The 110,447-nt window shown below is 71.5% G+C and carries 109 protein-coding genes, 2 tRNA genes and 1 pseudogene; 58 read left to right on the plus strand and 54 right to left on the minus strand.

Annotated features, from left to right (window positions below):
- Positions 1-414: 414 nt before the first annotated feature.
- The gene (locus MKK64_RS24195; RefSeq protein WP_243938101.1) at positions 415-729 is read left to right on the plus strand and encodes a BrnA antitoxin family protein; all 315 of its coding nucleotides are present in this window, start codon (positions 415-417) and stop codon (positions 727-729) included.
- Positions 730-734: 5 nt separating this feature from the next.
- On the opposite strand, the gene MKK64_RS24200 is transcribed toward MKK64_RS24195, so the two are convergent.
- The 7 genes from MKK64_RS24200 to MKK64_RS24230 all read right to left on the minus strand — a co-directional run bounded on the left by MKK64_RS24200 (position 735) and on the right by MKK64_RS24230 (position 8,201).
- Positions 735-1,763 (minus strand): formamidase, encoded by a 1,029-nt coding sequence (locus MKK64_RS24200; RefSeq protein WP_147728578.1) that lies wholly within the window; start codon positions 1,761-1,763, stop codon positions 735-737.
- Positions 1,764-1,771: 8 nt separating this feature from the next.
- Positions 1,772-2,695 (minus strand): ABC transporter permease, encoded by a 924-nt coding sequence (locus MKK64_RS24205; protein ID WP_147728579.1) that lies wholly within the window; start codon positions 2,693-2,695, stop codon positions 1,772-1,774.
- 31 nt (positions 2,696-2,726) lie between these two features.
- The gene (locus tag MKK64_RS24210) at positions 2,727-3,884 is read right to left on the minus strand and encodes an ABC transporter permease (RefSeq protein WP_243938103.1); all 1,158 of its coding nucleotides are present in this window, start codon (positions 3,882-3,884) and stop codon (positions 2,727-2,729) included.
- Between the two features lie 137 nt (positions 3,885-4,021).
- Positions 4,022-5,122 (minus strand): BMP family ABC transporter substrate-binding protein, encoded by a 1,101-nt coding sequence (locus MKK64_RS24215; RefSeq protein ID WP_147843347.1) that lies wholly within the window; start codon positions 5,120-5,122, stop codon positions 4,022-4,024.
- 192 nt (positions 5,123-5,314) lie between these two features.
- Positions 5,315-5,578: a hypothetical protein gene (locus MKK64_RS24220; RefSeq protein ID WP_147728710.1), complete on the minus strand. Its 264-nt coding sequence runs from the start codon at positions 5,576-5,578 to the stop codon at positions 5,315-5,317.
- Positions 5,579-5,881: 303 nt separating this feature from the next.
- The gene (pucL, locus tag MKK64_RS24225; RefSeq protein ID WP_243938105.1) at positions 5,882-6,721 is read right to left on the minus strand and encodes a factor-independent urate hydroxylase; all 840 of its coding nucleotides are present in this window, start codon (positions 6,719-6,721) and stop codon (positions 5,882-5,884) included.
- A 79-nt stretch (positions 6,722-6,800) separates the two neighbouring features.
- Positions 6,801-8,201, minus strand: coding sequence for a nucleobase:cation symporter-2 family protein (locus MKK64_RS24230; protein ID WP_243938108.1), 1,401 nt, complete (start codon positions 8,199-8,201; stop codon positions 6,801-6,803).
- 181 nt (positions 8,202-8,382) lie between these two features.
- On the opposite strand from MKK64_RS24230, the gene uraD reads away from it, so the two are divergent.
- From uraD to MKK64_RS24245, 3 genes are all read left to right on the plus strand, one after another.
- Entirely contained in the window at positions 8,383-9,267 is an 885-nt protein-coding gene (gene uraD / locus MKK64_RS24235; RefSeq protein WP_243938110.1) for a 2-oxo-4-hydroxy-4-carboxy-5-ureidoimidazoline decarboxylase, read from the plus strand.
- Positions 9,268-9,350: 83 nt separating this feature from the next.
- On the plus strand, positions 9,351-9,575 hold the full coding sequence (locus MKK64_RS24240) for a hypothetical protein (RefSeq protein ID WP_147859447.1): 225 nt from the start codon (positions 9,351-9,353) through the stop codon (positions 9,573-9,575).
- A gap of 39 nt (positions 9,576-9,614) precedes the next feature.
- Positions 9,615-9,875: a hypothetical protein gene (locus MKK64_RS24245; RefSeq protein ID WP_147859448.1), complete on the plus strand. Its 261-nt coding sequence runs from the start codon at positions 9,615-9,617 to the stop codon at positions 9,873-9,875.
- A 49-nt stretch (positions 9,876-9,924) separates the two neighbouring features.
- Here MKK64_RS24245 and MKK64_RS24250 read toward each other — a convergent pair whose 3' ends face one another.
- The 6 genes from MKK64_RS24250 to MKK64_RS24275 form a co-directional block, all read right to left on the minus strand.
- Positions 9,925-10,983: a BMP family ABC transporter substrate-binding protein gene (locus MKK64_RS24250; protein ID WP_243938111.1), complete on the minus strand. Its 1,059-nt coding sequence runs from the start codon at positions 10,981-10,983 to the stop codon at positions 9,925-9,927.
- 48 nt (positions 10,984-11,031) lie between these two features.
- A complete protein-coding gene (locus tag MKK64_RS24255) occupies positions 11,032-11,958 on the minus strand; it encodes an ABC transporter permease (RefSeq protein ID WP_243938113.1) in 927 nt (308 codons plus the stop codon).
- Between the two features lie 27 nt (positions 11,959-11,985).
- Entirely contained in the window at positions 11,986-13,071 is a 1,086-nt protein-coding gene (locus MKK64_RS24260) for an ABC transporter permease (RefSeq protein WP_147843784.1), read from the minus strand.
- Positions 13,072-13,260: 189 nt separating this feature from the next.
- A complete protein-coding gene (locus MKK64_RS24265; RefSeq protein WP_243938116.1) occupies positions 13,261-14,793 on the minus strand; it encodes an ABC transporter ATP-binding protein in 1,533 nt (510 codons plus the stop codon).
- Positions 14,793-16,175: an 8-oxoguanine deaminase gene (locus MKK64_RS24270; RefSeq protein ID WP_243938118.1), complete on the minus strand. Its 1,383-nt coding sequence runs from the start codon at positions 16,173-16,175 to the stop codon at positions 14,793-14,795. The genes MKK64_RS24265 and MKK64_RS24270 overlap by 1 nt, the downstream gene beginning before the upstream one ends.
- 49 nt (positions 16,176-16,224) lie before the next feature.
- Positions 16,225-17,229 (minus strand): hypothetical protein, encoded by a 1,005-nt coding sequence (locus MKK64_RS24275; RefSeq protein WP_147729244.1) that lies wholly within the window; start codon positions 17,227-17,229, stop codon positions 16,225-16,227.
- A 360-nt stretch (positions 17,230-17,589) separates the two neighbouring features.
- Here MKK64_RS24275 and MKK64_RS24280 point away from each other — a divergent pair, with 360 nt between their 5' ends.
- The 7 genes from MKK64_RS24280 to phnE (MKK64_RS24310) all read left to right on the plus strand — a co-directional run bounded on the left by MKK64_RS24280 (position 17,590) and on the right by phnE (MKK64_RS24310) (position 22,958).
- Positions 17,590-18,267 (plus strand): cysteine hydrolase family protein, encoded by a 678-nt coding sequence (locus MKK64_RS24280; protein WP_243938120.1) that lies wholly within the window; start codon positions 17,590-17,592, stop codon positions 18,265-18,267.
- A 77-nt stretch (positions 18,268-18,344) separates the two neighbouring features.
- Positions 18,345-18,578, plus strand: a complete 234-nt coding sequence (locus tag MKK64_RS24285) for a hypothetical protein (protein ID WP_147844746.1) — start codon at positions 18,345-18,347, stop codon at positions 18,576-18,578.
- Between the two features lie 81 nt (positions 18,579-18,659).
- A complete protein-coding gene (locus MKK64_RS24290; protein ID WP_243938122.1) occupies positions 18,660-19,325 on the plus strand; it encodes a DUF1045 domain-containing protein in 666 nt (221 codons plus the stop codon).
- A 108-nt stretch (positions 19,326-19,433) separates the two neighbouring features.
- Positions 19,434-20,225, plus strand: coding sequence for a phosphonate ABC transporter ATP-binding protein (phnC, locus tag MKK64_RS24295; RefSeq protein ID WP_147729659.1), 792 nt, complete (start codon positions 19,434-19,436; stop codon positions 20,223-20,225).
- Between the two features lie 42 nt (positions 20,226-20,267).
- A complete protein-coding gene (gene phnD, locus MKK64_RS24300; RefSeq protein ID WP_147729660.1) occupies positions 20,268-21,203 on the plus strand; it encodes a phosphonate ABC transporter substrate-binding protein in 936 nt (311 codons plus the stop codon).
- Between the two features lie 25 nt (positions 21,204-21,228).
- The gene (gene phnE / locus MKK64_RS24305) at positions 21,229-22,113 is read left to right on the plus strand and encodes a phosphonate ABC transporter, permease protein PhnE (RefSeq protein WP_243938124.1); all 885 of its coding nucleotides are present in this window, start codon (positions 21,229-21,231) and stop codon (positions 22,111-22,113) included.
- Positions 22,110-22,958, plus strand: coding sequence for a phosphonate ABC transporter, permease protein PhnE (phnE, locus tag MKK64_RS24310; protein WP_243938126.1), 849 nt, complete (start codon positions 22,110-22,112; stop codon positions 22,956-22,958). The genes phnE (MKK64_RS24305) and phnE (MKK64_RS24310) overlap by 4 nt, the downstream gene beginning before the upstream one ends.
- Positions 22,959-22,974: 16 nt before the next feature.
- Here phnE (MKK64_RS24310) and MKK64_RS24315 read toward each other — a convergent pair whose 3' ends face one another.
- Positions 22,975-24,249: an NAD(P)/FAD-dependent oxidoreductase gene (locus tag MKK64_RS24315; RefSeq protein WP_243938128.1), complete on the minus strand. Its 1,275-nt coding sequence runs from the start codon at positions 24,247-24,249 to the stop codon at positions 22,975-22,977.
- Between the two features lie 199 nt (positions 24,250-24,448).
- Here MKK64_RS24315 and MKK64_RS24320 point away from each other — a divergent pair, with 199 nt between their 5' ends.
- Both MKK64_RS24320 and MKK64_RS24325 read left to right on the plus strand, forming a co-directional pair.
- Entirely contained in the window at positions 24,449-24,775 is a 327-nt protein-coding gene (locus MKK64_RS24320; RefSeq protein WP_243938130.1) for a type II toxin-antitoxin system PrlF family antitoxin, read from the plus strand.
- A 3-nt stretch (positions 24,776-24,778) separates the two neighbouring features.
- Positions 24,779-25,264 carry a type II toxin-antitoxin system YhaV family toxin gene (locus tag MKK64_RS24325; protein ID WP_243938132.1) on the plus strand — a complete coding sequence of 162 codons (486 nt, stop codon included), beginning with the start codon at positions 24,779-24,781 and terminating at the stop codon, positions 25,262-25,264.
- 100 nt (positions 25,265-25,364) lie between these two features.
- Here the strand turns inward: MKK64_RS24325 and phnF are convergent, their stop codons facing one another.
- Positions 25,365-26,126 (minus strand): phosphonate metabolism transcriptional regulator PhnF, encoded by a 762-nt coding sequence (phnF, locus tag MKK64_RS24330; RefSeq protein WP_243938134.1) that lies wholly within the window; start codon positions 26,124-26,126, stop codon positions 25,365-25,367.
- A 77-nt stretch (positions 26,127-26,203) separates the two neighbouring features.
- On the opposite strand from phnF, the gene phnG reads away from it, so the two are divergent.
- From phnG to MKK64_RS24385, 11 genes and pseudogenes are all read left to right on the plus strand, one after another.
- Positions 26,204-26,683 carry a phosphonate C-P lyase system protein PhnG gene (gene phnG, locus MKK64_RS24335; RefSeq protein WP_279593355.1) on the plus strand — a complete coding sequence of 160 codons (480 nt, stop codon included), beginning with the start codon at positions 26,204-26,206 and terminating at the stop codon, positions 26,681-26,683.
- A complete protein-coding gene (gene phnH, locus MKK64_RS24340; RefSeq protein WP_243938138.1) occupies positions 26,683-27,300 on the plus strand; it encodes a phosphonate C-P lyase system protein PhnH in 618 nt (205 codons plus the stop codon). The genes phnG and phnH overlap by 1 nt, the downstream gene beginning before the upstream one ends.
- Before the next feature lie 4 nt (positions 27,301-27,304).
- The gene (locus tag MKK64_RS24345) at positions 27,305-28,426 is read left to right on the plus strand and encodes a carbon-phosphorus lyase complex subunit PhnI (RefSeq protein WP_243938140.1); all 1,122 of its coding nucleotides are present in this window, start codon (positions 27,305-27,307) and stop codon (positions 28,424-28,426) included.
- Positions 28,423-29,313: pseudogene (locus MKK64_RS24350) on the plus strand (alpha-D-ribose 1-methylphosphonate 5-phosphate C-P-lyase PhnJ); the annotation flags it as partial. The gene MKK64_RS24345 and the pseudogene MKK64_RS24350, both read left to right, overlap by 4 nt.
- Positions 29,314-29,510: 197 nt before the next feature.
- Entirely contained in the window at positions 29,511-30,284 is a 774-nt protein-coding gene (gene phnK / locus MKK64_RS24355) for a phosphonate C-P lyase system protein PhnK (RefSeq protein WP_243938144.1), read from the plus strand.
- Positions 30,281-30,988 (plus strand): phosphonate C-P lyase system protein PhnL, encoded by a 708-nt coding sequence (gene phnL, locus MKK64_RS24360; protein ID WP_243938146.1) that lies wholly within the window; start codon positions 30,281-30,283, stop codon positions 30,986-30,988. The genes phnK and phnL overlap by 4 nt, the downstream gene beginning before the upstream one ends.
- A gap of 47 nt (positions 30,989-31,035) precedes the next feature.
- Positions 31,036-32,178, plus strand: a complete 1,143-nt coding sequence (locus MKK64_RS24365; RefSeq protein ID WP_243938255.1) for an alpha-D-ribose 1-methylphosphonate 5-triphosphate diphosphatase — start codon at positions 31,036-31,038, stop codon at positions 32,176-32,178.
- Positions 32,178-32,720, plus strand: coding sequence for a phosphonate metabolism protein/1,5-bisphosphokinase (PRPP-forming) PhnN (gene phnN / locus MKK64_RS24370; RefSeq protein ID WP_187274845.1), 543 nt, complete (start codon positions 32,178-32,180; stop codon positions 32,718-32,720). Before MKK64_RS24365 ends, phnN begins: the two co-directional genes overlap by 1 nt.
- A 136-nt stretch (positions 32,721-32,856) precedes the next feature.
- Positions 32,857-33,405, plus strand: a complete 549-nt coding sequence (locus tag MKK64_RS24375; protein WP_147844466.1) for a PepSY domain-containing protein — start codon at positions 32,857-32,859, stop codon at positions 33,403-33,405.
- A 129-nt stretch (positions 33,406-33,534) separates the two neighbouring features.
- Positions 33,535-33,678, plus strand: coding sequence for a hypothetical protein (locus MKK64_RS24380; RefSeq protein ID WP_187274846.1), 144 nt, complete (start codon positions 33,535-33,537; stop codon positions 33,676-33,678).
- A 412-nt stretch (positions 33,679-34,090) separates the two neighbouring features.
- Positions 34,091-34,639 (plus strand): HNH endonuclease, encoded by a 549-nt coding sequence (locus MKK64_RS24385; protein WP_147729215.1) that lies wholly within the window; start codon positions 34,091-34,093, stop codon positions 34,637-34,639.
- Between the two features lie 86 nt (positions 34,640-34,725).
- Here MKK64_RS24385 and MKK64_RS24390 read toward each other — a convergent pair whose 3' ends face one another.
- Positions 34,726-34,902: a hypothetical protein gene (locus MKK64_RS24390; RefSeq protein WP_243938148.1), complete on the minus strand. Its 177-nt coding sequence runs from the start codon at positions 34,900-34,902 to the stop codon at positions 34,726-34,728.
- 183 nt (positions 34,903-35,085) lie between these two features.
- Here MKK64_RS24390 and MKK64_RS24395 point away from each other — a divergent pair, with 183 nt between their 5' ends.
- Positions 35,086-36,375 (plus strand): NAD(P)/FAD-dependent oxidoreductase, encoded by a 1,290-nt coding sequence (locus MKK64_RS24395; protein WP_243938150.1) that lies wholly within the window; start codon positions 35,086-35,088, stop codon positions 36,373-36,375.
- Between the two features lie 194 nt (positions 36,376-36,569).
- Here MKK64_RS24395 and MKK64_RS24400 read toward each other — a convergent pair whose 3' ends face one another.
- The 8 genes from MKK64_RS24400 to MKK64_RS24435 form a co-directional block, all read right to left on the minus strand.
- On the minus strand, positions 36,570-36,869 hold the full coding sequence (locus MKK64_RS24400) for a hypothetical protein (RefSeq protein ID WP_243938152.1): 300 nt from the start codon (positions 36,867-36,869) through the stop codon (positions 36,570-36,572).
- A gap of 222 nt (positions 36,870-37,091) precedes the next feature.
- Positions 37,092-37,167: transfer RNA gene (locus MKK64_RS24405), tRNA-Val, on the minus strand.
- Positions 37,168-37,228: 61 nt separating this feature from the next.
- Positions 37,229-37,954, minus strand: coding sequence for an aspartate/glutamate racemase family protein (locus MKK64_RS24410; protein WP_243938154.1), 726 nt, complete (start codon positions 37,952-37,954; stop codon positions 37,229-37,231).
- An 80-nt stretch (positions 37,955-38,034) separates the two neighbouring features.
- A complete protein-coding gene (gene lon, locus MKK64_RS24415) occupies positions 38,035-40,449 on the minus strand; it encodes an endopeptidase La (RefSeq protein ID WP_147727616.1) in 2,415 nt (804 codons plus the stop codon).
- Positions 40,450-40,721: 272 nt separating this feature from the next.
- Entirely contained in the window at positions 40,722-41,993 is a 1,272-nt protein-coding gene (gene clpX / locus MKK64_RS24420) for an ATP-dependent Clp protease ATP-binding subunit ClpX (RefSeq protein ID WP_147727615.1), read from the minus strand.
- A 232-nt stretch (positions 41,994-42,225) separates the two neighbouring features.
- Positions 42,226-42,852, minus strand: coding sequence for an ATP-dependent Clp protease proteolytic subunit (locus tag MKK64_RS24425; protein ID WP_147843596.1), 627 nt, complete (start codon positions 42,850-42,852; stop codon positions 42,226-42,228).
- 127 nt (positions 42,853-42,979) lie between these two features.
- Positions 42,980-44,410 carry a trigger factor gene (gene tig, locus MKK64_RS24430; RefSeq protein ID WP_147727614.1) on the minus strand — a complete coding sequence of 477 codons (1,431 nt, stop codon included), beginning with the start codon at positions 44,408-44,410 and terminating at the stop codon, positions 42,980-42,982.
- Positions 44,411-44,598: 188 nt separating this feature from the next.
- Positions 44,599-44,683 (minus strand) — tRNA-Leu (locus MKK64_RS24435).
- A gap of 182 nt (positions 44,684-44,865) precedes the next feature.
- Here MKK64_RS24435 and MKK64_RS24440 point away from each other — a divergent pair.
- Complete coding sequence (locus MKK64_RS24440; protein WP_243938156.1) at positions 44,866-46,329, plus strand: multicopper oxidase family protein; 1,464 nt, start codon at positions 44,866-44,868, stop codon at positions 46,327-46,329.
- 52 nt (positions 46,330-46,381) lie between these two features.
- Here MKK64_RS24440 and MKK64_RS24445 read toward each other — a convergent pair whose 3' ends face one another.
- Positions 46,382-47,890, minus strand: coding sequence for an NAD(P)H-hydrate dehydratase (locus MKK64_RS24445; RefSeq protein WP_243938158.1), 1,509 nt, complete (start codon positions 47,888-47,890; stop codon positions 46,382-46,384).
- Positions 47,891-48,105: 215 nt separating this feature from the next.
- Between MKK64_RS24445 and MKK64_RS24450 the strand changes: the two genes are divergently transcribed.
- On the plus strand, positions 48,106-48,444 hold the full coding sequence (locus tag MKK64_RS24450) for a P-II family nitrogen regulator (RefSeq protein WP_147727910.1): 339 nt from the start codon (positions 48,106-48,108) through the stop codon (positions 48,442-48,444).
- A gap of 22 nt (positions 48,445-48,466) precedes the next feature.
- A complete protein-coding gene (locus tag MKK64_RS24455; RefSeq protein WP_313898938.1) occupies positions 48,467-49,405 on the plus strand; it encodes a glutaminase in 939 nt (312 codons plus the stop codon).
- 139 nt (positions 49,406-49,544) lie between these two features.
- Here the strand turns inward: MKK64_RS24455 and MKK64_RS24460 are convergent, their stop codons facing one another.
- Positions 49,545-50,564: a glutamine synthetase beta-grasp domain-containing protein gene (locus MKK64_RS24460; protein ID WP_147727912.1), complete on the minus strand. Its 1,020-nt coding sequence runs from the start codon at positions 50,562-50,564 to the stop codon at positions 49,545-49,547.
- A gap of 349 nt (positions 50,565-50,913) precedes the next feature.
- Between MKK64_RS24460 and glnA the strand changes: the two genes are divergently transcribed.
- From glnA to rpmG, 12 genes are all read left to right on the plus strand, one after another.
- Positions 50,914-52,323 carry a type I glutamate--ammonia ligase gene (gene glnA, locus MKK64_RS24465; protein WP_147727913.1) on the plus strand — a complete coding sequence of 470 codons (1,410 nt, stop codon included), beginning with the start codon at positions 50,914-50,916 and terminating at the stop codon, positions 52,321-52,323.
- Between the two features lie 156 nt (positions 52,324-52,479).
- Positions 52,480-52,794: a hypothetical protein gene (locus tag MKK64_RS24470; protein ID WP_243938160.1), complete on the plus strand. Its 315-nt coding sequence runs from the start codon at positions 52,480-52,482 to the stop codon at positions 52,792-52,794.
- Positions 52,795-53,133: 339 nt separating this feature from the next.
- Positions 53,134-53,406 carry a hypothetical protein gene (locus MKK64_RS24475; RefSeq protein WP_147727914.1) on the plus strand — a complete coding sequence of 91 codons (273 nt, stop codon included), beginning with the start codon at positions 53,134-53,136 and terminating at the stop codon, positions 53,404-53,406.
- A 330-nt stretch (positions 53,407-53,736) separates the two neighbouring features.
- Positions 53,737-53,985 carry a hypothetical protein gene (locus tag MKK64_RS24480; protein WP_243938161.1) on the plus strand — a complete coding sequence of 83 codons (249 nt, stop codon included), beginning with the start codon at positions 53,737-53,739 and terminating at the stop codon, positions 53,983-53,985.
- A gap of 292 nt (positions 53,986-54,277) precedes the next feature.
- A complete protein-coding gene (locus MKK64_RS24485; RefSeq protein ID WP_243938163.1) occupies positions 54,278-54,622 on the plus strand; it encodes a hypothetical protein in 345 nt (114 codons plus the stop codon).
- A gap of 385 nt (positions 54,623-55,007) precedes the next feature.
- The gene (locus MKK64_RS24490; RefSeq protein ID WP_243938164.1) at positions 55,008-55,643 is read left to right on the plus strand and encodes a VOC family protein; all 636 of its coding nucleotides are present in this window, start codon (positions 55,008-55,010) and stop codon (positions 55,641-55,643) included.
- Positions 55,644-55,693: 50 nt separating this feature from the next.
- Positions 55,694-56,272 carry an NADPH-dependent FMN reductase gene (locus MKK64_RS24495; protein ID WP_243938166.1) on the plus strand — a complete coding sequence of 193 codons (579 nt, stop codon included), beginning with the start codon at positions 55,694-55,696 and terminating at the stop codon, positions 56,270-56,272.
- A 78-nt stretch (positions 56,273-56,350) separates the two neighbouring features.
- On the plus strand, positions 56,351-56,689 hold the full coding sequence (locus tag MKK64_RS24500; RefSeq protein WP_243938168.1) for a hypothetical protein: 339 nt from the start codon (positions 56,351-56,353) through the stop codon (positions 56,687-56,689).
- A 260-nt stretch (positions 56,690-56,949) separates the two neighbouring features.
- On the plus strand, positions 56,950-59,274 hold the full coding sequence (gene rnr, locus MKK64_RS24505; RefSeq protein ID WP_243938170.1) for a ribonuclease R: 2,325 nt from the start codon (positions 56,950-56,952) through the stop codon (positions 59,272-59,274).
- 27 nt (positions 59,275-59,301) lie between these two features.
- A complete protein-coding gene (locus MKK64_RS24510; RefSeq protein ID WP_243933658.1) occupies positions 59,302-59,760 on the plus strand; it encodes a DUF983 domain-containing protein in 459 nt (152 codons plus the stop codon).
- Positions 59,717-60,454: an NUDIX hydrolase gene (locus tag MKK64_RS24515; protein ID WP_409568006.1), complete on the plus strand. Its 738-nt coding sequence runs from the start codon at positions 59,717-59,719 to the stop codon at positions 60,452-60,454. Before MKK64_RS24510 ends, MKK64_RS24515 begins: the two co-directional genes overlap by 44 nt.
- A 147-nt stretch (positions 60,455-60,601) precedes the next feature.
- Positions 60,602-60,769 (plus strand): 50S ribosomal protein L33, encoded by a 168-nt coding sequence (gene rpmG / locus MKK64_RS24520; protein ID WP_147726819.1) that lies wholly within the window; start codon positions 60,602-60,604, stop codon positions 60,767-60,769.
- Positions 60,770-60,853: 84 nt separating this feature from the next.
- On the opposite strand, the gene MKK64_RS24525 is transcribed toward rpmG, so the two are convergent.
- The 6 genes from MKK64_RS24525 to MKK64_RS24550 form a co-directional block, all read right to left on the minus strand.
- The gene (locus tag MKK64_RS24525) at positions 60,854-61,756 is read right to left on the minus strand and encodes a LysR family transcriptional regulator (RefSeq protein ID WP_147726817.1); all 903 of its coding nucleotides are present in this window, start codon (positions 61,754-61,756) and stop codon (positions 60,854-60,856) included.
- A gap of 58 nt (positions 61,757-61,814) precedes the next feature.
- On the minus strand, positions 61,815-63,470 hold the full coding sequence (locus tag MKK64_RS24530) for an OFA family MFS transporter (protein WP_147726816.1): 1,656 nt from the start codon (positions 63,468-63,470) through the stop codon (positions 61,815-61,817).
- Positions 63,471-63,612: 142 nt separating this feature from the next.
- Positions 63,613-63,906: a formate dehydrogenase subunit delta gene (locus tag MKK64_RS24535; RefSeq protein WP_147726813.1), complete on the minus strand. Its 294-nt coding sequence runs from the start codon at positions 63,904-63,906 to the stop codon at positions 63,613-63,615.
- 88 nt (positions 63,907-63,994) lie between these two features.
- The gene (gene fdhF / locus MKK64_RS24540; protein ID WP_147726811.1) at positions 63,995-66,856 is read right to left on the minus strand and encodes a formate dehydrogenase subunit alpha; all 2,862 of its coding nucleotides are present in this window, start codon (positions 66,854-66,856) and stop codon (positions 63,995-63,997) included.
- A gap of 10 nt (positions 66,857-66,866) precedes the next feature.
- Positions 66,867-68,426, minus strand: coding sequence for a formate dehydrogenase beta subunit (locus MKK64_RS24545; RefSeq protein WP_243933720.1), 1,560 nt, complete (start codon positions 68,424-68,426; stop codon positions 66,867-66,869).
- A gap of 8 nt (positions 68,427-68,434) precedes the next feature.
- The gene (locus MKK64_RS24550; RefSeq protein WP_147726809.1) at positions 68,435-68,908 is read right to left on the minus strand and encodes a formate dehydrogenase subunit gamma; all 474 of its coding nucleotides are present in this window, start codon (positions 68,906-68,908) and stop codon (positions 68,435-68,437) included.
- 448 nt (positions 68,909-69,356) lie between these two features.
- Here MKK64_RS24550 and MKK64_RS24555 point away from each other — a divergent pair, with 448 nt between their 5' ends.
- The gene (locus tag MKK64_RS24555) at positions 69,357-69,521 is read left to right on the plus strand and encodes a hypothetical protein (RefSeq protein ID WP_243933661.1); all 165 of its coding nucleotides are present in this window, start codon (positions 69,357-69,359) and stop codon (positions 69,519-69,521) included.
- Positions 69,522-69,587: 66 nt separating this feature from the next.
- On the opposite strand, the gene MKK64_RS24560 is transcribed toward MKK64_RS24555, so the two are convergent.
- The 5 genes from MKK64_RS24560 to MKK64_RS24580 form a co-directional block, all read right to left on the minus strand.
- The gene (locus MKK64_RS24560; RefSeq protein ID WP_243933663.1) at positions 69,588-70,442 is read right to left on the minus strand and encodes an ABC transporter permease; all 855 of its coding nucleotides are present in this window, start codon (positions 70,440-70,442) and stop codon (positions 69,588-69,590) included.
- Positions 70,443-70,521: 79 nt separating this feature from the next.
- Complete coding sequence (locus MKK64_RS24565; protein ID WP_243938174.1) at positions 70,522-71,154, minus strand: LysE family translocator; 633 nt, start codon at positions 71,152-71,154, stop codon at positions 70,522-70,524.
- A 225-nt stretch (positions 71,155-71,379) separates the two neighbouring features.
- On the minus strand, positions 71,380-72,363 hold the full coding sequence (locus MKK64_RS24570) for an aliphatic sulfonate ABC transporter substrate-binding protein (RefSeq protein WP_243938176.1): 984 nt from the start codon (positions 72,361-72,363) through the stop codon (positions 71,380-71,382).
- 108 nt (positions 72,364-72,471) lie between these two features.
- Positions 72,472-72,828, minus strand: a complete 357-nt coding sequence (locus tag MKK64_RS24575) for a type II toxin-antitoxin system PemK/MazF family toxin (RefSeq protein WP_243938178.1) — start codon at positions 72,826-72,828, stop codon at positions 72,472-72,474.
- Positions 72,812-73,057 carry an AbrB/MazE/SpoVT family DNA-binding domain-containing protein gene (locus MKK64_RS24580; protein WP_210246691.1) on the minus strand — a complete coding sequence of 82 codons (246 nt, stop codon included), beginning with the start codon at positions 73,055-73,057 and terminating at the stop codon, positions 72,812-72,814. Before MKK64_RS24580 ends, MKK64_RS24575 begins: the two co-directional genes overlap by 17 nt.
- Before the next feature lie 300 nt (positions 73,058-73,357).
- Between MKK64_RS24580 and MKK64_RS24585 the strand changes: the two genes are divergently transcribed.
- From MKK64_RS24585 to lptB, 5 genes are all read left to right on the plus strand, one after another.
- Positions 73,358-76,150 (plus strand): [protein-PII] uridylyltransferase, encoded by a 2,793-nt coding sequence (locus tag MKK64_RS24585; protein ID WP_243938180.1) that lies wholly within the window; start codon positions 73,358-73,360, stop codon positions 76,148-76,150.
- An 82-nt stretch (positions 76,151-76,232) separates the two neighbouring features.
- Entirely contained in the window at positions 76,233-76,859 is a 627-nt protein-coding gene (grpE, locus tag MKK64_RS24590; RefSeq protein ID WP_243938182.1) for a nucleotide exchange factor GrpE, read from the plus strand.
- A 476-nt stretch (positions 76,860-77,335) separates the two neighbouring features.
- Complete coding sequence (lptC, locus tag MKK64_RS24595; protein WP_147728819.1) at positions 77,336-78,100, plus strand: LPS export ABC transporter periplasmic protein LptC; 765 nt, start codon at positions 77,336-77,338, stop codon at positions 78,098-78,100.
- Entirely contained in the window at positions 78,097-78,891 is a 795-nt protein-coding gene (locus MKK64_RS24600) for an LptA/OstA family protein (protein ID WP_243938184.1), read from the plus strand. Before lptC ends, MKK64_RS24600 begins: the two co-directional genes overlap by 4 nt.
- Before the next feature lie 86 nt (positions 78,892-78,977).
- On the plus strand, positions 78,978-79,751 hold the full coding sequence (lptB, locus tag MKK64_RS24605) for an LPS export ABC transporter ATP-binding protein (protein ID WP_243933721.1): 774 nt from the start codon (positions 78,978-78,980) through the stop codon (positions 79,749-79,751).
- A gap of 61 nt (positions 79,752-79,812) precedes the next feature.
- Here lptB and MKK64_RS24610 read toward each other — a convergent pair whose 3' ends face one another.
- A complete protein-coding gene (locus MKK64_RS24610) occupies positions 79,813-80,706 on the minus strand; it encodes a LysR family transcriptional regulator (RefSeq protein WP_243938185.1) in 894 nt (297 codons plus the stop codon).
- A gap of 117 nt (positions 80,707-80,823) precedes the next feature.
- On the opposite strand from MKK64_RS24610, the gene MKK64_RS24615 reads away from it, so the two are divergent.
- A complete protein-coding gene (locus MKK64_RS24615) occupies positions 80,824-81,450 on the plus strand; it encodes a LysE family translocator (RefSeq protein WP_243938187.1) in 627 nt (208 codons plus the stop codon).
- A 122-nt stretch (positions 81,451-81,572) separates the two neighbouring features.
- On the opposite strand, the gene MKK64_RS24620 is transcribed toward MKK64_RS24615, so the two are convergent.
- Both MKK64_RS24620 and MKK64_RS24625 read right to left on the minus strand, forming a co-directional pair.
- A complete protein-coding gene (locus MKK64_RS24620) occupies positions 81,573-81,881 on the minus strand; it encodes an MmcQ/YjbR family DNA-binding protein (protein WP_147843214.1) in 309 nt (102 codons plus the stop codon).
- A 36-nt stretch (positions 81,882-81,917) separates the two neighbouring features.
- Positions 81,918-82,169, minus strand: a complete 252-nt coding sequence (locus tag MKK64_RS24625; RefSeq protein ID WP_147729946.1) for a hypothetical protein — start codon at positions 82,167-82,169, stop codon at positions 81,918-81,920.
- A gap of 216 nt (positions 82,170-82,385) precedes the next feature.
- Here MKK64_RS24625 and MKK64_RS24630 point away from each other — a divergent pair, with 216 nt between their 5' ends.
- From MKK64_RS24630 to MKK64_RS24665, 8 genes are all read left to right on the plus strand, one after another.
- On the plus strand, positions 82,386-83,399 hold the full coding sequence (locus tag MKK64_RS24630) for an outer membrane protein (protein ID WP_147858285.1): 1,014 nt from the start codon (positions 82,386-82,388) through the stop codon (positions 83,397-83,399).
- Positions 83,400-83,597: 198 nt separating this feature from the next.
- Positions 83,598-84,434 (plus strand): outer membrane protein, encoded by an 837-nt coding sequence (locus MKK64_RS24635; RefSeq protein ID WP_243938189.1) that lies wholly within the window; start codon positions 83,598-83,600, stop codon positions 84,432-84,434.
- Positions 84,435-84,848: 414 nt separating this feature from the next.
- Entirely contained in the window at positions 84,849-85,766 is a 918-nt protein-coding gene (locus MKK64_RS24640; protein WP_147858306.1) for an outer membrane protein, read from the plus strand.
- A gap of 43 nt (positions 85,767-85,809) precedes the next feature.
- A complete protein-coding gene (locus tag MKK64_RS24645) occupies positions 85,810-86,082 on the plus strand; it encodes a hypothetical protein (RefSeq protein WP_243938191.1) in 273 nt (90 codons plus the stop codon).
- A gap of 162 nt (positions 86,083-86,244) precedes the next feature.
- Positions 86,245-87,006 carry an SDR family NAD(P)-dependent oxidoreductase gene (locus tag MKK64_RS24650; RefSeq protein WP_243938193.1) on the plus strand — a complete coding sequence of 254 codons (762 nt, stop codon included), beginning with the start codon at positions 86,245-86,247 and terminating at the stop codon, positions 87,004-87,006.
- A gap of 173 nt (positions 87,007-87,179) precedes the next feature.
- On the plus strand, positions 87,180-88,802 hold the full coding sequence (locus MKK64_RS24655) for a gamma-glutamyltransferase family protein (RefSeq protein ID WP_243938195.1): 1,623 nt from the start codon (positions 87,180-87,182) through the stop codon (positions 88,800-88,802).
- A gap of 102 nt (positions 88,803-88,904) precedes the next feature.
- Positions 88,905-90,071, plus strand: coding sequence for an iron-containing alcohol dehydrogenase (locus MKK64_RS24660; RefSeq protein WP_243938197.1), 1,167 nt, complete (start codon positions 88,905-88,907; stop codon positions 90,069-90,071).
- A 168-nt stretch (positions 90,072-90,239) separates the two neighbouring features.
- On the plus strand, positions 90,240-91,649 hold the full coding sequence (locus MKK64_RS24665) for a DUF2254 family protein (RefSeq protein ID WP_243938198.1): 1,410 nt from the start codon (positions 90,240-90,242) through the stop codon (positions 91,647-91,649).
- 216 nt (positions 91,650-91,865) lie between these two features.
- Here MKK64_RS24665 and MKK64_RS24670 read toward each other — a convergent pair whose 3' ends face one another.
- The 9 genes from MKK64_RS24670 to ybgF all read right to left on the minus strand — a co-directional run bounded on the left by MKK64_RS24670 (position 91,866) and on the right by ybgF (position 103,594).
- Positions 91,866-92,459, minus strand: coding sequence for a DUF2147 domain-containing protein (locus MKK64_RS24670; protein ID WP_243938200.1), 594 nt, complete (start codon positions 92,457-92,459; stop codon positions 91,866-91,868).
- Between the two features lie 9 nt (positions 92,460-92,468).
- Entirely contained in the window at positions 92,469-95,567 is a 3,099-nt protein-coding gene (locus tag MKK64_RS24675) for an efflux RND transporter permease subunit (RefSeq protein ID WP_243938202.1), read from the minus strand.
- A gap of 45 nt (positions 95,568-95,612) precedes the next feature.
- On the minus strand, positions 95,613-96,848 hold the full coding sequence (locus tag MKK64_RS24680) for an efflux RND transporter periplasmic adaptor subunit (RefSeq protein ID WP_243938204.1): 1,236 nt from the start codon (positions 96,846-96,848) through the stop codon (positions 95,613-95,615).
- Positions 96,845-97,474 carry a TetR/AcrR family transcriptional regulator gene (locus MKK64_RS24685; protein WP_147728675.1) on the minus strand — a complete coding sequence of 210 codons (630 nt, stop codon included), beginning with the start codon at positions 97,472-97,474 and terminating at the stop codon, positions 96,845-96,847. The genes MKK64_RS24680 and MKK64_RS24685 overlap by 4 nt, the downstream gene beginning before the upstream one ends.
- Positions 97,471-97,737: a hypothetical protein gene (locus MKK64_RS24690; RefSeq protein ID WP_243938206.1), complete on the minus strand. Its 267-nt coding sequence runs from the start codon at positions 97,735-97,737 to the stop codon at positions 97,471-97,473. Before MKK64_RS24690 ends, MKK64_RS24685 begins: the two co-directional genes overlap by 4 nt.
- Before the next feature lie 152 nt (positions 97,738-97,889).
- Positions 97,890-99,230, minus strand: a complete 1,341-nt coding sequence (gene glmM, locus MKK64_RS24695) for a phosphoglucosamine mutase (protein ID WP_147728677.1) — start codon at positions 99,228-99,230, stop codon at positions 97,890-97,892.
- Between the two features lie 228 nt (positions 99,231-99,458).
- Positions 99,459-101,381 carry an ATP-dependent zinc metalloprotease FtsH gene (gene ftsH / locus MKK64_RS24700; RefSeq protein WP_147728678.1) on the minus strand — a complete coding sequence of 641 codons (1,923 nt, stop codon included), beginning with the start codon at positions 101,379-101,381 and terminating at the stop codon, positions 99,459-99,461.
- A gap of 3 nt (positions 101,382-101,384) precedes the next feature.
- Complete coding sequence (tilS, locus tag MKK64_RS24705; RefSeq protein WP_409568007.1) at positions 101,385-102,608, minus strand: tRNA lysidine(34) synthetase TilS; 1,224 nt, start codon at positions 102,606-102,608, stop codon at positions 101,385-101,387.
- A complete protein-coding gene (gene ybgF / locus MKK64_RS24710) occupies positions 102,605-103,594 on the minus strand; it encodes a tol-pal system protein YbgF (RefSeq protein ID WP_243938208.1) in 990 nt (329 codons plus the stop codon). The genes tilS and ybgF overlap by 4 nt, the downstream gene beginning before the upstream one ends.
- A 230-nt stretch (positions 103,595-103,824) precedes the next feature.
- Here ybgF and MKK64_RS24715 point away from each other — a divergent pair, with 230 nt between their 5' ends.
- The gene (locus MKK64_RS24715) at positions 103,825-104,238 is read left to right on the plus strand and encodes an SRPBCC domain-containing protein (RefSeq protein ID WP_243938211.1); all 414 of its coding nucleotides are present in this window, start codon (positions 103,825-103,827) and stop codon (positions 104,236-104,238) included.
- Positions 104,239-104,381: 143 nt separating this feature from the next.
- Here MKK64_RS24715 and pal read toward each other — a convergent pair whose 3' ends face one another.
- Complete coding sequence (pal, locus tag MKK64_RS24720) at positions 104,382-104,897, minus strand: peptidoglycan-associated lipoprotein Pal (RefSeq protein WP_147729567.1); 516 nt, start codon at positions 104,895-104,897, stop codon at positions 104,382-104,384.
- A 422-nt stretch (positions 104,898-105,319) separates the two neighbouring features.
- On the opposite strand from pal, the gene MKK64_RS24725 reads away from it, so the two are divergent.
- Positions 105,320-105,715 carry a response regulator gene (locus tag MKK64_RS24725; protein ID WP_243938212.1) on the plus strand — a complete coding sequence of 132 codons (396 nt, stop codon included), beginning with the start codon at positions 105,320-105,322 and terminating at the stop codon, positions 105,713-105,715.
- A 43-nt stretch (positions 105,716-105,758) separates the two neighbouring features.
- Here MKK64_RS24725 and MKK64_RS24730 read toward each other — a convergent pair whose 3' ends face one another.
- Complete coding sequence (locus MKK64_RS24730) at positions 105,759-106,787, minus strand: WcbI family polysaccharide biosynthesis putative acetyltransferase (RefSeq protein ID WP_243938214.1); 1,029 nt, start codon at positions 106,785-106,787, stop codon at positions 105,759-105,761.
- 89 nt (positions 106,788-106,876) lie between these two features.
- On the opposite strand from MKK64_RS24730, the gene MKK64_RS24735 reads away from it, so the two are divergent.
- A complete protein-coding gene (locus tag MKK64_RS24735) occupies positions 106,877-107,944 on the plus strand; it encodes a GSCFA domain-containing protein (protein ID WP_147860066.1) in 1,068 nt (355 codons plus the stop codon).
- 68 nt (positions 107,945-108,012) lie between these two features.
- On the opposite strand, the gene hemC is transcribed toward MKK64_RS24735, so the two are convergent.
- From hemC to MKK64_RS24750, 3 genes are all read right to left on the minus strand, one after another.
- A complete protein-coding gene (hemC, locus tag MKK64_RS24740; protein ID WP_147729055.1) occupies positions 108,013-108,936 on the minus strand; it encodes a hydroxymethylbilane synthase in 924 nt (307 codons plus the stop codon).
- Between the two features lie 225 nt (positions 108,937-109,161).
- Positions 109,162-109,461, minus strand: coding sequence for an antibiotic biosynthesis monooxygenase family protein (locus tag MKK64_RS24745; protein ID WP_147729054.1), 300 nt, complete (start codon positions 109,459-109,461; stop codon positions 109,162-109,164).
- A 28-nt stretch (positions 109,462-109,489) separates the two neighbouring features.
- Positions 109,490-110,353, minus strand: a complete 864-nt coding sequence (locus MKK64_RS24750) for a Kdo hydroxylase family protein (RefSeq protein ID WP_147729053.1) — start codon at positions 110,351-110,353, stop codon at positions 109,490-109,492.
- Between the last annotated feature and the right edge of the window lie 94 nt (positions 110,354-110,447).

Genomic DNA, 110,447 nt, shown 5'->3' on the forward strand with positions numbered 1-110,447 from the left:
GCGGGCGAGGTCGTCGTACTACTGCGGCCTCGCCCTGACGGCTTGACGAACGAATGTCAGCTGACGGAGGTCGTCGTGACGTGCGCTCGTTACGGAATGCCGCGAACGCGCGCGGGACGAGTATTGCCCTACGCCGCACGCGCTCTTCCCGCCCCCCTCTGCGGGTGAGGGTGGGCCTCGCGCCAGCGAGTGTCGGGAGAGGAGAGCGACCTCTCCGGCTACGGCGCTCCCCTCTCCCCCCCTGCTCCGCAGGGTACCCTCCCCCGCAGAGGGGGGAGGGAGAATGCCTGGCGGCCAAATCGCCGACGGATTTCCTAGCTGATACGATTCGCGAGACGACCGAGGCTGGCGGGGAGATCGAGGTCATCCGCATCATCTCCGCCCGCAAGGCCGATCGTTCGGAAAGGCGACGCTATGAACACGAAGCTGGTTAGCTACGAGATCGACCTCGCCAATCCGCCGACGCTGAGCGAGGCGCAGACGGCGGAGCGGGAGGCCCTTGCGGCGAAGCCGGACGCGGAGATCGACCACAGCGACATCCCGACCCTGACGGAGGCGTTCTGGCAGAACGCCGTGCGCAACCCGTTCTACCGCCCGGTCAAGACCTCGACGACGGTGCGGATCGATGCCGACGTGCTGGCCTGGCTGCGGGCGCCCGGGCGCGGCTACCAGACCCGCATCAACGCGATCCTGCGCCGCGAGTTGCTGGCGGCGCTGAGGAAGGGCTGAGGCCCTCACTCCGCCGCCTCGCGCGCGGCCGGCGCCTGGCCGGCGCCGTAGGAGCGGGTCGGCGCGACGAAGCCGCAGGACGTGCCGTCCACGACCTTCACCTGATCCTCCCACGGCAGCCTGTACCGGCCGGCGGCGAGGTCGTGCATGTAGGTGTAGGGGCAGTCCTGCGCGCCGCCCTTCACCGCCGTGTAGCCGCGGTGGCCGAGCTGGTAGATGTTGTTCTCGACGCCCCAGTGGATCCGCGCCTCGCGCACGAGGTCGGGCCGGACCTCGGCGGTGATGATCTCGTCGACGCGGCCGGTGGTGCCGTGGGCGAGGATCGCCCCGTCGAAGTTGCAGACCATGCCCTCGCCCATCGAGTCGAAGGTGCCGTCCGAGCCGCACAGGCAGACGTTGGCGGTGACCATCAGGTTGCAGAAGGCGTTCGACTGGTTGGTGAAGCGCCAGGATTCGCGGATCGGCGCGGTGTAGCCGGCCGTGCGGATCATGATCTCGGCGCCCTTGTAGGCGCATTCGCGCGCCATCTCCGGGAACATCCCGTCGTGGCAGATGATCAGGGCGAGCTTGGCGCCCTTCGGCCCGTCGATCACCGGGATGCCGAGGTCGCCGGGCTCCCACGGCTCCACCGGCACCCAGGGGTGCATCTTGCGATAGTACAGCTTCACGTCGCCGGCATCGTCGATGATCAGGCCGGTGTTGTAGGGCGCGCCGTGCGGGTTGAGCTCCATGATGGAGAAGCAGCCCCAGATCCGGTTGTCGACGCAGGCCTTGCGGAAGGCGGCGACCTCCGGCCCGTCCATCCGGCACATCAGCTCCGGCCGGGTGTCCATCGACAGGCCGTGGAGCGCGTATTCGGGAAACACCACGAGATCCATGCTCGCCATGTTGGCCCGCGCCTTGGCGACCATCGCGACGATCCGATCGGCCTGCGCGCCCAGGTCGGCCGGCGTCTCGACCTTCGGCAGCTTCAGCTGCACGAGGCCGACGACGACGCCGTTCGGGGATTTGTTCAGCCCACCGAGACCGTTCATGCGAAACCTTATTTCGAGAGGGAGAGCTCGCCCGGCGCGCCGGCCAGCGCCCGGTCGGGCGACGAGGTGGCGATCAGCAGGGCCAGGGTGAGCACGTAGGGTGCGGCGTAGTACAGGTAGTAGCCCTGCGTGACGCCGACCGATTGCAGCGCCGGCCCGAGCGCCCCGGCGCCGCCGAACAGCAGGGCGGCGGCGAAGCACGCGAGCGGGTTCCAGCGGGCGAAGATCACCAGCGCCACCGCCATCAGCCCCTGGCCCGAGGAGATCCCCTCGTTCCACGAGCCCGGATAGTACAGCGACAGGTAGGCGCCGCCGATCCCGGCGAGCACGCCGCCGGCGGCGGTCGCGAAGAGCCTCACGCGGTCGACGTCGTAGCCCATGGCACGCGCCGCGTCGGCGCTGTCGCCGACGACGCGCACGATCAGCCCGGCCTTGGTGTTGCGGAACGCCCACCACAGGAACACCGCGAGCGCGGCGCCGACGAGGAACAGCACATTGACGCGCAGCGCCGCCTGGATCTGCGGCACGTCCGACCAGAACCCGAACGGGATCGCCGGAAGCGGCGGCGCCGAGGGCTGGATGAAGGCCTTGCCGAAGAAGAAGGCCAGCCCGGTGCCGAACAGCATCAGGGCGATGCCGACCGCCACGTCGTTGACCCGCGGCAGGCGGCAGACGAACCCGTGCAGAAGCCCGAAGGCACCGCCGGCGAGCCCCGCCACCGCGACGCCGGCCCAGGGCGAGCCGGTGAGCACCGCGGTGGCGTAGGCCGACATCGCACCGAACACGAGGGTGCCCTCGAGGCCGAGGTTGATCCGCCCCGAGCGCTCGGTGATGGTCTCGCCGAGGCTGACGAACAGGAACGGCGTCGAGACGCGGATCGCGCCGCCGACCACCGCGATCAGGACGCTCCAGAGCCCGAGATCGCCGCTCATCGCCCGCCCTCCGCCGCGCTCATGAGGGCGCTCATGCGGGCGCTCCCGCCGGCAGCGCGGCGGCGGCGCGCTTGGTGGCCCACAGGTGCGGGCTGAACAGGTGCAGGCGCCCGTAGAGCGTCTCGCTGGCGAGCACCACGAGGAACAGCAGCCCCTCCAGCACCAGCACGGTGGCGTCGGGCAGCTGCATCCGGCGCTGGATCAGCCCGCTCGACGCCTCGATCCCGCCGAGCAGGAACGCGACCGGCATGATCGCGATCGGGTTCTGGCGGGCGAGGAAGGCGACGAGGATGCCGGTGTAGCCGTAGCCGGCGGCCAGCGTGCCGTTGGCGGTGCCCTGAACCGCGACCACCTCGAAGAACCCGGCGAGCGCCGCGAAGGCGCCGCCGAGGGCGGTGAAGCCGACGATCAGCCGCCCGACCGGCAGACCCTGGATCTGCGCCGCGCGCACGTTGCCGCCGGCGATCCGCGCGGCGAAGCCCAGCGTCGTGCGGTCCATCAGCACGTAGGCGACGAGGCAGGATAGGACGCCGACGCCGAGGCCCCAATGCACCCCGATCCCCGGCATCGGCGCGAGCATGAAGGCGTCGCCGACGGGCAGCGTCGAGGGCTTGTTGAGGCTCGCCGGATCGCGCAGCCAGCCCTCGATCAGGTGGTTGGAGAGCGCGATGGCGATGTAGGACAGCAGCAGGCTCGAGATCGTGGCGTTGACGCCGCGATAGGCCTGCAGAAACCCGACGGCGCCGATCCAGACCGCGCCGACCAGCGCCGCGGCGAGCGCCATCAAGGGGATCGCGAGACCGGGCGGAAGGGCGGCCAGCGGCTGGGCCGCGGCGGCGGCGCTGAGGCCGCCCAGCACGATCGCCCCCTCCCCGCCGATCACCACGAGGCCGAGGCGGGCGGGCAACGCGACGCAGAGCGCGGCGAACAGCAGGGGCGCGGCGCGTTGCAGGCTGTTGCCGAGCGCGAAGGACGAGCCGAAGCCGCCGCGATAGACGATGTCGACGAACTGGAGCGGCGACTTGCCCAAAGCCGCCAGGAACAGCCCGAACAGGACGAAGCCCGCGAGCGCCGCGCCGACCGGGATCAGGAACGCCTCCGAGCGCCGCGCCAGCCAGGCCCGGGCCTGAAGGCCGCGCGCCGGCGGATCCGCCGTCTCGACCGGTGCCACAGCGGCGTCCGCGACCATCCCGCACCTCCGAACCGGTTCCACCATCCTGCGACGCGTGCGGCAGGAAGCGTGCCAGCCCCGCAACCGGGCCGGTGCAAGCCTTCGCCGCCCCTTCCCTCCCCCTCTGCGGGGGAGGGAGAGCGTCGAACCGTGCCTCAGACCGAGCCCTTCACGCCCGCGACCAGGTAGTTCGTGCTTTCCAGCTCGGCCGCCTTCTCGGGGTAGCCCTTTCCGGCGGCGAGGATCTCCTTGCCCGCATTGTCCTTGAGCGGTCCCTTGATGATCTGGTAGCCGCCCTTCATCATCTCGGCCTTGACCGCGTCCGCGTTCTTGCGCGCCGCGTCGCTGACGCCCGGGCCGTAGGGGCTCATCTTGACGTAGCCGTCGGCGAGGCCGCCGCGGACGAAGTTCTCCGGCACCTTGCCGGCCTGCATCGCCTCGACGAAGCCCTTGTAGATCGGCAGCCAGTTCCACTCCGCCCCGGTGAGGTACTTCTGCGGCGCCAGCGGCGACTGGTCGACGTGGTAGCCGCAGACGAAGGCGCCCCGGCGGGCGGCGGTCTCCACCGTCACCTTCGGGCTGTCGACGTGGCAGGTGACGACGTCGGCGCCGCCGTCGATCAGCGCGTTGGTCGCCTCGGCCTCCTTGACCGCGAGCGACCACTCGCCGGTGAAGATCACCTGGCAGGTGATCGACGGGTCGACGCTCTGCGCGCCGAGCAGGAAGGCGTTAATGTTGTTGAGGACCTGCGGGATCGGCTTGGCGGCGACGAAGCCGAGCTTCTTCGACTTGGTGGCGTGCCCGGCGGCGATGCCGTTGAGGTACTGCCCCTGCGCGATGTAGCCGAAATAGGAGCCGGCGTTCTTCGGGTCCTTGTCGGTCCACAGGCCGCCGCAGTGCCGGAACTGGATCTTGGGGTTCTTCTTGGCCTCGGCGACCATGTAGGGGCTGTAGTAGCCGAACGAGGTCGGGAGCAGCAGCGTCGCCCCGTCAAGGTTGATCATGCTCTCCATGGTCTTCTCGACCGCGTTGGTCTCGGGGACGCGCTCCTCTTCCGTGACCTCCAGGCCGGGCATGCCCTTCAAAGCCTTGGCGGCGAGGGCGTGGGCCTGGTTGTAGCCGTAATCGTCCTTCGGCCCGACATAGATGAAGCCGGCGGTGAGCGTGCCGGCGGCGCGCGCCCGCGAGAGGGGCGTCAGCGCGAGCGCGGCGGCGCCCCCGAGGAGGTGCCTGCGCGAAAGCGAATGATCTGCCAAAGCCGTCTGCTCCGTCCCGAATGCGGGGCGAAGTCTAGGCTTGGCCGCAACACCGGCGAAGCCGAGATTTTCGGCATCGTCGGCGTCGTCGCGGCTCAGCGCGACGCCTGATCGACTTGGATCAGGCGCCTAAAAACAGTCCTGCCACTGCGAATCTTTTCGGCAAAGCTCGTGGCGGCGTTCGGACCGACCTCAGCGGCTGCGATAGGCCCGCGCGTCGCGGCCGTCGCGCAGGGAACCGGTGACGAGGCCGTCGTCGACCCCGTAGACGCTCCGCGCGTCGCCACGCGGGGTGCGGCCCGCGGCGTCGAGGGCGTTCGGGATGGCGGCGCGGCCTTCGAGGCCGCCGGGCGCGAGCGCGGGCGGGATGCCGGCGGGCGCGTTGTAGCTCTGGGCGAAGGCGGTGGTGGACAGGGCGAGCCCGAGGGAGGCGGCGAGGATCAGGCGTGCGGTCATGGAAGACATCCGAGGTTCGATCGGTCGGCGACCCCGTGGTCGCCGACGCTCTCGGACCTAGATTTTCACCAGACCTGCCTTTGGAAAGGGCCGTGAATGCTGAAGTTTTAGCCTGATTTCTCGGGAATACCCGCCGCGGGCGGATCGAACGGGCCGGCCCGGCCGAACTCTAAGATTAAAAGGCGCATTTAATCAAATACTTAACAGAGCAATCGGTCGCCGCTGCCCTGTTATTCGGCATGTGGCACGCTTCTTTCGCGGAGCGTGCGGTTCGGCACCCGGCCCGTCGCTGCGGGTGCCGGGCTAGCCCCGGCCGATGGTCGCCACGATCTGCCCGTGCGGCTCGTCGGTCGGCAGGAACACGGTGTTGGCGTTCGCAAGCCCGAACGGCGCCAGGTTGATCGGGATGTAGTGCTTGTTCGGCATGGCGAACCCGATCTCGCCGACCTCGGGAATCGCGGCCAGCACCGTCTCGCCCATCCGGTACATGCTGTCCTGCACGCCAAGGCTGTAGGTGGTGCCGAACACGGTGAGCAGGTGGGTGAGGATGTCGGCGTTGGCGGCGGCGTAATCGGCCGGCGGCCGCGTCCAAGTCCAGGTCGCGTCCATGGCGGTGGCGGCGATACGGTCGGTGGTGTCGGGCAGGGTGCGGTAGCCGTCGTCGACGAAGTCAGACCAGCCCGATTGCGTGGTCTTCATGAAGGTGAAGTTGCGCAGGCCCGATTGCAGCGCGCGCGCGCCCCGGCTCGCGACGAGCCGGACGAAGCCGGTGCCGTTGGCGTCCAGCGTGAAGGTGTGGCCGTGCGGCTCGCCCGCGACGGCGTAGCGGAGCCAGCGCGTCTCCAGCCCCTCGATCGTGACCTCCTCGATCTGGGGATAGGTGTCGAGGAACACCGCCGCGACCGCCTCGACGAAGGCTTCCTTGTCGAGGGACAGGTTCTTGGCCGCGGTGACGTTGACGATGTTCTTGACGCTGTCGGTGGCGACGCAGGCGCGGTTGTCGCCCGCGGTCCAGGCGGCGTCGAAGGCGCCCTTCATCAGCACGGTGAGGGTGAGCTCGCGCGGGGTGTGGTGGTCGCCCTCGCGGGTCAACCGCATGACCCGGACACGGCCCTTGCCGTAGGTCGAGGCGATGAGCGGCATGGAGGTCTCCGGTTCGGGTGGAGGTTCGTCGGAGCGTCTTCGCCGGATCGCGCGGACGGGCGCGATCCCGCGACGGGCGTCAGTGCTCGGAGGCCGCGGCCTGGCGCAGGGCCGCGTCGCGGGCGTCGGCCGTGCTGCCGAGGCCGTTGAAGAACAGGTTGAGGACCACCGCGGCGATCGCGCAGAGCAGGATGCCGGATTCGAGCAGCGGATGCAGCGCGTGCGGCATCTGCTTGAAGAAGTTCGGCGCGACGAGCGGGATCATCCCGAAGCCGACCGAGACCGCGACGATGAACAGGTTGTTGCGGTTGCGGGCGAAGTCGACCGCCCCGAGGATGCGCGCCCCGGTGGCGCCGACCATGCCGAACATCACGAGGCCGGCGCCGCCGAGCACGCATTGCGGCACCGCCTCGACCAGGGCGGCGAGCTTCGGGATCAACCCGAGCCCGAGCATGATCACGCCGCCGACCACGGCGACGTAGCGGGTGCGCACGCCGGTGACGCCGACGAGGCCGATGTTCTGCGAGAACGAGGTGTAGGGAAACGTGTTGAACACGCCGCCGATGATCGTGCCGAGCCCGTCGCCGCGCAGGCCCTTGGTCAGGCGCCTCTCGTCGACCGGGTCGGCGCAGATCTCGGCGAGCGCCAGGAACATGCCGGTCGACTCGATCATCACCACGATCATCACGATGCACAGCGTCACCACCGAGACCGGGTCGAAGGTCGGCAGCCCGAAGGCGAAGGGGCGCACCACGTCGAACCACCCGGCGGCGGCCACGTGCGAGAAGTCGACCAGCCCGAAGACGCCGGCCACGAGCGTGCCGACGACGATCCCGATCAGCACCGAGGCGGAGGCGACGAAGCCGGTGCCGTAGCGGGTGATCGCCAGGATCACGCAGAGCACGAAGGCGGCGATCCCGAGGAAGACCGGCGCGCCGTAGTTCGGGTTGCCGACCCCGCCGGCCGCCCAATTCACGCCGACGCGCATCAGCGAGATGCCGATGACGAGAATGATCGTGCCGGTGACCACCGGCGGGAACAGCGGCAGCAGCCGCCCGACGAGCGGTGCCACCAGGAACGCGAACAGCCCGGCGGCGATCACCGCGCCGTAGATGCCGGTGAGCCCGATCTCCGGGCTCGCGCCCATGGCGATCATCGGCGTGACGGCGGCGAAGGTCACGCCCATCATCACCGGCATGCGGATGCCGATGCCGGGCAGGCCCCAGCTCTGCACCAGGGTGGCGAGGCCGCCGGCGAACAGGTCGGCGCTCACCAGCATCGCCACCTGCTCCGGCGCCAGCTTCAGGGCGCGCCCGACGATCAGCGGCACGGCGACGGCGCCGGCATACATCACCAGCACGTGCTGGAGGCCGAGGAGCCCGAGCGCGAGGGCGCCGACCCGGGCGACCGGCGCGGTGGCGGGCCCGAGCGGCACCGGACCGCTCTCGGGCAGGACATCCGGGTGGGCCGTGCTCGACATCGGCGAACGCTCCAGCAGGCCGCCGGATCGGTCCGGCTGCCGAGGACAGATCCTCGCGCAAGGCATGTGCCAGCGCAGGCCCCGCAGGGGCGGGCGATCGCGCGGCCGACCCGCCCGACGGACGCGCCGCTTGGCCCGTTGCCTGCTACCCTCGGCCGCGAGACCCGACGCGCGAGGCCCGATGACGATTCCCCTGGCCGACCTGAACGCGATGGCGGAGGCCGACTTCGTCGCCGCCCTCGGCGCGGTGTTCGAGCACGCGCCCTGGGTGGCGCAGCGGGCGGCCGCCGCACGGCCCTTCGCCACCGTCGAGGCGCTGTACGGCGCGATGCGCGCCGCGGTGGAGACGGCGCCCGACACGGCGCGCCTCGCGCTGCTGGCGGGCCATCCCGAGCTGGCGGGCCGCGCGGCGCGCGACGGCGCCATCGCCCCCGATTCGATCGCCGAGCAGGCGGCGGCCGGGCTCGACCGGATGTCGGACGCGGAATACGCGCGCTTCGAAGCGCTCAACGCGGCCTACCGCGCGAAATTCGGCCTGCCCTTCATCCTCTGCGTCAAGCGGCACGGGCGCGCCGCGCTGCTCGCCGCCTTCGCGGCGCGTCTCGACTCCGACGCCGCGACCGAGCGGCGGACCGCCGAGGCCGAGGTCCTCCGCATCGCCGCGATCCGCCTGAACGCGCTGGTCTCCGGCGAGGGGCCGCTCAGGACGACGGGGCGGATCTCGACGCACGTGCTCGATACGGTGAGCGGGCGCCCGGCGGCCGGCGTCGCGGTGAGCCTCCACGAGATCGTCTCGGAGACCGAGACGGCCCTGGTGGCGCGGGCCGTGACCAATGCCGACGGGCGCACCGACGCGCCGCTCGTCGGCGGCCGGCCGGTGCCGATCGCGGTCTACGAGCTGCGCTTCGCCCTCGGCGACCATTACCGCCGGCTCGGGCTTTCGCTCGCCGAGCCGCCCTTCCTCGACGTCGTGCCGCTGCGCTTCGGCGTCGCGGAGCCGGAGGGGCACTACCACGTGCCGCTGGTGGCGACGCCGTGGAGCTTCCAGACCTATCGCGGAAGTTGAGCCGCACCGCGGAAAATCGTCTTCCTGGGGCGCACCGCGGCGGGGTTCGCGCGTTGTCGGCGCAGATCCCACGAGGAGCCGCCATGCTGCGTTCCGCCCAAGTCCTGATCTTCTCGCTCTGCCTCGGCTGCGGCTTGGCCGGCGCGGCCTCGGCCCAGTCCGTCGGCGCCCCCGCCGGGCGCGTCGCCGCGACCGCCCCGGGCGGCACGGTCGGCAAGGCCGGGGCGCGCAACCGGATGGAGGCGATCCGCAGCGGCGACGCCTACGGCCGGCGCCGGATGCGCCACCACCGCCGCCACCGGCGCTGAGCCGCCCGCGCCCCTCACGTGATCACGGAGATCCCATCGATGCGCCTCGCCACCCTCACGGCCCTGACCCTCGCCGCCGGCCTCGGCCTCGGCGGCTCCGCCTTCGCCCAGTCGACGGGCGCCCCTGCGGGGCTCGACCCCGCGACGGCGCCCGGCGGCACCGAAGGCCGCGCCGGCCCGCAGAACGAGATGAACGCCGTCCGCGACGGCGACGCGGTGGCGGTTCCGCCGCCGGCGGGCGGCGTCACGACGGAGGCGCCGCCGCGCCGGGACGACGTGCCGCCGCGGCCCCGCTACTGAACCGGACGCGCGGGCGGCCCCCCGCTCGCGCGCCGGAGACGGCGGCCCGCTACTGCGGCAGCTTGTCGTCGATGCCCTTCACGTACCAGTTCATGCCGAGGATCATCGGGTCGGGCGCGTCATCGCCCGCCTTCACTGCGACCGTGCCGTCCTGCTTCGTCACCGGGCCGGCGAAGGGGTGGACCTTGCCCGACGCGATGCCGGCCTTGGTCTCCTCGGCCATCGCCTTCACGTTGTCCGGCATGTTGGTGAAGGGCGCGAGCACGACCATGCCGTCCTTGATGCCGCCCCAGGTGTCGTGGCTCTTCCACGAGCCGTCGAGCACCGCCTTGGCCTCGCCGATCACGTAGCCGTCCCAGTCGTCGGTGATCGAGGTCAGCTGCGCCTTCGGGGCGAAGCGGAACTGGTCCGAGGACTGGCCGAAGGCGAGCTTGCCGGCCTTCTCGGCCTCCTGCAGCGGGGCCGCGGAATCGGTGTGCTGGGTCAGGATGTCGGCGCCCTGCGCGAGCAGGGCCTTGGCGGCCTCCGCCTCCTTGCCCGGGTCGAACCAGGTGTTCACCCAGACGATCTTGAGCTTGACGTTGGGGTTCACCGACTGCGCGCCCAGCATGAAGGCGTTGATGCCGCTCACCACCTCGGGGATCGGGAACGAGGCGATGTAGCCGACCGTGCCGGACTTCGAGAGCGTGCCGGCGATCTTTCCGCAGACGTAGCGGCCCTCGTAGAAGCGGGCCGAGTAGGTCGAGACGTTGGCGCTGCGCTTGTATCCCGTGGCGTGCTCGAACTTCACGGTGGGGAATTTCTTGGCGACCTTCAGGGTCGGCTCCATGAAGCCGAACGAGGTGGTGAAGATCAGCTTGGCGCCCGAGCGCGCCAGCTTCTCGATCGAGCGCTCGCTGTCGGCCTCGGGCACGCTCTCGAGAAACGTGGTCTCGACCTTGCCGGGCATCGCCGCCTCGAGCGCCTTGCGGCTGAGGTCGTGCTGGTAGGAATAGCCGTAATCGGCCACCGGGCCGACATAGACGAAGCCGACCTTGAGCTTGTCGTCGGCCCGCGCGGCGGGTGCGAGCAGAAGAGCCGCCAGGATGGCGCCGGTGATCGTCCGCATGGTCGTCGATGTCCCCAAGGTCGATACCCCCAACATGGCCCCCGCCTTCTAGCGGTGGGGCGTGAATTCGCGGCCCAGGGCGGCGGGCGCCAGCGAGCCGCCCTGGCGCCGCCCGAGGGACAGCAAGACCAGGGCCAGGATCGTCGCAACGTAGGGCAGCGCCGACAGCGCCTGCCCCGGCAGGCCGAGGCCCGCGGCCTGGGCGTGGAGCTGGAGCACCGTCGCGCCGCCGAACAGCAGCGCCCCGGCGGCCACCCGCAGCGGGCGCCACGAGGCGAACACCACCAGCGCCAGGGCGATCCAGCCGCGCCCGGCGGTCATCCCCGGCGACCAGAACGGGGTGTAGGCGAGCGACAGGTAGGCGCCGGCGAGCCCGGCGCAGGCGCCCCCGAACAGGACCGCGAGGACGCGGACCTTGCGCACCGGCAGGCCGAGCGCGTGCGTCGCGGTGTGGTCGTCGCCGATGGCGCGCAGGACCAGCCCGGCGCGGCTCCGGCCGAGGAACCACCACACCCCGAGCACCAGGGCGACCGCGACGTAGACGAAGGCGTCCTGCCCGAAGAGCAGGTCGCCGACGACCGGCAGGTCGCTCAACCCCGCCAGGTGGAGGTGGGGCGCCGGATCGCGCTTCATCCCGACGTAGCCGGTGCCGACGAGGCCCGAGAGCCCGAGGCCGAGGATCGTCAGGGCGAGGCCCGAGGCGACCTGGTTGGCGGCGAGCCCGACCGTGAGGATCGCGAACAGCCCCGACAGCGCGAGCCCGGCGCCGGCGCCGCCGAGCGCGCCGGCGAGCGTCGAGCCCGTCTCGGTGGCGACCGCGAAGCCGGCGGCGGCGCCGAGCACCATCATTCCCTCGGTGCCGAGGTTGAGCACCCCGGAGCGCTCCGCCACCAGCTCGCCGATCGCGGCCAGGATCAGGGGCGTGGCCGCGGTCAGCACGGTGACGAGCACCATCTGGACGATGTCGAGGGTCATGGCCGCCTTCTCACCATGCCCGGCGCCTCACGCGGTCCGCCGGGGGCCGCCCGGCACGAGCCGGACGCGGTAGCGGGCGAGCACGTCCGCCCCGAGCACGAAGGCGAGCAGCAGCCCCTGGAACGCGCGGGTGAGGTCGAGCGGCAGCTTCAGGTCGATCTGGGCCGACTCGCCGCCGATCGTGGTCAGCGCGATCACCCCGGCGGCGACCAGGATTCCCGGGGGGGACAGCCGCCCGAGGAAAGCGACGATGATCGCGGTGAAGCCGTAGCCCGGCGAGATCGTCGGCTGCAGCTGGCCGATCTTGCCGGCCACCTCGCAGATGCCGGCGAGCCCGGCCGCCGCCCCCGAGATCGCGAAGACGGCGAGCGTCAGGCGCGCGTCGCTGAAGCCCGCGAACCGCGCCGCGCGCGGCGCGGCGCCGACGACGCGGACCTCGAAGCCGAACAGCGTCCGGGCGAGGACGAGCGTCGCGACGATCACGGCAGCGAGCGCGATCAGCACGCCGGCATGCAGCGTGTCGCCCTCCATCAGGTAGGGCAGCCGCGCCGCCGGATCGAACGGCACGCTCTGCGGGAAGTTGAAGCCCGCCGGATCGCGCAACGGCCCGCGGGCCATGTAGTCGAGCAGCAGCTCCGCGACGTAGACCAGCATCAGGCTGGTCAGGATCTCCGACACGCCGAGGCGGACCTTCAGGAGCGCCGGGATCATCGCGTAGGCGAGGCCCGCCAGCGTGCCGGCGGCCAGCATCGTCGGCAGGATCCAGGCCGTGAAGCCCTCCGCCCCTTGCGTCGCGACGCCGATCCAGCCGCCGGCCAGGCCGCCGACCACGAACTGGCCCTCGGCGCCGATGTTCCACAGGCTCGCACGGAAGCAGAAGGCCAGCCCCGTGGCGACCAGCGCCAGCGGCGCCGCCTTCAGCGCCACCTCCTGCAGCGACCACACCTCGCTCAGCGGGGTGACGAAGTAGGTCGTGAACGCGGCCCCCGGCGCGACGCCGAGCAGTGCCACCGCGATCCCGCCGACGAGCACGGCGCCGGCGAAGGCGATGACCGGCGACAGCGCCGAGAGCACGGCCGAGCGCCGGGCGCGCGGGCTCAGATCGAGGCGCATGGGAGGCTCTGAACAGTCGGAAAGAATCGCGGGCGGCTCCTCCCTCCCCCCTCTGCGGGGGAGGGCGGGCCTCGCGTCAGCGAGGGTCGGGAGAGGGGAGCGACGGTGCCGGACGCGGCGCTCCCCTCTCCCCCCCTGCTGCGCAGGGTACCCTCCCCCGCTTCAGGGGGAGGGAAGAACGCCGCAGCTTCACGCATGCGATCCGCCCATCAGCAAGCCCACCGCCTCGCGGGTCGTCTCGCCCGCCGGGACCGGCTCGGAGAGGGTGCCGGCATGCAGCACCGCGATCCGGCTCGCGATCTCGAACAGCTCGTCGAGGTCCTGGCTGATCACCAGCAGCGCGGCGCCGCGGGCGGCGAGATCGATCAGCGCCTGGCGGATGCGGGCGGCGGCCGAGGCGTCGACGCCCCAGGTCGGCTGGTTGACCACCAGAACGCCGGGCTCCGCCTGGATCTCGCGCCCGACGACGAACTTCTGCAGGTTCCCGCCCGACAGGGTGCCGGCGGCGGGGTCAGGGCCGGCCTTGCGCACGTCGAAGGCCGCGATCACGGCGGCCGCGAGCGCGCGCGCCGCCCCGCGCCGGAGCAGGCCGAAGCGCGCGAGCGGCGCGGTGGCGTGGCGCGAGAGCACCGCGTTCTCGGACAGGCTCATGCCCGGGGCGGCCGCGTGGCCGTTGCGCTCCTCGGGCACGAAGGCCGCGCCGCGCCGGCGCCGCGCGTTGATGTCGAGCCGCCCGACGGCCGCGCCGTCGACGACGACCGCCTCGGCCCGCGCCGCGGCGGTCTCGCCGGAGAGCGCGGAGAAGAACTCCGCCTGCCCGTTGCCGGCGACGCCGGCCACGCCGAGGATCTCGCCGCCCCGGACGGTGAGGCGGATGTCGGCGAGCGCGGTGCCGTGCAGGCCGGGCGCCGGCAGGGACAGGCGATCGAGGACGAGGCGCGGCGGGCCGAGCGCGGCGCCGGCGCGGCCGGTCACCGCGCCGACCTGCGCCCCGACCATCAGGGCCGCGAGCGAGCGGGCGCTCTCCCCCTGCGGATCGCAGGCGCCGACGACGCGCCCGTGGCGCAGGATGGTGGCGCGGGTGCACAGGCGCCGCACCTCGTCGAGCCGGTGCGAGATGTAGAGCAGCGCCCGGCCCTCGTCGCGCAGCCGCTCCAGCACCGAGAACAGCTGCTCCGCCTCGCCCGGCGTCAGCACCGAGGTCGGCTCGTCGAGGATGACGAGGCGCGGGTCCTGAAGCAGGCAGCGCACGATCTCGATGCGCTGGCGCTCCCCGGCCGAGAGCGACCAGACCGGCCGGGCGGGATCGAGGTGCAGGCCGTAGGCCGCCCCGAGCGCGGCGATCCGCTCGGCGAGCGCCCTGCCCGAGAGGGTCTTCGGCATGACGAGGGCGATGTTCTCGGCCACCGTCAGGTTCTCGCAGAGCGAGAAGTGCTGAAACACCATCCCGATGCCGATGGCGCGCGCCGCCTCGGGGTCGGGCAGCTGCACGATGTCGCCCTTGTGGGTAACGACGCCCTCCGTCGGCTCCAGCAGCCCGTAGAGGATCTTCATCAGGGTCGACTTGCCGGCGCCGTTCTCGCCGAGCAGCGCGTGGATCTCGCCGGCGCGGATCTCGAGGTCGACGCCGTCGTTGGCCTTGAAGTCGCCGAAGCGCTTGACGATGCCGTAGGCCCCGTAGAGCGGCGCGGTGCCGGCGGCGGGCGACGGCACGGCCGCCATCAGGCGCCGCCGAGGAGGCTGAGGGCGAGCCGGCCGTGGTCCTCGCGCAGCTTCCGCGTGTCCATGCCGACGGGGTTTCCGTCGACCACCCGCCACCGGCCCGCGACCATCACCCGGTCGGCGCGGTGCGCGCCGCACAGCACGAGCGCGGCCAGCGGATCGTGCGCGCCGGAGAAGCGCAGCGCGTCGAGGGTGAACAGCGCGAGGTCGGCCTCGCGGCCCGGCTCGATCCGGCCGATGTCGTCGCGCCCGAGGCAGCGGGCCGAGCCCTCGGTGGCCCAGCGCAGGGCGTCGAGATGCGTCACCGCTTCGGCGCCGTAGGTCAGGCGGTTGATCATCAGGGCGTGGCGCACGCCCTCCATCAGGTTGGAGCTGTCGTTCGAGGCCGAGCCGTCGACGCCGAGGCCAACCGGCGCGCCCGCCGCCTCCAGCTCGCAGGTGCGGCACTGCCCCGAGGCCAGCGTCATGTTCGAGGTTGGGCAGTGGCAGACGCCGACGCCGGCCTTGCCGAGCCGCCGCACCTCGTCGTCGTTGAAGTGGATGCCGTGCGCGAGCCAGGCCCGCGGGCTCATCCAGCCGACCTCCTCGAGGTAGTCGACCGGCCGCTGGCCGAACATCTCCAGGCAGTAGGCGTCCTCGTCCAGCGTCTCGCCGAGATGGGTGTGGAGCTGGCAGTCGTGGCGGTCGGCGAGCGCCGCGCTCTCGCGCATCAGCCGCTTGGTGACGTTGAAGGGCGAGCACGGCGCCAGCCCGATCCGCACCATCGCGCCGGGCTTCGCGTCGTGGAACAGGTTCAGCACCCGCTCGCTGTCGGCGAGGATGGTGTCGTCGTCCTGCGTCAGGCATTCGGGCGGCAGGCCGCCGTCCTTCTCTGACAGGCTCATCGAGCCGCGGGTGACGAAGGCGCGGATGCCGAGGCTGCGCGCCTCGTCGACCTGCACGTCGACGGAATCCTCGAGCCCCTTCGAGTAGAGGTAGTGGTGGTCCCCCGCCGTGGTGCAGCCGGAGAGCAGCAGCTCGGTGTAGGCGAGCCGCGTCGCGAGCCGGAACGCGTCGGGGGTGATCTTGTCCCAGACCGTGTAGAGCGCCTTCAGCCACGGGAACAGCGGCTTGTTGATCGCCAGCGGGTGGGCCCGCGTCAGCGTCTGGAAGAAGTGGTGGTGGGTGTTGATCAGCCCGGGGATGACGACGTGGCGCGACGCGTCGAAGGTCTCGTCCACCGGCGCGGCGGGCTGCGCGCCGGCCGCCACGCGCTCGACGATGCGGCTGCCCTCGACCACGATGCCGCCGCCGGCGCCCTCGGCGAGGATCGCCAGCGGATCGCGAATCCACAGGCGCCGGAGCGTTTCGCCCCCTCGGGGCCTGGCGTCGGATCCCGTCATGCCGTCTCCCATCCCGTCACGGTCGTGCGATCAGCGATCCAAACGGCGATCAGAAGATGTGGAACGCGACGCCGGCGAGGAAGCTCTTCTCTTCCGTGCCCTTGAACGTCGCCGTCTCGACGTTGCCGAACTTGTTCAGCCAGTACTGGAAGCCGATGAAGGCGTCGACCTTGTTGGGCTGGTCGTAGATCAGCTTGCCCACGTCGAGCACCAGGTTGGTGCGCGACAGGAATTCGAGACCGCGCTTCGGGTTGAAGGCGAAGTCGGCCACGTTCTGCACGCCGCGGCCCTTGGGCAGCACGATGTTGTTGAAGCCGGTCAGGCTCAGCGGCAGGTTGGTGAAGGCGAGGGGGAAATTGTAGACCACCTCGAATTCCGGCACCACGTCGAAGCTCTGGTCGCGATCGGGCTGCAGGTTGAATCCGTTGCGGTTCCATTCCTTGTAGGCGTGGACCGACAGGTTCAGGAACCCGGCCGGCACGTCGAAGGAGAAGTTGAGGCCGCCGACCACGTCGCGCTTCTTCGAGCCGAACGCGTCGTTCTGCGAGTTCGCGTCGAAGCCGAAGGCGAGGGAGATGTCCTTGACGATGCCCGGCAGCGTGAACGCCTTGGAGTTGGTCAGCGCGTTGAGGCTCAGGGTGCCGCGATAGAGGCCGTAGGCTTCGGTGTTGCCGTAATCGGCGAAGAACGGCGCGCCGACGCTGCCGGGCGGGTTCGTGGTGCCGGCCGGGAATTGCGACCCCGACTTGAGGATGTCGAGCGAGAAGAAGTTCGTGCCGTAGGCCCAGGCGTCGGCATGCGAGATGTTGTAGATCTGCTTGGGCGCCTCGCGGCTGACGAACGAGCCGTCGGCCTTCTGGATCTGGACGCCCGGCGACACGGTCGGGAACTGGTAGCGATAGCTGAACTGCGTGTCGGCGAAGAGGAAGAACGGCGCTTCCTTGGCCGGCGCCTCGACGGGCGCCTTGTCCTTCTTCGCGTCGAGATCGGCCGCCGCGCCGTATCCCACCAGACCGAGCGACATGGCCGCTGCAACGAGTCCCCGAGCGATCATGTCTGCCCTCTCCGTGCCGAAAATCCGGTGAGCAGGCAGCAACCGATATGCCAGCGCGTGCCACCTGGGCGAGAGGCGGCGGCCGAGTCATAATTCGGCAACAGGTTTGCCGGCCGAGCGCAGGCGCCCGCTCCGACGGGTGCGGCGGCGGCGACCCTGAAACGCGCGACGCGGCGGCCGGGCTCCCACCTCCGGCGGCGCGTCGTCCGCCGACGAACGCGCCACCGCCCATGACGTCGGCAGCATGCGCACAACATTCGAGCAATGTCGGGCAGTATTTGCGGATGCATTCCGCGCCATCGCCCGACATCGTCGCGTCGTGCGCCGCCGAGCCGGCCGCAGGACGGGAGATTCGCGCCGATGGTGACCGTGGATGCCGAGCCGGGCCCGCTGGCGATCGACCTGGCGACGACGGCGCTGGTGATCATCGACATGCAGCGCGATTTCCTGGAGCCCGGCGGCTTCGGCGAGAGCCTCGGCAACGACGTCTCGCTGCTCGCCGCCGCCGTGCCGCCGGCGCAGGCGCTGCTGGCGGCGGCGCGGCGGGCCGGCCTCCTCGTGGTCCACACCCGCGAAGGGCATCGCCCCGACCTGTCGGACGCGCCCGCCGCCAAGATCGCCCGCGGCACGCCGTCCGCCCGCATCGGCGCGCCCGGGCCGATGGGGCGCATCCTGATCCGCGGCGAGCCCGGCCACGACATCGTCGCCGACCTCGCGCCCGCCCCCGGCGAGCCGGTGGTCGACAAGCCGGGCAAGGGCGCGTTCTACGCCACCGACCTGGCCGAGATCCTGGCCGCGCGCAGCGTCGCCACGCTGCTCGTCTGCGGCGTCACCACCGAGGTCTGCGTCCACACCACCGTGCGCGAGGCCAACGACCGCGGCTACCGCTGCCTCGTGGTGTCGGATGCCTGCGGCTCGTACATCCCGGCCTTCCACGCGGCCGGCCTCGCGATGATCGTGGCGCAGGGCGGCATCTTCGGATGGGTGTCGGATTCGCATCGCGTCGTCGCCGCGATCGCCGCCGGCCGCACCGCATGATCGACCACGCCCCGAGCCGCCAAGCTTGGCCCGGTTATTGCCCGGCGAGCGCGACAGATGAAGCAGGAGTTCGTTGGATGCGTACGGTCTTGGCAAGCACCCTGTGTCTCGCGTTGCTGACGACGTCGGGCCTCGCGCAATCCTACACCGCGCCCGCGCCGACCGACGTCCCGTCAAGCGGCACGAAGAGCCTCAACAAGGCCGACCGCAAGATCGCCTGCACCCAGGAAGCCGACCGCCGCAACATGCGCGGCCTGAGCCGGCAGCAATATCGCGCCGCCTGCCGCAACCGCCCGATCCCGCGGGGCTGAGCGGCCGCGCCTTGCCGAGCGGGCGATCGGGTTCTATCCGCGCCGGGCCGTGACCGATCCACGCCCGAAGCGAGTGCCCCGGTGGACGCCCCGACACGCTACGCGCTCTACGTCACGCCGGAGCCCGGATCGGCGCTCGCCGCCTTCGGCGAGGCGGTCCTCGGCGATGCGCCCCTGCCCGGATGGGACGCGGCCGCGCGCGCGGCGCTCGCCGCCGTCACCGCGGCGCCGCGGGTCTACGGCTTCCACGCGACGCTGAAGGCGCCGATGCGCCTCGCCGCGGGCCGGACCGAGGGCGACCTCCTCGCCGCCTGCGCGGCGCTGGCGCAGCCCCGCGCGCCCCTGGCGGTCGGGCCCCTCGCGGTGACCCTGCTCGGGGACTTCGTCGCCCTGGTGCCCACCGCGCCGCCGCCCGGGCTCGGCCTGCTCGCGGCCGAGTGCGTCGCCGCCCTCGACCCGTTCCGGGCCGGCCTCACCCCGGCGGAGCGGGCGCGCCGCCAGCCGGAGCGCCTCGACGCGCGCCGCCGCGCGCTCCTCGACCGCTGGGGCTATCCCCACGTCTTCGAGGCCTTCCGCTTCCACATGACCCTGACCGGCCGCCTCGCCGGCGACGCCCGCGAAACCTGGCGCGCCCGCCTCGCGGCGGCCTGCCCGCCGACGTCGCTGACGATCGACGCGATCACGCTGCTGCGCCAGGACGGCGCGGCGCCGTTCCGCATCCTGCGCCGGATCCCGTTCGCTGCGTAGCCGCACGGCGCGCCCGTTCACGACGAAACCGCGGGTCGCGGCGCGGCTGTCATCCTATCGTCGCGCGCGACGGGTCTACCGGCGCATCCCTCGCGGCGGACGGCACGCATGCTCATCGTCGATAGCCTCACGCGGCGCTACGGACCGCGCCTCGCGGTCGACCGGATCTCGCTGCGGATCGAGCCGGGCAGCTTCGTCGGGGTGATCGGGCGCTCGGGCGCCGGCAAGTCGACCTTCCTGCGCATGCTCAACCGCCTCGCCGAGCCCTCGGCCGGGCGGATCCTGTTCGACGGGCTCGACGTCACCGCGCTCCGGGGGCGCGACCTGCGCCGCTGGCGCGCCCGCTGCGCCATGGTGTTCCAGCAGTTCAACCTGGTCGGCCGCCTCGACGTGCTGACCAACGTGCTGATGGGGCGCCTCGCCCACGCCCCGAGCCACCGCGCGCTCCTGAAGCTGTGGTCGGCCGAGGACCGGGCGCGGGCGCTCGCGGCGCTCGAGGCGTTCGACATGGCGGGCTTTTCCGCCCACCGCGCCGACCAGCTCTCGGGCGGGCAGCAGCAGCGGGTCGCGATCGCCCGCGCGCTGGTGCAGGAGCCCGACATCATCCTCGCCGACGAGCCGGTGGCCTCGCTGGACCCGCGCAACACCAAGCTGGTGATGGATGCGCTCGCCGACGCCAACCGGCGCCTCGGCATCACCGTGCTGTGCAACCTGCACTCGCTCGACCTCGCCCGCGCCTATTGCGACCGGCTCGTCGGCCTCGCCGACGGCCGCGTGGTGTTCGACGGCGGCGCCTTCGACCTCACCGAGGACGTCGCCAAGCAGCTCTACGGCCTGGAGGCCGGCGAGGTGATGGACCGGGCGCCGCACGCGGTCGAGCCCGCCGCACTCGTCGCCTGACCCCGGACGAACCCCGTGCCACGCCCCTTCCCGGAGATGATGATGCTCGACCGTCGCACCCTCGTCGGCGCCCTCGCGGGCGGCCTGGCCGCGCTCGCCCTGCAGCCCGCCCTGGCTCAGGATTGGAAGGCGACGGTGCCCGAGATCACCCTCGGCGCGATTCCCGTCGAGAACGCCACGGGCACCACCGACCGCTACGCGCCGCTCGCCGCCTACCTCACCAAGGCGCTCGGGGTGCCGGTGAAGCTGCGGGTCGCCAACGACTACGCCGCGGTGATCGAGGGCCAGCGCGCCGGCAACATCCAGATCGCCTTCTACGGCCCGGCCTCGTTCGCCCGCGCGGTGATGACGGGGGTGAAGGTCGACCCGATCGTCAACCAGAAGCACGATAACGGCGCCTCGGGCTACTACTCGGTGCTCTACGTGCGCGCCGACAGCCCGTACCGGACGATCGCGGACCTGAAGGGCAGGAACCTCGCCCTGGTCGACCCGAACTCGACCTCCGGCAACCAGGCCCCGCGCTTCTTCCTCAACAAGAGCGGCCACGACGTCGACGCGCTGTTCGGCAAGACCGTCTACGCCGGCAGCCACGAGAACGCGGTGCTGGCGCTGACCCAGGGCACGGCCGACGCCGCCGCCAACCTGTGGAACTCCGAGACCGATTCCGTCGTCACCCGCATGGCCGCCAAGGGCATGCTGAAGAAGCCCGACGGCACGCCGCTGAGCCCGTCCGACTTCCGCATCGTCTTCAAGTCCGCGTTCCTGCCCGAGGGCCCGTTCGCGATGCTGTCGAGCCTGCCCGCCGACCTGAAGCGCAAGATCGTCGAGGCCTTCGTCGCTTTGCCGACCGCCGACAAGGCCGCCTTCGACCGCCTCTCCGACGGCAAGGACCTCGGCCTCACCCCGGTGACGCTGGAGGATTACCAGCCGATCATCGAGATGCTGAAGTTCAACGACGCGCAGCGCCGCAAGTCCTGATCCCGGGACCGGACGGGTCGCCGCCGTGAGCGGGCGGATCGCGCCGCTGCCGCCCGAGCGGGCGGCGGCCCTGGCCGAGGCCTACGGGCGCGCGGTCGCGTCGACCCGGCGGCGGAGCCTGGCATTCCTCGCGGTCGTCGCCGGGCTGCTGGTCCTGTCGGGCCTGATGGCCGAGGTGCGCCCGCTGGTGCTCGCCGACAACATCGGCAACCTCACCGCCTATCTCGGCCGCATCCTGCCGCACCTGACCCTCGCCGACCTGCGCGGCGACCTCGCCGAATGGTACTGGGGCCTGCCGAAATGGGCGGCGCTCCTCGGCGAGACCGTGCTGATGGCCTATCTCGGCACGCTGCTCGGCGGCGTCGGCGCCTTCCTGCTGTGCTTCGGCGCGGCCGCGAACCTCGCCCGCACCCGCGCCGGCCGCTTCCTGACGCGCCGCGCCCTCGAGGTCCTGCGCACGGTGCCCGAGATCGTGTTCGCCCTGCTCTTCGTCATCGCCTTCGGCCTCGGCCCGATGGTGGGCGTGCTGGCGCTCGCCCTCCACACCACGGGGGCGCTCGGCAAGCTGTTCTCCGAGGTGGTCGAGAACATCGACATGAGGCCGGTCGAGGGGCTGACCGCATCGGGCGCCTCGCGGATCCAGGCGATCCGCTTCGCGGTGCTGCCGCAGGTGCTGTCGAGCTTCGCCTCCTACGGGCTGCTCCGCTTCGAGATCAACGTGCGCGGCGCCGGGGTGATGGGCTTCGTCGGCGCCGGCGGCATCGGCCAGGAGCTGCTGGTGGCGATCCGCAACTTCTACGACGCGGACGTGAGCGCGATCCTCCTGATGATCGTCGCGACGGTGATGGCGATCGACCTCGGCACCGAGCGGCTGCGCCACCACCTCATCGGGGCGGAGGGCGCGCGATGAGCCAGCCGCCGCGTCCCGTGGACGTCGCCGCCCTGCGCCGGCGCCACCCCGACGCGTTCCGGACCGCGTGGGGCGCGCGGCTCGCGACGCTCGCGACCCTGGCCGCCCTCCTCGGGCTCGCGGCGTTCGCGATGGTGCGCCTCGACTTCTCGGCCACCCGCATCGTGAGCGGCCTCGGGCGGCTCGCCGAGTTCTCGCTGATGATGCTGCCGCCCTCGGCCGGCGGCCGCTTCCCCGATTTCCTGCACGCGCTCGGCGAGACCCTGGCCATCGCCTTCCTCGGGACGCTGGCCGCGGCGCTCGTCGCCTTCCCGCTGGCGCTGCTCGCGGCCCGGAACGTGGTGCCGAACCCGTTCGCGCATTTCGCGGTGCGCCGCGGCCTCGACGTGGTCCGCTCGGTCGACGTGCTGATCTGGGCGCTGGTCTGGATCAACGTCGTTGGGCTCGGCCCCTTCGCCGGCGCGCTGGCCATCGCCTGCTCCGACGTCGGGGCGCTCGGCAAGCTGTTCTCGGAGGCGGTCGAGACCGTCGATCGCCGCGACGGCGAGGGCGTCGCGGCCTCCGGCGGCGGCGCGCTCCACCGCATCCGCTTCGGCCTCGTGCCCGCCGTCCTGCCGGTGCTCGGCAGCCAGGTGCTGTACTTCTTCGAATCGAACACCCGATCGGCGACGATCATCGGCATCGTCGGCGCGGGCGGCATCGGCCAGTACCTGAGCGAGCTGATCCGGGTGCTCGAGCTGCAGCAGGTCGCCTGCCTCGTGCTGATGATCCTCGTCGCCGTGGCGGCGATCGACGCCGTGTCCGGCCGGCTGCGCCGGGCGCTGATCGGCGGGCCGGCGCGGTAGGCCGGGTGCCGCTTCCCTACAGAAAGCGGCCGGGGTCGAACGGCGCCAGCGGGATCTCGGGCGCCTCGCCGCCGACGAGCTGGGCGACGAGGCGCCCGGTGCGCGCCGACCCGACGAGGCCGACATGGCCGTGGCCGAAGGCGTAGACCACGTCCCCGGTGCGGCGGGCGCGGCCGATGCAGGGCCGCCCGTCCGGCATGCTCGGGCGATGGCCAAGCCACATCCGGATCCGCTCGGCCGGCACGGTCGCGGGCAGGTCCGGGAACATGCCGGTCAGGTGGTCGCGCAGGATCTCGGCGCGCTTCCAGTTCGGCGCCGCGTCGAGCCCGGCGAACTCGACCTGGCCCGCCGCGCGCAGGCCGCCGTCCATGGCGTTGACCACCATCTTGGCGTCCGAGGCCATCACCGGGGTGCGCGGCCCCGCCTCGGCGCCGGCGATCATCACGTGGTAGCCGCGCTCGCTCTCCAGCGGCAGCCGGTCGCCGAGGCTCGCGGTCAGCGCGCCCGAGCGGGCGCCGGCGGCGACCACCGCCCGGTCGCACGGGATCGCGCCGGCCTCGGTCTCCACCGCGACGAGCCGACCCGCGTCGAGGCGGAACCCGGTGGCGCGGGTGCGGGCGTAGGTCGCGCCGCGGGCGCGGGCGAGGTCGGCGAGCCCGGCGACGTAGCCGCCCGGGTCGCGGCAATGGCCCGCCTCCTCGACCATCACCCCGAAGGTGTAGCGGCGATGCAGGGTCGGCTCGCGCTGGCGCAGCTCGTCGGCCGAGAGCTCGAGCCATCGCACGCCGACCGCGCGCCGGATCGCCCAGGCCGCGGCGTCGGCCGCGAAGGCCGCCCGGTCGGGATAGACGTGGAGCAGGCCGCGCCGCTCGATCAGGTGGCCGAGGCCGGCCTCCTCGGCGAGGCCGGCATGGAGGCGGGGCGCATCCGCCAGCAGGGTGCGCATCGCCCGCGCCGTCTCGGTGATCTGCCGCCCGGTGCGCGCCGCCCAGATGTAGCGCACCAGCCAGGGCAGCACCCGGGGCAGGTAGCGCCAGCGGATGGCCAGCGGCCCGAGCGGGTCGGCGAGGTAGGACGGCACGCGCTTCCAGATGCCGGGCTCCGCCGGCGGGATCACCGAGTGCGACGAGAGCCAGCCGGCATTGCCGTAGCTCGACGCCTGCTCCCCGCCGGGCACGCCCGGATCGACCACCGTGACGCGATGGCCGGCGCGCAGGCATTCGAGCGCGCTCACGGTCCCGACCGCCCCCGAACCGATGATCACGACGTGGCGGGCCGATGGCTCGGTCATGGGTTGCGTATCCTGCCGGGGGCGCGTGCGCCTCGCATCCGGGGTCAGTAGTCAACCCGGGCACCTGCGAGCAACGCCGCCCTCGGCGGCCCTGCCCATGCCGGGGAGCATGAGGCGTCGCCTTGCGCCGCGACGCGCTTGCTTCGAAGGCTGCCGACGAGGGAAGGGAAATTCCTTACCTCAAGCCGCCGAGGCCGCGATGGGTCCCCTCGTACGAGAGCGCAGCAAGATCACCGCGAAGGGCCAGACGACCGTCCCGAAGGCCGTGCGCCAGGCCCTGGGCGTCAGCTACGGCGGCGAGATCGCCTACGTCGTCGACGAGGGCGGCGTGCGCCTCACCCGCGTCGAGGTCGAGGGGGCGGACCCCGTGATCGAGGGATTCCTGGCCTTCCTCGCCCAGGACATGGCGCGCCGGCCGCAGGCCATCACGCCCTTCCCCGCCGATCTGATGGAGCGCATGTCGGCCCTCGCCGAGGGGATCGACGCCGATCCCGGCGCGGACATCGACGGTCCCGTGGCGCTCTGATCGATGACGGTCGTCGGCGCGTGGACGATCTTCGCCCATCCGCTGCTGCTCGACCAGATCGAGACGCTGACCGCCGCCGTGGAGAAGGCCAAGGCCGACGACCCGGACGGGTACCGCAGGACCGCCAACGCGAAGCTGCTCGCGGTCTTGCGGAGATTGATGTTCGAGACCGTCCCGCAGGACCCGTCCCGGGCCGAGTACCGTCAGGGCGCCCCCCTCGGCGCGTCCCGAAAGCATTGGTTCCGGGCCAAGTACGGCAACGGCCGCTTCCGCCTGTTCTTCCGCTACGACAGCCGGACCAGGATCCTGATCTATGCGTGGGTGAACGACGCGGAGACGCTGCGCACCCACGGCGCGAAGACCGACGCCTATGCCGTGTTCGAGCGGATGCTCGACATGGGCCATCCCTCCGACGATTGGGCGACGTTGCTCGCGGCGGCGTCCGCAGGGCCGCCGAAAGCGCGCCTGAAGACCGCAGCAGCGAAATAGCCGACCGACGGTCCGCAAGGGCGCCCCTGCCGGGCGCTTCGCGCGCAGGAGCGGCACTCAGGCCTGGTTCAGTCCCTCGTCGCGGCCGGCGGCATCGCCGCTAATCCACCACCAGCTCGACCCGGTCGGCGACGAACACGGAGGCCGCGGCCAGGATGCGTTCGCCGGCGGCGTCGACGTTGACGCTGGCGACCGTGAGCAGGGTCCGCCCCGGCGCCACGTCGAGGCGGCTGGCCTCCTCCGCGGTGGCGGCGCGTGCCCCGATCCGCGTAGAGAGGCGGGTGTAGTCGGCGATGCCGAACCCGGCGAAGGCGCGGGTGATCGAGCCGGAGGCGGCGTAGGCCTCGGCGAAGCCGGCGAAGCGCGGCAGCGGCAGGGCGATCCGCGCCGCCGAGATCGGGGCGTCGTTGGCCCGGTGCAGGGTCAGCATCTCGATCACCGGATCGCCGGCCGCGAGCCCCAGGGCCTCCGCCGTCTCGAGGCTCGCCGGCACCGTCGCCGCCGCGACGAGGTCGCCCCAGGCCTGGCGGCCGGCCCGGGTGACGATCTCGGAGAACCGGGTGCGCGGCCCGATCGGATAGGGGATCGGCCCCGGCTCGACGAAGGTGCCGCGCCCCTGCGTCGCCCGCACCAGGCCGCGCTCGGCCAGCGTCCCGAGGGCGCGGCGCACGGTGTGGCGGTTCACCCCGAACCGGGCCGCCAGCGCCGCCTCGGTGGGAAGCTGGCTGCCGGCCGGAAATTCGCCGCCCGCGATCGCGCCGCCGATCGCGTCGGCGATCTGGCGCCACGCGGCCAGGCCCGCGCCGCGCTCGACGGGGCCGGCGCGGGCGGATGTCACCGGGGTGTCGCTCGCCTCGTCCATGACGGATCGCATCGTCCCTTGCGTCCACGTTTGGATTTGTCTATATCTATAGACAAATCGGAGGCCTTCGAACGCGAATGCCGTGCGCCAGCCAAACAGCACCCGACCCGGCAACGCCAGAGGTCGAAGCCCGTCGCGCCGCGATGGCGCGTGCCGGGGCGGCCTCGCTCGCCGAGCTCGACGCCGTTCTCGCCGAGACCGGGCTGTCCTGCGAGGCCGAGGATCTACGCGCGCCCGAGACCGGCCTCGTCATGGCGCGCGGCCGCATCGGCGGCGACGGGCGCGCCTTCAACGTCGGCGAGGCGACGGTGACCCGGGCGGCGGTGCGCCTGCCCGGCGGCGAGACCGGCTTCGCCTACCATCTCGGCCGCGACCGTCCGCGCGCCCGGCTCGCCGCCATCCTCGACGCGCATTGGCAGCACCCGGCGCGGCGCGGGGCGGTCGAGGCCGCCCTGGCGGGGATCGCCGAACGCCGCGCCTCGGAAGCGGCCGCCGCGGCGCGAAAGATCGCGGCGACGCGGGTGAACTTCTTCACCCTGGCGCGGGGCGAGGATTGATGGCGCTCGCCCGGGGCTTCGCCGACCCGGTCCACGACGCGCAAGGGGCGTTCCGCACGCTGATGGACGCGCTCGCCCGGCCGGGCCGCATCGGGCGGCTCGCGAGCGACCTTTCTCCGCCCGCCCCGCTCACGCCGGAACTCGCGGCCGTCGCGCTGGCGCTGACCGATGCCGACACGCCGGTCTGGCTCGACGCGCCGCTCGCCGCGATCCCGGCGGTGGCCGCGTTCCTGCGCTTCCACACCGGCGCACCGATCGTCGCCGAGCCCGCCGACGCGGCCTTCGCGCTGATCGCGGATCCTGCCGCCTGCCCACCCTTCGCGGCGTTCGCACAGGGCTCGCCCGACTATCCCGACACCTCCGCCACCCTGGTGCTGGCCCTCGACCGCCTGTCCGAGGATGGCGCCGCCTTCGAAGGTCCCGGCATCCGCGGCCGCATCCGGCTCGCCGCCGCGCCGCTGCCGGCGGACTGGCCGGCGCGCCTTGCGGCGAACCACGCCGCCTTCCCGCGCGGGCTCGACCTCGTGCTCACCGCGCCGGGCGTCGTCGCCGGGCTGCCGCGCTCGTCGCGGGCCGTCCCTTCGGCCGCCCCTTCGCCCGTCCCTTCGGAGGCGTAGACCGATGTACGTGGCGGTGAAGGGCGGCGAGGCCGCGATCGACAACGCCCACCGGCTGCTCGCCGAGACGCGCCGGGGCGACCCGTCGGTGCCCGACCTCACCGTGGCGCAGATCCGCGAGCAGATGCGGCTGCTGGTCGACCGGGTGATGACCGAGGGCTCGCTCCACGATCCGGATCTGGCCGCGCTCGCCCTCAAGCAGGCCCGCGGCGACGTCGTCGAGGCGGTGTTCCTGGTCCGCGCCTACCGCACCACCCTGCCGCGCTTCGGTGCCACCCTGCCGGTGGAGACCGCGGCGATGGCGGTGGCGCGCCGGGTCTCGGCGACCTTCAAGGACCTGCCCGGCGGGCAGGTGCTCGGCCCGACCTTCGACTACACCCATCGCCTGATCGACTTCTCGCTCGCCGAGGGCATGGCGCCCGAGCCCGGCGCGGAGGCCGAGCCCGGCCCGGACGCGGCCGCCTGCCCGCGCGTGACCGACCTGCTCGGCGAGGCCGGCCTGATCGAGCCGTCGCCCCGGGACGAGGGCGCCCCCGTCGGCGACCTGACCCGCGAGCCGGTCGACTACCCGGCCGACCGTGCGGTCCGGCTGCAGACGCTGGCGCGGGGCGACGAGGGCTTCGTGCTGGCGCTGGCCTACTCGACGCAGCGCGGCTACGGCCGCACCCATCCCTTCGTCGGCGAGGTCCGCTTCGGCACCGTGGCGCTGGAGCTCGTCCCCGAGGAGCTCGGCTTCCCGGTGGAACTCGGCGCCGTGGCGATGACCGAGTGCCAGATGCTCGCCCAGTTCCACGGCGGCGGCGACGTCCCGCCCCGGTTCACCCGCGGCTACGGGCTCGTCTTCGGCCAGGGCGAGCGCAAGGCGATGGCGATGGCCCTGGTCGACCGATCGCTGCGCGCGGCCGAGCTCGGCGAGGCGCTTGTCGCCCCGGCGCAGGACCAGGAATTCGTGCTCGCCCATTGCGACAGCCTGCAGGCGACGGGCTTCGTCGAGCACCTCAAGCTACCGCACTACGTCGACTTCCAGGCCGAGCTGGAGCTGCTGCGCCGCCTGCGCGCCGAGCACGCCGCCGCGCGGACGGGGGAGGCCGGGCCGGACGAAGCGCTTCGGGAGGCCGCCGAATGAGCACGCCCGCCGCGCGGCCGGAGACCGGCTACAACTTCGCCTACCTCGACGAGGGCACCAAGCGGATGATCCGCCGGGCGATCCTCAAGGCGATCGCGATCCCCGGCTATCAGGTGCCCTTCGCCGCCCGCGAGATGCCGATGCCCTACGGCTGGGGCACCGGCGGGGTCCAGGTCACCGCCGCGATCCTGGGGGCGTCCGACGTGCTCAAGGTGATCGACCAGGGCGCCGACGACACCACGAACGCGGTCTCGATCCGGCGCTTCTTCTCGGCCACCGCCGGCATCGCCACCACCACGCGGACGGTGGAGGCCACGGTGATCCAGACCCGCCACCGCATCCCGGAGGCGCCGCTGAGGGAGGGCCAGGTCCTGGTCTACCAGGTGCCGATCCCGGAGCCCCTGCGCTTCCTCGAGCCGCGCGAGACCGAGACGCGCCAGCTCCACGCGCTCGCCGAGTACGGGCCGATGCACGTCAAGCTCTACGAGGACATCGCCCGCCACGGCCACATCGCCACCACCTACGCCTACCCCGTCGAGGTCGCGGGCCGCTACGTCATGGACCCGTCGCCGACGCCGAAGTTCGACAACCCGAAGATGGACGACTGCCCCGCCCTGCAGCTCTTCGGCGCCGGCCGCGAGAAGCGCATCTACGCGGTGCCGCCCTACACGCGGGTGCGCAGCCTCGACTTCGAGGACCATCCCTTCCAAATCCAACGCTTCGACCGCCCCTGCGCCCTGTGCGGGGCGGACGACGCCTACCTCGACGAGGTCGTCCTCGACGATGCCGGCGGGCGGATGTTCGTCTGCTCCGACACCGATCATTGCGAGGACCGGCGCCGGTGCGGGTTCGGGCCGGCGGCTCCCCCTCCCCCCTCTGCGGGGGAGGGGGAGCCGCGGAGCGGGTCGGGAGAGGGGAGCGCGGTATCCGGCACTGTCGCTCCCCTCTCCCGACCCTCGCTCACGCGAGGCCCACCCTCCCCCGCACCCAAGTCGGGCCTGCCCGACTTGGGCACACGGTGTGCGGATCTCGGGCAAGTCCGAGATCCGCCGGGGGGAGGGAAGAACGGAGCAGAGGAACGATCATGACCGCCCCCCTGCTCACGGTCTCCGGCCTGACCAAGCGCTACGGCGCGCGCACGGCCTGCGACGGCATCGGCTTCACTTTGGAGGCGGGCGAGGTGCTGGCGGTGGTCGGCGAATCCGGCTCCGGCAAGTCGACCCTGCTCGGCCTGGTCGCCGGCGAGGTCGCGGCGGATGCGGGCTCGGTCGCCTACCGGATGCGCGACGGCGCCAGCCGCGACCTCGCGACCTTGAGCGCGGCCGAGCGCCGGGCGCTGATGCGCACCGACTGGGGCTTCGTGCGCCAGGACGCGTCGCAGGGCCTGCGCATGGCGGTCTCGGCCGGCGGCAACGTCGGCGAGCGGCTGATGGGCGTCGGCGAGCGCCATTACGGCCGCATCCGCGCCACCGCCCTCGACTGGCTCGGCCGCGTCGAGATCGCCGCAGACCGGATCGACGACCCGCCGACGCGGTTCTCCGGCGGCATGCGCCAGCGCCTGCAGATCGCCCGCAACCTCGTGACGAGCCCCCGCCTCGTGCTGATGGACGAGCCGACCTCGGGCCTCGACGTCTCGGTGCAGGCGCGCCTGCTCGACATGGTCCGCGGGCTCGTGGCCGAGCTCGGGCTCGCGGTGATCATCGTCACCCACGACCTCGCCGTCGCCCGCCTGCTCTCGCACCGGGTGCTGGTGATGCGCCACGGCCGGGTGATCGAGACCGGGCTGACCGATCAGGTCCTCGACGACCCGCAGGCCGCCTACACCCAGCTCCTCGTCTCCTCGGTGCTCGCCGCATGACCCCGCCGCTGATCGCCTTCGAGGACGTGGGCAAGCGCTTCACCCTGCATCTGCGCGGCGGCACGGTGCTGCCGGTGATCGCGGGCGCGAGCCTCGCCGTCGCGGCGGGCGAGTGCGTGGTGCTCGGCGGCGCGTCCGGCACCGGGAAATCCTCGCTCCTGAAGATGGCCTACGGCAATTACCGCTGCGAGCACGGCGCGATCCGGATCTGGGACGGAGCCCGCACGGTCGACGTCGCCACGGCCGAGCCGCGCGCGATCCTGGCCCTGCGCCGGCACGTCGTCGCCTACGTCTCGCAGTTCCTGCGCGTGATCCCCCGCGTCGGCGCCCGCGCGATCGTCGAGGCGGCGGGCATCGAGGGCGGCCTCGCCGCCGATGTGGCGCGCGCGCGCGCCGCGGCGCTGCTCGCGCGCCTCGACCTGCCCGAGCGCCTGTGGGACCTGCCGCCGGGCACCTTCTCGGGCGGCGAGCAGCAGCGGGTGAACATCGCCCGTGGGTTGATCGCCGACCGGCCCCTCGTGCTGATGGACGAGCCGACCGCCTCGCTCGATGCCCGCAACCGCGACGTCGTGATCGCGCTGATCCGCGAGAAGCGGGCGGCGGGCGCGGGCATCCTCGGCATCTTCCACGACGCCGACGTACGCGAGGCGGTGGCGACGCGGATCGTGGACGTGGCGGATTTCCGCGCGCCGATCGCGGCATGAGCGGGCGCGGCATGAACGGGCGCGGCATGAGCGGAGACGGCGGAGCGATGGCGGACCGGGTCGAGATCCTCGAGAACGCGCGCCTCGTCCTGGCCGACCGCGTCGTCGACGGCTGGCTCGCGATCGTGGACGGCCGCATCGCCGAGCACGGCGCGGGCCGGGCGCCGGAGCGCGGCCGGGACCTCCGCGGCGACCACCTCGTCCCCGGCCTGGTCGAGCTGCACACCGACCACCTGGAAAGCCACTACGCGCCGCGCCCCGGCGTGCGCTGGCATCCGCTGGGCGCCGTGCTCGCCTACGATGCGCAGATCGCCGCCTCGGGGATCACCACCGTGTTCGATTCGCTGCGCGCCGGCACCGACCCGGACGGCAGCGGCCTCGGCTCCGAGCTCGACGCGCTGGCGCAGGCCATCGCCGACGCGCGCGCCGCCGACCTGTTCCGGGCCGAGCACCGGACGCACCTGCGCTGCGAGATCCCGTCGGCCGACGTGATCGACACCGTCCGCGCCTTCGTCCGGCGTCATCCCGTCGGCCTGATCTCGCTGATGGACCACACGCCGGGGCAGCGGCAGTTCCGCGACATGGCGAAGTATTATCAATATGCCGGCCGCGGCGGCCGGCCGATCGAGGCGATCCGGGCCGGCACCGAGCGCAAGATCCGCGACGGCGCCGCGCTCAACGCCCGCAACCGCCCGATCCTCGTGGCGCTGGCCCGGGAGCAGGGCATCCCGCTGGCGAGCCACGACGACACGACGCTGGCCGACGTCGCCCAGTCGCGGGCCGAAGCGGTCGCGCTCGCCGAGTTCCCGACCACCCGCGAGGCGGCCGAGGCTTCGCACGCGGCCGGCATCACCGTGATGATGGGCGCGCCCAACCTGATCCGCGGCGGCTCGCATTCCGGCAACGTGGCGGCGCACGCTCTCGCCGAGGCCGGCCTGCTCAGCATCCTGTCCTCCGACTACGTGCCGGCGAGCCTGCTGATGGCGGCGTTCCAGCTGCCCGAGCGCGTGCCCGGCATCGACCTGGCCGCCGCCATCGCCACCGTCACCGCCAACCCGGCCCGCGCCACCAGCCTCGACGACCGCGGCCGGATCGCGCCCGGCCTGCGCGCCGACCTCGTCCGCGTGCGGACGGCGCAAGGGGTGCCCGTCGTCCGCGAGGTCTGGCGCGCCGGCGCGCGGGTGGTGTGATGGCGGGCGGCTTCGTCCTCGTGGTCGGCCCGAGCGGGGCCGGCAAGGACACGGTGATCGCCGCCGCGCGGGCGCAGCTGGCCGGCGACCCGCGCTTCGTCTTCCCGCGCCGCCTGGTGACCCGGCCGCCCTCGGCGCACGAGGACAACGCCGAGATCGCCGAGGCGGAGTTTTCCCGCGCCGCCGCGGCCGGCGCGTTTCCCCTGCATTGGCGCGCGCACGGCCTCGGCTACGCGATCCCGGCCGAGGCGCTGACCGAGGCCGAGCAGGGGCGGGTCGTGGTGTGCAACGTCTCGCGCCGGGTGATCGAGGCGGCGCGCCGGACGCTCCCCGGCGTCCATGTCGTAGCGATCACGGCCGCCCCCGAGATCCTGGCCGCACGGCTTGCCGCCCGCGGCCGCCCCGAGGACGGCGACCTCGCCGCACGCCTGGCCCGCGCGGTCCCGGCGGAGGCCGACGACACCGTCGCCAACGACGGCGACCGCCGCGTCGCGGCGGCCGGCTTCGTCGCGATCCTGCGCGACCGCGCCGGACGCCGCTGACCGTCTCGACGCGGCGGCCGGCGACGCGCCGTGGCCGCCGGCGAGAGCCTGGACAGGTCTTTCGATGGGCAGGCAACCAAGCGGCGGTCGATCGGTTATTCGGGCCACCATCTGCATTGGGAAAGTAGTCGACGCCATGCCGAACCGTCTCACCCTCACCGCCGGCCTGATCGCCGCCGGCCTGCTCGCCGCTCCGCTCGGCCTGACGCATGCGGCCAGGGCCGAGTCCGACCAGAAGGAGTTCCAGCTCGCCAAGACCACCAAGGTCGGTCTCGCCCAGGCGCTGACCACGGCCGAGGCCCAGGGCGAGAAGGGCCGCGCCATCGACGCGGATTTCGAGAAGGCGGACGGCAAGAACCCGACGCATTACAGCATCAAGGTCGTCTATCCGGACGGCAAGCTCGTCGAGTACGGCATCAATGCCGACAGCGGCGCGCTCTACAAGACCGAGAACCAGCCGATCGAGCGGTACTTCACCCGCCTCAAGCCGGCCGATTTCCAGAACGCCACCACGTCGTTGAAGGACGCGCTGACGATCGCCGAGCAGAAGGCGGGCGGCGGCAAGGCCTACGAGGCCGAGGTCGAGCGCGACGGCAAATCGGTGCAGTACGAGATCAAGGTGGCGCTGGCCGACCGCGAGCAGACCGTGAAGGTCGGCCCGAACGGCAAGGTCGTCGGCGACTGATCGCCCCGGTGCGCGGCGCGGCGCCCATCGGTGCCGCGCCGATCCGCGGATCGTGATACGGAGTCTGCCGGAGGCCGGATCGATGGCGGACCCCGAGCTCAGATCTGAACGGCCGCGAGCCATGCTGCGATGAACCCGACCGCCGTCGCCGTCATGCTCGGCATCGCCACGGGCGCGATCTCCCTGCTCGTGTTCGCGATCGTCGACGGCCACCCGCTGCTCCTGGCCAGCATGGTCGCCGTGTTCATCGCGATGTTCGTGCGCTGGGGCTGACGCGCCCCCTCGTCCCGGCAGCCGTCGGCTTCGAAGACCCCGTCGATCCACCGATCTGTGGGTGCGGCGTCGGCCGCGACAGGGCGGAGCTTCACAAGGCTGTCACGCTGCTATTAGACTAAGCCCCGATGGAGAGGGCCTTTTCGTCACTTCGCGAAGGGCTGGGATCGACCGGATTGGCACCCGGACCCCGCCGCGAGCCGGATGTATCCGCCCCAGCCGGTCGCCGACCGCGCCCGGCGCGCCACGCGTGTCCCATGCCTCCGGCCGAGACGGTGCCGCCGCCGGGCCGCCGGATCCCGCGCCCGGACGCACGAGAGCCCCACCCCCCCGTCGACCCTGTCCTCGGGACAGCGCGCAATGTCGATCTCGCGCGTTGTCCCGTATGGCTTTCGTTCGAAGAGTCGCGCCGATGATGGATCTCCAGACCCTCGTCCTCAACGCGGATTACCGGCCGCTCTCCTACAACCCGCTCTCGTTGTGGAGCTGGAAAGACGCCTTCACCGCCCTGTTCCTCGACCGCGTGACGCTGGTGGCGAGCTACGACGTCGAGGCGCGCAGCCCGAGCCGGGCGCTCCGGGTGCCGAGCGTGGTGGCGCTGAAGAACTACGTCACGCTGGCCCGCAGCCCGGCCTTCACCCGCTACAACATCTACCTGCGCGACAGCTTCTCGTGCCAGTATTGCGGCCTGCGCCTGCCCTCGGGCGGCTTGACCTTCGACCACGTCAACCCGCGCTCCCGCGGCGGGCTCTCCACCTGGGAGAACGTCGTCGCCGCCTGCAGCCCGTGCAACCTGCGCAAGGCGAACCGCACCCCGCACGAGGCCGAGATGCCGCTGCTGACCGAGCCGCGCCGCCCGACCCGCTACGAGCTGCACCACCGCCAGCCCGAGTTCGACCACCGCGACTACCACCACACCTGGCTCGACTACCTGTACTGGGACAGCGAGCTGGAGAGCTGATCGGGGAAGGAGCGCGCATCCGGTCTCATCGGCACCGGCCGATGGGACCGCGTGGAGCGTGCGTCCTGAGACGCGTTCGGGCCGGTTCACGGGCCGTGATCGGGCTCGGAGACGGGAGCGCCGAGGCCGATCCGGGCGCTGCGCGGCCATGTCGACTTCACGATGTCGTCGGTGTAGGGCCCCTGCTCCTGCGCGAAAGCTGTATCGGCACGGCCGAGAACGGCCAGGACGGCAACCCAGCAAAGCCGCTGCACCCGCATCATCCGAGTTTCCTCCGAGGTCGAGGGCGAACCCTGGGCTGACCGGGTTCGGCCGAGCGGATCAGCAGCGGTTCCGTCGCCCCCCGGAGGCCGGGTCCGGTCGCGCACCGAGCGAACCGTGGCGCGGTGGCGCGCGTTCGAGCATCGACCGGACCGATCCGGGACGACCTCGAGGATGGAACCGGCATGGCAGCACCGACCCGCATCGTGATCGTCGGCGGCGGCATCGCCGGGATCACGGTGGCGACCGGCCTCGGCCGCCGCCTCGGCCGGAGCGGGGCGGCGCAGGTCACCCTGGTCGACCGGGCCCTGTCCCATGTCTGGAAGCCGATGCTGCACACCTTCGCCGCCGGCACCGCGCTGCCGGACCGGCAGAAGCTGAGCTTGCTCGCGCAGGCCAAGGCCAACCATTTCCGCTTCCGGCTCGGCTCGCTGCAGGCCGTCGACCGTGCCGCGCGGCAGCTGACCCTCGCCCCCTTCGACGCGGAGGGCGACGGAGCGGCCCTCGCGCCGACGCAGCTCGGCTACGACGTGCTGATCCTCGCCCTCGGCAGCCGCGCGAACGATTTCGGGACGCCGGGCGTGGCCGAGCATTGCGCCACGATCGACGACCTCTCCGACGCGGAGGCGCTGCACCGGCGCCTGCGCGGGCAGGTGCTGGCGGCGCTGCGCTCGGAGGCCAGCCTGCGGATCGCCATTGTCGGCGGCGGCGCCACCGGCGTCGAGTTCGCGGCCGAGCTGAAGCACGCCGTCGACGTGATCGCCGGCTACGGCACCGGCGCCTTGCGCGAAAAGCTCCGCCTCACCCTGATCGAGAGCGGCCCGCGCCTGCTCGCCGCCTTCCCCGATCGCGTCTCCCGGGCTGCGGCGGCCACCCTGGCCGACCTCGCGGTCGACGTGCGCACCGGCGCCCTGGTGACCGGCGCCGACGCCGCGGGCTTCGCGCTGAAGGACGGCGGACGGATCGAGGCCGACATCAAGGTCTGGGCCGCCGGGGTGCGCGCGCCCGCGGTGCTCGCCCGGATCGAGGGGCTCGACCGGTCGCGCACCGGCCAGCTCGTGGTCGGCGACACCCTCCAGGCCACGCGCGACCCGGCGATCTTCGCGCTCGGCGACTGCGCCGCCTGCCCGCAGCCCGGCGCGGAGCATCCGGTGCCGGCGACCGCGCAGGCGGCCCACCAGCAGGCCCGGCACCTCGTGCGCCATTTCGAGGCGTGGCGGCGCGGCGGCGCGATGGCGCCGTTCCGCTATCGCGACAAGGGCGCGCTCGTGTCCCTGGCCGACTACAACGGCTGGGGCACGCTCGGGCGCTACACCTTCGGCGGCGGCCGCCTGCGCGGCCTGTTCGCGCGGCTCGCCCACGACCTGCTCTACCGCCGGCACCAGGTCGGCCTGCTCGGCCCGTTCCGCGGCGCCCTCGCCTGGCTCGCCGACGACCTCGCCCACGCCGTCGGGCCACCGGTGCGGCTGGACTGAGACGCCCGGCTCCGGGATCGGCCGGGCGGGCACGTCCCCGTGCGACGTCGAGCCTGCCGTCGGCCGGCCGCATTCCGGCGTCGGACCGGCTTATGCCGGCCGCTCTCCATCGTGCGGAGACGGCGCGATCAGGCCGGCCGGCACGGCGGGTGAACCGGGGCCGGATCGGGTGCCGCGGGGGGGCGTGTCGCGGGTCAGCGGTCCAGGGGCTGGCCGTCGCGGGGCGTGATGCCCTGCGAGCGCAGCTGTTGGTTCTGCTCGTTGATCTGGATCGGGTCCGGGCGACGCTGCGGCGCGCCCGGCAGCGTGATCGACGGACCGGCGACCGATTGCGCGGCAGCGGAGGGCGGGCACAGCAGCTGGCAGATCGGCACGTTGTCGGCGGTCGAGGAGCATCGCGCGACGGCGGTTCCCTGGACACAGGCGCAGCTGCACAGGGCGAGCGCCGGGACGGGCGCGATCGTGATGGCAAGCGCGAGGATGACGGTTCGCATGTCGCTGGTCCTGGGTGGCGCCTCCGGAGCCTAGAGCATCATTTCGCCCGAGGCGCCATCATCCCCCATCCGCGAGGCCGACGGGGATCCGAGCCCGAGGATCGCACGGACCGAGGCGGCGCCGGCATCTCGTGGAGCGATCCGCGACGCCGGTCGCCGAGGCGCTTCCGAGGATCGAACGCCCGCTGGGTCCGACGACCCGCCCCGAGCCGTCGTGACGATTGGTGGGCGGTGAGGGACTCGAACCCCCGACCCTCTCCGTGTAAAGGAGACGCTCTACCAACTGAGCTAACCGCCCGCGCCCGCGTGGTACGGCATGCCGCGGCACCGAGGCAAGGCCGAGGCGCGCGCGGCGCCACCTACGTGCCGGCCAGGAGCTGCGCCAGGGCCGGGGACAGGCCGGCGCTGTCGATCGCCGGGCGGTCGGGCGGCGTGGGGCCGGGTCGGGCCGCGGCGGCGAGGACCGCGCGGGTGCCGGCCTCCACCGAGCACAGGACCCGTACCGGAACCGCGGGCTGGATGCGCTCGGCGAGGCCCGCCAGGCCGGCGCCGCCGAGGATCACCGTGTCGGCCCCATCCTCGTCGGCGCAGGCGCGGCAGGCGGCGATCAGGTCGGCCAGGGCCGCGTCCGGGTCGCGGTGGATCTCGCCGCCGGTGGCGGTCGTCGTGCGGAGGCCGGCGAGCCGGTCCGAGAGGCCGAGGAGCGCGACGAACTCGCTCAGCATCGGCCGCCACGCCGTCCCCCCGGTGACGATGGCGAAGCGCCCGGCCGAGGCCGCCTCGCGGCAGGCGGCCTCGGCCATGCCGACGACCGGGACGGGGGCGATCTCGCGCAGCGCCAGCAGGCCGGGATCGCCGAAGCAGGCGAGGTAGACCGCATCGCATCCGGCCCCGTGCTCAGCGAAGGCGTCGAGCGCGGCGTGGCCGGCGATCGCCGCGGCGCTCCGGCTGGCGATGTAGCGGGCCCCGAAGCGGCCGGTCGCCGGCACGATCGTGGCGGCGGCCCCCGCGATCCGGCGGACATGCGCGGCGACGCGCTCGGTCACGGCCTCGGTGGTGTTGGGATTGATCACCAGGATGCGCATGGGCGGCCTTTCGCGGGGGACCATGCAAGCGAAAGGCCCCGAAGCGGTGCTCCGGGGCCTCGTCGTTCATGCTCGGGCGATCAGTGGGCGACGAAGGCGGCGCCGTCCTCGGCCGTCTTCTTGACCGGGATCACTTCCTCCCAGGCGATCGCCTCGGGCTGGCGCACCAGGGCGTGCTTGAGGACCTGATCCATCATCGCGACGGGGATGATCTCCATCCCGTTCTTCACGCTGTCGGGCACCTCGGCGATGTCCTTGGCGTTCTCCTCGGGGATCAGCACCGTCTTGATGCCGCCGCGGAGCGCGGCGAGCAGCTTCTCCTTCAAGCCGCCGATCGGCAGCACCCGCCCGCGGAGCGTGACCTCGCCGGTCATGGCGATGTCGCGGCGCACCGGGATGCCGGTGAAGGTCGAGACGATGGCGGTCGCCATGGCAATGCCGGCCGAGGGCCCGTCCTTCGGGGTCGCCCCCTCCGGCACGTGGACGTGGATGTCCCGACGCTCGAACAGCGGCGGCTCGATGCCGAAGTCGAGCGCCCGCGAGCGGACGTAGCTCGCCGCCGCCGAGATCGACTCCTTCATCACGTCCTTCAGGTTGCCCGTGACCGTCATCTTGCCCTTGCCCGGCATCATGACGCCCTCGATCGTCAGCAGCTCGCCGCCGACCTCGGTCCAGGCCAGCCCGGTGACCACGCCGACCTGGTCGTCGGCATCGATCTCGCCGTAGCGGAACTTCGGCGGGCCGAGGAAGACCTGCAGGCGCTCGACGTCGATCTCGACGCTCTTCACCTTGGTGATGAGGATCTCCTTCACCGCCTTGCGGATCAGGTTCGACAGCTCGCGCTCGAGGTTGCGCACGCCCGCCTCCCGCGTGTAGCGGCGGACGAGCATCAGCAGGGCCTCATCGTCGATCGACCATTCCTTGCTGTCCAGGCCGTGCTTCTTCAGCGCGTTCTGGATCAGGTGCTTGCGCGCGATCTCGACCTTCTCCTCCTCGGTGTACCCGGCGATGCGGATCACCTCCATGCGGTCCATCAGGGGCCCAGGGATGTTGAGGGTGTTGGCGGTCGTCACGAACATCACGTTCGACAGGTCGTAGTCGACCTCGAGGTAATGGTCGTTGAAGGTCGCGTTCTGCTCGGGGTCGAGAACCTCCAGCAGGGCGGCAGAGGGGTCACCGCGGAAATCCATGCCCATCTTGTCGATCTCGTCGAGCAGGATGAGCGGGTTCGAGGTCTTGGCCTTGCGCATCGACTGGACGATCTTGCCGGGCATCGAGCCGATGTAGGTCCGGCGGTGGCCACGGATCTCGGCCTCGTCACGCACGCCGCCGAGCGACATCCGCACGAACTCGCGACCCGTCGCCTTGGCGATCGACTTGCCGAGCGAGGTCTTGCCGACGCCGGGAGGCCCGACGAGGCAGAGGATCGGCCCGGTGAGCTTGTTGGCCCGCTGCTGCACGGCGAGGTACTCGACGATCCGCTCCTTGACCTTCTCCAGGCCGAAATGGTCGCCGTCGAGCAGGACCTGGGCGCCGAGGAGATCCTTCTTGATCTTCGAGCGCTTGTTCCAGGGGATGCCGAGCATCCAGTCGAGGTAGTTGCGCACCACCGTCGCCTCGGCCGACATCGGCGACATCTGGCGCAGCTTCTTCAGCTCGGCCGACGCCTTCTCGCGGGCTTCCTTGGTGAACTTGGTCTTCTCGATCTTGTCCTCGAGTTCAGCCAGCTCGTCGCGGCCGTCCTCGTCGCCGAGCTCCTTCTGGATCGCCTTCATCTGCTCGTTGAGGTAGTACTCGCGCTGGGTCTTCTCCATCTGCCGCTTGACGCGGGTACGGATGCGCTTCTCCACCTGCAGCACGGAGATCTCGCTCTCCATCAGCGACAGCACGCGCTCCAGGCGCGCGGCCACCGTCGGCGTCTCCAGGATCGCCTGCTTGTCGGCGATCTTGACGAGGAGGTGCGAGCCGATCGTGTCGGCGAGCTTCGAGGGCTCCTCGATCTGCGTGACCGCGGAGACGACCTCGGGCGAGATCTTCTTGTTGAGCTTGACGTAGTTCTCGAACTCCGAGAGCACGGAGCGCGCGAGCGCCTCGGCCTCGACCTTGTCGCCGAGCTCGTCGACCAGGGCTTCGGCCTCGGCCTCGTAATACTCGTCCGAGCGGGTGAAGCCGGTGATCTTGGCACGGCCGCCGCCCTCGACCAGCACCTTCACGGTGCCGTCGGGCAGCTTCAGGAGCTGCAGCACGGAGGCGAGCGTCCCGATCGTGTAGATCGCGTCGGTGGCCGGGTCGTCGTCGCCGGCGTTGATCTGGGTGGCGAGCAGGATGTGGCGGTCGGTCTTGACCGCCTCCTCGAGCGCGCGGATGGACTTCTCGCGACCCACGAACAAGGGCACGATCATGTGCGGGAAGACGACGATGTCGCGCAACGGCAGGACGGCGTAGGAGCCGGTCGAGCCCGGAACGACCGGCTGGCGGGATTTCGATTGGGTCATCGTTGACTTCCTCATGAGGGACGCCGGGCGGTCGCTCCTCCGATTCGGAGCAAGCTTCCTGCCAGGGGCCGACCGGGCCGCGAGGGTCGGGATAGGTCTGCTGGAGACTTTGCGGCTGGTGGCGCGGCACCGCCCCTCAAGGGAGGCAGCGGCCACTGCGCTGAGCCTCAGGTGGTTTTCCAGGAGCCCCGTTTCAAGGTGCCCACCTGTCACGGGCCGATCCGTGATCGGCCCGCTCCGTCAAGGACTTAGCGCATGTGCGCCGGCGCACGTCAGGCGCTGACGCTGGCCGGCGCTTCCTTGTTGCGGTCGCCGTGGATGAAGAGCGGGCGCGACTTGCCCTCGACCACCTCGGGGCCGATCACGACCTGCTCCACCGAGTCGAGGCCCGGCAGGTCGTACATCGTGTCGAGGAGGATCGTCTCCAGGATGGAGCGCAGGCCGCGGGCGCCGGTCTTGCGCTCGATCGCCTTGCGGGCAACGAGCGACAGCGCCTCGTCCTGGAACGTCAGGTCGACGTTCTCCATCTCGAACAGCCGCTGGTACTGCTTCACCAGCGCGTTCTTCGGCTCTTGGAGGATCTTCTTGAGGGCGTCCTCGTCGAGGTCCTCGAGCGTCGCCAGCACGGGAAGGCGGCCGACAAACTCGGGGATGAGGCCGAACTTCAGCAGGTCCTCGGGCTCGACCGAGCGGAACACCTCGCCGGTGCGCCGGTCGTCGGGGGCCTGCACGGTCGCGCCGAAGCCGATCGAGGTGCCCTTGCCGCGCGCCGAGATGATCCGCTCGAGCCCGGCGAAGGCGCCGCCGCAGATGAACAGGATGTTGGTCGTGTCGACCTGCAGGAACTCCTGCTGCGGGTGCTTGCGGCCGCCCTGCGGAGGCACGGAGGCGACGGTGCCTTCCATGATCTTCAGGAGCGCCTGCTGCACGCCCTCGCCCGAGACGTCGCGGGTGATCGAGGGGTTGTCGGACTTGCGCGAGATCTTGTCGATCTCGTCGATGTAGACGATGCCGCGCTGCGCACGCTCGACGTTGTAGTCCGAGGCCTGGAGCAGCTTGAGGATGATGTTCTCGACGTCCTCGCCGACGTAGCCCGCCTCGGTCAGCGTGGTCGCGTCCGCCATGGTGAACGGCACGTCGAGGATGCGGGCCAGCGTCTGCGCGAGCAGCGTCTTGCCCGAGCCCGTCGGCCCGATCAGCATGATATTGGACTTGGCCAGCTCGACGTCGTTGTGCTTGGTCGCGTGGGCGAGGCGCTTGTAGTGGTTGTGCACCGCGACCGAGAGGACCTTCTTCGCGAAGTCCTGGCCGATGACGTAGTCGTCGAGGACGCGCCGGATCTCCTTCGGCGTGGGCACGCCGTCGCGGCTCTTCACCAGGGAGGATTTCGACTCCTCACGGATGATGTCCATGCACAGCTCGACGCACTCGTCGCAGATGAACACCGTCGGGCCCGCGATCAGCTTGCGGACCTCGTGCTGGCTCTTGCCGCAAAACGAGCAGTACAGCGTGCTCTTGGAGTCGGTGCCGCCAGTCTTGCTCATATCGGTCTCCGATTCGTGCGTGCGCTGCCAGCCGGGGGCACACGCGCATCGTTTACAAGTAAGGGAATCCGCTTAAAGAAAAAGTCACCTGCGCGTCTTTGCCTAGGGTCCCTCGCGAACCGGTCGCCGCGAACCCCGATGCAAACACGCGGCCGCGGCGGGATCAAGGCCGCGATCGCCACACCCCTCCCCCGGCGACGCCGCGGCCGCCGGGCGAGGGCATGCGGCCTCCTCAGGCGGCGGCCGGCTCGGGCCGCTTCTGGATGACCTCGTCGATCAGGCCGAACTCCTTGGCCGCATCGGCGGTCATGAAGTTGTCGCGCTCCAGCGCCTGGACGATCGAGTCGTAGTCGCGCCCGGTGTGCTTCACATAGATCTCGTTGAGGCGCTTCTTCAGCGCCTCGATCTCGCGGGCGTGGATCAGGATGTCGGTGGCCTGGCCCTGGAACCCGCCGGACGGCTGGTGGACCATGATGCGGGCGTTGGGCAGGGCGAAGCGGTGGCCCGGCTCGCCGGCGGTGAGGAGCAGCGAGCCCATCGAGGCGGCCTGGCCGACGCAGAGCGTCGTCACCGGGCAGCGGATGAACTGCATCGTGTCGTAGATCGACAGGCCCGAGGTCACCACGCCGCCGGGCGAGTTGATGTAGAAGGAGATCTCCTTCTTCGGGTTCTCGGCCTCGAGGAACAGCAGCTGCGCGACGATCAGCGACGCGCCGTAATCCTCGACCGGTCCGGTGAGGAAGATGATCCGCTCGCGCAGCAGCCGCGAGTAGATGTCGAACGCCCGCTCGCCGCGGCTCGACTGCTCGACCACCATGGGCACGAGCGCGCTGTTATAATAGTCGACCGGATCTCTCATCATGGCCTTTTGGGCTCCAAGGGGCCCGGCCCTCCGCGAATCACGGAGAGGCCGGGCGCGTCAGCGAACGACGGCATTCCTTAACGCCGCCTAACCATATGCCCGCCGCCTCGAGACGAGCGCGGGCTCAGTCGGCCTTCGATTCAGCCGGCGCCGCCTCGGCGGACGTCGAGTCGGCCGACTTGGCGTCGGCCTTCCCGTCGCCGGCGTCGTCGGCTTCCTCGTCGGCGAAGAGCGTCTCCTTCGAGACGGGCTCCTCCACCAGCTTGACCTGGCCGAGGACGTGGTCGACGACCTTCTCCTCGAACAGCGGCGCCCGAAGCTCGGCGAGCGCCTGCGCATTCTTCCGGTAGAAATCCCAGACCTGCTGCTCCTGGCCCGGGAACTGCCGGACCCGGGCGATGAGGGCCTGGTTCACCTCTTCGTCGGAGACCTTGATATCGGCGCTCTCGCCGACCTGCGCAAGCACCAAGCCGAGGCGCACGCGACGCTCGGCGATCTTGCGGTACTCGGCGGTGGCCTTCTCCTCGGTGGTGTCCTCGTCCTCGAAGGTCTTGCCGCGGGCCTTCAGGTCCTGCTCGACCTGGGCCCAGACGCTGGCGAATTCCTGCGCGACGAGCGAGGGCGGCAGGTCGAAGGCGTAGCGGCCGTCGAGCGCGTCGAGGAGCTCCTTCTTGAGCTTGCGGCGCGAGGCCGCCTCGAAGTCGGTGCCGATCGCCTTGGCCACCGCCTCCTTGAGCGCGTCGAGGGAGTCGAGGCCCATGCCCTTGGCGAAGTCGTCGTCGATCTTGGCCTCGCCCGGGGCCTGGATCTTGGTGACGGTCACGTCGAACTCGGCGTCCTTGCCGGCGAGCTGCTCGGCGCCGTAGGCCTCCGGGAAGGTCGCCTTGACGAGGCGCTGCTCGCCGACCTTGGCGCCGACCAGCGCCTCCTCGAAGCCGGGGATGAAGGAGTTCGAGCCAAGCTCGAGATCGATGCCCTCGCCCTTGCCGCCCTCGAACTCGGTGCCGTCGATGCGGCCGACGAAGTCGATGGTGAGGCGGTCGCCGGTCTCGGCGGCCGCGCCGGCGTCGCGCTCGGTGAACGGGCGGCTCTGGCCGGCCATGCGCTCCAGCGCCTCGTTCACTTCGGTGTCCGAGGGGGTGGCGACCAGCTTGGTCAGGCTGACGTCGGAGAGGTCGGCGAGCTCGAAGCTCGGCAGCACCTCGAGGGCGACCTTGAACGAGAGGTCGGCCTTGGCGTCGAGCGCCTTCTCGACCACCGACTGGTCGGAGGGGAACTCGATCTGCGGCTCGAGGGCGAGCTTGAGGCCGTTGTCGGCGACGATCTTCTGGTTCGCCTCGTTGACGGCGTTCTGCACCACGTCGGCCATCACCGAGCGGCCGTAGACCTTGCGCAGGTGCGCCACCGGCACCTTGCCCGGCCGGAAGCCCTTGAGCTGGACCTTGTCCTTCATGCCCGACAGCTCGGTGTTCAGGCGATCCTCGAGCTCGCTCGCGGCGAGGGACACCTGAAACGTGCGCTTCAGCCCCTCGGAGTGTGTCTCGGTCACCTGCATCGTCGTCGCTCTCAAAGTCCGTGTGATCGTATGCGCGAGCATCCGGGTGCGGCCCTTGCTGAGGCCTGGCGGAGTCGCGGGTTCGGTACGGGGAAGCGGGACCGCGCGAGGCGAACGGCATCCGCTGGGCGGAGCCGGCCGCCCGCGTCCGCACAGGGATCGGCCGTTTCCGTTTCCGACGGCGGAGCTGGTGCGGGCGGAGGGGCTCGAACCCCCACGTCTTGCGACACTGGAACCTAAATCCAGCGCGTCTACCAGTTCCGCCACGCCCGCGAGCGCCGATGCCCGGCGCGTGTCCGGCCGCCGGAGGGCGGGTCTATAGCATGCGAGGCACAGGCCGCAGCAAAAAACTTGCGGGTCCGAAACGGTGGCGCCGCGCGGGGGCGGCGGCTACAAGCGGCGGCCCCGGAATCCGTCCCGGATTCCGCGCGCGCGCCCCGCCGCTCCGAGGTTCCATGCCGACAGCCCGATCCGCGCCGCCGACCGAATCTCGACACGGCGCGTCGCGTCGGGCGCTCTTCCTGGGAAGCGCCGCGTTCCTCCTGCTCCCGCGGGCCGGCCGGGCCCAGGGCAAGCCCGCGGCGCCTGCGCCGGGGGCGCCGACCGCGCCGCCGCCGGAGCCGCGCGCCGCGAAGGCGGCGCCGTCCAAGACGCGCTTCCGGCCCGAGCCCGCCCCCGAGACCGCCGTATGGTCGTTCGACGGGACCTCGGCGCCTCCGACGTTCCGGGTGAAGCTCGGCGAGGCCGTGCGCGTGCGGGTCGAGAACAGGACCGACAAGCCGCTCTCGCTGCACTGGCACGGGGTGCGCAACAAGAACGCCATGGACGGCGTCGGCGGCGTGACGCAGGCGCCGGTCGCGCCCGGCGCCGACTTCACCTACGATTTCGTGCCGCCCGACGCCGGCACCTTCCTGGTCCGTCCGCTCGTGGTCGGCGGATCGAGCGAGCCGTCCGGCCGGGGCCTCGCCGGCTTCCTGATCGTCGAGGAGAAGGCGCCCCCCGCGGTCGAGGCCGACGTGTCGCTGCTGATGCAGGACTGGCGCCTGCAGGACGACGGCGCGCTGCTGCCCTTCGGCCAGACCGCGTTCGCGGCGAGCAACGGGCGGCTCGGCAACCTCGTGACCATCAACGGCGCCAACGTGCCGGCCACCTTCGAGGCGAGGCCGGGCAGCCGGATCCGGGTGCGGCTCGGCAACGCCTGCAACGCCCGGGCGACCCGCATCCGCTTCGAGGGCCTGAAGGTCTACGTCGCGGCGGTCGACGGCCAGCCGACCGACACGTTCGAGCCGCTGCGCGCGACGCTGCCGTTCCCGCCCGGCACCCGCTACGACCTGCTGATCGACCTGCCGGCGGAGGCCGACGCGAAGGGTGCGATCACCGCGCTGGTCGGCCAGGGCCTGCAGCTCGCCACCGTCGTCACCAAGGGCTCGGCCGTCACCGAGAAGCGGCCGCCGATCGGGCCGATCGGCGAGAACCCGCTGCTGCCGCGCGAGGTCAAGCTGCAGAACGCCCTGCGCCGCGACGTGGTGATCACCGGCGGCGCCAGCCTCTCGAAGGACAAGCCCGAGGCGGAGCCGGCCTATTCCGGGGACGCCAACCGGATCTGGTCGGTCAACGGCACCAGCGCGACCGCGGGCCTCGCGCCGATCTTCACGGTGAAGCGCGGCCAGGTGGTGGTGCTGGCCTTGCGCAACGAGACCGCGTTCCCGCAGGCGCTGCACCTGCACGGCCACGTCTTCCGCCTGCTCCACCCCCTCGACGACGGCTGGGAGCCCTACTGGCTCGACACCTTCCAGCTCCTCGAAGGCCGCACCGCCCGCATCGCCTTCCAGGCCGACAATCCCGGCCGCTGGCTGATCAGCGCGACGGTGCTGGAGCGGTTCGACACCGGGCTGTGGACCTGCTTCGAGGTGACGTGACGCAGCCCGCTTCCTCCCTCCCCCCTTTGCGGGGGGAGGGAAAAGGCCGTCGTCACCCTCCAAGCTCTTCCAGAACCCCCGCCAGCACCGCCGGCATCAACTCCGGAATATCCTCGGCGATCAGCCCCGGGCCGTGGCGCAGGCCGGCATCGCCGTGGAGCCAGGCCGCGGCGCAGGCCGCCTCGAACGGCGGCATGCCCTGGGCCAGGAGCCCCGCGACCAGGCCGGCGAGCACGTCGCCCGAGCCGGCGGTGCCGAGCCACGGCGTGGCGTGGTCGTTGATCGCGGCGCGGCCGTCGGGGGCGGCCACCACCGTGTCGGGGCCCTTGAGCACCACCACGGCGCCGACCCGTGCGGCGGCGCGGCGGGCCTGCTCGAGCTTGCCGACCTCCGCGACGGCGTCGGTGCCCGCGAACAGTTTCGCGAACTCGCCCGCATGCGGGGTCAGCACCGCCTTCGCGTCGCCGTCGGCGAGGTGGGCGGCGAGCAGGGCCGCCTGCTTGGCAAAGCTCGTCAGCGCATCGGCGTCAAGCACGAGGCCGCGCCCGGCGGCGGCCGCCACCGCGACGAGGTCGCGCGTCGCCTCGCCGACGCCGAGGCCGGGGCCCGCCAGGATCGCGTTGATGCGCTCGTCGTTGAGCAGGTCGTCGAGGTCGTCGGCGGAGTCGCACGGCCGCAGCATGATCGCGGTGAGGTGGGCGGCGTTCTCCGCCAGCGCCCGCTCCGGCGAGGCCACCGTGACGAGCCCGGCCCCGATCCGCAGCGCGCCGCGGGCGGCCAGCCGCGCCGCGCCGGTGCGGGTGGCCGGCCCCGACAGCACGAGGGCGTGGCCGCGGGTGTACTTGTGGCTCGCATCGGCGAGCCGCGGCAGGCGCGCGCCCCAGACCTCCGGTCCGTTGCGGAACGCCGGCGCGCCGACCGCGAGCCCGGCCGCGAACGCCGCCGGGCCGGTGCCGATCCCGGCGACGTGCAGCCGGCCGCACAGGCCGCGGCCGGGCTGCAGCCGGTGGCCGGGCTTCTCCGCGACGAACGTGACGGTCTCGACCGCCCGGAGCGCGAAGCCGCGGACGGCGCCGGTATCGCCGTCGACCCCGCTCGGCACGTCGATCGCCAGCACCGGGCGCCCGGACGCCGCGACCCGCTCGAGCGCATGGCGGGCCGGCCCTTCGAGGTCGCGCGACAGGCCGGCGCCGAACAGCGCGTCGACGACGAGGTCGGCGCGCGACGGCTCGGCCTCCGCCAGGCCCAGCACCGTCCCGCTCCACGCCGCCGCGGCCTCGGCCGCATCGCCCGAGAGGGCGTCGCGGGGGCCGAGCAGGGCGAGATCGACGCCGTGCCCGGCCTCGGCGAGCAGGCGGGCCGCGACGAACCCGTCGCCGCCGTTGTTGCCGGGGCCGCACAGGACGAGCACCCGGCCGCCCGGGGCCAGGTGCGCCCGCGCCCGCTCCGCCACCGCGGCGCCGGCCGCCCGCATCAGGGCGATGCCCGGCGTGCCCCCGGCGATCGCCGTCGCATCGACGGTCCTCATCGCGTCGACCGTCATCAGGCGTGAGCCGTCCATCACGTCACTTCCGTCTCGTTCGAAGCCGCGCTGCCCGTGCACGGTCCAGCCGATGCCCAAACAATCGGCCCTCACGGCGAAATTGCCTAAACGATTTGCATTTCATGCAACCAGAATGGGCAGTTTCACCGGGGGCGGGTTGAAAACGGCGTGGCGGCCGGACCGGTGGAGTGATAGAAATTCGGCATCATAGAGCGCAGGTTGGGCCGTCCGGCATGAAGAAGATCGAAGCGATCATCAAGCCCTTCAAGCTCGACGAGGTGAAGGAGGCGCTCCAGGAGGTCGGCCTCCAGGGCATCACCGTGATCGAGGCCAAGGGCTTCGGCCGCCAGAAGGGCCACACCGAGCTGTATCGCGGCGCGGAATACGTCGTCGACTTCCTGCCCAAGGTGAAGCTCGAGATCGTGCTCTCGGACGCGCTGGTCGAGGGCGCCGTCGAGGCGATCCGCAAGTCGGCCCAGACCGGCCGCATCGGCGACGGCAAGATTTTCGTCTCGACCATCGAGGAGGCGATCCGCATCCGCACCGGCGAGACCGGGCCGGACGCGATCTGAGCCCCGCGCCGGGAGGCGGCGCGTGAGCCTCACTCCGCACCTGCGCAGCGTGGTCGAGGAGATCGCCTACGAGATGCGGCAGCGCTCCGACCGGGGCACGGTCGCGCGCTACATCCCCGAGCTCGCCCGCGTCGACCCGCAGGCCTTCGGCCTCGTCGTGATCGATGCCGACGGCACCATCGCTGCGGCCGGCGACAGCGAGACCCCGTTCTCGATCCAGAGCGTGTCGAAGGTCTTCACCCTGACGCTCGCGCTCGGCATGGTCGGCGACGCCCTGTGGAAGCGCGTCGGGCGCGAGCCCTCGGGCAGCCCGTTCAACTCGATCGTGCAGCTGGAGCGCGAGCAGGGCGTTCCGCGCAACCCCTTCATCAATGCCGGCGCGATCGCGGTGACCGACGTGATCCTGTCCGGCCACCAGCCGCGCGAGGCGCTGGGCGAGATCCTGCGCTTCATGCAGGCGCTCGCCAACGACCCGACCATCGCCATCGACGAGGCGGTGGCGGCGTCCGAGAAGCGCACCGGCTTCCGCAACGTGGCGCTGGCCAACTACATGAAGTCCTTCGGCGTGGTCGAGAACCCGGTCGACTACACGCTCGGCGTCTACTTCCACCATTGCGCGATCAGCATGTCGTGCCGGCAGCTCGCCACGGCGGGGCGCTTCCTGGCCCATTCCGGCCGGAACCCCGCCACCGGCCTGTCGGTGATCCCGCCCGAGCGCGCGCGCCGCATCAACGCGGTGATGCTGACCTGCGGCCACTACGACGGCTCGGGCGAGTTCGCCTACCGGGTCGGCCTGCCGGGCAAGAGCGGCGTCGGCGGCGGCATCCTGGCGATCGCCCCGGGCCGGGCCTCGATCGCGGTCTGGTCGCCCGGCCTCGACGAATCCGGCAACTCGCATCTCGGCCGGATCGCGCTGGAAAGCCTGACCAAGCGCATGGGCTGGTCGATCTTCGGCGCGTGAGCTCTCCGCGAAGCGCCGAAGGGCCTCCTCTCCCCTCCGGGAGAGGGGGGGCCGCGTTCCGACCGGCACGCGCCCGGGGAACGAAAGACGGCGCGGATCCGAAGACCCGCGCCGCCGCGTAAGGCCGAAATCCCGGACCTCAGTGGGTCGGAACCGACTCGACCGTCTTCAGGATCTGCGAGGCGATCTGGTAGGGGTCCCCCTGGCTGTTGGGACGGCGGTCTTCCAGGTAGCCCTTGTAGTCGTTGTTGACGAAGGAGTGCGGCACGCGGATCGAGGCGCCGCGGTCGGCCACGCCGTAGGAGAACTGGTTGATCGCCGCGGTCTCGTGCTTGCCGGTCAGCCGCATGTGGTTGTCGGGGCCGTAGACGGCGATGTGGTCGTCGAGGTTCTCCTTGAACGCCGCCATCAGCTTCTCGAAGTATTCCTTGCCGCCGGTCTCGCGGAGGTAGGTGGTCGAGAAGTTGGCGTGCATGCCCGAGCCGTTCCAGTCGGTGTCGCCGAGCGGCTTGCAGTGGTACTCGACGTCGATGCCGTACTTCTCGCACAGGCGCTGCAGCAGGTAGCGCGCGACCCACATCTCGTCGGCGGCCTTCTTGGAGCCCTTGCCGAAGATCTGGAACTCCCACTGGCCCTTGGCCACCTCGGCGTTGATGCCCTCGTGGTTGATGCCGGCGTCGAGGCAGAGGTCGAGGTGCTCCTCGACGATCTGGCGCGCGATCGGGCCGACGTTCGAGTAGCCGGCGCCGCAATAGTACGGGCCCTGCGGCGCGGGGTAGCCGGTCGACGGGAAGCCGAGCGGGCGGCCGTCCTTGTAGAAGAAGTATTCCTGCTCGAAGCCGAACCAGGCGCCCGGGTCATCGTGGATGGTGGCGCGCTTGTTCGACGGGTGCGGGGTCTTGCCGTCCGGCATCATCACTTCGCACATCACCAGCACGCCGTTCTTGCGCGTGGAATCGGGGAAGTGGCGCACGGGCTTGAGCATGCAGTCGGACGAGCCGCCCTCGGCCTGCAGGGTCGATGAGCCGTCGAAGCCCCAGAGCGGGAGCTGCTCGAGGGTCGGGAAGCCGTCGAAGTCCTTGATCTGGGTCTTGCCGCGAAGATTCGGGACCGGCGTGTACCCGTCGAGCCACAAATACTCGAGTTTGTATTTCGTCATTCCGAGTCTCTCGTCCGTTAACGATGAAAAGCCAGCGGGAACGGCAGCCGCTCCGGGGCTTCCGACGACCGAGACCCCGCTAGCAGGGACCGTGCCAGCAAAACGCCGTCCCGCCGGCGGTTCCCGTCCCCGCGCGGCCGAAGCAGTCAACTCCGCGTGAGCGTCGGGCTCGGAGGGGGCCGCCCCACTCGGCTCGGGCGCGGGCGATGCGGCGGCACCGCCCGTCGTCCGAGGCGACGACGATTTCCCGGCCCCTTCGGTTGGCACGACGGCGTCGCGGACTGTATGGAGCCCACGTCCGGCGCACGGCACGGTGCGGCGGCCCACGAATGTCAGGAGGACGTCCACGATGACGACAGCGGCCGAGGTGCTCAAGACCATCCGGGACAACGACGTCAAGTATGTCGACTTCCGGTTCACGGACCCGCGCGGCAAGTGGCAGCACGTCACCTTCGACGTCAGCCTGGTGGACGACGAGATCTTCGAGGAAGGCACGATGTTCGACGGCTCGTCGATCGCCGGCTGGAAGGCGATCAACGAATCCGACATGCTGCTGATGCCGGACCCGGCGACCGCCACGATGGACCCGTTCTTCTCGGCGGCCACCATGGTCATCGTCTGCGACGTGCTCGAGCCCTCGACCGGCGCGCCCTACCCGCGCGACCCGCGCGGCACCGCCAAGCTCGCCGAGGCCTATCTCAAGTCCACCGGCATTGGCGACACGATCTACGTCGGCCCGGAGGCCGAGTTCTTCGTCTTCGACGACGTGAAGTTCGGCGCCGACCCGTACCACACCGGCTTCCAGCTCGATTCGACCGAGCTGCCCACCAACGGCTTCACCGACTACGAGGGCGGCAACCTCGGCCACCGCGTCGCCACCAAGGGCGGCTACTTCCCGGTGCCGCCGCAGGATTCGGCCCAGGACATGCGCGGCGAGATGCTGGCCGCGATGCAGGGCATGGGCGTGAAGGTGGAGAAGCACCACCACGAGGTCGCCAGCGCCCAGCACGAGCTCGGCATGAAGTTCGACACGCTGACGCTGCTCGCCGACCACATGCAGATCTACAAGTACTGCATCCACAACGTGGCGCAGAGCTTCGGCAAGACCGCGACCTTCATGCCGAAGCCCGTCTTCGGCGACAACGGCTCGGGCATGCACGTGCACCAGTCGATCTGGAAGGACGGCAAGCCGATCTTCGCCGGCGACAAGTACGCCGGCCTCTCCCAGGAATGCCTGTGGTACATCGGCGGCATCATCAAGCACGCCAAGGCGCTGAACGCCTTCACCAACCCGTCGACCAACTCCTACAAGCGCCTGGTGCCGGGCTACGAGGCCCCCGTGCTGCTCGCCTACTCGGCGCGCAACCGATCGGCCTCCTGCCGCATCCCGTGGACGAAGAGCCCGAAGGCCAAGCGCGTCGAGGTCCGCTTCCCCGATCCGATGGCCAACCCCTACCTCGCCTTCTCGGCGCTGCTGATGGCGGGGCTCGACGGCATCCTGAACAAGATCGATCCGGGCGCGGCCATGGACAAGGACCTCTACGACCTGCCCCCGCGCGAGCTGAAGAAGATCCCCACCGTCTGCGGCTCGTTGCGCGAGGCGCTGCAGAACCTCGACCGCGACCGCGCCTTCCTCAAGGCCGGCGACGTCTTCACCGACGACCAGATCGACTCGTTCATCGCCCTGAAGATGGAGGAGGTCATGCGCTACGAGATGACCCCGCACCCGGTCGAGTTCACGATGTACTACTCGCTCTGAGTCCGGGGCGGGCGCGACGACCGCTCCCATCGCCCACGACGAAGCGCCGGAGCCTCCTCGAGGCTCCGGCGCTTCGCGTTTGAGAACCGCGGAGAGCCTCGCTTTTCTGACTATATTCCTGTGTAGGAATATAGGAAGATCCGAGGGGTGCAGTCCATGGCGTCAGGCGCGACGGGCCTTTTGCGGGCGAGATGGCTGATCGCCGCGTACCGCGTGGAGGTCGCCTTCCTGCGGTTGCGCCTGTCGCTGCGTGCGTATCACGCCGACCAACCCCGCGTGCCGGCCGGGAACCCGAGCGGGGGCCAATGGACGGATGGCGATACGGGCGACGGGCATGATTTCGCCGACGATGCGCGGATCTTCCACGTCTCGGACGATGCCGACCGCCGGTACAGGGTCTTGCTCTCCGAGGAAGAGGCGCGCGGCGGGCATACGCTTCGCGAGCATGTGGCAAGACGGATGCGGAGATGATGGATCGCGTCCTGGCCAGCAGAGGGACGTTCCCGGTCATCAGTTACGGCCTGAAGCGCGATGGCTCGTTCGAGTCAGTGGAGACTGCGAACGACTTTGTCGATCGAACACTGGAGCAGAATGCTGCGGAGGTCGATGACGTCGCAACCGGTAGAAGAGACGATGCCTTCATGACATCCCGTTTCGGATAGAGAACCGGGCCGGAAGCCTACACGGCGGGGCAGCTCGAGCCGTATCTGCGCACGACCTACGATGTCGGAATGTTCATCGTTCACGATCCGGGCAGTCCCCGCGGGTACCGCATCCATACCGCCTATCCGCGCAACGACTGAGATCGACATGCAGGCCGCCCCGGAATTCCTGACCTTTGCCCGCTGGTACATCCAGGACATCGATCGCATCGCGCCGACGCTCGAGGAGATGTACGATTTCGGTCTCAGACGTTTTCGTGGCGAGGAACGCGTCCGCCTGCGGCAGTTCATCGACCGGGCCGTCCGCGAGGCGTCCGACGCGACGTTGGAACGGCTGTGGAATGAGACGGACGCCGACATCTACTTCCCCACCGTGCAGGATCTCCGCGCCTTCCTGGCCGGCGCCCGCGACCGGCTCTGACCAGAGAATCCGAGGGATCGGGTCCGGACGCCGCAGAGGGAAGAGGGAAGACGCCACGGCGAAGCCGCGCCTCGAACCCACGTCGGAATTCCATCGGCTCGGCCTGGGTTTCTACCAGGACCTCGACACGACCGGGAAGACGGAAGACGAGGTCTGTGACATCGTGCTCGATCCGTTCACCGGCCAGGAGCGGATCCGCCTGCAGGACTTCCTCGACGGGATCACACGCGACGACGCCTCGGATGCCGAGCTGCTGCAACTAAGGTAGCTTGTATATCAAATATAATCGCAGTGCTGGTTTTTACTTGATCCATGACCTGAATTCGGCGCGTGGCTTTTGCGTCCGAGCCGCGCATCCACGGCGTGACGGGGATCGACATGCAGCAGCCACCGGAATTCGAGAAATTCTCACGCCAATTTTATGCGGGCATATTGGACGGCGTTGAAACAGAAGCGGAATTAATCAATTCGGTCTTGTCCCCATTCTCAAATCCGCAACAACGCGCGCGCCTGCGTTCGTATCTCGATGAGATAACGCGGGATCATGTAGACGATAGGGAGCTGCAAGAAATCTGGTAGTCGTCGTCCGCAGACACCGTGTTTCGTGATAGCGCTGGGCTGCGTGAGTTGTTGAGAAGAGCGCGAGATCGGCTCTGATATCTGGCCCGAGTTCATCCTTGCGATGCGCGATCCCTCCTATAAAATCTCCATATCCCGCACGATCCGCCATCGATTGCAGATTTTGTGTTTCCATTTAAAGAAGGCTGGAGTTGCTGCATCTCGATGATTGCATAACTAAAATTCGCAAATCACACAGATGATAGCGCTGTTTATCTGCGCGACACACGTCGTGTTGGCGTCGAGTCGAGACATGACCCGACTTCCCCGAGCGGATTTCTTATCCGGGCCGCATTTCCCCCTGCAGAAGGCAGCCGAAATGAAGCTGTCTGCGGAATTTTGTGATTTCAGCCTGCAATTCTATCAAGATCTTCTCGACGACGTGTCGAGCGAAGAGGAAATGATCCGTACCGTTTTATCGCCTTTGAAGGATGCGGAAAAACGCGCAAGACTGAGGGAATATCTCGGCTCGATCACCGCAGACGAATTTTCAGACGAAGACTTCAGGAAACTGTGGTGGTCCTCCTCCGCCGATATCGTGTTTCACGACGGCGCCGAGCTGAGAGGTTTTCTGAAACGGGTGCGGGACAGATTGTAACGCCCGCCTCGGGAGCCGCCAGGGCAGCTCGGAACCGGCGAAGGCTGACGATGACGGGGATGCGGTAGAAGTTCCGGCAGGTTGCCGAGGCCTGAAGCGTGTCATGGAAGCATGGTGATCGTCCGACGGTGAAGAACGGATCCTTCCCCGGACCCGTCCGGGTTTCGAAAGGCCCGGGATCTTTCGCGGGTGCGGGCGAGGGCCCTGCATGATCCTCGGGGCTCGGCTCCGAGCCCCCGCCAAAGGGATGATCCCTTTGGAATCCCCCGGTTTGTGGTTCTATGATCAGGGGTGGGATCGATCGTCGTCACGGTCAATCACGCCCCCTCGGAATGCGTTGCCGGTCGCTTTGGGACCCTGATCGTTCGAATCGGCGAATCGATCCATGCTCACCCTCGACCACCTTGTCATCGTCGCACCGGATCTCGCCGCGGGCGTGGCTCATGTCCGCGACGGCCTCGGCGTCGACATGCCCGAGGGCGGGCGCCACCGCGAGATGGCGACCCGCAACCATCTGCTGCGCCTCGGCCCGGCGACCTTCCTCGAGGTGATCGCGGTGGACGCGGCGGCCGCGCCGCCCGGCCGCCCGCGCTGGTTCGGCCTCGACGACGGCGTCCGCGTGCGGGCCGACTGGGAGGCCGGCCGGCGCCTGCGCGGCTGGGTCGCCCGCACCGGCGACCTCGACGGCCTGCTCGGGCGCCATCCCGGCCTGTTCGGCGATGCGCTGGCCGTCAGCCGCGGCGCCCTGCGCTGGCGCTTCGCCGTGCGCCGCGACGGCGCCTGGCCCGAGGACGGCGCCCTGCCCTGCCCGATGACGTGGGGCGAAGGCCCGCACCCGGCCGGCGCAATGCCCGATCTCGGCTGCCGGCTCGCCGGCCTCACCCTCACGCACCCCGATCCCGACCGGATCGCCGCCCTGTACCGGACGCTTCGGCTCGCGGACGCGCCGGCGGTCCGGGCCGGGGCGTTCGGCTACCGCGCCGAGATCGCGACGCCCCACGGCCTGCGCGTGCTATCCTGACGGGCAGCGCGATCGGCGCGTCGTTCCGGCCCCCTGCAGGAGACCGTCCCATGGCCCTCGTCTGCCCGGTGATCCTCGGCTCCGTCCGCTCCGACCGGCAGGGTCTTCGCGTCGCGCGATTCCTGATCGCCGAGCTGGAGCGGCGCGGCTGGGAGGCGCCGCTGGTCGACCCCGCCGAGCTGCAGCTGCCGCTGCTCGACCGGATGTACAAGGAGCACCCGAAGGGCGAGGCGCCGCCGAAGCTCGAGGCGCTGGCGGCGCTCTACCGCCGGGCCGACGCCTTCGCCGTGGTCTCGGCCGAGTACAACCATTCGGTGCCGCCGGCCCTGTCGAACACCCTCGACCACTTCCTGGAGGAGTATTACTGGCGGCCCTCGGCGATCTGCTGCTACTCGGCCGGGCAGTACGGCGGCGTGCGCGCGGCGATGCAGCTCCGGGCGATGCTGGCCGAGCTCGGCATGCCGAGCATCCCCGCGCTGCTGCCGGTGCCGCGGGTCGGCAAGGCGCTGGACGAGGCGGGCACGGCCGCCGAGCCGTGGCTGACCAAGGCCGCCGGCAAGTTCCTCGACGAGCTGGCCTGGTACGCCGAGGCGCTGAAGGCCCAGCGGCAGAAGGGCACGCCGTACTGAGCGCCGAGTGGCACCGCGATTGCCACGCGCCGGGGACCGCGGGTCGCAGGACGGACGTGGCATCAACGAGAGCTGGGCATGAACGAGAGCGTGGAACGGGTCCGGGACGCCCTGGCCGAGCTGATCAAGGCGGCGCTGATCTCCGACGACCGGACGAGCCTCGCCTGCCGCGACGCGGCGCGGGAGAAGCTCGCGGCGCTGGCGGCCGACCCGCCGGAAGCGGGATCGCTGCGCATCGACGGCGCCTGGACCCTGGCGATCAAGGCGGCCGAGGCGCCGGAGCTCCAGCCGGCCGAGGGCCAGGTGAACCTGACCCTGCCGCGGGCCGCGCCGTTCGCCCTCGAGGACCTGATCGCGCCGGGCTTCGACGTGGACGCCGCCGTCGAGAGGATCCGCAAGTCGGCCTCCACCGGCTAGAGCATCGTCCGTGATCCAGGGATCGCGGACGATGCTCTGTCCTGTCGTGAGGCCGTATCGTCTTCCTGCGGGCCCGGATCCACCCCGCTTGAAAATGCTCTCCGGGTGGAGACCGGCGACCGACGCCTGTCGAGGGCCGGCGGCGCCGATGTTGCTCCGGATCGGGCGCAGCACCATGTTGGGGAACAGACGCGCGGTCCTCGATCGCGATCCCCGAACAGAACCGTCGCCGCGCGCGGCGCGAGCGAGCTGAACAGCCTTTGGCCAAACGCATCAACACCCAGGCGGGGGAGCCGTCCCTCCCCTCGCGCGAGCAGATCGTCGCCTTCATCGCGCGGGCGACCGACACGGTCGGCAAGCGCGAGATCGCGCAGGCCTTCGGCATCAAGGGCGCCGACAAGATCGGCTTGAAGCGCATCCTCAAGGAGATCGAGGAGGACGGCGACATCGCCCGCGGGCGCGGCGGCCTGTCGAAGGCCGGGCGCCTGCCGCCGGTGGTGCTGGCCGACATCCGCTCGCGCGACCGCAACGGCGACTTCCTGGCGTTTCCCGCCGAGTGGGATGCCGGCAAGGGCGATGGGACGGGCAAGCCGCCGACCATCGTGCTCCACGCGCCGCGCGGCGGCCGCAAGCCGCGGGGCCTGACCGCCGGCATCGGCGACCGCGCCCTGCTCAGGGTCGAGCCCGACGGCGCCGACGGGCGCTACACCGGCCGCGTCGTCAAGGTGATCGGAAAGAACAAGGCCGAGATCATCGGCGTGTTCCGCGAGGGCGCCCAAGGTGGCCGCATCGTGCCGGTGGAGAAGCGCTCGCAGGGCCGCGAGATCCTGATCCCGCCCGGCGAGGAGGGCGAGGCCCGCGAGGGCGACCTCGTCAGCGTCACGCTGGAGCGCGAGACCCGCTTCGGGCTGCCGCGCGGCCGGGTGCGCGAGCGCCTCGGCTCGCTCGGCTCCGAGAAGGCGGTGAGCCTGATCGCGCTGCACCTCCACCACATCCCGCACGTGTTCGCGGAGGCGACGCTGGCCGAGGCCGACGCGGCCAAGCCCGCCACGATGAAGGGCCGCGAGGATTGGCGCGACCGCCCGCTGCTGACGATCGATCCGCCCGACGCCAAGGACCACGACGACGCGGTGATGGCGCAAGCCGACGACGACGCCGGCAACCCCGGCGGCTTCGTCGTCACCGTGGCGATCGCCGACGTCGCGGCCTACGTCCGCCCCGGCTCGGCCCTCGACCGCGAGGCGCTGGAGCGCGGCAACTCGGTCTACTTCCCCGACCGGGTCGTGCCGATGCTGCCCGAGCGCATCTCCAACGACCTGTGCTCGCTCCGCGAGGGCGAGGACCGCCCGGCGCTGGCGGTGCGGATGGTGGTCGCCGCCGACGGGACGAAGCGCAGGCACACGTTCCACCGGGTGATGATGCGCTCGCGCGCCAAGCTCTCCTACGCCCAGGCGCAGGCCGCCATCGACGGGCACGGCGACGACGCCGCGAATGCGCTGCTCGACACGGCGCTCCGCCCGCTCTGGGCCGCCTACGCGGCGCTCCGCGAGGCGCGCGACCGGCGCGGCCCGCTGGCGCTCGACCTGCCGGAGCGCAAGGTGCTGCTGACCCCGGACGGCGCGGTCGACCGGGTGATCGTGCCGGAGCGCCTCGACGCGCACCGGCTGATCGAGGAGTTCATGATCCAGGCCAACGTCGCGGCGGCCGAGACGCTCGAGGGCGCGCGCCAGGCGCTGATCTACCGGGTGCACGACGAGCCGGCGATCGAGAAGATGCGCGCGCTCGGCGAGGTGCTCGCCTCGGTCGGCGTCAAGCTGCCGAAGGAGGGCGCGCTCCGGCCGGCCCTGTTCAACCGCATCCTCGCGACGGTGGCCGAGACCGAGCACGCGCTGTTCATCAACGAGGTAGTGCTGCGCAGCCAGGCCCAGGCCGTCTACGGCTCGGAGAATCTCGGGCATTTCGGGCTGAACCTGCGCCGCTACGCCCACTTTACCTCGCCGATCCGGCGCTACGCCGACCTCATCGTCCACCGGGCGTTGATCGCTGCCGGGCGCATGGGCACGGACGGGCTCTCGCCGGACGTGACGGCCGCCGACCTCGCGCAGGTCGGCGAGCAGATCTCGGCGGCCGAGCGCCGGGCCATGGCGGCCGAGCGCGAGACCATCGACCGGCTGATCGCCCACCACCTCGCCGACCGGGTCGGCGCGACCTTCCACGGCCAGATCGCCGGCGTGACGCGGGCCGGGCTGTTCATCAAGCTGGCCGATACCGGCGCGGACGGCTTCGTGCCGATCTCGACGCTGGGCGCCGACTACTTCCGCCACGAGGAGGGCCGCCACGCGCTGGTCGGCGAGCGCACCGGCGAGACCTTTCGGCTGGGCGACAAGGTCGAGGTGAAGCTCGTCGAGGCCGCCCCCGTCGCCGGCGCGCTGCGCTTCGAGCTTCTGTCGGAAGGGCGCACCCGGGCGGGAACCAAGGCCTCCGGCACCCAGGCGCCCGGCGGCCGCGCCTTCAAGGCCGCCCCGAGCGGCCGCCCCGCCGGCATCCGCAACGCGGGCACGCGTCACCGCGGCTCGCGCCGGTGAGGCGGCAGGGTGTATGGTGACGGCATGATGCGCGAGCCCCCCACCCGTACCGGCCTGGTCCGCTCGATGGCGCGGGGCTTCGTCGGCCGCTGCCCGCATTGCGGGGAGGGCCGGATCTTCGGGCGCTACCTCAAGGTCCGGCCCGAATGCGACGCGTGCGGGCTCGAGCTGCACCATCACCGCGCCGACGACCTGCCGCCCTACCTGGTGATCTTCGTGGTCGCCCACGTGATCGGCTACCTGATCCTCGAATCGGAGCTGAACTACGACGTGCCGCTCTGGGTCTCGCTCAGCGTCTGGCCGGTGGTGACGCTGGCGCTGGCGCTCGGGCTGCTCCAGCCGGTGAAGGGCGCGGTGGTCGGGCTGCAATACGCGCTTGGCATGCACGGCTTCGCCACGCTACCGGGAGCTAAGCCCGACGCGGGGCCGGAGGACGCGCACCTTGACCGACCCGGCCTCGACGGCGCGTCCCCCCTCCGGCCCTAAGCCGAAACCGTCCGCGGCCTTGCGCCCGCGCGACGCCGCGACGCTGATCGTGCTCGACCGCCGCACCCGCGCGCCGAAGGTGCTGATGGGGCGGCGCAACGCCGGCCTCGCCTTCATGCCGGGCAAGTTCGTGTTTCCCGGCGGGCGGATCGAGGCGAGCGACAGGCGCATGCCGGTGGCCGGCGCGCTGCCCGACTACGCCGAGGCCGCGCTGACCCGGCAGGTGGCGCGCCCGCCCCACCATCTCGGCCGCGCGCTGGCGCTCGCCGCCATCCGCGAGACCTTCGAGGAGACCGGCCTGCTCGTCGGCACCCGCGAATACGGGCCGCCGGAGGAGGTGCCGGCCGGCTGGGAGGCCTTCGCCGCCCACGGCGTGCTGCCGGACCTCGAGGCGCTGCACTTCGTCGCCCGCGCGATCACGCCGCCGAAGCGCGTGCGCCGCTTCGACACCCGCTTCTTCACGGTCGACCGCCGCGCCATCGCCGCCGAGGAGCCGGGCCGGGTCTCGGAGGCGTCGGAACTCACCGAGCTCGCGTGGTTCACCTTCGCCGCCGCGCGCAAGCTCGACCTGCCGACCATCACCGGCATGATCCTCGACGAGCTGGAAGCCCAGGTCGCGGTCGACTTCGCGCCCTACCGCCCGATCCCGTTCCACGCCGAGCGCCGCGGCCGGCGCGAGCGCACGGTGCTGTAGGGCTCGGGCCGCGGGGCGCCCGAGCGGGTCCCCACCTTGACGGCCCCGGCCCGATCGGGCATTCACCCGCCGGTATTCGGCCGGCCACGCCCGGCCCTTTTGCGTTTCGCGCTTGCGGAATGCCGCGAAGCCCCAGGAGCGCCCGCCATGGCCAAGGCCGTCACCGTCAAGATCAAGCTCGTCTCCACCGCCGACACGGGCTACTTCTACGTCACCAAGAAGAACTCCCGCACGCAGACCGAGAAGCTGACGCAGCGCAAGTACGACCCGGTCGTGCGCAAGCACGTCGACTTCAAGGAATCGAAGATCAAGTAAGCGTTTCGGTCCGGCAGCCCGGATCGGACGACGAGGCCGCCCCCGACCGGGGCGGCCTTTTTCGTGCACGCCGGTGCGGCGCTCCTACAGGTCCGGCGCGTCGAGCGTCTTCGCCAATGTCCGCGCGATGGCGACCAGCGCCGTGATCATCGGGGTGGAGGGCTCGCGCCGCGGCGCCACCAGGCCGATCGTGTGCTCCAGCTCCGGCGCGACGATCGGGATCGCGCGCACACCGACCATCGGCCCGAGGGCGTCGGCGAGGATCGCCGGCATCACGCTCGCCCACTTGAGCGTGCGGACATGGGTCATCAGCACGATCATCGAGTTCGATTCGAGCGAGGCCGAGGGCTCGCCGCCCGCGTCGCGGATCTGCTGGTCGATGATGCGCCGGTTCTGCATGTTCGGCGTGAGCAGGCACAGCGGCAGGCGGCCGATCTCGGCCCAGGTCACCGAGGCGCGCGCGTCGAAGGCGCCGCCTTCCGCGGTCAGCAGCCGGTAGCGCTCGCGGTAGAGCGGCACCGAGATCACCCGGCCGAGCGGCTCGTTGTCGAGGTAGGTCAGGCCGGCATCGGCCTCCAGGTTCTCGATCAGCGAGAAGATGTCGGCCGAGGTGGTCGATTCCACCGTCAGCCGCACGTCGGGGTGCTTCTCGCGGTAGGGCGTCGTGAGGTTGGCCACCATCGGCAGCGCGGTCGGGATCGCGGCGATGCGCAGGTGCCCGGTGAGGCCGCGGCGCAGGCCCGCCACGTCCTCGTGCATGGCGCGGCTGTCGGCGACGATGCGCCGGCCCCATTCGAGCACGCGCTCGCCCTCCGGGGTGAAGCCCTGGAAGCGCGAGCCGCGCCGCACCAGCTGCACCCCGAAGCGGTTCTCGAGCTGCTTCACCCCCGCCGACAGGGTCTGCTGGGTGACGCCGCAGGTCTCGGCGGCGCGCCCGAAATGCTGCTCCCGCGAGAGCGCGAGCAGGAAGTCGAGCTTGTCGATCATGGCACCCTCCCCGGCGGCGTGCCGGGAAGGCTATACCCATTCGGCCGACCGCGCCCGCTCAGCGGAACAGGATCAGCGCCTTGGCCAGCGTCGTCCACACGCCCCAGGCGATCGGGATGCCGACGACGGCCCAGGCGGCGAGCGCCGCCAGGCCGAAGCCGCCGCGGCCGATGCCGAAGGAGCCCGAGGGGATCGTCCCCGCCGCGCCCCGGCTGTTCAGCGCCGCCACGTCGGCGTCCGACATGAACCACTTGGCCTTGAGCGGGCGCACCAGCAGGTTGGCGACGAAGCCGAGCGCCAGCATGCCGGCGAGGATGTACATGGTGCCGTCGTAGAGGCGCGAGCCGGCGACGCCGGCATCGACCTGCGCCTGGCGGATGTAGTTGACCACCACCGGCCCGACGATGCCGGCCGTCGACCACGCGGTGAGCAGCCGCCCGTGGATCGCGCCGACGAACTGCGTGCCGAAGATGTCGGCGAGATAGGCCGGCACCGTGGCGAAGCCGCCGCCGTACATCGACAGGATGACGCAAAACGCGAGCACGAACAGCGCCTGCGAGCCGGCGGCGGCGAAGGACGGCGCGCCGGCATAGAGCGCGATGCCGAGCGCGAAGAAGATCGCGTAGGTGGTCTTGCGCCCGAGCTTGTCCGACATCGAGGCCCAGAAGAAGCGGCCGCCGATGTTGAACAGCGACAGCAGCCCGACGAAGCCCGCCGCGATCGCGGCGACCTGCGCCTTCTGGCCGGCCTCGAGGGCGGAAAAGCCGACATCCGGCGCGCCGACGAGGCGACCGCCGAAGATCTCCTGCAGCATCGGCGAGGCGATGCCGATGACGCCGATCCCGGCCGAGACGTTGAGGCACAGCACCGCCCAGATCAGCCAGAACTGCGCGGTCTTGTGCGCGTCGTCGAGGTGGACCTGGCCGTTGGTGATCATCCCCGCCTTGGCCGGCGCCGGGCTCCAGCCCTCGGGCTTCCAGCCGGCCGGCGGCACGCGGTAGCCGAGCGCGCCGGCCATCATGAACACGAAGTAGCCGGCGGCCATCACCAGGAAGGTCTGCCACACGCCGACCGAGGTCGGCGACTTGAACGCGTCCATCAGCATCGCCGCCAGCGGCGAGCCGATCAGCGCGCCGCCGCCGAACCCCATGATCGCCATGCCGGTGGCCATGCCGCGCCGGTCCGGGAACCACTTGATCAGGGTCGAGACCGGCGAGATGTAGCCGAGCCCGAGGCCGATGCCGCCGATCACGCCCGAGCCGAGCCACATCATCCAGAGCTGATGGGTGACGATGCCCAGCGCCGAGATCGCCATGCCGCCGCACCAGCACAAAGCCGCGGCGATGCCGGCCTTGCGCGGCCCCGCCCGCTCGAGCCAGCCGCCGAACACCGCGGCCGAGGCCCCGAGGAAGACGAAGAACAGGGTGTACATCCAGCCGAGATCGGCCACCCGCCAGTCGCAGGTGGTGGTCACCAGCGCAGTCGCCAGCGACATGTCCGGGCAGGCCTTCGACGCGGTGATGCCGAGGGCGCGCGAGAGCGGCAGCCAGAACACCGAGAAGCCGTAGGCCATGCCGATGCAGAGGTGGATCGCCAGGGCCGCCGGCGGCACGAGCCAGCGGTTGAACCCGGGTTTCGCGACGATGTATTCGCGCGACAACCAGGATGTCGGCCGCTCGCGCAGCAAGGTGACGTCGGCGGTCCGTGCGGTCATCGGTGAGGTTCCCCCGAAGCGGCCCTGTTGAGCGGGCCGTCAATCGAGGTGAATTCTAAGGATTGAATTCAAGCGCGACTATGCGCGGATGTCGACGAGTCGGACGTTTCATCCGTCCGATCGTGACAAAACCGCGCCGGCGTCAACCGGCGTCGCTCGCACCTTCGCCGAGCTTCTGCGGATCGCGGGTGGCGGACCGCACCGGGCTCTCGGCCTCGGTCCGGCCCTCGCGCATCGCGCGGACCACGAGCGGATCGACCCGCTCGCCCATCGCCGGCAGGCAGGCCTCGAGGCTCGCCAGCATCTTCGGGGTCCAGAACGCGACCACGTGCTTGTGGATGCCGGTCACGGCCTCGTCATCCGGGTAGGACCGGAAGAAGGACGCGATCTGGTTGGCCATCCGCACCAGCTTCTCGTCGCTCGTCAGCGCGCTCATCGAAAACCTTTGCTTGCCTGCGTTGCCGAACGATGCGCGAGCAGCGCGTGTCCCTCCCCCCGCAGAGGGGGGAGGGAAAGGCCTGCCGCTACTCCGCCGCGTCGAGCTGCTGCGCGATGCGGGTGAGCGAGAAGTCCTCCTCGTAGAACTTCGCCTGCCAGTCCGACGGGCGGTTGGTGCGCCGGACCTGCACCGCCGTGACCTTGTACTCGGGGCAGTTGGTCGCCCAGTCCGAGAAGTCCGTCGTGATGACGTTCGCGCCGGTCTTGGCGTGATGGAAGGTGGTGTAGACCACGCCCGGCTGCATCCGCTCGGTGATACGCGCCTTGAGCGCGATGTCGCCCGACCGGCTCTCCAGCGAGACCAGGTCGCCGTCGACCACGCCGCGGACCTCGGCGTCGAACGGGTGGATCTCCAGCACGTCCTCCTCGTGCCAGCGCGAGTTCTCGGTGCGCCGGGTCTGCGCGCCGACATTGTACTGCGACAGGATCCGGCCGGTGGTGAGGATGAGCGGGAACTTCGCCCCCGTGCGCTCCTCGGTGGCCACGAACTCGGTGATCATGAACCGGCCGAGGCCGCGCACGAACCGGTCGACGTGCATCATCGGCGTGCCCATCGGCGCCTTGTCGTTGCAGGGCCACTGCACCGAGCCGAGCTCGTCGAGCTTGGCGAAGGAGACGCCGGCGAAGCTCGGCGTCAGCGCCGCGATCTCGTCCATGATCTCCGACGGATGGCTGTAGTCCATCTCGTAGCCCAGCGCCTTGGAGAGCAGGATCGTGCCCTCCCAGTCGCCGTAGCCGCCCATCGGCGGCATCACCTTGCGCACGCGCGAGATCCGGCGCTCGGCGTTGGTGAAGGTGCCGTCCTTCTCCAGGAACGAGGCGCCCGGCAGGAAGACGTGGGCGTACTTGGCGGTCTCGTTCAGGAACAGGTCCTGGATGACGATGCACTCCATCGCCATCAGGCCGGACGTGACGTGGTGGGTGTCCGGGTCCGACTGGGCGATGTCCTCGCCCTGGATGTACATGCCCTTGAAGGCGCCATCGACGGCCTCGTCGAGCATGTTGGTGATGCGCAGGCCCGGCGCGTTGTCGAGCTTGGCCCCCCAGAGCGCCTCGAAGCTCTCGCGGGTGGCGTCGTCCGAGACGTGGCGGTAGCCCGGCAGCTCGTGCGGGAATGAGCCCATGTCGCAGGAGCCCTGGACGTTGTTCTGGCCGCGCAGCGGGTTCACGCCGGCGCCGAGCTTGCCGATGTTGCCGGTGGCCATGGCGATGTTGGCCATGCCCATCACCATGGTCGAGCCCTGGCTGTGCTCGGTGACGCCGAGGCCGTAGTAGATGCCGGCGTTGCCGCCGGTGGCGTAGAGCCGGGCGGCGGCGCGGAGCTCAACGGGGTCGATGCCGGTGTATTGCGCCTGCGCCTCCGGCGAGTGGCGCTCGTCGGCGATGAAGCGGGCCCAGGACTCGAACTCGGCGAGGTCGCAGCGCTCGCGCACGTAGGCCTCGTCGATCAGCCCCTCGGTGACGATCACGTGCGCCATCGAGTTGATGAAGGCGACGTTGGAGCCGGGCTTCAGCGGCAGGTGGTGCGTCGCCTTGATGTGGGGCGACTTCACCAGGTCGATCTTGCGCGGGTCGGCGACGATGAGCTTGGCGCCCTGGCGCAGGCGCCGCTTCATCCGCGAGCCGAAGACCGGGTGGCCGTCGGTCGGGTTGGCGCCGATCACCAGGATCACGTCGGACTGCTCGACCGACTTGAAGTCCTGCGTGCCGGCCGAGGTGCCGAGCGTCGACATCAGGCCGTAGCCGGTCGGCGAGTGGCAGACGCGGGCGCAGGTGTCGACGTTGTTGTTGCCGAAGGCGGCGCGCACCAGCTTCTGGACGAGGTAGGCCTCCTCGTTGGTGCAGCGCGACGAGGTGATGCCGCCGACCGAGTCCCGGCCGTAGGTCGCCTGGATGCGCTTGAACTCGGAGGCCGCGCGGCCGATCGCCTCCTCCCACGACACCTCGCGCCACGGATCCGTGATCTTCTCGCGGATCATCGGCTTGGTGATGCGGTCCTTGTGGGTGGCGTAGCCGTAGGCGAAGCGGCCCTTGACGCAGCTGTGGCCCTCGTTGGCCTTGCCGCCCTTGTAGGGCACCATGCGGATGATCTTGGTGCCCTGCATCTCCGCCTTGAACGAGCAGCCGACGCCGCAATAGGCGCAGGTCGTGACCTCCGAATGCTCGGGCTGGCCGTGCTCGTGGATCGACTTCTCCTGGAGCGTCGCGGTCGGGCAGGCCTGCACGCAGGCGCCGCAGGACACGCACTCGGATTCCATGAAGTTGGTGTTGCCGGCCGCCACGCGGCTGTCGAAGCCGCGGCCCTCGATGGTGAGCGCGAAGGTGCCCTGCACCTCCTCGCAGGCGCGGACGCAGCGGTTGCAGACGATGCACTTCGACGGATCGTAGGTGAAGTACGGGTTCGACTCGTCCTTCGGCAGGTACTTCTCGGCGGTGGGCACGACGTGGTTGTCGCCGTCGTAGCCGTAGCGCACGTCGCGCAGGCCCACGATCCCGGCCATGTCCTGCAGCTCGCAGTCGCCGTTGGCCGCGCAGGTCAGGCAGGTCAGCGGGTGGTCGGAGATGTAGAGCTCCATCACGCCCTTGCGGAGCTTGGCGAGCTTGTCGGTCTGCGTCCGCACCACCATGCCGTTCTCGGCCGGCGTGGTGCAGGAGGCCGGCGTGCCGCGCCGCCCCTCGATCTCCACGAGGCAGAGGCGGCAGGAGCCGAACGGCTCCAGCGAATCCGTCGCGCACAGCTTGGGGATCTGCGTGCCCGCCGTCATCGCGGCGGCCATCACCGACGTTCCGGCCGGGACGGTGACGTCCATGCCGTCGATGCTCAGCGTCACCGTCTGATCGCTGACGCGGATCGGGGTGCCGTAGTCGATCTCTTTGATGAGGGCCATGGACGCCTCCCTACTCCGCCGCGACGGGCAGGTCGCCCGCGCGCGAAAAGTCTTCGGGGAAATGGGTGATCGCGCTCATCACGGGCATCGGCGTGAGCCCGCCCATGGCGCAGAGCGAACCGTCGGTCATGACCTCACAGAGGTCGGCGATGACGGTGAGGTTCTTCTCCGGGCTGATCCCGGCGATGACCTTGTCCATCGTCTCGACGCCGCGGGTCGCGCCGATGCGGCACGGGGTGCACTTGCCGCAGGATTCCGTGGCGCAGAACTCGAAGGCGAAGCGGGCCTGCTTCGCCATGTCGACGGTGTCGTCGAACACGACGATGCCGCCGTGGCCGACGAGACCCTTGTTGGCTGCCATCGCCTCGTAATCGAGGGGCGTGTCGAGCAGATGATCGGGGAAGTAGGCCCCGAGCGGGCCGCCGACCTGCACCGCGCGGACCGGGCGGCCGGAAAAGGTGCCGCCGCCGTAGCCCTCGATCACCTCGCGCAGCGTGATGCCGAAGGCGGTCTCGATCAGGCCGCCGTGCTTCACGTTGCCGGCGAGCTGGATCGGCAGGGTGCCGAGCGAGCGGCCCATGCCGTAATCGGCGTAGGCCTTGGCGCCGTGCTCCAGGATCCAGGGCGTCGCCGTGAAGGTCATCACGTTGTTGACGAGCGTCGGCTGGCCGAGGAAGCCCTTCAGCGCCGGGATCGGCGGCTTGGCGCGGACGATGCCGCGCTTGCCCTCGAGGCTCTCCAGCAACGAGGTCTCCTCGCCGCAGATGTAGGCGCCGGCGCCGAGCCGGACCTCGAGGTGGAAGCTCTTGCCCGAGCCCATCACGTCGTCGCCGAGGACGCCCGCCGCGATGCCGTTGGCGATGGCCTCCTTCAGCGTCGCGAAGGCCTGCGGGTACTCGGAGCGCAGGTAGATGTAGCCCCGCGTCGCGCCGACGGCGACGGCGGCGATGGTCATGCCCTCGATGAGGTTGAAGGGGTCGCCCTCCATCATCATCCGGTCGGCGAAGGTGCCGGAATCGCCCTCGTCGGCGTTGCAGACCACGTATTTCTGGTGCGACTGCGCCAGCATCACCGTGTTCCACTTGATGCCGGCGGGAAAGCCGGCGCCGCCGCGGCCGCGCAGGCCGGATTCGCGGACCTCGCCGACGGTGCCCTCGGGGCCGAGCCGCAACGCGGCCTCGAGGCCGCGATAGCCGCCATGGGCCTTGTAGTCGTCGACCGAGACCGGATCGATCACGCCGCAGCGGTGGAAGGTGAGTCGCTGCTGGCGGGCCAGGAACGGGATCGCCTCCGGGTCGCCGAGGCGGAGCGGGTGGTCGCCGCCCTCCGCCAGGCCGGCATCGAGGAGCGCGTCGACGTCGGCGGGCGTCACCGGGCCGTAGGCGACGCGGCCCTCGGGGGTCGCGACCTCGACCATCGGCTCGAGCCAGAACAGGCCGCGCGAGCCGGTGCGGACGATCGACACGTCGAGGCCGCGGCGCTCGGCGCCGGAGAACAGCGCGCGGGCGACGCGGTTGGCGCCGAGGCCGAGGGCCACGGCGTCGCGGGGGACGTAGAGGGTGATGCTCATGGGGGTGCTCATGCGCGCGCCTCGCTGAGGGCCGCGTCGAGGCTGTCGGCGGTGAGGCGTGCGATCGGCTCGCCGTCCACCAGCGCCGCCGGGGCGTTGGAGCACAGGCCGAGGCAGTAGACCGGCTCGACCGTCGCGTTCCCGTCGGCGGTGGTGCCGTGCCAGCCGGTGCCGAGGCGCGACAGGATCTCGGCGTGCAGCCGGTCCGAGCCCATGGCCTGGCAGGCCTCGGCGCGGCACAGCTTCACCGCGTGCCGGCCGGTCGGGTGGGCGCGGAAGTCGTGATAGAAGGTGATGCAGCCGTGGACCTCGGCCCGCGACAGGTTGAGCGCATCGGCGATCAGCGGCACCGCGCCGGCATCGACGTAGCCGAAGGTCTCCTGCAGCGCGTGCAGGATCGGAAGGGTGGCGCCTTCCAGGTGACGGTGCTCGGCGATGATCCCGGAAGCGCGCTGCGCATCCCAGGGCTCGAAACGCGGCATGATTTCCTGCCCAGATTGTTCCCGTTCTAAGTGGCGACTGGAACAGAAATGCCGATTGCATTCAATCGTGCAGATCGGTCGCTCGACAAAGGTCTTCTGTCGAAATCGGGGGTCCGGCCCTTTGCTTCCCTACGGACGAACCCGCGAGCGCGGCATTTTCAACGCGTCCGATTTGTCATGCTGCACCGCAACAGAACGGAGCGTCGGAGCGCACGTCATGCTGCCGTGCAATAAACTACCGGTTCGCATTCCGGCCTCAACCCTCGGATGGTTCGGCCCGCGTTCGTCTGCAACCATCGACGGGCACACCGAAACTTTCTTTTCGCCGGCATGAAACCCTGGACCAAAGCACGACTTGACAAGCCCTAAGGGCAGTCTTGGAGCTGTCCGTCAGGCTTACGACGGCGCTGGCAACGGGATGAATAGGGCGCCGAAGGTGACGAATTCCATGGTCAAGAGCGATCTCCACCCGCCGCATTCCGGGCCCGGGTCCGATCCGGTGCTCTACGGGGTGGCCGCCGGGCTCGCCGAGCTGTTCCCGCCGGTGACGGCGCACCCGCGCCCGGTCCACGATCGCGACCGGGCCGAGACCGACGAGCCCGACCAGGACTGAGGCGACGCGCCCCGAGCGCGAAACCCGACGCGTCTTCCGTCGGAGCGCGTCCCGCGGCGATCGTGATCAGAGCGCGTCCCGCGCCGTGTCCTGCCAGCGCACCAGCGGGGTCGTGAGCGCGACCAGCAAAGCGTCGGCGAGCTTGCCCGCCACCGCGAAGGCGATGATCGCGGCGAGGATCTGCTCGGGCTTGGAGAATTGCTGGCCGTCGATCAGCAGGTAGCCGAGACCTTCGGACGCCCCCATCAGCTCGGCCGCGACCACGAACAGGAAGCCGAGCCCGAGGCCGGTGCGCAAGGCCGTGACGGTGGCCGGCAGCACCGCGGGCAGCAGGATGCGCCGGACCTGCGCCGCCCGCGATAGCCGGAAGATCCGCCCGACCTCGACGAGCTTGCGGTCGACCGAGGCGATGGCGCCCGCGACCCCGACATAGACGGGGAAGAACACGCCGACCGCGATCAGCATCACCTTCGGCGTCTCGAGGATGCCGAACCACAGGATGAACAGCGGCACCCAGGCGAGCGACGGCACCGCGCGCAACGCCTGCAGGCTCGGGTCGACGAGCCGGCGCAGGGTCGGCAGGGTCGCGGTCAGCGCGCCCGCGACGATCCCCGCCGCCGCGCCGAGCGCGAAGCCGAGGCCGACGCGCACCAGCGTCGCGGAGACGTGCATCCACAGGTCGCCCGAGCGGGCGAGCTCCCACAGCGTCGCCGCGATCCGGCTCGGCGGCGGCAGCAGCCGTCCCTGCGCCAGGCCGGCACGGACCGCCGCCTCCCAGCCCAGCGCCAGCGCCAGCGGAAGCAGGAGGCCGAGGCCGGCCCGGCCTAAGCGCGGGGAGACCGCGCGTCCGGCCCGTGGAGCGGCGCTTGGCGCGAGGTTGGAAGCGGCGTTCGCCGCCGGAGCGGCCGCGGGTCCGGTCATCGGGCGTCGAGCTCGGAAAGGTGTGGCATCGGACCGTCGGGAGCTGGAGGGTCGGCGGCCCTATAGCACCGCCGCGGGCTCAGCGCCGCGCCTCGGTCGCCATCCGCACCGCGAGGCCGGCGAGCACGGTGCCCATCAGCCAGCGCTGCGCCACCATCCAGGCCGGGCGCCCGCCGAGGAAGGCGGCGACCGACCCGGCGGTGACGGCGAGCAGCGCGTTCACGCCGACGCTGATCCCGGTCTGCACCGACCCCAGCACCAGCGATTGCACCAGCACGCTGCCGTGCCCCGGCGTGATGAACTGCGGCAGCAGCGACAGGTACATCACCGCGATCTTCGGGTTGAGAAGGTTCGTCAGGAACCCCATCGCGAACAGCCGCCGCGGCCCGTCGGGCGGCAGCATCCGCGGCTGGAACGGCGAGCGCCCGCCCGGCCGCACCGCCTGCCAGGCCAGCCACATCAGGTAGAGCGCGCCGGAAAGGCGCAGGGCGTCGTAGGCGAAGGGCACGGCGAGCAGCAGCGCGGTGATGCCGAAGGCCGCCGCCAGCATGTAGACGAGATACCCCGCCGCGACCCCGCCGAGCGAGACCAGCCCGGCGCCCGCCCCCTGCGAGAGCGAGCGCGAGACCAGGTAGACCATGTTCGGCCCCGGCGTCAGCACCATGCCGAGGGAGACCAGCGCGAAGCCGAGGAGGTTCGTGATCTCGGGCATGCCTCCGGTCGCTCCTGCTGTGTGCGTCGACCGAACCGTGGGCATATCGCGGCGCGGGCCCCCTCTCCCAGGGGGAGAGGGACAGGGTGAGGGGTGTGACCTTTCCGTCTGAGGCACGCCCCTCATCCCACCCTTCTCCCCCTGGGAGAAGGAGCCGCGCTGCGGATCGCGCGGACGATACGGCTCTGCGACGACCGATGCGAGCGGGGCTCGATACGCCCTCGCCTACCGCGCCGGGTTGAAGCGCGTGTCGATCAGCCCGTCGACGGCGGCGGCGACGTCGGTGCCGGCGGGGATGATGCCGGCCTGCTGCAGGGCGAGGCCGGCCGCCTGGATCGAGGCCGCCTGGGCCTTGCCGACCGCCGGCTCGGAAAGGTCGGTGCGGGCGACCTGCCGGGCGATCACCGGCTCGGGCAGCTTCGTCGCGGCGACCAGGGCCGCCTTCAGCGCGTCCGGGTTCTGGATCGCGAACAGCCGCGCCCGCTCGTAGGCGGCGATCACGGTGCGGACGAGCTCGGGGTTCTCCTGGGCGAACGCCTCGCGCACGTCGAGCAGGCCCCAGGTGTTGGCGCTCGCGTCGCGGAAGAACAGCACGTCGTCGTTCTCGATCTCGGCCGCGGCCATCATCGGGTCGAGGCCGGCCCAGGCGTCGACGTCGCCGCGGTCGAGCGCCGTGCGGCCGTCGGCGTGCTGGAGCAGGACGAGCTTGGCGTCGCGCTCGGTCAGGCCCGCGCCCTGGAGGGCGCGGATCAGGAAGATGTGCGGGTCGGTGCCGCGGGTCACGGCGATGCGCTTGCCCTTCAGGTCGGCGACCCGGGCGATGCCGCTGTCCTTGCGGGTGACGAGCGCGGTCCATTCCGGCCGCGAGAAGGCGTAGACCGCCTTGATCGGGTTGCCGTTGATGCGCGCCACGAGGGCGGCGGCGCCGGCCGAGGAGCCGAAGTCGATCGCGCCGGCATTGAGGAATTCGAGCGCCTTGTTGGAGCCGAGCGACTGGACCCAGCGCACGGTGATGCCCCTCGGCTTCAGCGCCTCCTCCAAAAACCCCTTGTCCTTCAGGACCAGCCCGACCGGATTGTAGGTCGCCCAGTCCAGGCGGACCTCCTTGACCTCGGCGGCGCCGGCGGGCGCGGACAAGGCGGTGGGCAGGGCGACCGGGAGAGCGAGCGCGAGGGCGGCACCGAGGAGCGCGCGGCGGGCAAGGCGCATGAGGACAGTCCTTTTCGGATCGGGCGTTTGATCCGAGCTAGGCCGGTGCGTTCTTTATGTCAAACGACAATTCCGCAATATAGGACGCACAGCCGTGGACGATCGGCATCAACCGAGTTGCAGGAACGCCGCGATCTTCGCCTTCACGTCATCGATCACGGCCGCCGGCGCGACGTCGACGAAGCGCGCGTAGCGCTCGGCCCAGGCGAGCGGCTTGCCCTGGTCCGCAAGGACGAAGCCGTGGATCTTCAGCCCGGACGGCAGGACCACCTCGTAAGGGTAGCCACGTCCGCGGCTGGTGACCGGACACGCGAAGCAGCGCCCGACGAGGCCGTTGTAGGACCGCGGCGTGAGGACGAGCCCGGGCCGGGTGAAGCCCTGCTCGGTCCCAAGATGCGGACTGAACTCGAGAAAGATCAGGTCGCCGAGATCAGGGCAATAGGGCGGCTCACCAGATCTCGTCACCGACCGTCCGCCCCTCGAACTGGTCGTCGTGCAGGTTCTCTTTGGTGATGCCGGCAAGCAGGCCGTCGAAGGTGTAGCGCGGCGGCTCTGCGCGCGGCGCGATGACGATCCGCCCCTCCTCGACACTCAGTTCGGCCGTGCTGCCTTCCGCAGCGCCGACGTCTCGCAGGATCTGCGCCGGAATGCGGAGGGCGAGACTGTTGCCCCATCGGGAGAACTGAACGATCACGCGCACCTCTCCTGGCATGGCTGTGACCAAGCTTCGAACGGCACCGTGCCGCGCTCGCATCAACGTATCGCCTTCGTATATACGATCCCCGGGACGGCGCGTCAAAGCTCGCCCACCGGCACCCCGCCCGCTCCGGCGGATCCGGATCGAGCGTGGCTTCGGCGTGGCTCTTGCTCGCGGCCCCTCGCCCGAGGCCCTTCGCTGACGAGCCCCGGCTCGAGGACCCTGGCTCGACGCGGCGCGCCGGTCCGGAAGCCCGGCCCCGCTGGCAGCACCGGCAGTTCATGCTAACGGGTACCCATGTTCGATGTCGTCGCTGCCCTGGACAAGGTTCTGGATGCCCTGGATCGCGAGGCTCGTGAGCCGACGAAGCTCCGCGCCGTTCTGGTGCCGGAGCTGAAGCGGGTCATCGAGGCCGGCCACGCGGCGGCCGAGGCGCAGCTTCTGAAGGACCGGGACGGCATGCGCTGCGCCCGCGCCCTGTCGAACCTCACCGACGCGGTGGTGCGCGCGATCCACGACGCGGTGGTCTGGCGGCTCTATCCGAACGACAACCCCTCCACCGGCGAGCAGCTCGCGGTGGTGGCGACCGGCGGCTACGGCCGGGGCACGATGGCGCCGGGCTCCGACATCGATCTCCTGTTCCTGCTGCCCTACAAGCAGACCGCGTGGTCGGAGAGCGTCGTCGAGGCGATGCTCTACGTGCTGTGGGACCTCAAGCTGAAGGTCGGCCACGCCACCCGCTCGGTCGAGGAATGCCTGCGCGAGGCTCGCGCCGACATGACGATCCGCACGGCGCTCCTGGAGGCGCGCTTCCTGTTCGGCACGCGGGTGCTGTTCGAGGAGCTGGTGACGCGCTTCGACGCCGAGCTGGTGATGGGCACCGCGCACGAGTTCGTCGAGGCCAAGCTGCGCGAGCGCGACGGCCGCATCACCAAGGCCGGCTCCTCGCGCTACCTGGTCGAGCCCAACGTCAAGGACGGCAAGGGCGGCCTGCGCGACCTCAACACCCTGTTCTGGATCGCCAAGTACACCTACCGGGTGCGCGACCAGGTCGAGCTCGTCGCCGCCGGCCTGTTCACGGCGGAGGAGTACCGCCTGTTCGAGCGCTGCGACGAGTTCCTGTGGCGGGTGCGCTGCCACCTGCACTTCGTCACGCGGCGCGCGGAGGAGCGGCTGTCCTTCGGGCTGCAGCCGAAGATCGCCGAGCGCCTCGGCTTCGGGCCGCGCGGCGGGCTGTCGGGCGTCGAGCGCTTCATGAAGGCGTACTTCCTGATCGCCAAGGACGTCGGCGACCTCACCGCCATCGTCTGCGCCGAGCTGGAGGCGCGCCACGCCAAGCGCACGCCGGTGCTCGACCGCTGGATCGGCAAGTTCCGCGATCGGTTCCGCGCCACCGCGATCGAGGCGGAGGATTTCTGGCTCGACCACGGCCGGGTCAACGTCCGCGCCGAGGACGCGTTCGAGCGCGATCCGGTCAACCTCCTGCGCCTGTTCTGGCTCGCCGACCGGCACAACCTCGCGATCCATCCCGACGCCAAGCGCCTGGCGAACCGCTCCCTGCGCCTGATCGGCCACGCCCTGCGCGCCGACGAGGAGGCCAACCGCCTCTTCCTCGAGATCCTGACCTCGAAGAACTCGCCGGAATCGGTGCTGCGGCAGATGAACGAGGCCGGCGTGCTCGGCCGCTTCATCCCGGATTTCGGCCGCATCGTCGCGATGATGCAGTTCAACATGTACCACCACTTCACGGTGGACGAGCACCTGCTGCGCTCGCTCGGCGTGCTCGCGGCGATCGATTCCGGGCGCACCGAGGAGCAGTTCCCGCTGGTCTCGCGCCTGGTCAACGCGATCCACAACCGGCGCGCGCTCTACGTGGCGATCCTGCTCCACGACATCGCCAAGGGCCGCCCCGAGGACCACTCGATCGCCGGCGCGGCGATCGCGCAGAAGCTGTGCCCGCGCTTCGGCCTGACCCAGGCCGAGACCGAGACGGTGGCCTGGCTCGTCGAGCACCATCTCCTGATGTCGATGACCGCCCAGAGCCGCGACCTCTCGGACCCGAAGACCATCGAGAAGTTCGCCGCCGTGGTGCAGACGCTGGAGCGCCTGCGCCTGCTGACGATCCTCACCGTCGCCGACATCACCGCCGTCGGCCCCGGCGTCTGGACCGCGTGGAAGGGCACGCTGATCCGCACCCTCTACGACGAGACCGAGGTGGTGCTGTCGGGCGGCCATTCCGAGATCGCCCGCACCGACCGCGTCCGGCTGATCCAGATGGGCCTGCGCGAGCAGCTGCCCGACTGGTCGTCGGAGGTGTTCGACGCCTACGCCGCGCGCCACAACCAAGCCTACTGGCTGAAGGTCGACGGCGTGCGCCAGTTCAAGAACGCCGGCTTCATCCGCCAGGCGATCGAGGCCGGCCGTACCAGCGCCACCGACGTCGAGACCGATCCGGTCCGCGGCGTCACCGAGCTGACGGTGTACTCGCCCGACCACCCGCGGCTGCTGGCCATCGTCACCGGGGCCTGCGCGGCGGCCGGCGGCAACATCGTCGACGCCCAGGCCTTCACCACCAGCGACGGCTTCGCCCTCGATTCGATCTTCATCTCCCGCGCCTTCGAGCGCGACGAGGACGAGATGCGCCGCGGCCGGCGCATCACCGCCTCGATCGAGCGCTCGCTCAAGGGCGAGATCAAGATCGCCGAGCTCGTGGCCGACAAGCACCCGCCCTCCACCGGCCGGGCCAAGACCTTCCTGGTCCCGCCGGACGTGGCGATCGACAACGCACTGTCCAGCCGCGAGACGGTGGTCGAGGTCACCGGCCTCGACCGGCCGGGCCTGCTCTACGAGCTGACCACGGCGCTGAACCGCCTCAACCTCAACATCACCTCGGCGCATGTCGCGACCTTCGGCGAGCGGGCGGTGGACGTGTTCTACGTCACCGACCTGACCGGCACCCGCGTCACCCAGCCCGACCGCCAGGCGGCGATCCGCAGCGCGGTGATGGAGGTCTTCGCCGGCGACGTGGCGGTGATGAAGGCGGAGGGGCTGGAGGCGCTCGTCGCCGCGCCGCCGCCGCGGGAGGCGTGATGTGCTTCGCCGGGTTGATTTCGCGGCCCGCGCGCCTGATATCAACGCCGACCCCGAAATCACCCGGCGAGCCCTTTTCGCGATGACGAGCAACGACATGCAGCATGACGACCCGCGCCAGAGCACGGTCGAGGCCGGGGCCGGCGTGGCGCACGAGGCGCCGCACGACGCCCCCGCGTCCCAGGACGGGTCGGCCGCCGACGCGAAGCTCGCGGCGATGACCGCCGAGCGCGACGAGCTGAAGGACCGCACGCTGCGCACGCTGGCCGAGATGGAGAACCTGCGCCGCCGGACCGAGCGCGAGGTCGCCGACGGCCGGACCTACGCGGTCACCAACTTCGCCCGCGACGTGCTCAACGTCGCCGACAACATCCGCCGCGCGCTCGACAGCGTCCCGGCCGAGGCGCGGGCCTCGGCCGAGGGCGCGTTGAAGGGCCTGATCGACGGCATCGAGCTGACCGAGCGGGATCTCGCCAAGACCCTGGAGCGCCACGGCGTGAAGGTGGTCGAGCCCAAGGGCCAGCGCTTCGACCCGAACCGCCACCAGGCGATGTTCGAGGTGCCCGACCCGGAGGTGCCGGCCGGCACCGTCGTGCAGGTGGTCCAGTCGGGCTACGTCATCGGCGACCGGACCCTGCGCCCGGCCCTGGTCGGCGTCGCCAAGGGCGGCCCGAAGGCCGGCGCGCCGGCGGACGCCGCGCAGGCGTAAGGCGGCCGAGGCAGGCCGGGCCTCGTCCGGCCTGCGGTCCCGCCTCGGGGGCGCCGCCGCGACGCCTTCCTGCCCGGCCCGTCGGTTCGCGGCTGCGCGGGGTCTCGGCGCCGGATCGATCCCGCCACGCACCGCGCGCCCGTCTCGGACGGGAAAGGCGCCCTTTCCCCCGCCGGGCGGGAGGGACGGGCGATCGGGCGTCGCAGGACAGTCCGACAGCGGCCCGCCCGGGTCGGGCGCCGCCAGCGCACGCCATCCGGGAACGGCCGCGCCATCGCCGTGCGCGAACGCACGGCGCGTCCGCCGAATCCTCGCCCGCACGGCTTCCGGATGCAGGCGACAGTTGAACATTCGGAAACGCTTGGGCCATAACTTCGCCATCGGCCGGGCGCATCCCGGACGAGTCGGCGCGGCGCGCGAAGCGTCGGGGCCGGGCTCGCGGGCGCATCGCCCCAGCGTCGCGCATCGGAATCGTCATGCAGGTCGTCGACGCGGTCGAGATGAACGGGTACGCCCAGGCGAGCGGTCGGACCGACCTGCGCCGCACCCGCGCGCATGCGCGCGCCCATCGCCACAGCGCCCAAGTGCGCACGCTGCGCCGGGTGCTGCCCCTGGTCGCGGGCGGCGCGGTGATCGCGCTCGGAGCCTGGCTGTTCAACCCGTTCGCGGCCGTCATCCCCGGCGTCAGCGTCGGGCCGGTGACGCTGTCGGGCACTAAGGTGCGGATGGAGAACCCGAAGCTCTCCGGCTTCCGCAAGGGCGACCGCGGCTACGAGGTCACCGCCACCGCCGCGCTGCAGGACATGCGCAAGCCGAGCCTGATCGAGCTCGAGGCGATGCGCGGCCACGTCGCCACCGACGACAAGGGCGGCCTCGCCTGGATCGAGGCGGCGACCGGGCTGTTCGACACCACCCGCGAGGCGCTCGACCTCAAGCAGGACATCCGGATCTGGACCGACAAGGGCGAGGAGGCGCGGCTGCAATCGGCCGCCGTCGACTTCAAGGCCGGCAGCGTGAAATCGGCCGAGACCGTCACCGTGTCGGTGCCGAGCGGCCAGGTGGTCGCCGACGGGCTCGACGTGGTCGAGAACGGCCGCGTGATCTCGTTCATCGGCAACGTCCACACCGTGTTCCACCAGGACAAGGCCAAGGACGCGAAGGCCGACGACAAGGCCGAGCCGGCCAAGGCGCCCCTGCGCGTCCTCACCTCCTCGGCCGAGCCGACGGACGGCCGCCCATGACCGGCCTGTCCGGTCTGCCGGCGCGGCTCGCCGCCGCCTTCGCGGCCGCGTCGCTTCTCTCCGTTGCGCTGCCGGTCGCGCCCGCCCGGGCCGAGAAGCCGGCCGTCGCGGCGGCGCCGAAGAAGAATCCGACCTCGCCGTTCGGATCGATGGGCGGCGGCAAGGAGCCGATCAAGATCGACGCCGACCGGCTCGACGTGTTCGACCGCGAGAGCAAGGCGATCTTCGCCGGCAACGTCGTGGCCGTGCAGGGCGAGAGCACCATCCGCTGCTCGACGATGACGGTCCACTACAAGCGCGGCAAGGACAAGGACGCCAAGGACAAGGCAAGCCCGGCCGCGGAGGCCGAGGACAAGCCCAAGGATGCGGCCGGCATGGGCGAGAACGGCATCCAGAAGGTGGAATGCGCCGGCCCGGTCACGGTGGTGCAGAAGGACCAGGTCGCCACCGGCGACAGCGCGGTGTTCGACCAGGCGGCCAAGCGCATCGTGCTCACCGGCAACGTCGTGCTGAGCCAGTGCCAGAACGTCACCCGCGGCCAACGCCTCGTCTACGACATGAACACCGGCCGCGCGAACATGGACCCGGTGCCGGGCGGGCGCGTCTCCGCCCTGTTCGTGCCGGGCGAGAAGGCCGAGAAGGACAAGCCCGCCAAGGGCTGCGCGCAGCCCGCCGGCATCGCCAGGACCGCGCCGAAGCCGGCCGACGCAGCCAAGGGTGACGCAGCCAAGACGGATGCCGCCAAGGGCGACGGCAAGTCCGACGGCAAGACGCGGGCCCAGGCCAATTGAGCGGTTCGATCGGCGTCCCCGGCGGTCAGGCCCTCTCCCCGCACCGGTCCGAGACCGCGAGCCCGCGCCCGTCCTGGCTCGGGCGGGTGCTCGGCCGCGCCCGGCCCGAGGCGGTGCCGTCCGAGGTCGAGGGCGGCCCCGGCATCCTCAGCGTCCGCGGCCTGCGCAAGAGCTACGGCGCGCGCACCGTCGTGCACGAGGCCGGGCTCACGGTGCGGACCGGCGAGGCGGTCGGCCTGCTCGGGCCGAACGGCGCCGGCAAGACCACGATCTTCTACATGATCACCGGGCTGGTGGCGGCCGACCGCGGCCACATCACGCTGGACGGCCTGGCCATCACCCACCTGCCGATGTACCAGCGCGCGCGCCTCGGCATCGGCTACCTGCCGCAGGAAGCCTCGATCTTCCGCGGCCTGACGGTGGAGGACAACATCCGCGCCGTGCTCGAGGTCGCCGAGCCCGACCGCAAGGCGCGGGCGAGGAAGCTCGATTCGCTGCTCGAGGAATTCGACATCGCGCGCCTGCGCAAGTCCCCGTCGATCGCGCTCTCGGGCGGCGAGCGGCGGCGCTGCGAGATCGCCCGGGCGCTGGCCTCGTCGCCGACCTTCATGCTGCTCGACGAGCCCTTCGCCGGCATCGACCCGATCGCGGTCGGCGACATCCAGGACCTCGTCAAGCACCTGAAGCAGCGCGGCATCGGCGTGCTGATCACCGACCACAACGTCCGCGAGACGCTCGGCCTGATCGACCGCGCCTACATCGCCCATTCCGGCCGCATCCTCACCGAGGGCACCCCGGAGGAGATCGTCGCCAACGCCGACGCGCGCCGGCTCTACCTCGGCGAGGATTTCCGGCTGTAGCGGCGGCGGCTCCGGTCGGGCCCGGTGTCGTGACCGGAAGGACGGCTCGGGGTGGGAAGCCTCATCCGGTCGGCTCCGTGAACGACGCGATGGCCGCGTCGACCAGAGGATTGCTGCGGGCGTCCGACCAGACCAGGGCCGCCGCGACGATCTCGACGTTCTCGGCCAGCGGTCGGATCACGACCTGGGGCGGGGCGAGCCCTTCGAAGCGCAGGGGCACCAGCGCGACACCCTGCCCGCAGGCCACGAAGGCGATCTGCGAGGTCACGGCGCGGACCTCGTGCACGATGCGCGGCGCGAACCCCGCCGCGTGGCAGGCTGCCGTCACCCGGTCGAAGTAGACCGGGCTGGAGCGGCGAGCGAACATCGCGAAATCCGCATCGGCCAGCAGCGCCAGCGGGACCGCCGCCATCCCGGTCAGCCGGTGATCGCGCGGCAGGGCGACGGCGAGACGATCGGTGGCGACCGGCCGCGAGCGGATGTTCGGGCCGAGTTCCCCTTCCAGGCGCGCGAAGGCGAGATCGATCTCGCCCGCCTCGATCAGCGGCACCGCCTCGACGCTGTCGATCTCGCGCACGGCGATCGTCAGCCCCGGCTGGGCCGCACGCAGGCGCGCCACCATCGGCGGCAAGTCCTCCAGAAGCGCCGAGTTGATCGCGCCGACGGTCAGCGTGCCGGTCCGGCCTGCGACCGCCTCGCGCACGGCCCGCTCCAAGCGCTCGACCTGGCCGGCGAAGACCTGCACCGCCGGCAGGATCGCGGCGCCCGCGGGCGTGAGCCGCACGCCGCGGCGGTCGCGGTCGAACAACCGCGCGCCCAGCATCCGCTCCAAGGTCTGGATGCCCTCGCTCAGCGGGGGCTGCGACATGCCGAGCCGCTGGGCGGCATGCCCGAAATGCCGTGCCTCGGCCACCGCCAGGAACAGCCAGAGGTGCCGGATCAACCGGACGTCCACGGTCACTTCGATAGCCCAGCCGTATCACAGGGATCTTGAGATGGTATTTTACCGATCGAAGGGCGGATGGGAAATCCGGGGCTGCGCCGCCACGAAGCGTGCGGCAGGAGCCCGACGATGCCCGACCATCCCACCCTCGTCGCCTACGGCGCGGTGATCCTCGGCTTGGCGATCACGCCGGGGCCGAACATGATCTACCTGATCTCGCGCTCGATCGCGCAGGGCCGCCGGGCCGGCTTGGTCTCGCTGGTGGGCAGCGCGCTGGGGTTCCTGCTTTACATGGCCTGCGCCGCCTTCGGGATCACGGCACTGCTTGCGACGGTGCCCTACGCCCACGATGCCCTGCGGCTCGCCGGGGCGGCCTACCTGCTGCTCCTCGCCTGGTCCGCAGTGCGCCCCGGGGGCGTCTCGCCGTTCCAGGCCGCGGACCTGCCGCAGGCCGGCCCATGCCGGGTGCTCACGATGGGGCTGGCCACGACCTTGCTGAACCCCAAGGCGGCGCTGCTCTACCTCGCGCTGCTGCCGCAATTCGTGATCCCCGGCCACGGCAGCGTGCTGGCTCAGACCCTGGTGCTCGGCCTGATGCACATCGCCCTCAACCTCGCCTTCGGCGTCGTCATCGCCACCACGGCCGGGGCGCTGGCGGCCGGCCTCGCCCGGCGCCCGTCCTGGATGCGGGCGCAGCGCTGGCTGATGGGCGGCATGCTCGGTGCGTTCGCGGCCAAGCTGCTCGCCGAGGCCTGAGGCGAGCCCGACGACCCGCCCGGCGATCGACGGGGCGCCGGGCCGTCCCGATCACCACCACGGCGCCGGGCCGAATGACGCAAGCGGGCGGCGCTCAGCACCGGCTCACGGGACGGCCGCCCTCACGCCGTCGGCTCGTAGACCGAGACCAGCCCGGCCGGCGCCGTGGCGCGCCAGGCGGCGAGCAGGGCGTCCCGCAGAATCTCCTCCTCGCAGGCGTCGAGGTCGAGGTTGGTCCAGCCGCGGCGGCCCCAGGCGCCGTCGATGGCCGAGAACAGGTCCGGCTCGGCCTCCAGCAGGCGCTCCTGGTCCTCCGGCGACAGCCGCAGCACCAGCCGGTCCTCCTCGGTCCACAGCGTCGCGAAGACCCGGCCGCCCACGCGAAAATCCGGGTTGCCCTTGTGCGCGCCGAGGATCGCTTCCGGCAGCATCAACGCGAGCGCGCGCACGTCCTCCGGCAGCACCGCTCAGGGCCCGGCGGGCGCCCGCGACAGGCTGGTCGGCCAGGTGCTGCCGGGATGCTCGCGGACGTCGCCGGGGTTCGATCCGGTCGCGGCATCGCTGGCCCACTCGCCCGGCTCGGCCACCGCCTCGATCCGGTCCTCGGGGTAGTGCGCCTCGAGGAACAGCAGCGCCTCGGCCTCCGAGGCCGCGCGCACCGTGACCAGGGGGCGCGGGCCGGACGGGGTCCGGACGTCGGCGATGAACAGGCGCGTCATGTCGATCTCGCTCGGTGGAGGCTGTGCAGGCAACGCCCGGAACGGCGATTGTGTCCGCAGGACCGCATCGGCGACGTGCAGGATTGCGCACCTCAAACAATCCATAACGCTAAGTTTTAACGTTAAGCCAGCTTTAAGACCTTGCCGCCATGGTCCGGGAGGTCACCAGAGCCGGCACCGAAAGCTTCCGGCACATTTAAGCGTGAAGGAATTCTTATGGCCCGCTCCAAGCTCGTCGCTTTGGTGCGCACCCTGACGCTCGCGGCGAGCGTCGGCGCGCCCTCACTGGCCGCAGCCGCCGACCTGCTGCCGCCCCCGCCCCCGCCGCCCTATGCCCCGCCGATCGAGGTCGGCGGTGGCTGGTACCTGCGCGGCGACGTCGGGGCCAGCGTCTACGACCGGGCGAAGTACAGCACGTCCTACGACTATGCCGGATACCCGGAGGCGAACCGCTCCTACGGCAACGAGGTCGGCGGCGGCGGCTTCGCCGGGGTCGGCGTCGGCTACCAGTTCACCCCGTTCCTGCGCGGCGACGTGACCGGCGAGTACCGCTACTCCACCGGCCTGCGCGGCAGCGAGTACTACAGGGGCCCCGACTACGACAACGGCCTCGGCTCGTACGGCATCAACAAGTCGAGCGGCCACTTCGATTCGGCCGTCGTCCTCGCCAACGCCTACTTCGACCTCGGCACCTGGTACGGCATCACGCCGTTCATCGGCGCCGGCGCCGGCTACGCCTTCAACCACGTCTCCGGCTACGGCACGAACGGCCAGTTCACCAGCCCGACCTACGCCTACGATTACGGCAACCCGCAATACGGCGGCTGCCCCTGCGCCCCGCCGACCTACAACTACACCCCGACCTACACGGTCGACGCGAACGGCAACGCGACGCCGGTCTACAACAGCCAGGCGACGACCAAGTCGTACAAGGACAAGACCACCGGCAGCTTCGCCTGGGCGCTCCATGCCGGTCTCGCCTACAACGTCACCGACGCGTTCAAGGTCGAGCTCGCCTACCGCTACCTGAACCTCGGCCACGCCTCGACCGGCGCCAGCTTCTCCACCTGCTGCGGCGAGGCCGGAGCCGGCGTGAAGATCAAGGACATCGAGGCCCACGACGTGAAGATCGGCGTGCGCTACCTGCTCGGCGGCCTCGTCGCCGCGCCGCTGCCGCCGCTGGTGCCCGACTATCAGCCGGCCCCGGGCCCGCTCGTCCGCAAGTACTGAGACACGTACCGAACCTGCACGGCCTCGACATCGAAGACGGCGCGGATCCGATCCGCGCCGTCTTCTTTCGTTTCAGGGTCGAGACGCATGCCACGGACCGCGAAATACGGTTAAGCCGTTCACAAGATTTGGGGTTTAGGGTCCTCGTCAAGTCGTCCTACGGGATGCAACCGTTGATCTTGCGTGAGGACTTTCCCCATGGCTGCGCTCGAACGCCGCTTCGCCGCCGCGGCGCTGCTTCTCCTCGGGATCGGCCGGGCCGAGGCCGCCGACCTGCTGCCCCCGCCCCCGCCGATGGCGCCGCCGGTCGCGGTCGGCGGCGGCTGGTATCTCCGGGCCGACTTCACCGAATCGGCCTACGCGCGCCCGCACGACGACACCCGGGCGGACGCGAACGACCCGGGCATGCCGCCGCTCGTCGGCCTGCGCCTGAGCGATGCGGCCGGCTACGGCGGCGGCGTCGGCTACCGGATCACCCCGTGGCTGCGCGTCGACGCGACCGTCGACCAGCGCGAGCCGGCCCGCTACGGCGCCGCCTCCTCGCGCTCGAACTTCGCCACCGGCTATAACGTCGAGGCGGCGCAGGTCTCCGCGCTCACCGCCCTCGTCAACGTCTACGCCGACCTAGGCACCTGGTGGGGGCTGACGCCCTATGTCGGCGCCGGCATCGGCCTCTCGGACATGGGCGTGGCGCGGGGCTACACCCAGACCACCTGCACGGTCGACGCCTGCGACGGCAACCCCGGCACCGGCCTGCGCACCGCCGTGGCGCGCCCGAACCGCTCGGTCGCCTCGCTCGCCTGGGCGCTGACCGGCGGCGTCTCCTACGCGATCGGCGGCGGCTTCAGCCTGGACGCGGCCTATCGCTACGTCGATTTCGGCAACGCCAAGAGCGGGCTCGACGCCTACAACGCCGGCACGCGGCTGAAGGACATCGCCGCCAACGAGTTCCGCCTCGGCCTGCGCTACGACCTCGGCGGCTTCGGCAGCGGCCCGAGCCTCGCCGGCCTCGGCGGCAGCGCCTACGGCAACTGATCCGCGACCGGGCGATCGCCGACGGACGCGAAGCGACCGCGGGCCTCGCGCGGGCCTCTTGCCCTGCGGCGAGATGGCTGGATCGGGGGCGTGACCGCCCCCGGGCGGTATCGGATTTCCCACCTCGCGACCGTCGCATGCGGGCGCTCGTCCGCGGCACGGCGGGCGAGCCGACGCCCGAAGCGACGGGCGTCGGCGGTCGGGGTGGCGTCGCGATCCGCGGATCGAAGCCTCGGCCCGGTCGCCGGGCGCGGGCGTGCGGTAAAATCCCGTCTTCGTTCCGGTTTTCGCGTCGCGTCCCCGCATTGGCACGGCACGCCGGCCGATATCGAAACCAGCCATTAAGGTTACTCTCCTATCAAGAGAGAACAGGTTTCGTAGTGCGGTCGTGTTGCCGCCCCGAGGACGACCGCGATGCGTAAGACTTCCCGCGCACTTCTTGCCGCCCTGAGCCTGGCCGGCCCGACCACGGCCCGCGCCGCCGACCTCGACTACGATTTCCTCCGCGGCCCCGACTACGACCCGCCGGTCGCGGTCACGGCGATCGACTGGAGCGGCGTGTATGTCGGCGGGCACGGCGGGTACAGCTCGGCCGCGCTCGGGTTCCAGAGGTCGTATCAGCCGTTGATCATCCAGCAGACGCACAACTCGACTGCCGAGTCGGACTTCGGCGCCTCCAACCTGTTAACGTCGAAGCCCAGACGCGTGGGCGACGTGAGCTTCGGCGGGTACGCCGGCTACAATGTCCAGTTCGACGACGTCGTCCTCGGTATCGAAGTCGACTACACCAGCTTCGGGCGCAGCGGCTCGTCTTCGGACGGCATCTCCCGTTTCAAGACCAACAGCCTCGGTTATCTCGAGACGGTCAGCCTGAACGGCGCCTCGAGCACCAAGATCAACGATTTCGGGACAATCCGCGCGCGCGCAGGCTACGCCTTCGGCAACCTTCTGCCTTACGTAACGGGCGGTTTCGCGATCGGTCGCGCCCGCATCGCGGACGGCGTGTTCATTGAGGATTCGGGATACAACGCCACCACCTACAACGCTAACCAGGCTCTGACGGTCGGCAAGCCGGCCTACGTCGAGAACTTCGGTTATCGTGCCGGAACGTTCAGCCAGACCGATCCCACGACGGGCGTCCCCTACTCCACCTATGTCAGCAAGTCGAAGACCAAGACGGTCGGCGGCGTCGCTCTGGGCGGCGGTCTCGAATACGCGATCACGCCGAGCATCCTGCTCCGCGCCGAATACCAGTACGTGCTGTTCAACGACTTCGACGGGCACAGGGCCAACCTCAACACCGTCCGCGGCGGCGCGGCCGTCAAGTTCTGACCGGCAAGCCGCCGACCGCCTTCCCTCGCGCCGGATGACCCCAATGCCCGTTCGGATCTCGCTCCCCCTCGCCGCCCTCGCGGGCCTGCTGGCGACGCTGTCGCTCGCCGGCCCTGCCGCGGCCGAGGGGCCGGGCTACGCCGAGGCGGCCCCGCGCGCCGCGCCGCGCCGCCTCGCGCATCGCCCCCTCCCCCCGGCCGGCCTCGACCGCCGGTACGGCGCCTATGCCGGGCCGCGCGTCTACGGCCCGGTCGTGCGCGCCTACCTGCCGCGCAACGACAACGTTCCGATGTACAACGAGCCGCCGCCGCGCTGAGGCGGCTTTCGAAGCGCGCCCGACCCGAACGGGGACCTGCCGCCCTTCCCCCCCCTCTGCGGGGGAGGGAAAAGCATGTTGCGCCGGCCTCTTCCGCCCGCCGCTCGTTCCGCTAGACATCGGGCTCCGCGCCGCGCGCGCGGGGCTTGGCGGGAGCGGGCGATGCGGATCCAGGGTCTCTCGGCGATCGTGACGGGCGGGGCCTCCGGGCTCGGGGCGGCGACGGCGCAGGCGCTGGCCGAGGCCGGCGCGCGGGTGGCGCTGCTCGACCTCGACGGGGCGGCGGCGCAAGCCCGGGCCGCCACGCTCGGCGGGATCGGCATCGCCTGCGACGTAGCGGACGCGGCGAGCGCCGAGGCCGCCGTGGCGCGGGCGGCCGAGGCGCACGGCCCCGCCCGCATCCTCGTCAACTGCGCCGGGATCGCGCCGGCCGCCCGCATCGTCGGGCGCGACGGCCCGGCCTCGCTCGACGGCTTCGCCCGGGTGATCCAGGTCAACCTCGTCGGCTCGTTCAACCTGATGCGGCTGGTGGCGGCGGGCGCCGCCGGGCTCGATCCCCTCGACGGGGGCGAGCGCGGGGTGATCGTCTCCACCGCCTCGATCGCTGCCTACGAGGGACAGGTCGGCCAGGCCGCCTACGCCGCCTCGAAGGCCGGCATCGTCGGGCTGACGCTGCCGGCGGCCCGCGAGCTCGCGCCGCTCGGCATCCGCGTCTGCGCGATCGCGCCCGGCATCTTCGGCACGCCGATGCTGCTCGGCCTGCCTCAGGACGTCCAGGACAGCTTGGGGGCCGCGGTGCCCTTCCCCGCCCGCCTCGGCCGGCCGGAGGAATACGCCGACCTCGTGCTGGCGATCGTCCGCAACCCGATGCTCAACGGCGAGACCATCCGCCTCGACGGCGCGTTGCGCATGCAGGCGCGCTGATCCGCGCACGAATCCTGCGTCGCATCGAAGGGAAGTCCGATGGGATCGTCCCTTCGGCGGGGGTCGGGCGGAGCCCGACGAACCGACCGGGCTTCGCCCTCGGCCCCGGACAAGGGATGACCCCTTATCGAAACCCGGACGTCACGCGCCGACCCTCAGTGAGCTGACCCGACATGTCGCAAACCTTCGACTGGACCTCCGCCTATCCCTCGATCCGCATGCCGATGTTCGGCCGCAACGTGGTCGCGACCTCGCACGCGCTGGCGGCGCAGGCCGGGATGCGGATGCTGTGGAAGGGCGGCAACGCGGTCGACGCGGCGATCGCCACCGCCGCGGCGAAGACGCTGACCGAGCCGTGCAGCAACGGGCTCGGCTCGGACGCCTTCTGCATCCTCTGGGACGGCCAGGAACTGCACGGCCTGAACGCCTCGGGCGGGGCGCCGGCCGCCTGGACGCCGGACTACTTCGCCCGGAAATACGGCCCGGCCACGCGGCCGCCGATGCGCGGCTGGGATTCGGTGACGGTGCCGGGCGCCGTCGGCGCCTGGGTCGCCCTGTCCGAGCGCTTCGGCAAGCTGCCCTTCGCCGACCTGCTGGAGCCGGCCATCGAGATCGCCGAGCGCGGCTACCTCGCGCCGATCGTGGTGCAGCAGAAATGGGCCGCCGCGGCAGCGGTCCCCGACCTCGTGCGCCAGCCGGGCTTTTCCGAGTTCTTCCTGCCCCGCGGCCGCGCGCCGGATGTCGGCGAGCTGGTGACGCTCAGGGCCGCCGCGCGGACGCTGCGCGCCATCGCCGAGACGAAGGGCAAAGCCTTCTACGAGGGCGAGATCGCCGAGGCCATGGCGCGGCACGCGGGCGCGAACGGCGGCGCGATGACGCTCGCGGACCTGTCCGCCTACCGCCCGGAATGGGTGACGCCGACGCGCAAGGACTACCGCGGCTACACGCTGCACGAGATCCCGCCGAACGGGCAGGGCATCGCCGCGCAGATCGCGCTGGGCATCCTCGAGAGCTTCGACCTCGCCGGGATGGCGGTGGACGGGGCGGAGGCGCAGCACCTGCAGATCGAGGCGATGAAGCTCGCCTTCGCCGACACCTACGCCCACGTCGCCGACGGGCCCGCGATGCGGGTGAGCCCCGAGGCGATGCTCGACGACGCCTACCTCGCGTCCCGCGCCAAGCTGATCGACCCGCGCCGCGCGCAGGATTTCGGCGCCGGCAACCCGGTGCGCGGCGGCACGATCTACCTCACCGCCGCCGACGAATCCGGGATGATGGTGAGCTTCATCCAGTCGAACTTCATGGGCTTCGGCTCCGGCGTGGTGGTGCCGGAGTGGGGCCTGTCGCTGCAGAACCGCGGCTACGGCTTCGTCCTCGACGAAACGAGCCCGAATTGCGTGGCGCCGGGCAAGCGCCCGTTCCACACCATCATCCCCGGCTTCCTCACGCAGGGGGGCGCCCCGGTGATGAGTTTCGGCGTGATGGGCGGCAACATGCAGCCGCAGGGCCACGTGCAGACGCTGGTGCGGATGATCGACCACGCCCAGAACCCGCAAGCCGCCTGCGACGCCCCGCGCTGGCGCTTCAACCAGGGCCTCGAGATCAACGCCGAATCCGCGATGCCGGCGGACACGCTCGACGGCCTCGTCGCCCGCGGCCACCGGGTCGCGGTGATCCGGGACAGCTACCAGGATTTCGGCGCCGGCCAGTTCATCTGGCGCATGGGCGACCCCGGCGTCGAAGGCTACGCCGCCGCCAGCGACCCGCGCCGCGACGGGCAGGCGGTGGTCTGGTGAGGCCGAAGCGCCCCGACGCGGCATCCCGGGTCGCCGCTGGCGATCGCGCGCCGAGCGGTTAGGCTGGCGCGGCGAAACATCCGTCCGCCGAGGCTCCCGGCCATGAACCCGTTCCTGTTCCAGACCACGCCGAACCTGCTGTTCGAGGCCGGGGCGGCGGGCAAGATCCCCGAGCTGGTCGCCAAGTTCGGCGCGCGAACCATCCTGCTGGTGACCGACCGGGGCGTGCGCGCCGCCGGGCTGACGCGGGCGGCCGAGGCGGCGCTGGCGCAGGCCGGCTGCCGCATCGACGTGTTCGCGGACGTGGTCGCGGACCCGCCGAGCCACGTGGTCGAGACCGCCGCGGCCTTCGCGCGGGCGTCGGGCGCGGAGCTGGTGCTCGCGATCGGCGGCGGCTCGGCGCTCGATACCGCCAAGCTCGTGGCCTACCTCGCCCGCTCGGACGACGCCCTGGACGCGATCTACGGCGTCGGCCTCGCCACGGGCGAGCGCCTGCCGCTGATCCTGGTGCCGACCACCGCCGGCACCGGATCGGAGGTGACGCCGATCGCCATCGTCACCACGCCCACGCAAGAGAAGAAAGGCGTCGTCGCCCCGCGCCTGCTGCCCGACTGGGCGGTGCTCGACCCGGAGCTGACGCTGGGCCTGCCCGCCGCCGTCACCGCGGCCACCGGCATCGACGCGATGGTGCACGCGATCGAGGCCTATACCAGCCGCCACCGCAAGAACCCGATCTCCGACGGCCTCGCCCGGCAGGCCCTGGGGCTGCTCGCCTGCCATATCCGGATCGCCTGCACCGACGGCGGAGATGTCGAGGCGCGCTCCGGGATGCTGCTCGGGTCGATGCTCGCCGGCATGGCCTTCGCCAACGCGCCGGTGGCGGCGGTGCACGCGCTCGCCTACCCGATCGGCGCGCTGTTCCACGTGCCGCACGGGCTCTCGAACGCGCTGGTGCTGATGGGCGTGCTGCGCTTCAACCTGCCGGAGGCGCAAGCGCTCTACGCCGAGCTCGCGCCGATCCTCGACCCGGACGCCCGCGACCGGCCGGCGGCGGAGGCGGCCGACCGCTTCGTCGCGGCGCTCGCCGCGATCTGCCGCGATTGCGGCGTCCCGGCCTCGCTCGCGGCGGTCGGCATCGCGGAGACGGACCTCGACCGCCTCGCCGACGACGCGATGAAGCAGACGCGGCTCCTGGTGAACAACCCGCGGACGGTGACCCGCGCCGACGCGCGCGCGATCTACGCCGCGGCGCTGGCGGGCACCGCCTGAGGGCGCCTTCGAGGAGGCGATCCCGGCTGTCGCCGACGGCCTTGGCCGCGATCCAGCCACCGCCCTCATCCTGAGGCGCGGCCGCTTCCGTCGCTCTCGCGCTTCGGCCGGTCCTTTTCGGGTCGATGTCCGTATAGGGGGGGGCACACAGGAGCGACGCCACCCACCATGCCAGCCATCGAGACGGTCCCGAACCGCGTCGTCGCCGCCGTCCGGCGGTCCTTCCGGCAGTTCCTGGCACTGCCGCTCGCGACGATCGTCGGCTTCGTCGGGCTCAATGCGCTGGTCTACCTCGCCGACCGCTCGTGGTCCGGCGGCGCGGCGCCCACGGGCTTCCGCTGGCTCGGCGCGCTGCTCGGAGACCGCGCCGCGCTCGGCGGCCTGCTCACCACCGTGGCGTCGAGCATCATCACCGTGACGTCGATCACCTTCTCGCTGCTGCTCATCGCCGTGCAGCAGGGCGCGGCCTCGCTCACCGCGCAGGTCACCGACCAGTTCATGGCCCGGCGCACCAACCAGTTCTACTTCGGCTACTTCGTCGGCCTGTCGGTCTTCGTGCTGATGACCCTGGTGACCAACACCGAGTTCCACCGGCCGGTCTTCGGCACGAGCCTGGCGCTGGTGATGACGACCTTCGCCCTCTGCCTCGTCATCGTGATGCTCTACAACACCATCGATCAGATGCGGCCCGAGCGCATCGTCCAGTTCATCCACGCGCAGATCCTCGAGGCCCGCGCCGACGACGAGCGCCTGCTCGCGCGCACCCGCCGGACGCCCCGGCCGGGCTGGGACGTCCGCGCGGTGGTGCGCGCGACCGAGCGCGGCTACGTCGTCGGCCTCGACGCAGACCGGATCCAGGCGGCGATCGCGCGCGCCGCGCCGGACGCCGTCGAGGTTCGGATGCGGGTTCCGGTCGGCACCTTCCGGGCGCTCGGCGACCCGCTCTTCGACATCCGGGCCCGGCCGGGCTTCGTGCTGGAAGCGGAAGCGCGGGAGGCGGTCGAGGCCGCGTGCGGGCGGGCGCTCACCTTCGACGACGGGCGCGACCTCGGGCACGATGCCGGCTACGGCCTGCACCAGCTCGCGACCATCGCCTGGACCTCGGTCTCGACCGCGAAGTCGAACCCCAGCCCCGGCCGCGTCGTGCTCCTGGCTTTGCGCGACATCGTCGCCCGCTGGAGCCCCGGCGAGGTCGACCCGCCGGAGGCACTGGGCGCGCACGTGATCCTGGCCGACCACGCCCCGACCGCGGCCACCGATGCGCTGGAGGCGGTGATCGTCGTCGCCTCGGAATCGATCCAGTGCCAGACCCTCGCCGAGGCGATGGACAGCCTGGCGATCCTGCTCGGCCACGTCGCCGCGCCGACGGCCGACCGCCTCGCCGGCATCGCCCAACGCTCGCTCTCCGCCCTCGGCGAGCACGTGCTGACCCGCGAGCTCGAAGCCGCCCTCGACGGCCTCGCCGCGGCGTTGGCCACGCGCGGCTTCGACGACGGCGCGGCGGCGACGCGGGCGCTGGCCGAAAGCCACGGCATGCTCAACTCGCGATCGACCCGCGTGCCGGGAACCACCGGCTGACCCGCCGCGGACAGCGGCCCCGTTCTCGGGAATTTCCGGCCACTCGTCCCGCCCGCGCCCTCATCCTGAGGTGCTTGCGCGAAGCGGACGCCTGGAAGGAGGCTCCCGGGGATCGCGCGACCACTGGAAGGCTCCTTCGCGGCGGCCGCCGCGGGGCCGCACCTCAGGACGAGGGGGTGGTTTGGGGCGAGGCGCGTTCGCCAGAACGCCGCGCCGCTACTTCGGCGCGGTCGCACCCGCCGGCTTGGCGGCCGCGGGCTTCGGCGCGGCTCCGGGCTTCCCCGCCCATTCCGGGTCCGAGCGCGGGCCGCCGGGGGTGTCGGTCGCGGCGGTGAGCTGGCCGGGCACCACGTCGCCCACCCGCGTCCAGGTCTGGGTCTGGCACAGCACGGAGATCAGGCAGCCCTTCACCGACAGCTCGGCGGGGGTCTCGCTCCAGATCGTCACGTCGTAGGACTTGCCGTTGTCGCCGTTGTAGATCTTGCCGACGAACCGGCCCTCCTCGTTGCGCTTCAGGCCGAGGATCATCTGGTGGCCGAGGAGCGGCCGGGCCTGCCGCTTCGGGTCGGGGTTGTAGCGGTCGATCTTCGGCTTGCCGTCCTCGCCCAGCGGCTTCGAGCCCCAGACGACGTAGCCGCACAGGTTCGCGCCGCCCGGCCCGCAATGCTCGGTCCGCACCCGGGCGCGCCCGTCCTCGGTGAACCAGGTGCCGGTGGGGTCGGCCGCGACCGCCGGGCTGGCCCCGAGGGCGGAGGCGGCGGCGAGGCCGAGGAGGGCGAAGGTCGAGACGCGGGCGGACATGACGGTCATTCGGTTTCCTCAGGGGGAAGGGGAGGGATGGGCCGCGGGCGCGGTGCCGGCCTCGTCGCGGGCGCCGACGAAGCGGTTGAGCACCCGTCCGAGGACGCGGCTCAAGCCCTCCATCAGCAGGAACACCGCCGGCACGAAGACCAGCGAGAGCAGGGTCGAGACGATCAGCCCGGCGATCACCGCGACCGCCATCGGCGCGCGGAACTCGCCGCCGACGCCGAGCGCCATCGCGGAGGGCACCATGCCGGCGGCCATGGCGATCGTCGTCATCACGATCGGGCGGGCACGCTTGCGGCCGGCCTCGACGATCGCGGTAACGGGATCGACGCCGCGTCCCATCTCCTCGACGGCGAAATCCACCAGCATGATCGCGTTCTTGGTCACCAGCCCCATCAGCATCAGGATGCCGATCACCACCGGCATCGAGATCGGCATGCTCATCACGAGCAGGCCGAGGATCGCGCCGCCGATCGAGAGCGGCAGCGAGAACAGGATCGTCAGCGGCTGCAGGAACGAGCCGAACAGCAGCACGAGCACGGCGTACACCATCATGATCCCGGCGCCCATCGCCAGAAGGAAGCCGGAGAAGACCTCGCCCATGATCTCGGCGTCGCCGGTCTGGCGGATGGTGACGCCCGGCGGCAGGCTCTTGGCGGTCGGCGTCTCCAGCGCCTGGGCGATCAGCGAGCCCAGCGCGTCCGAGCCCTCCATGTTGGCCTCCACGGCCACGCGCACGACGCGGTCGTAGCGGTCGATCGCGCCCGGGCCCTGGTCGAGCTCGATGTCGGCCACCGCCGCCAGCGGCACCGCGGTGCCGTTGTTGGCCGGCACCTTCAGGTTCTCCAGCCGCGAGACCGTGCCGCGGGCGCTGTCGGGCAGCTGCACCCGGATCGGGATCTGGCGGTCGGCGGCGTTGAACTTGGCGAGGTTCAGGCCGATGTCGCCGATCGTTCCGACCCGCACCGTCTCGGCGATGGCGTCGGTCGAGACGCCGAGATCGGCCGCGACGCCGGGCTTCGGGCGGATGCGGACCTCGGTGCGGTTCAGGGGCGCCGTCGACATCACCGCGACGAGATGGGGGATCGCGGCCATGTCGCGCTGGAGCCTGGCGGCGACCTCGGCCACCACGCCGGCATCGGGGCCGCCGACCACGAGGGCGAGGTCGCGCTGGCCCGAGTCGCGCAGGGACCACGAGCGGATGTCGGGCTCCTGCGCGATCAGCCCGGCGATCTCGGTCTCGACGGCGGCCTGCGACTGGGCGCGGGCGTTCTTCGGCGTCAGGTTGACGGTGAGCGTGGCCAGCCGCGTCTCCCGCTTGCCGCCGACCTGCCGGCCGCCGTCGACGAAGACCGAGACCACCTCGGGCAGGGCGCGGATGCGCGCGACCACCCGGTCGGACACGGCGATGGTGTCGGCGAGCCGCGCGCCCGGCGCCAGCTCGAGCATGAACAGGGTGCGGGCGTTGTCCTGCTTCGGCACGAAGCCGGAGGGCAGCAGGCCGGTGGAGGCGAGCGAGCCGGCAAACAGGGCCAGCCCGACGAGGAGGGTGACCACCCGGTGGCGCACCGACCAGCCGACGAGGCGGCCGTAGGCGCGCATCACCGGCCCCTCGCTCTCCGCGTGGTGGGCGTGGTCGCGCAGGAAGTAGGCCGCGAGCATCGGCGTGATCAGCCGCGCGACCAGCAGCGACATGAACACCGAGACCGCGATGGTGAGCCCGAACTGGATGAAGTAGCGCCCGGCGATCCCCGGCATGAACGACACCGGCGCGAACACCGCGATCAGGGTCGCGGTGATGGCGATGACGGCGAGCCCGATCTCGTCGGCGCCCTCGATCGCCGCCCGGTAGGCGGACTTGCCCATCCGCATGTGGCGGACGATGTTCTCGATCTCGACGATGGCGTCGTCGACCAGGATGCCGGTCACCAGGGTGATCGCCAGCAGGCTGATGCCGTTCAGGGTGAAGCCGAGCGCGTCCATCGCCCAGAAGGTCGGGAACACGGAGAGCGGCAGGGCCAAGGCCGCGATCAGCGTCGCGCGCCAGTCGCGCAGGAACAGGAACACCACCAGCACGGCGAGCGCCGCGCCCTCGATCAGGGTGTGCATCGCAGAATCGTAGGAGCCGATCGTGGCCGAGACCGAGGAGTCGATCCTTTCGAATTTGACGTCGGGGTAGCTGGTCGCGAACTCCGAGATCTTCCTTTCGACGCCGGCGGCGACCTCGGCGTCGCTCGCGCCCGAGCCGCGCGAGACCGCAAAGGCGACCACCGGCCGGCCGTCGAAGCGGGCGAAGGTGCGCGGCTCCTCGATCGCGTCCCGCACGGTGGCCAGATCCGCGAGGCGCACCTTGCGGCCGCCGGGCAGGACGATGGAGGTGGCCTTGAGGTCGGCGAGCGTCCGCGAGGCGGCCAGCGTCCGGATCGACTGCTCGCGCCCGCCGACCTCGCCGCGTCCGCCGGCCATGTCGGCCGAGGTCAGGCGCACCTGCCGGTTGACGTCGGCCGCGGTGATGCCGAGCGCCAGCAGCCGGTCGGGCTGCAGCTCGATGCGCATCTCGCGCGCCACGCCCCCGACCCGCTCGACGCCGCCGACGCCCTTCACCCCCTGGAGGATGCGCGCGAACCTGTCCTCGACGAGCCAGGACAGGTCGGCGGGCGTCATCGCCGGCGCGGTGACGCCGTAGATCAGGATCGGCAGGCCGGCGATCTCGACCCGGCTGATCACCGGCTCGTCGATGGTGCGCGGCAGGTTGATGCGGATCTTCGAGACCGCGTCCTTGACGTCGTTGACGGCCCGGTCGGTGTTCACCTCGAGCCGGAACTCGACGGTGGTGACGGACGAGCCCTCGGTGATCGCCGAGGTGATGTGCTTGACCCCGCGCACGCCGGCGATCGAGTCCTCGACCCATTTCGTGACCTGGGTCTGGAGCTCGGAGGGTGCCGCGCCCGACTGCGTGATCGCCACCGAGACGATCGGCACGTCGACGTTCGGCATCCGCGTGACCGCGAGCCCGCGGAAGCTGACGAGGCCGAGCACGATCAGCACGAGGAACAGGACCAGCGGCCCGATCGGGTTGCGGATCGCGTAGGCCGAGACGTTCAGGCGCATCGGGCGGCCCGTTCTTTCTGCGTCACTTGGCGGGGCGGCGTCGGCTCAGGGGACGCCGGCGTCGGCGCTCGCCTCGGGCGACGGCGCCTCGGCCACGGCCGGGGCGACGGCCGCCAGCGGAACGGGGCGGACCTTGTCGCCGTCCCGCAGGAAGCTGCCGGCGCGGGCGACGACGCGCTCGCCCTCGAAGAGCCCGCTGCGGATCTCGATGTCGTCGTCGTCGGACAGGCCGGTGCGGACCTGGCGGGCCTCGACCGTGTCGCCGGCGACCACGAGGACGCTGCTGCGCGCCGGGCCGCCGTAGAGCACCGCGGCCTGGGGAACGGCGACGCCGCGGGTGCGGGCGATCTCGACCGCGCCGCGGGCGAAGGTGCCGATGCGCAGCCGCGGGTCGGCCTCGAGCCGGACGCGGACCTTGCCGAGCCGGCTCGCCCGGTCGACCTCCGGGTAGACCGCGCGGACGCTGCCCTGGACGCGCGCGCCCGCGCCGATCTCGATCCAGGCCGGGCGGCCCTCCCGCAGCAGCGGCAGCTTGGTCTCGACGACCTCGCCTTCGAGCTCGATCTCGCCCCGGGCGATCAGGCGGAACAGCGGCTCGGCCGCGGACGAGGCGGTGATGCCGACGCGCGCGGTGCGGCGGTTGACGATGCCGGCTTCCGGCGCGCGGATCTCGGTGCGGGCGAGCCGCAGCTCCAGCTCGTCGCGCACCGCCTTCGCCTGGGCCAGCTCGGCCTTCGCGATGACCAGGCCGTTGCGGGCGAAGGCGAGCTTGCCCTCGGCCTGGCGCAGGGTGGAGGTGCGCCCTTCCAGGATCGCCGCCGTGCCGTTCCCGGTCTGCATCAGCTGCTTGGCGCGGTCGAACGCGAGGCGCGCCTCGACGGCGGCGGCTTCCGCCTGCTCGATGGTGCTCTCGGCCTGCGGGACGGCGGCGGTGGCCTTGTCCACCAGGGCGGATTGCTGGGCGAGCTGGCGGTCGATCAGGTCGTGCGACAGGCGGGCGAGCACCTGGCCGCGGGCGACGCGCGCGCCCTCCTCGACCAGGACCTCGGTGACGCGGTAACCGTCGATCTCGGGCGTCACCAGGATCTCGTCGCGCGGCACCAGCGTGCCGGTGACGACCACGCTCTCGACGATCTCGCGGCGCGCCGCCTCGACCACGCTGACCGCGGGCGCGGGGCTCGCCGCGGCGGGCGCCGGGGCGGTCTCGGCCCGTGCCGGCAGGGACAGGGGGAGCACGAGGGCCAGGGCGGCGAGGCCGAGGCGATGGGCGCGAACGGTCATCGGCCGGTCTCCGCGGGCGTCGAGGCGAGGGGAAGGCGCCCGTCGAGGCCCGCATCGAGCAGGGCGAGGAGCTGGGCGACGGCGGCGGCCGGGTCGTAGCCGGGCAGCAGCGCCCGGTCGACGATGATCCCCTTCATCAGGGGGCCGAGCAGGGCGTAGAGGGCGGCCGGGTCGCAGGCGGGGGACCGCGCCAGGGCGGCGAAGGTCTCGACGAACCAGCCCCGCGCCTCGGCCTCGGCCCGCGCGGTCATCGCGGCGATCGCCGGGTTGCGCGTCGCCTCCGACCAGATGTCGACCCGCAGGATCGCGGTCTCGCGGGTGATCGAGACGAAGTAGCGGGTGATGATGCCGAGCAGCGCCGCGCGGCGGTCGCCGTCGCGCTCCAGCTCGGCCACGAGCAGGGCGCCGCGGGCGCGCTCGCACTCGGCGAGCCCGAGGACGAGGTCCTCCTTCGAGGCGAAGTAGCGGTAGACGTTGCCGGCGCTCATCGCCGCCTCGCGGGCGAGGTCCTGCATCGTGGTGCGGTGGAAGCCGTTGCGCACGAAGCAGGCCTCGGCCGCGGCCAGGATGTGCTCGCGCCGGGCCGACGGCTCGATGCGCGCCGAGACGGCGCTGCCGGCGCTCATCGCGCGAGGCTCGCCGCCGGGACGTGGGGCACGATGCGGCTCGCGTCCTTCGCGGGCGGGATTCCCTGGCAGGCGGCGGGACGAACCGCGAGCCTGGCACAGGACCGCGCCTGCCATCCGTCGGGACCGGCCCCGGTCCAGCCGATCAGCGCGACCCAGGCGAGCCCGAGGATCCCGACGAGCGCGAGGTTCGCCGGCGTGGCCACGGCGCGAAGCTCCGCGGGGCGGAGGGCGGTGCCGGGATCGGAAACGGAAAGGCCCATGGCGGATTCCTGTGTGCCGCCCCCGTGTAATGAACGTTCATTCTTGTGTCAATGAACGTTCATTCTCAGATCGGCTCAGGAAGCGCGTCGTCGCTGCAGCCCGTCTCCCCCCCCACGGGGGAGGGAAGACGGGATCGCTCAGGCCGAAACGCTCACGCCGCGGCGCGGGTCACCGCGTCGACGACCGCGTCGACGACGTCGTTGACGAGGCCGCGGTCGTCGCCCTCGGCCATGACGCGGATGACCGGCTCGGTGCCGGACGGGCGGATGACGAGGCGGCCGGCGTTGCCGAGGCGCTCGCGGGCGTGCTCGATCGCGGTGACGACGCTGTCGGCCCGCAGCGGCTCGCCGGAGCGATAGCGCACGTTCTTCAGGATCTGCGGCAGCGGGTCGAAGCAGTGGCAGACCTCGCTCACCGGCCGCGCGCTGCGCTGGACCACGCTCAGCACCTGCAGCGCGGCCACCAGCCCGTCGCCGGTGGTGGCGTAGTCCGACATGATGATGTGGCCGGACTGCTCGCCGCCGAGGTTGTAGCCGTGCTCGCGCATGTGCTCGAGCACGTAGCGGTCGCCCACCGCCGTGCGGGCGAGCGAGAGGCCGATCCCGCCGAGGTAGCGCTCCAGCCCGAGGTTGGACATGATCGTGGCCACGATCCCCGGCTGGGTCAGGAGGTCGTCCTCCTTCCACGAGCGGGCGACGACGGCCATGAGCTGGTCGCCGTCGACGACCTGCCCCTTCTCGTCGACGATCAGCACCCGGTCGGCGTCGCCGTCGAGCGCGATGCCGATGTCGGCGCGCAGCTCGCGGACCTTGCCGACCAGGGCGGCGGGCGCGGTCGAGCCGACGTCGCGGTTGATGTTGAAGCCGTCCGGCTCGACGCCGATGGCGATGACCTCGGCGCCGAGCTCCCACAGGGTCTCGGGGGCGACGCGGTAGGCGGCGCCGTTGGCGCAGTCGACCACGATGCGCAGGCCGTCCAGCGTCACGTTGCGCGGCAGCGAGCGCTTGGCGAACTCGATGTAGCGGGCATGCACGCTCTCGATGCGCTTGGCCCGGCCGAGCGACATGGAGCCGGCGAGCCGGGTGTGCAGCTCGCCGTCGATCAGCGCCTCGATCTCGCGCTCGATCGCGTCGTTCAGCTTGAACCCGTCCGGCCCGAACAGCTTGATGCCGTTGTCCTCGAACGGGTTGTGCGAGGCGGAGATCATCACGCCGATGTCGGCGCGCATCGAGCGGGTGAGCATCGCCACCGCCGGCGTCGGCATCGGCCCGAGCTGCAGCACGTCCATGCCGACCGAGGTGAAGCCGGCGATGAGCGCGGTCTCGATCATGTAGCCCGACAGGCGGGTGTCCTTGCCGATGACGACGCGGTGGCGATGGTCGCCGCGCTGGAACACCAGGCCCGCCGCCTGGCCGACCTTCAGCGCCAGCTCCGGCGTGATCACCCCGTTGGCCCGGCCGCGAATGCCGTCGGTGCCGAAATACTTTCTCACGAAACTCTCCGTCCCATCGGGCACGCGACGTTGCGGGCAACCTATCATCGATCGCACGGCACGCGCGGATCGTGTCCCGTTACGGTGAATCGACGCCGCCTCTTCCCTCCCCCGCAGAGGGGGAGGGAAGACCCGCGCTGCGTCTCCCATGCCTGTCTGTCTCGGATGCTGGACATACGAAAAAGGGCGCCGTCGTGGCGCCCTTCCCGTTCGTCGGTGGTGAGGCTCTCAGCCCTGCGGCTGCGGCTCGAGGCCGCCGTCGCTCTCCTTCGGGCGGCCGCGGCCGGCCGACGGGACCGAGGAACCGCGGGCCGGCGTCGGGGGCACGTCGCCACCGTCGCGGACCGGGGGACGGCCCTTCAGCAGGTTCTTGATCTCGTCGCCGGACAGCGTCTCGTATTCGAGCAGCCCCTGCGCCAGCGCCTCGAGGTCGTCCTTCCTGTCGGCGAGGATGCGGCGGGCCTCCTCAAGGCCGGTCTCGACCAGGCGGCGCACCTCGGCGTCGATCTTCTGGGCGGTCGACTCGGACACCGTCTGCTGGCGGCCCATCGACATGCCGAGGAAGACCTCGTCGTTGTTGTCGCCGTAGGCGACGGTGCCGAGCTCAGGCGAGAAGCCCCAGCGCGTGACCATCATCTTGGCGAGCCGCGTCGCCTGCTCGATGTCGGACTGGGCACCCGACGTCACCTTGTCCGGGCCGAAGGTCATCTCCTCGGCGATGCGGCCGCCCATCATGATCGCCAGCCGCGAGGTCATCTGCTCGAACGACATCGACAGCTTGTCGCGCTCGGGCAGCTGCATGACCATGCCCAAAGCCCGGCCGCGCGGGATGATCGTCGCCTTGTGGACGGGATCGGTGGCCGGGACGTTGAAGGCGACGATGGCGTGGCCGCCCTCGTGGTAGGCGGTGAGCCGCTTCTCGTCCTCGGTCATGACGAGGGTCCGACGCTCGGCGCCCATCATCACCTTGTCCTTGGCGTCCTCGAACTCGTGCATCGTGACGATGCGCTTGCCGCGGCGCGCGGCCAGCAGCGCCGACTCGTTGACGAGGTTCATCAGGTCGGCGCCCGAGAAGCCGGGGGTGCCGCGGGCGATGACCTTGAGATCGACGTCCGGCGCCAGCGGCACCTTGCGGACGTGGACGCGCAGGATGCGCTCGCGGCCGGTCACGTCCGGGTTCGGCACCATGATCTGGCGGTCGAACCGGCCGGGACGCAGCAGCGCAGGGTCGAGCACGTCGGGGCGGTTGGTCGCCGCGATGATGATCACGCCCTCGTTGGCCTCGAAGCCGTCCATCTCGACGAGCAGCTGGTTGAGGGTCTGCTCGCGCTCGTCGTTGCCGCCGCCGAGGCCGGCGCCGCGATGGCGGCCGACCGCATCGATCTCGTCGATGAAGATGATGCAGGGGGCGTTCTTCTTGGCCTGCTCGAACATGTCGCGCACGCGGCTGGCGCCGACGCCGACGAACATCTCGACGAAGTCCGAGCCGGAGATGGTGAAGAACGGCACGTTGGCCTCGCCCGCCACCGCGCGGGCGATCAGGGTCTTGCCGGTGCCGGGGGGGCCGACCAGGAGCACGCCGCGCGGGATGCGCCCGCCGAGCCGCTGGAACTTCTGCGGGTCGCGCAGGAACTCGACGATCTCCTGCAGATCCTCCTTCGCCTCTTCCACGCCGGCGACGTCGTCGAAGCTGACGCGCCCGTGCGCTTCATTGAGGAGCTTGGCCTTGGACTTGCCGAAGCCCATGGCGCGGCCGGCACCCGACTGCATCTGCCGGGACAGGAACACCCAGGCGCCGATGAAGACGAGGATCGGCAGCCAGCTCACCAGCAGCTGGATGAACCACGGGGTGTTGTCGGACGGCGGACGCGCGGTGATCTGCACGCCCTTGCCCGAAAGCTTCGAGACGAGGCCCGGATCGTTCGGCGCGTAGGAGGTGAAGCTGCCGCCGCCGACGTAGGAGCCGGACACGTCCTGGCCCGAGATCACGACGGACTGGATCTTGCCGGCATCGGCGTCGTTGAGAAGCTGGCTGTAGGCGATCTCGCTCCCGCCGCCGCGGTGACCCGGATTCTGGAACAGGGTCACCAGGGCCAGGACGAGGAGGAAGATGACGACCCACAGAGCAAAATTGCGAAAATTCGGGTTCATCGATCAATCCCTGGGGCGTGTGGGCCGGCTGCCCGCCGCTGCGGGTTCGTCCGCGCACGCCAAGCCAATGTAGGCAGAGCCCTCCCCCTTGCCAAGTAAGTCGGGCGCCCCTGCGGCAAGGCCGTCCCCTCGCCTGGGCGGAGCGGGCCGGATCGTCACGCGGCGGGCCGGGTCGGCGGCGATGGCGAGCCCGCGCAGGGTGCGCCGCACCGCGCGCCCCGATCTCAGCGCCGGCAGCAGGTCGCCGAGGACCAGCCGCTCCAGCCGCTCCAGCCGCCGCGGCAGCGTGCCGCCGGCCCGATCGAGGGCGAGGTCGAGGACGCGCAGCGCGACCGCGTCGGGGAGCGCGGCGAGGATTTGGCCGTCGAGACGGAGCGGGACGATCGCCGCAGCACCCCCTCCCCCCACTGCGGGGGGAGGGAGAGGCGCGACTCCCTCTCCTTCTGGGACAGGAGACCGGCGCCCTCCCACGGACAGCGGCGCCGAGACCGCCTGCCGGAAAGCGGCGTCCGCCGCCGCCGCCAACGCCGCGTCGTCGCGGGCGGCGCGCTCCGCGATCCTTGCGAATCGTTCGGTCGTGAACCCTTCGGCGGCGAGCAGGGGCAGCAATCGGCGCAGGCGCACCCGGCCGTAGCGGTCGTCGGCGTTCGAGGGGTCGCGCGCGAAACCGACGCCCTGCGCCTCGCACCAGGCCACGAGGTCAACCTTGGCGATGTCGAGGAAGGGCCGCGCCAGCGCCAGCCCGGGCTCGAGCGGGCGCTCCCGCCGCATGCCGGCGAGGCCCGCCGGGCCGCTGCCGGCGATCAGGCGCATCAGCACCGTCTCGGCCTGGTCGTCGCGGGTGTGGCCGGTGAGCACGAGGCGTGCGCCGACCGTGCGCGCATGCGCGGCGAGCAGGCGGTAGCGGGCGGCCCGCGCCTCCGCCTGGATCGCGGTACTGGGACGGACGCCCTCCCAGGGCAGGGTCGCGTGGGGCAGGCCGAGCGCCGCGGCGGCGCGGGCGACGGCGCGGGCCTCGTCGGCGGATTCGGGGCGCAGGCCGTGGTCCACCGTCGCGACGAAGAGCGCGCCGGCCCGGCACGCGGCGGCGGCGTGCATCAGGGCGGTGGAATCGGGCCCCCCGGAGACGGCGAGCACCACGGGCGCGTCCCCGGCGAGCCAAGGTGCGAGGGCGTTGGCGAGGGCGCGACGGATCCGGTCACCGGGATCGTCGCGCGGGTCGCTCACGCGGTGCAGCGCGCGCGCTTCTGCTCGCGCGCCACGCTCTGGCGCACGTTCGAGCCGGCGGCGGGGAACTTGCGGTCGAGCTCGGCCAGGGTCGCGCAGGCCTGCTCGCGCGCGCCCAGCGCGTTGAGCGAGACGCCGAGCTTCAGCATCGCCTCCGGCGCCTGGGGCGAGCGGGCGTAGTCGGTCGAGACCTTCAGGAACTGCTCGGCCGCCTCGCGGTTGCGGTTGCGCTGCAGGTAGCTCTCGCCGAGCCAGTAGGTCGCGGCCGGGACGTGGCCGTCGCGCGGGTGCGACTGGATGAACTGGCGGAAGGCCATCTCGGCCTGCTCGTAGCGCTTCTCGCGGATGTGGCCGACGGCGGCCTCGTAGTCGCTCGTCGCGTCCCCGCTGCCGGTGGCGGCGACGCTGGCCGGGGCGCGGGCCGGGCTCGGGAGCGCGCCGGTGGTGCCGACGCGGGCGGGCGGCGACAGGTCGACGGGCTCGTCGTAGCCGGGGGCGCCGCGGGTCTCCGCGTCCTCGCCGTCGTCGATCGCCGGCTCCGGCAGGCGCCGGGTCTGGGCCATCGGGGCGGCGGCGGCCGGCGCAGGCGCCGCGGCCGGGGCGGAGGGCTGGGTCGCGCCGAGCTGCATCGGCGCACCGGGGCGGCCGGGGCTCTGCTCGGGGTCGAAGGCGTCGCCGCGCTTCTGCGGGCGGGCGGCGCCCGGATTGCCGCCGTTGACGGCGCCGGCCGGCTCGCGGCTCGGCGCGGGCGCGGCCTTGCCGCCGCCCTTCTCGTTGAGGCGGAACTCGATGTCCTCCTGGAACTTCCGAAGCTGCTCCTTGAGCTGCCGGTTCTCGTATTGCAGCGTCTCGATCTGCCCGGCCATCATCCGGGACTGGTTCTCGATCCGGTTGAGGCGCACGACGAATTCGGAGGCGTCCTGCGCCGCGGCCGGGGCGGCGAGGCTGAGGACGGCGCAGGAGGCGAGAAGCAGGCGGCGGAGCATGGTGGCACCGGTCGTGACAGGGAGCGCGCAAGGTCGGCGCGAGGCCGGTAGCAGATGCGCTCCAGCACGGCAAAGTTAAGGCGATGCCGGCTCGGGGCCCCTCGAGCCGCACGGCGAGGGCGGGCCTAGGGGGCCGGCCGCATGCAGCGGCGCCCCGGAAGTTGCTGCCACGACCGGCCTGGTGTGAGATGCCCGCCGCGAAGTCCCGAACGGCCGGATGCGAAGCCCCCATGCCGCAGGAACGGATCATCGTAGAAGCGACGGCGTCCGCGCCGGTCGGCGTCGTCCGGGACGCCTACACGATGCCGGATCGGATCACGCAGTGGAATTTCGCGTCCGACGATTGGCATTGTCCGACGGCGACCGTCGACCTTCGGGAAGGCGGCACGTTCACGGCGCGCATGGCGGCGAAGGACGGCAGCATGGGCTTCGATTTCGCGGGCACCGACACCAGGATCGTCCCGAACGAACGGATCGAATACGCCTTCGGCGACCGTCATGCGGTGGTCGAGTTCACCGCGTTGGGCGACCGGACCGGCGTGACGGTCGCGTTCGATCCCGAGACTGATGTCCCCATCGCGCAGCAGCGCAACGGCTGGGCCGCCATCCTCGGCAACCTCTGCCGACACGTGGCGAGAGGGTGAGCCGCGCCGGACGCGTCGGCCGGACGCGTCGCGGCGGGTGCCGTCCCCTGCTCGCCCCTGCCCCGATACGCCCGCCCGAGGAGGCCGCGTTGTGGTGGAGGCAGGATGGCGGGGTCGTTGGGCGACGAAGGTCGCGCCTGCGGTCAGCTTCCGGCGCCGCGGTCGAGCACCGTCACGGCGCGGCGGTTCTGCGACCAGCACGAGATGTCGTTGCAGACCGCGACCGGGCGTTCCTTGCCGTAGGAGACGGTGCGCATCCGCCCGGCGGCGATGCCGCGCGAGGCGAGGTAGTCGTTCACCGCCTGGGCGCGGCGGGCACCCAGCGAGAAGTTGTACTCGCGGGTGCCGCGCTCGTCGGCATGGCCCTCGATGAGGAAGCTGTAGCGCGGGTAGCGCTGCAGCCAGGCCGCCTGCTTGTCGAGGGTGCCGGTCGCGGTGGGCGTCAGGTCGGTCGAGTCGGATTCGAAGAACACCCGGTCGCCGACGTTGACGACGAAGTCCTGCGCGCTGCCGGGGGTGGAGGCGCCGCCGCCGAAGGCGGAGGCGTCGGCGAGGTCCTTGTCGCTGCTGCAGGCCGAGACGGCGAGGCCGGCGCAGAGGGCGAAGCTCAGGGAGGCGGCGCGGAAGGTGGCGGCGCGGAAGCGCGCGGATCGGGGCATGTCTGTCACTCCACGAGCGGACGGTGTGCGCCGGCCCGGTCCCGGGTCGCGGCAGGTCGGCGCGTTGATGTCCGCGCGATCAAACGAGATTGGGCTTTAGGCCTGTCGGGTTAAGCGAAGGTTCCATCAAGCTCGACGCCGGGTTTCCAACGGAGCCGGCCCGCCGCCGATGTGTCGTGGCGCACGCAGGACTCGCGGCGCGCGGACCGGCGTCGCGGGCCCCGTCAGGCACCCGCATTGCGGCGGCCGCGCGGCCCGGCCTCGCGCAAGCGTCGATTCGACCGGAGCGTTGCGGCGGCGCAACAACGGCGCGTCGCGGGCGAGCCCGCGCGGGCATGCGGGGCCGGGGGCGGCGCGCGTTAGGGAAGCGTTAACGCTCGCGGCCTCCACTGAGGCGAAACCTGCCGACCGGATCCACCCCGATGCATCCCGCCCAGAGCGTGCTCATTGTCGAGGACAGCTACCTGCTCCTCGAGATCGTCGCGTCGCTGTGCGAGACGCAGGGCATCCGCGTCATCGAGGCGTCGAGCGGCGAGGCCGCGCTGACGATCCTGCGCGAGCGCGGCCGCACGATCGACTGGCTGTTCACCGACATCCGCCTGCCCGGCCTGATCGACGGCTGGAGCGTGGCCGAGGCCTTCCGCGCGATGCATCCCGACCGGCCGGTGGTCTACACCTCGACCGCCCCCGGCCTGCCGCCGCGCGCCGTCAGCGGCGGCCTCTACCTGCGCAAGCCGTTCCAGATCCGCGACATCGAGCAGGTGGTGCGGATGATGGCGCAGGGCGTCACCGACGAGCCGCTCCGCGCCGCGATGTGATCGTCGCCCGGTCGCGCCGGGGCGTCACGCGACCCGCCCCGGCTCACGCGGCCTCGGCGCGGAACATCGCGACGATCTCCGGCGCGCCGATCCAGGCCTCGACCCGCGCGCAGGCGAGGTCGCTCGGCTCCGCGGCGTCGTACAGGGCGAAGCTCGCCGCCAGGAAGCCGGGCAGGTCGTACAGGACCGGGAAGGCGTCGCCGCGGGGCTTGGTCTTGAACAGGTACGAGCCGGTGAGCCCGTAGATCTCGGCGATCGACGGATAGACCGGCCAGACCACGTCGCGGGCGAGCTCGTCGCCGAGGTAGTCCTCGATCTCCACCGGCTCCGGCGCGAAGCCGCTCTCGACCAGCAGGCGCCGGGCGATGTCGGCGACGACGAAGACCTTCGGGTGGTTGATCACGTGCATGAAGGCGCCGCGCCGGCTCCAGCGGCTCATCTCGCGCTCGAGCCCGAAGGCGACCGTGGCCCCGCCGCCGATCAGCTCGCGGACCGCCGGCTCCCACTGGTCGAGATAGCCGAGCCGCCGGAACACGTCCTCGCGGAACAGCCGCCCGGCCTGGGTCGCGGTGAGGCCGAGGCGGTGGGCGCACAGGGCGATCGCCGAATGGTACTGCCCGAGCGGCGAGCGCGCGAGCTTCAGCGCCGCGAGGTCCTCGACCCGGCCGGCATAGACCATGTCCGGATGGAAGGCCGAGAACACGATCGTCGGAAACAGCTTGGTGCGCGGGTCGCGCCGGCGCAGGACCGCGATGTCGCCGCCGGGGAGCAGCCCGGCCGGGAACAGCTGCGAGAACACGTGGTCGGAGGCGGCGAGCGTCGACACCAGCCCGTCGATGTCGCCGTGGTCGCGCCCGAGCGTCCCCATCGGCAGGAAGCGCACCGGGCTGTTGGGCGCCAGCAGCCGCATCGCCTGGGCCACGCCGCGCGCCTGGCAGTTGCCGAGCACCGCGATGCGCGGGCCGCGCCGACCCGCATCGGCAGCGGGCTTGGCGCGCCACGGTGTCGCCCAGGATGGCGGCGACAACGAGAACGCGCCGCGGGCGCGCCTAGGCAGATCGGACAGGGCCACGTTACGCGCCGGGTGCATCGGGTGGGGCGAAGAAGCTCGGGGCGCGTCGCCGAGGCGGTTGCGCCGGAGGTCGGAGGAAGGGTCTACAGATGACGTCCAACCCCTATAGCGGTCTACCGGCCGAGCGTTTCTGGCGCAAGGTCGTGACCAACGTCGCCCCCTTCGCCGTCGATCCGCGGCCGCGCGCGCCCTTCGCGATCGGCCAGGCCGACAAGGTCGCCACCGGCGGATCGTGCTTCGCCCAGCGCGTCGCCGAGGCGCTTCGGGCGGAAGGTTTCAACTACTACGTGACGGAAGCCGCCCCCGAGGGCACCGCGCCGGCGGAGGCCGACGCGCGCCAGTTCGGCACCTTCTCGGCCCGGTACGGCAACCTCTATTACACGCGCCAGTTCGTACAGCTGTTCGATCGGGCCTACGGCCGGTTCGAGCCCGAGCTGAAGGCGTGGCTGCGCGAGGACGGCCGCTACGTCGACCCGTTCCGCCCCACCGTCGAGCCCGCCGGCTTCGCGGACGAGGCCGCGGTGGTCGCCGCGCGCGACGCGCATCTGGCCGAGGTGCGCCGCCTGTTCGAGACCCTCGACGTGTTCGTGCTGACGCTGGGCCTGACCGAGGGCTGGCGCTGGCGCGCCGACGGCGCCGCCCTGCCGCTCGCGCCCGGCGTCGCCGGCGGCAGCTACGATCCGGCGCTCTACGAATGCGTCAACGCCGGCGCGGCCGAGGTGCTCGCCGACCTGCAGGGCTTCCTCGAGCGGCTCTGGAGCGTGAACCCGACCGCCCGCATCATCCTCACGGTCTCGCCGGTGCCGATGATCGCCACCTACATGGACCGGCACGTGATGGAGTCGAACAGCTACTCGAAGTCGGTGCTGCGCGTGGCGGCCGGCGAGGCCTGCGCCTCCGGCGACCCGCGGGCGGTGTACTTCCCGGCCTACGACATCGTCACCAGCAACGTGAATGCCGGCCGCTACTACAACGACGACCTGCGCACCATCAACGACGCCGGCGTGCGCCACGTGATGCGCTCGTTCCTCGCCACCTTCGCCGCCGACCGCACCGCCCCGGCCCCGGTGCAGGCCGCCCACGACTTCGCCGCCGAATACGAGGGCACGGCGGGCGTGATCTGCGACGAGGAGCAGATCGAGCGCAGCGTGGCGTAAGGGGACGACGCGACCCGTCCCTTCCCTCCCCCGCAGAGGGGGAGGGAAGCGCGCGTCGCGGATAGCCCCTACTGCAGGTGCTTCGTGTAGACCTCGCCCGCCGCCGCCTTGATCGCCGCGCCGCAGTCGCGCCCGATCCGCTCGGCGTCGGCGACCGGGCCCGAGCGCGAGGCGGCCCAGTGGCGGCTGCCGTCGGGGAGGAAGAGCAGGCCGTCGAGGCTGAGCGTGTCGCCCTCGATCCGCGCCAGCGCCGCGATCGGCGTGCGGCAGGATCCGTCGAGCTCGGCCAGGAGCGCGCGCTCGGCGCCGATCGCCGTGGTGGTGCGGGCGCAGGCGAGCGGCGCCAGCAGCGCGTGGATCTCGGCATCGCCCGCGCGGGCCTCGATGCCGAGCGCCCCCTGCGCGACCGCCGGCAGCATCTCCTCGACCGAGAGCACCGAGCGGGCCATGCCCTCCAGCCCGAGGCGCTCGAGGCCGGCGAGCGCCAGCAGCGTCGCATCGCACTCGCCGGCCTCGAGCTTGCGCATCCGGGTGTTGGCGTTGCCGCGGAGCGGCACGATGCGCAGGTCGGGGCGCCGCATCAGCACCTGCGCCGCGCGCCGGAGCGACGAGGTGCCGACCCGCGCGCCCGCGGGCAATTCCGAGAGCCCGGCGGCCCGCGGCGACAGGAAGGCGTCGCGCGGGTCGTCGCGGGCGAGGATGCAGGCGATGACCAGCCCCTCGGGCAGCCAGGTCTCGACGTCCTTCATCGAGTGGACCGCCACGTCGACCTCGTCGGAAAACAGCGCCTGCTCCAGCTCCTTGGTGAACAGCCCCTTGCCGCCGATCTCGGAGAGCGGCCGGTCCAGGATCTTGTCGGCCACCGTGGTGACGACGACGAGCTCGGTCTCCAGGCCCGGGTTGGCCGCCACGATCCGGTCGCGGACCATGCCGGTCTGGGCCAGCGCCATCGGGCTGCCGCGGGTGCCGATGCGGAGGGGACGCTGGATCATGTGCTTCTTGTCTCGCCCGAGCTTTGCGCGAGCATCGTCGGCGGCGGCGGGCGACGCAAGCGCTCGATCCGCTCCGACCCCGTCATTCCGGGGCTGCGAAGCAGAGCCCGGAATCCAGAGCCGCCGACAATGCCCATGACTTTCGCGTCGGCGTGTCCGGACTCCGGGCTCGCCTGCGGCGCCCCGGAATGACGGTGGAGGGGCCCGTCGGCGTCGCGCGCGTCCTCAGAACGCCTTCAGCACCCGTTCCGTGTGCTCCACGGCCGGCGGGCTCGCGAAGCAGGGGGAGACCAGGGCGCGGTAATCCTGCCACGGCTGCGAGCCGGTGAAGTCCCGGGTGTGGGCCTCGAGCGTGTCCCACTCGATCAGCAGGCGGTAGCGCTGCGGATGCTCGACCGAGCGCCGCACGTCGAAGCTGCGGCAGCCGGCGGCGACCCGGAAGATCTCCGCGGCCTCGGCGATGCCGGCCTCGAACGCCGCCTCCATCCCGGGCTTGATCTCGACCTGCGCGATTTCGAGGATCATCGGTGTCGTGTCCTTTGCGGCGGGAGGCCTACTGGAGCGGGCGGCCGAGCTTGCGTGCCAGGATCCGCTGCGGGCTCTTGTCCGGGTCGGCCTGGGCGGAGACCGGCAGGTAGGCGGTCTGCTCCAGCATGTAGCGGCCGCCCATGGCGCCGTGCATCACGAGGTCGGAGAAGGTGACCCAGGTCTGGCCCGGCAGGAACTCCACGTCGGCCTGGGGCGCGCCGGCCTGGTAGTCGGCGTCCTGCTTGAGCGCGTCGTGCAGGTGCAGCATCAGGTGGTCGTATTCCGAGCGCCGCGCCTTGGTGATGCGCAGGGCGGCGAGCAGCCGCGCCGAGAGGGCCGAGTAGCCCGGGAGCTTCGGCAGGAACTTGTCGGCCATCGAGCCGAAATCCTCGCCCACCCGCCACAGGCGCGGCTGGCCGCTCGGGTTGATGTTGCGGAACACCCGCAGGATGCGCTTCTCGCCGATCGGGTTGGAGGGGAAGGCGTCGACGTGCAGCCGGGTGTCGTCGCGGCGCCAGCTCATCTTGCGCCGGTCGACGTCGAAGGGCCGGTACGACGTGCCGGCGAGGCTGATCCCGCTCGCGTATTCCGGTAGGTGGCGCGCGATCAGGTCCTTGGAGAACGCCCGGTAGCGCACCAGCAGCTGGCGCAGCGCCTCCTGCTCCTCCGGCGTGCCGGCGGCGCCCCGGAGGGTCGCGGCCTCGCCCCGGATGTTGACGTTCTTGGCCTTGCCGTCGGCGAAGGGGCGCTCGGTGAAGCGCCGCTCGAAGTCGCTGAACGGGAAGTCGAGATCGGGGAACATCAGCACCGCGCCGCCTTCCAGGGCCGCGGCGAGCGAGCCGTTCGAGGCGGGCCCCGAGGCGGGAACGGTGAGGATCGGGCTGATCATGCGGGTCGCGTGTCCTGTCGCGGGGCCGGCGTCGCGGGTCCGCGGGTTTAGCCGAGGCTCGGGGCGAGGGCCAGCGCGGCGGTTTTACCGGTGG

It is taken from the genome of Methylobacterium sp. E-025, assembly GCF_022829705.1.
Taxonomy (GTDB): Bacteria; Pseudomonadota; Alphaproteobacteria; order Rhizobiales; family Beijerinckiaceae; genus Methylobacterium.

Excerpts from the sequence above, each read along its gene's own strand:
- MKK64_RS24195 (WP_243938101.1), top strand. The coding sequence starts at position 415 with ATGAACACGAAGCTGGTTAGCTACGAGATCGACCTCGCCAATCCGCCG.
- MKK64_RS24200 (WP_147728578.1), bottom strand. The coding sequence starts at position 1,763 with ATGAACGGTCTCGGTGGGCTGAACAAATCCCCGAACGGCGTCGTCGTC.
- MKK64_RS24205 (WP_147728579.1), bottom strand. The coding sequence starts at position 2,695 with ATGAGCGGCGATCTCGGGCTCTGGAGCGTCCTGATCGCGGTGGTCGGC.
- MKK64_RS24210 (WP_243938103.1), bottom strand. The coding sequence starts at position 3,884 with ATGGTCGCGGACGCCGCTGTGGCACCGGTCGAGACGGCGGATCCGCCG.
- MKK64_RS24220 (WP_147728710.1), bottom strand. The coding sequence starts at position 5,578 with ATGACCGCACGCCTGATCCTCGCCGCCTCCCTCGGGCTCGCCCTGTCC.
- pucL (WP_243938105.1), bottom strand. The coding sequence starts at position 6,721 with ATGCCGCTCATCGCCTCGACCTACGGCAAGGGCCGTGTCCGGGTCATG.
- MKK64_RS24230 (WP_243938108.1), bottom strand. The coding sequence starts at position 8,201 with ATGTCGAGCACGGCCCACCCGGATGTCCTGCCCGAGAGCGGTCCGGTG.
- uraD (WP_243938110.1), top strand. The coding sequence starts at position 8,383 with ATGACGATTCCCCTGGCCGACCTGAACGCGATGGCGGAGGCCGACTTC.
- MKK64_RS24240 (WP_147859447.1), top strand. The coding sequence starts at position 9,351 with ATGCTGCGTTCCGCCCAAGTCCTGATCTTCTCGCTCTGCCTCGGCTGC.
- MKK64_RS24245 (WP_147859448.1), top strand. The coding sequence starts at position 9,615 with ATGCGCCTCGCCACCCTCACGGCCCTGACCCTCGCCGCCGGCCTCGGC.
- MKK64_RS24250 (WP_243938111.1), bottom strand. The coding sequence starts at position 10,983 with ATGCGGACGATCACCGGCGCCATCCTGGCGGCTCTTCTGCTCGCACCC.
- MKK64_RS24255 (WP_243938113.1), bottom strand. The coding sequence starts at position 11,958 with ATGACCCTCGACATCGTCCAGATGGTGCTCGTCACCGTGCTGACCGCG.
- MKK64_RS24260 (WP_147843784.1), bottom strand. The coding sequence starts at position 13,071 with ATGCGCCTCGATCTGAGCCCGCGCGCCCGGCGCTCGGCCGTGCTCTCG.
- MKK64_RS24265 (WP_243938116.1), bottom strand. The coding sequence starts at position 14,793 with ATGGCGGCCGTGCCGTCGCCCGCCGCCGGCACCGCGCCGCTCTACGGG.
- MKK64_RS24270 (WP_243938118.1), bottom strand. The coding sequence starts at position 16,175 with ATGACGGGATCCGACGCCAGGCCCCGAGGGGGCGAAACGCTCCGGCGC.
- MKK64_RS24275 (WP_147729244.1), bottom strand. The coding sequence starts at position 17,229 with ATGATCGCTCGGGGACTCGTTGCAGCGGCCATGTCGCTCGGTCTGGTG.
- MKK64_RS24280 (WP_243938120.1), top strand. The coding sequence starts at position 17,590 with ATGGTGACCGTGGATGCCGAGCCGGGCCCGCTGGCGATCGACCTGGCG.
- MKK64_RS24285 (WP_147844746.1), top strand. The coding sequence starts at position 18,345 with ATGCGTACGGTCTTGGCAAGCACCCTGTGTCTCGCGTTGCTGACGACG.
- phnC (WP_147729659.1), top strand. The coding sequence starts at position 19,434 with ATGCTCATCGTCGATAGCCTCACGCGGCGCTACGGACCGCGCCTCGCG.
- phnD (WP_147729660.1), top strand. The coding sequence starts at position 20,268 with ATGCTCGACCGTCGCACCCTCGTCGGCGCCCTCGCGGGCGGCCTGGCC.
- phnE (WP_243938126.1), top strand. The coding sequence starts at position 22,110 with ATGAGCCAGCCGCCGCGTCCCGTGGACGTCGCCGCCCTGCGCCGGCGC.
- MKK64_RS24315 (WP_243938128.1), bottom strand. The coding sequence starts at position 24,249 with ATGACCGAGCCATCGGCCCGCCACGTCGTGATCATCGGTTCGGGGGCG.
- MKK64_RS24320 (WP_243938130.1), top strand. The coding sequence starts at position 24,449 with ATGGGTCCCCTCGTACGAGAGCGCAGCAAGATCACCGCGAAGGGCCAG.
- MKK64_RS24325 (WP_243938132.1), top strand. The coding sequence starts at position 24,779 with ATGACGGTCGTCGGCGCGTGGACGATCTTCGCCCATCCGCTGCTGCTC.
- phnF (WP_243938134.1), bottom strand. The coding sequence starts at position 26,126 with ATGGACGAGGCGAGCGACACCCCGGTGACATCCGCCCGCGCCGGCCCC.
- phnG (WP_279593355.1), top strand. The coding sequence starts at position 26,204 with ATGCCGTGCGCCAGCCAAACAGCACCCGACCCGGCAACGCCAGAGGTC.
- phnH (WP_243938138.1), top strand. The coding sequence starts at position 26,683 with ATGGCGCTCGCCCGGGGCTTCGCCGACCCGGTCCACGACGCGCAAGGG.
- MKK64_RS24345 (WP_243938140.1), top strand. The coding sequence starts at position 27,305 with ATGTACGTGGCGGTGAAGGGCGGCGAGGCCGCGATCGACAACGCCCAC.
- phnK (WP_243938144.1), top strand. The coding sequence starts at position 29,511 with ATGACCGCCCCCCTGCTCACGGTCTCCGGCCTGACCAAGCGCTACGGC.
- phnL (WP_243938146.1), top strand. The coding sequence starts at position 30,281 with ATGACCCCGCCGCTGATCGCCTTCGAGGACGTGGGCAAGCGCTTCACC.
- MKK64_RS24365 (WP_243938255.1), top strand. The coding sequence starts at position 31,036 with ATGGCGGACCGGGTCGAGATCCTCGAGAACGCGCGCCTCGTCCTGGCC.
- phnN (WP_187274845.1), top strand. The coding sequence starts at position 32,178 with ATGGCGGGCGGCTTCGTCCTCGTGGTCGGCCCGAGCGGGGCCGGCAAG.
- MKK64_RS24375 (WP_147844466.1), top strand. The coding sequence starts at position 32,857 with ATGCCGAACCGTCTCACCCTCACCGCCGGCCTGATCGCCGCCGGCCTG.
- MKK64_RS24380 (WP_187274846.1), top strand. The coding sequence starts at position 33,535 with ATGAACCCGACCGCCGTCGCCGTCATGCTCGGCATCGCCACGGGCGCG.
- MKK64_RS24385 (WP_147729215.1), top strand. The coding sequence starts at position 34,091 with ATGATGGATCTCCAGACCCTCGTCCTCAACGCGGATTACCGGCCGCTC.
- MKK64_RS24390 (WP_243938148.1), bottom strand. The coding sequence starts at position 34,902 with ATGATGCGGGTGCAGCGGCTTTGCTGGGTTGCCGTCCTGGCCGTTCTC.
- MKK64_RS24395 (WP_243938150.1), top strand. The coding sequence starts at position 35,086 with ATGGCAGCACCGACCCGCATCGTGATCGTCGGCGGCGGCATCGCCGGG.
- MKK64_RS24400 (WP_243938152.1), bottom strand. The coding sequence starts at position 36,869 with ATGCGAACCGTCATCCTCGCGCTTGCCATCACGATCGCGCCCGTCCCG.
- MKK64_RS24410 (WP_243938154.1), bottom strand. The coding sequence starts at position 37,954 with ATGCGCATCCTGGTGATCAATCCCAACACCACCGAGGCCGTGACCGAG.
- lon (WP_147727616.1), bottom strand. The coding sequence starts at position 40,449 with ATGACCCAATCGAAATCCCGCCAGCCGGTCGTTCCGGGCTCGACCGGC.
- clpX (WP_147727615.1), bottom strand. The coding sequence starts at position 41,993 with ATGAGCAAGACTGGCGGCACCGACTCCAAGAGCACGCTGTACTGCTCG.
- MKK64_RS24425 (WP_147843596.1), bottom strand. The coding sequence starts at position 42,852 with ATGAGAGATCCGGTCGACTATTATAACAGCGCGCTCGTGCCCATGGTG.
- tig (WP_147727614.1), bottom strand. The coding sequence starts at position 44,410 with ATGCAGGTGACCGAGACACACTCCGAGGGGCTGAAGCGCACGTTTCAG.
- MKK64_RS24440 (WP_243938156.1), top strand. The coding sequence starts at position 44,866 with ATGCCGACAGCCCGATCCGCGCCGCCGACCGAATCTCGACACGGCGCG.
- MKK64_RS24445 (WP_243938158.1), bottom strand. The coding sequence starts at position 47,890 with ATGGACGGCTCACGCCTGATGACGGTCGACGCGATGAGGACCGTCGAT.
- MKK64_RS24450 (WP_147727910.1), top strand. The coding sequence starts at position 48,106 with ATGAAGAAGATCGAAGCGATCATCAAGCCCTTCAAGCTCGACGAGGTG.
- MKK64_RS24460 (WP_147727912.1), bottom strand. The coding sequence starts at position 50,564 with ATGACGAAATACAAACTCGAGTATTTGTGGCTCGACGGGTACACGCCG.
- glnA (WP_147727913.1), top strand. The coding sequence starts at position 50,914 with ATGACGACAGCGGCCGAGGTGCTCAAGACCATCCGGGACAACGACGTC.
- MKK64_RS24470 (WP_243938160.1), top strand. The coding sequence starts at position 52,480 with ATGGCGTCAGGCGCGACGGGCCTTTTGCGGGCGAGATGGCTGATCGCC.
- MKK64_RS24475 (WP_147727914.1), top strand. The coding sequence starts at position 53,134 with ATGCAGGCCGCCCCGGAATTCCTGACCTTTGCCCGCTGGTACATCCAG.
- MKK64_RS24485 (WP_243938163.1), top strand. The coding sequence starts at position 54,278 with ATGACCCGACTTCCCCGAGCGGATTTCTTATCCGGGCCGCATTTCCCC.
- MKK64_RS24490 (WP_243938164.1), top strand. The coding sequence starts at position 55,008 with ATGCTCACCCTCGACCACCTTGTCATCGTCGCACCGGATCTCGCCGCG.
- MKK64_RS24495 (WP_243938166.1), top strand. The coding sequence starts at position 55,694 with ATGGCCCTCGTCTGCCCGGTGATCCTCGGCTCCGTCCGCTCCGACCGG.
- MKK64_RS24500 (WP_243938168.1), top strand. The coding sequence starts at position 56,351 with ATGAACGAGAGCGTGGAACGGGTCCGGGACGCCCTGGCCGAGCTGATC.
- MKK64_RS24510 (WP_243933658.1), top strand. The coding sequence starts at position 59,302 with ATGCGCGAGCCCCCCACCCGTACCGGCCTGGTCCGCTCGATGGCGCGG.
- rpmG (WP_147726819.1), top strand. The coding sequence starts at position 60,602 with ATGGCCAAGGCCGTCACCGTCAAGATCAAGCTCGTCTCCACCGCCGAC.
- MKK64_RS24525 (WP_147726817.1), bottom strand. The coding sequence starts at position 61,756 with ATGATCGACAAGCTCGACTTCCTGCTCGCGCTCTCGCGGGAGCAGCAT.
- MKK64_RS24530 (WP_147726816.1), bottom strand. The coding sequence starts at position 63,470 with ATGACCGCACGGACCGCCGACGTCACCTTGCTGCGCGAGCGGCCGACA.
- MKK64_RS24535 (WP_147726813.1), bottom strand. The coding sequence starts at position 63,906 with ATGAGCGCGCTGACGAGCGACGAGAAGCTGGTGCGGATGGCCAACCAG.
- fdhF (WP_147726811.1), bottom strand. The coding sequence starts at position 66,856 with ATGGCCCTCATCAAAGAGATCGACTACGGCACCCCGATCCGCGTCAGC.
- MKK64_RS24545 (WP_243933720.1), bottom strand. The coding sequence starts at position 68,426 with ATGAGCATCACCCTCTACGTCCCCCGCGACGCCGTGGCCCTCGGCCTC.
- MKK64_RS24550 (WP_147726809.1), bottom strand. The coding sequence starts at position 68,908 with ATGCCGCGTTTCGAGCCCTGGGATGCGCAGCGCGCTTCCGGGATCATC.
- MKK64_RS24555 (WP_243933661.1), top strand. The coding sequence starts at position 69,357 with ATGGTCAAGAGCGATCTCCACCCGCCGCATTCCGGGCCCGGGTCCGAT.
- MKK64_RS24560 (WP_243933663.1), bottom strand. The coding sequence starts at position 70,442 with ATGACCGGACCCGCGGCCGCTCCGGCGGCGAACGCCGCTTCCAACCTC.
- MKK64_RS24565 (WP_243938174.1), bottom strand. The coding sequence starts at position 71,154 with ATGCCCGAGATCACGAACCTCCTCGGCTTCGCGCTGGTCTCCCTCGGC.
- MKK64_RS24570 (WP_243938176.1), bottom strand. The coding sequence starts at position 72,363 with ATGCGCCTTGCCCGCCGCGCGCTCCTCGGTGCCGCCCTCGCGCTCGCT.
- MKK64_RS24585 (WP_243938180.1), top strand. The coding sequence starts at position 73,358 with ATGTTCGATGTCGTCGCTGCCCTGGACAAGGTTCTGGATGCCCTGGAT.
- grpE (WP_243938182.1), top strand. The coding sequence starts at position 76,233 with ATGACGAGCAACGACATGCAGCATGACGACCCGCGCCAGAGCACGGTC.
- lptC (WP_147728819.1), top strand. The coding sequence starts at position 77,336 with ATGCAGGTCGTCGACGCGGTCGAGATGAACGGGTACGCCCAGGCGAGC.
- MKK64_RS24600 (WP_243938184.1), top strand. The coding sequence starts at position 78,097 with ATGACCGGCCTGTCCGGTCTGCCGGCGCGGCTCGCCGCCGCCTTCGCG.
- MKK64_RS24615 (WP_243938187.1), top strand. The coding sequence starts at position 80,824 with ATGCCCGACCATCCCACCCTCGTCGCCTACGGCGCGGTGATCCTCGGC.
- MKK64_RS24620 (WP_147843214.1), bottom strand. The coding sequence starts at position 81,881 with ATGCTGCCGGAAGCGATCCTCGGCGCGCACAAGGGCAACCCGGATTTT.
- MKK64_RS24625 (WP_147729946.1), bottom strand. The coding sequence starts at position 82,169 with ATGACGCGCCTGTTCATCGCCGACGTCCGGACCCCGTCCGGCCCGCGC.
- MKK64_RS24630 (WP_147858285.1), top strand. The coding sequence starts at position 82,386 with ATGGCCCGCTCCAAGCTCGTCGCTTTGGTGCGCACCCTGACGCTCGCG.
- MKK64_RS24635 (WP_243938189.1), top strand. The coding sequence starts at position 83,598 with ATGGCTGCGCTCGAACGCCGCTTCGCCGCCGCGGCGCTGCTTCTCCTC.
- MKK64_RS24640 (WP_147858306.1), top strand. The coding sequence starts at position 84,849 with ATGCGTAAGACTTCCCGCGCACTTCTTGCCGCCCTGAGCCTGGCCGGC.
- MKK64_RS24645 (WP_243938191.1), top strand. The coding sequence starts at position 85,810 with ATGCCCGTTCGGATCTCGCTCCCCCTCGCCGCCCTCGCGGGCCTGCTG.
- MKK64_RS24650 (WP_243938193.1), top strand. The coding sequence starts at position 86,245 with ATGCGGATCCAGGGTCTCTCGGCGATCGTGACGGGCGGGGCCTCCGGG.
- MKK64_RS24655 (WP_243938195.1), top strand. The coding sequence starts at position 87,180 with ATGTCGCAAACCTTCGACTGGACCTCCGCCTATCCCTCGATCCGCATG.
- MKK64_RS24660 (WP_243938197.1), top strand. The coding sequence starts at position 88,905 with ATGAACCCGTTCCTGTTCCAGACCACGCCGAACCTGCTGTTCGAGGCC.
- MKK64_RS24665 (WP_243938198.1), top strand. The coding sequence starts at position 90,240 with ATGCCAGCCATCGAGACGGTCCCGAACCGCGTCGTCGCCGCCGTCCGG.
- MKK64_RS24670 (WP_243938200.1), bottom strand. The coding sequence starts at position 92,459 with ATGACCGTCATGTCCGCCCGCGTCTCGACCTTCGCCCTCCTCGGCCTC.
- MKK64_RS24675 (WP_243938202.1), bottom strand. The coding sequence starts at position 95,567 with ATGCGCCTGAACGTCTCGGCCTACGCGATCCGCAACCCGATCGGGCCG.
- MKK64_RS24680 (WP_243938204.1), bottom strand. The coding sequence starts at position 96,848 with ATGACCGTTCGCGCCCATCGCCTCGGCCTCGCCGCCCTGGCCCTCGTG.
- MKK64_RS24685 (WP_147728675.1), bottom strand. The coding sequence starts at position 97,474 with ATGAGCGCCGGCAGCGCCGTCTCGGCGCGCATCGAGCCGTCGGCCCGG.
- MKK64_RS24690 (WP_243938206.1), bottom strand. The coding sequence starts at position 97,737 with ATGGGCCTTTCCGTTTCCGATCCCGGCACCGCCCTCCGCCCCGCGGAG.
- ftsH (WP_147728678.1), bottom strand. The coding sequence starts at position 101,381 with ATGAACCCGAATTTTCGCAATTTTGCTCTGTGGGTCGTCATCTTCCTC.
- ybgF (WP_243938208.1), bottom strand. The coding sequence starts at position 103,594 with ATGCTCCGCCGCCTGCTTCTCGCCTCCTGCGCCGTCCTCAGCCTCGCC.
- MKK64_RS24715 (WP_243938211.1), top strand. The coding sequence starts at position 103,825 with ATGCCGCAGGAACGGATCATCGTAGAAGCGACGGCGTCCGCGCCGGTC.
- pal (WP_147729567.1), bottom strand. The coding sequence starts at position 104,897 with ATGCCCCGATCCGCGCGCTTCCGCGCCGCCACCTTCCGCGCCGCCTCC.
- MKK64_RS24725 (WP_243938212.1), top strand. The coding sequence starts at position 105,320 with ATGCATCCCGCCCAGAGCGTGCTCATTGTCGAGGACAGCTACCTGCTC.
- MKK64_RS24735 (WP_147860066.1), top strand. The coding sequence starts at position 106,877 with ATGACGTCCAACCCCTATAGCGGTCTACCGGCCGAGCGTTTCTGGCGC.
- hemC (WP_147729055.1), bottom strand. The coding sequence starts at position 108,936 with ATGATCCAGCGTCCCCTCCGCATCGGCACCCGCGGCAGCCCGATGGCG.
- MKK64_RS24745 (WP_147729054.1), bottom strand. The coding sequence starts at position 109,461 with ATGATCCTCGAAATCGCGCAGGTCGAGATCAAGCCCGGGATGGAGGCG.
- MKK64_RS24750 (WP_147729053.1), bottom strand. The coding sequence starts at position 110,353 with ATGATCAGCCCGATCCTCACCGTTCCCGCCTCGGGGCCCGCCTCGAAC.